The following is a 115,343-nucleotide window of genomic DNA, read 5'->3' on the forward strand; positions in this document are numbered from 1 at the left end:
CACGCTGGAAGATTTATCCCAGGTGCAGACCATGTTCATTTTCAGCTGCTCCAGGAGACCTGCGAAGTCCTCATCGACGAACTCACCTCCGCGAATCTCGGGGCGGATCAGCGCGGCTTCCCGTTGTGCAACCTCGTCGACCGTCTGCAGTTCGAACTGGGTTGGGTCAACGAAGCGCAGGTACGGGAACTGCTTTTTCCGCGCTTCCCGGTGCTGAGGCTTGTAGTTGTCGATGCACAACAGGTCATCGTAGAAAAGAATGCCCTGGAGGAAATTCTCCACAGCGCACAGGTCTCCATTGATCGTGTCGGTGTTTTGTACCGTGACAGCTCCAGTGGCACGCTGGACAGCTGTGAGGGTGGCATTGTCTATAAGTGCGTAGGTCATGAGCTCGTTGCCCTGTCGTGTTGTGGGTACGATGATAACCACTCCTGGCCAGAAACTGAGCAGGCCGAAAAGCATCGGTGGCCGTTTCTATCACAAGGTTGATTCGCGCCAACTAGCGGATGTTGAGCGGGGGGGGGGGCTCGTCGGCCCGTCATGCGGATGATTTCGCTCCGGCGGTCAAGAGAGCGTTTCGAGAAGCGCGTGAGGGTATCTGCTCCAACCCTAACTGCGACGCGTCCAGCGTCGACCATACTTAGGCCACATAGCGCTGCGTCCAGCGCCTGCGGCCCGCACTCATCGCCCGAATTTGGGGCTTTGCGCCGCTATTCGTGCTGTGGTGTAAGCGTTGGCGAACTCTGACTGGTCAATCGTGCCCTCCGTTAGGCTCTCATTGAGCTCGGTGAAGATTCGCAACCCTTCGCCAGCCGCTACAGATTCCAACTGAGCACATTTCGAACCTAGCAACCGGATGGAAACCTTCTCAAGACGCTCGTCCATTTGGTCTCCATGGTGAGACTCGACCAACAGCCTGTAAACCGCCCAGAGTCGTTTGGCACAAGCCTTCGGCAAATGACCCATGAGTGCGGCGGTGATGATCAAAAGGACTATGGTCTCAAGGGCCTGATCAGGGGCATCATTTTTCATAGCTGCTTTGACATGCCAGTGTCGCATCAGCGCAGCTAGTCCAGTCTCAGGAAGCTGAGCCTGCTCCACTAGTGCATGCAACGCCGATGCTGCATGCCCCAGCGATTTTTCAAAGGGCACTCGATAATCCCAGAGCGCCGAGATCACTGAAATGAGCCTAGGTTCAGCGTCGAGGATTTCTACGGCTTGACGTACGGTTCGTGCAGTATAGGCAGCCGGGGGGAGCAGCCGGACAATTTCGGATAGCTGTACGATTACCCCGACCCGCCATTCGCACAGCTGCGCAATTTTGCCGGCTTTTTCAATAGGGGAGAGCTGCCCAACCTCTGTCATTGCGGTCAGGACATCAAGCGTGCAGAAACCGTCGACCTCGGAACCTGCAGCACAAAATATCCGCAGCGATTCGTCATCAGAATAGAGCCGGTACCGTTCCGGCTCTTTGCCAAGTATCTCCACGATTTCACTGTTGCTGCGCCCAATGACTCTGGCGGGCGATGCCTCGCTTGCCACCTCTGGAGGGGAGGGCTGAAGGATCGAGGCGAGATGGGGTTTCAAAGCGTTCTGTAGCTCCAAGCATTTGCTTCGCTTTGGGCTTCCAAACACGGGGTTCGTGAACTCGGCAAGCTCCTCCATCGTGGCCTTGGCCACCGCAATTTGACCGAAGAAAGTAATGACGGCGTCGATCAGCCCCAAGTCGTTAAGGACTAACAGTGCTGTCCAATCCAGCAAAGGCACTCGCTTGCGCAGGTCATCGGCACCGGTCGGCTGCCAACCTGTATCGTTGACCATTGCCAAGTGATACTGGCGATCATCCCGGCTGGACACCTTGGCAATTTCCCACAGGTGCACGATATCGCAAACGTAAGACAGCACCAGTCGTGGGCGCCACGAGAAAGGAACGGTATTCAATCCCTGCTGTAGGGAGCGCTCTAGCCGCTTCTGGAAGGCCTCTCTGTCGGGCGTCATTCCAGTCAGTGCTTTCAGGCTTTCCACCAACTCCGTGCCAGAGGCGCCCTCTCGGATTTCGCCTCTCCAGAGCATCCGGGAATTCGGGAAATTCCTGAAGAATGCATCAGCGCGTGTGCGGAACTGCTCTCTATCCCTGGCAAGGTCGATGTCACTGCGTCCACCCAGAGTGCCGCTCAGGTGCATCATCAAGTAGGTGCCTTCCTGGCTCTCTACACTCTGATCCACCAGCTCGCCCGCTCGCAGGGCCAGCTCCAGTAGCCGTTCGCTCGTTGGGTCGGAAAACTGAATGAGAAAGAACAGTAACTTAACGAACTCCAATTGTTCCCCTTTGGATCTCGCAGTTTCGAGCGCTCTTTCCGCTGCCTCCACGGCGTCATCGACGTAGCCGCAACGCGTGGCAATCGTCGCATAGGTGTTCAGTGCCAGTGGATCGTCAGATCCTGTGGCTACAATTTTCAACAACCGATCGCGGGCCTTTTCCGTTTCGCCCAGGTGATCAAGTGCCAATGCCTCGAAGGCTCCCATTCGATCGCCAGGCTCAACGCGAACTCGATTGCTTTGACACAGCTCTACGATGCCTTGCCAATCTCTCAAGGTCACCAAGGCCAGCCCAAGCCGCGCAGCCACCGCAGGCGAGAGGACATAGTGCTCAGTGATCCTTTCGGAGAGTCGAACACACGCCTGCGCGCTCTGCGGGTCGGTAGGGTCAAGCTCGTGGATGAGGGTGAGTGCAATACTGACGGGCCGATCCAGTTCTTCATACCTGGCCTGCAGCGTCCTCAACGCCTCATCCTTGGCCAACCTGCTCATCTCCAACTGGAGATAAAATTGTGCGAGGGCGGCTTCGGGGGCCAGAGCAGGATCTGCTTCGAGCAGCCCCATCCACTGGTTCACGAGGCCGGTCTGAACTGATTTGTGCGCCGAAATAGACGCTGCGGTGACAGCCGCCCCAAACAGGGGGTGGCTGCGATCCACGTCACCGACGTATGCGCCAAAGCCTTGATAGCACGCCCGAAATTTACGGGTTTCATAGAGCAGAAGCGTGCCCCAGAACTGCTTGTCAGGTGAGTCGGGCAACTGATCATTTGCCGACAATGCGAGGGTGAAGTCCGCCAATTGACCCGCAATGCCCCGCAAGACCTCATGGATATGGGGCAAGTCAGGGCGCTTCTGCGCTGCATCCTTCAGGTCTGCAAGTATCGACTCTGCCTTGCCAAGGGCCGACGCTGTGGCCCCCCAGATGTCGACGAGCTGCTCTATGTTGGAGCCCCAGCCAGATGCCTTTATGGACAGGACAGCATCGTTAATCGCAACCCAAGCTTCCTCAAGCTTTTGAAGGTCTACACCCGGAAGACCTGCGGGTGGGATAGATTCACGTCGCGGCGTAGTGGCGGTGGCCACTGCGAGGGAAAATTTGGCTCGGGCCCTAAGCAACAGCAACAGTTCACGAATGTCATCGGACGCGTCACAGGCTTCAAGGCCCGCCTCGCAGTCCGTCAGGGCATTTGCCGGTTCTTCAGACAGCCAATGTGCAAACGCTCTGGCGAAAGACCGTTGAGGTTCCGCAAGCAAATTCGCCTGCTCAACGGCCAACTCGTAATGCCCTTGCACGGCATGCAGCCGGGAGCGAATGGCAATGATGGCTGGATCTGCACCCTCCAGTAAATCATGTAGCTCTGCAAGTGAGTCGCTATCGTTCTCGAATCGGATGCGGATCTCCGCTTCCACCTGGGCTGCTCGGAACTTGGGGAGCGGCGTTACCTCATACGCGTTCTGGTAGGAAGAGACTGCCGCTCTGTTATCTCCCGTTTGAACCTGCCAGTTGCCACGTAGGCGCCAATATTCTGCGCGCTCAAGGGTGGCCGACCCTTCGAGTTTTGGCTCTGCCTCATCTAGCTGGATCTTCGCTCGATCCAGCGCGGTGACCTGTAGATCTGCCTTGGCCTGAGTCAAGTTCCAGGCAAGCGTGCCGCGAGCTGGGTTGACCCAGTAGTCTTCCGTTGGGCCTGCCAAGGCGTTCATCAGTGCGGAGCCTCGTGCAGCCACGCCTTTTACCACGCCCTGAACCAGGGTTAAGCGGTCATCTGCTTGCATCCCTGGGTGTGTTTGCTCTGCGCGCTCACTCAGGATATGCCCCATGCGAGACAGTTCGTTCTGGTGGCGAATGTCCTCCGAGAGATCCGTAGCTATTTTTAGTACGTTCTTTGTGGGCGCACGAAGGGTGACGGATTTGCGTTCAGCGGACAGATCGTCGACCGAGATGCGATTCAGCTCATCCCTGAGCCAAACATAGTAAAGGGGGCAGTCGACAGGATCTTCGTTCACCGATAGGTCGCAGATCACCAGAAGTACCGGTTCTACGGCTCGGGCGTAATAGCGGACAGTGGTGGCTTTCAGAGACACCGAAATGTATTCGCCATCCGCCGTCAGGTTCGGAGAGCGGGTGCCCTTAAGCTGGATACGGAAAATATCCGTCGCTTGTTGATTCGGCGTGGTCTGCACTTGGAAGTCATAGCCATAGTCGTCAGTCCCTTCCAGGCTTTGCACTCGCCAATTCTTGGGATGTCGAGCCATCAGGCAACGTGTTGCATCGGCATTGATGTCGTGCTGATCACCCGTCCCAGGTAGAGGCCCGTCAACTGGCATGGTGCTTCCTCGGTATTATCAAAAATGGGTGCTGGAGGCTTGAACGGCGTTTTGATGCAGCACTATTTGTCCTGAGTATACCGGGCGTCAAACCGGGTTTGGGATCAGACTATGGGATCAATATCTCTGTAACTGGGGCTGCGAGTCAGGTTGGGTGCATCCCCCATGTTGTATGAAACCGCCCAAGTTTTTCCGGACAGCGGCCCATCCACAACGCTCGGTAATGGCTTCCTGATGCCAGTCCGGTTACGCTGATGCGTACCAGGGAGGAGGCGCAATGAGTCAGTACCTTTTAAGTTTTGCCAGGCAGAACCTTGAGGGGCGTACTGATGCGTACCTGGTGCTTCTCTGGTGTATGTACCAGGCCAACCAAAGCAAGGGCCGCTACTCCGACCACATCAAGTCACACATCACCACTGCGTCGGATCAGTTGCTGGGTCGTAACTACCAGCGCGTCGCTGCTCGCTTCAAGAAAGTGCTCGATAAAAGGCCTGAACTGGATCGGATACCACCCTCGGGCTTGGGGGCGTTAGATCACCTGCGCGTCAGGAATTTCCGGGGCTTTGGCGAGTTTGGTGCCGACGACAAAGGCACGTTCATTCGATTCAGTAAGCTGAAAAACATTTTCTACGCGCCCAATGGCGGCGGCAAATCATCGCTCTGTGAAGCCATCGAAATTTGCACCACTGGGGACATCAAGGAAGCCGCCAGGCGCAAGACCAAGGTCAAGCAGTACATTGCACGAGGAGAAACCAAGCCCCAGCTCGCTCTCCTGGGAACGAATAAGCTCAAAATTGCGCCCAGTATCAGTTGGTCGAGTTGCTTCATTGATCGCAATCGCCTTCAGGAGTTTTCGCTGCTGGGCTCGAAGGACACTGGTAGTGGCGAAAGTGATGTCTTGGCGACCTTGTTCGGCCTGGAAGAGCTTCAGGAAGTCATTTCCCGATTCGTGCGCCCTGACAGCTTTACGCTCAAGGCATTCATGCGTGCCGACCAGGCCGAGGCCCTGGCGAACCTTGAACGCGCACGAACAGAGCTTGGCCAAGTGCGGAGCAAGCACAGGGCAGACCTCTACGCTGCGATTTCGCAAACCTGTCAGCTCTTGGGGCTGCGGGCCGATCAGGATTTCGAAATTCGTCCAAAGGTACAGCGGCTGCGCAAGACGATAGACATGCACATCCGTGGGGCCGAGCGACTGCGAGCGGCCAAAGCACCGGTGGTCATTCCCATCAAGCATGTTGCGCGTACGTCTGCCATCGCCAAGCGGTTGCTCAGCCGCAAAACGCAGATCGAGACACTGTTTCTGCAAAGGGCCAGTGACGTTAACTATCGCGCTGTTTTTGAAGCCTTGGAAGCTTTGGAAGCCACCGAACAGCCGTCTGAGCAGACCTGTCCCGCCTGTTTGACGCCCCTTGACCAAGTCACGGTGAACCCGTTTGAAAGGGCGCGTGATCAGATCAAGGCGCTCGGGGCTCTGGAGGCCCTGAAGCAATCCAAACAGAAAAATGATACTCAAGTTGTCCTCTGGGCTTCAAGGATCGCGACCGGGGTCAGTTCCGTGAAGGCCAATGCCTATGCCGATGTACCCTGCCCAGTGGCGATGGACGTATTGGAAGCGGTGCTCACAGAGTTCCATACGGCCACTGACCGCTCGACAGTGGCGGCGTCTGTCCTCAATGCTTTCATCGCGCTCTGTGCTGACAGTACAGCCCAGATCGAGGCCTATCTGCGTGCCTGCGAGCGCAGGCAACGGGAGGTTGATCAGGCGGAGGTTCAAGCGGCTCGTCTGGATGCGCTCATCGAACACCTCAAGCAGGTCGATGAGTCGCTGAAACGACAGTTTGACCTCAAAACCCAGGCGCTAACCGGGTTCACAGACGCCAATGACAGGATGTTTGCGCTGATAGGGCAGAGAACGGCTTTGCTCAACGACTCGGTGGATAACAGCCACTTCAACCAGTTGCTCAAGGATCTTGAGGCTGAATACCGAACGCTTTACGGCGACCTGTTGGACTACAAGCTGGAGCTTGAAAAAGCGCGCATTACAGGGATCGAAGCCAAGGCTGCCGAGTACTACCGAGCGATCAATAACCACGACGATGACCATGAGCAGATTGAGACGCTGGCCTTTGAAAAGCTTACGGAGAGCTACCGGATCAAGATCACCAACGTTGACGGCTCCCTGTTGGATGCGTTTGCTGTGCTCAGCGAAGGGCATCTGAGGGCACTGGGCTTGTCGATTCTCTTGGCGATGGCTGAGAAAAACAATTTTCCGCTCATCGTTTTTGATGACGTCGTCAACGCGATCGATACGGATCACCGATCCAACATCATCGACTTGTTTTTCAATGATGACTACCTGCGCCGGATCCAGATGGTGGTGACGACCCACGATCGCCTCTTCTGGGAGCGCTTCTGCATCATCGCTGATCGCCATCCTCAATCCGACCAGCACGCAAACCATGTGCTCAGCTATACGAACAAAGGCATCGTGGTCATTGATCACGCGGGTGGTTTTCAGAAAAAGGTGCACGTGGCGCTGTCGGTTTTCGACGTTCGACAGGCGTTGCTGTATTGCCGGATCTGGTTCGAGTCCATGGTGCTGGAGTTCTGCATTGAGAACGGCGTGCAGGTCACTGCGAACTTCAACAAGTCGCAGCTCAAGAAGAGCATGTACCTGCAGGTTAGCCTGGAGCACACCTTCAAGCTGGTGGAGCCGTTCATTGACTACGACTTGTCGCACTTCAATTTCATCAAGAACGATCTGGTCAACTGGGGCGGCCAAAACCAGGAGCACCACGCCTTTGATGAAGGCAGCCTGAACTTCGTGCACTCCAAGACCAGTGGGGAGGTCTTGAAAATCTACGATGCCATCCGCTTCTTGGAATGCCAGCTTTTCACGGACAAAAAGAAGGAGTCCGGTGAGAGATACCTTGCTGAGGTCAATGAAAAGATCGAGAAGGCCCGCAGGAAGCTAGCAGGCCTCGCCAGAGCTCCTGAAGAGGTGCAAAAGGAACACCGGGCCGGGTTGAATGCGCTGGAAAAACGCGCCACTGAACTCACCCAAGAGCTTGAGTTTATTGAGCGCTGTATAGTGAGCGTGGCGGATCGTGAGCAAGCAGGGGAATTGTCAGCTCAGTTGCCGGCAACTTAGCGCCACATGTGGCAAGCCTCCGCTTGGATGAGCCCACCTAATCGACCTCAAGCCGATGTACCAGGGTAGGTGGATCACTATTCAGGGGTACTGCCTAGCTAATCGAAACAACAGCAGTGACCATCATCTATCCATAGAAGGTGCATCCGGGGCTCGGAACTGGGTTTGCAACTCAACTGAGTGCTATCGCCAGGGGGGGAACGGGTGGGGAGCGGTAACCTGATCGAATATCGCCTTGGCGACGTCGTACTTGATGAGGTGCTTGCCGTGTGGCGTTGAGCGGACAAACGCCCGAATCTCCGCAGGCCCAAAAGTAAAATGCCTAGGGAGTTTCAGGTGCCTTTTAGCTGAACCGTCAGCACTGTTGCACTGTTCACAAATTGTTATCGGTGCAAAGCTGCTGATTCGGCAGACCTCACCCGGCTGAGGCTTGATCCCGTATGGATCAGCGCCATGATCATGATGGGTATGAACCCCAACGGCCCAACCTTCCCGCTTGTCTGGTCTACTGGGAAAAAGCATTGTCCAGCGGAGTAACTCAAATTTCGTCCGGTCGCAGCACGGGCACTTCCATTGGTCACTCAAATTTGCGTACAAGTGTCTGCAGTGCGCCCCCTCAAAGGCGAGGTAGTCATTCCATCCAGGAATTCGCCTAGCATGGTTGCTCCTCAGCGTCTTTTCTCGGTTGAGGTTTCTGACCCGGGTATCGTCGCACGACAAGCATTGGCCATCGGCCAAGAACTCGGGTTTGCAGGCGCAAGTTCCAAGTGTCAAGGATAAGCCCTCGTAGTACCACATATGATCCAGATGGGACGGCGGGTGATAGCCGCCAAGCGATCATCGCTTGGCGCGGGTGCATCGGCAAGCCATGCATTGGAATAGTACGATCGTCTTGTCGCTCCCAAGCTCCTACGTAACGATATCTGGCAAATTTCACAGGGACGCAATTACCTGTTTACCTCTGCCTTAAAATCAGGATAGTTTGCATCGATGGGTGGCGTTTTGCCGCTATCGTCATGCAAAGGAATTACCAGAGATGACCCTCATGGATAGGTTATGGATGGTGTAAGTTTCAAGCAGGTTGATCAGTATGCGTTGTGCTGTGTCGAGCGTTTATCTGATGAGCTCAAGGATGCCCTTCGGGAAAATCTGACGCGGATATGCCATGGCGTTGACCAGGCGAGCCGTGACAGAGCTTTGTACAAGTACCCGGCAACCTTGCGTGCGTTTTGGGATCGATACTCCGGTAAAACACGCAAGACTCAGGTAGGGATGCTTGGAGAGCTCCTGTCCCACGTTGTGATCCTGAAGCTTTTCCCTGGCTTTGACGTTGTCTCTCCATTTTTCAACATGGAAGAGAAAAGCATACGCAAGGGCTTCGATCTGCTGCTCTATGAATCGTCAAGCAATGAGGTCTGGATCACTGAGGTGAAATCCGGTGGGATTAGGGTGGGCAAGACCCCATGTACTGCCACTCGTGATCTGCTCGCTAAGGCCCGCGATGATCTAAAGGGACGACTCGCGGAGCAGGAGATGAATCATTGGCAGAACGCGATCAACGCGGCCCGCAACTCCATCCACGCCAAGGCTGACTTCAGGGACTCCGTGCTGGAGATTCTAGAGCTTGAGGCTGACATGGCCGTGGGTCAATCGGCGACTGCAGCTGACAATAACGTCTTTCTGATATCGGCCCTGTTCAGTGACGTCTCCCAGCGCGTTGCAGAAAAAACCATCTCCAAGTTCACAACTGACCTAGCAAGCGAGTCTGTCTTCAAAACGCTGGTGGTGCTGTCGCTGCACAAGGGCACGCTGACGCGGTTGGAAGAATTTTTGAAAGCGGAATCGGGACACTGACATGAAAGAGCTGACAATCAGGAAGTTAGCCAACACGAAATTCAAAGACCTGTACTTCCGCCTCCTCAGCAAGGATGAGATGGAAGACTCGGAGGTCGTTAAGCTGCTGGCTATCGCAGTGCTGTTGCTTAACCATCAGACGCCGGAGATCAAGCGTCTGGGCTATCGGATCATCCTGTTTTACGGAAACCTCACTGGCCGATACGAAGCCCTCTACGATGTCGCGCTCCACCACGGCTTGCATCCTGTATCTGCCGTGATCGGTAACGACTTTCCAGAGGACGACCACCGCAGCGACTCTTTCATCCGACAGATTGTAGGAAGCTACGTTGACACATTCCGCGATCAGGGCATTGTACTGACCGAGCAGCAGGAGGCACTGCGCACGTTCGTCCAGTCCGAATACGAGCACTCTTCCGTGGTAGTGGCCCCGACGTCGTATGGAAAGTCCGAGCTGATCATCAAGTCAGTGAACGATAACCCTCACAGTAAGATCCTGATCCTGGTGCCTTCCAAAGCGCTCCTAGCACAGACCAAGAAGCGCCTCATTTATGCCGATATTGAAGGTTTGGGGAAGGTGATCTCTCATCCTGAGATGTATGTTGAAGGCCGAAACGATCGAGCATTTGTGCTGACCCAGGAGCGCTTGAGCCGGCTGCTGAACGATCACCCCTTGCTAAGTTTCGACATGGTGTTTGTCGATGAGGCGCACAACCTTCTTCAGAATGACCGACGAAGCGAACTGCTGGCTACCATGCTGTGCATTCTGGGAGCGCGCAACCAAAAGACCTCGTTCAAGTTCCTCACTCCCTTTCTCTGTGACGAGCTCAACGTCAGGGTATGCTTTCTGGACATGATCCCTACGGGATTCAGGATTGATGAGTACATCAAGTCAGAGCGCTTTTACCTTCGAGATTTCAGGCCAAACAAGGGGGATGGAAAACTCAAACTGTACGACCATTTCCTCAATGTCTGGCTTGATATTGACGGCAAATACCAGAATTGCTTCGAGCTGATCCGACGCGAGTCGCTCAACAAGAACATCATCTATGGAAACAAGAAGAAGAGTATTGAGGCATTCGCTGTGGGGTTGGCTGCGACACTGAAGCCTGTTGATTGTCCCTTCATCGCGCGTGCATGCGACGAGCTGGAGGATGCTTTTGATAAGCGCTATCGCTTGATCTCGTGTCTCAGGAAAGGCGTCATGTATCACCATGGCTCTATCCCGGACACCATCCGCCTGTATCTTGAAAGTCTCTTCAGCGCTTCAAAGAAAATGAAATACCTGGTGTGTAATTCAACGTTACTGGAGGGCGTGAATCTACCCATCGAGCGGTTGTTTATCTTTGATTACACAAAAGGGCAAAGCAATCTCACGTCGTCCCAGTTCAAAAACCTGATTGGGCGGGTCAATCGTTTTAGCGAAGTATTTGCGCCTGAGGCGCAGGCTTCACTGAAGAAGCTGGAGTCCAGTATTTATCTGCTCGGAGTCGAGGGGTTCACCAGCAAGCGGGCAAATCTCCAAAGCTTTTACCAAAAGGCGGTGAACGTCTCGCAGGTTGACCAGGATAGCGTCGGTAATGTCATGCTTGAGGCCACGACCATCGTGGATGGCAAGATTTCGAAACTGTACAACGATGCGGTTGAACGCCTGGCAAATTTGCATCCGGGCTTGCTGGGGGATCGTCCTTGCCAATACGTGACGACCGAGCTTGGAAAGCTGATGATCGCCAATAGCATCAGTGAACTCGATGTTTTCAAGCATGAGGAACGTATTGATCGGCGGATCAAGAATTCGGTCAAGACGCTTGGGCAAATCAGCGACGTTGCACGACTGATGCGGGCTGTCCAGAAGCTCTTCATCGCAAACTTTGAAGATAGCCGAGAGCACCGTGATTTGCTACGTCTCAACGAGCTCCCTGCGCTTAAGTTCTACACCATGCTTCTGGATTGGAGGTTGAAGCGATACAGCCTCAAGAGAATGATCCGGCTCACCCTTCGGTACTGGAACAAGCTTGCCGAAGAAGGAGTCACCGACCACGTTTTTGTGGGCAAATGGGGCGACTCGACCTTCGGTGAGAGCGTGTACGAGAACTGGGTCAGGATCTCTCAGAAAGATGATGCCGAGCGCATCAACCTGGCTATCGTGCATTTGAAGGACGAAGAGGATTTCTTCGACAACCGGATCTTAAAGTTCGTGGAAGTGCTCAACGGTGTCGGTGCTTTGGAGGCTGGGTTCTACAAGCGGATCAAATATGGTACCGACGATGATCTCAGGATCAAGCTGATTCGGGACGGCTTCAGCCGTGGCCTGGCCGACCTCATGCTCGCAGATTATGCAGAAATGGTCAGGGTGGGATCGGATGGCGAAGTCCAAGTGGACTCGCGCATCGTCAGAAAAATGATGAGAGACGAGGTCAGCGATCTGATGATTTTTGAGGCGAAAATGAGCATTCGGGTTTGATCGTGACCGCTGGAATTAACAACGTGGCTTTGGCGGTGGCGAGCTCTCTAGGCTTTGCTCCAGCAGGCAATCGACCGCTTGGCCTGACTGTGGGTGAGTGACCCAGTACTCCCTACATGGTCAGACCATGAGCATAAGACCGGTGCCGGTTGCGCGAAGCCCCGTTGACCAACTCACGCCCTGGATCTGATGGCAGTGGTAGCCTACGACTTCAATTGAATTGGCGGTGGGTAGGGCAGGTCGGTGAAAGCAGGGATTAAGAATAAGCTCGCTATCGGCAAGCGGAACGAATTTGCCATCTGGGGATACTTGATCGGTGAAGGATTTGACGTGTTCCCCTCTCTGGTCGACGACAAAGGGATCGACGGGATCGTGGGTCATGAAGGTCGCTATTTCGAAGTCCAGATTAAGAGCGGCGAAAGCTGGAACAGTCAGCGAGGCCTTAGTCGAGCTGCTGTAAGCGTAAACCTTGACCGAATCTTTTTAATCTACAACACCGTAGAGGATGAGCTTCGATATTTCACAGGCCGGCAGATTCTAGCTGAGGCTGAATGGCGAAAGTCCATCGACTACACGATCTCCCAAATCGGGCTCCCCAAGCGAATGCTGGAGAAGTATTAGGCCCATGACTGGGCCGGATTCGTTGCGTACTTGAGGTCTTCGCAGCCGGGATGATCTGCTCTCAGGTAGCTACATCTTTAAAAGCTGGTTCATGTCCACGTAGGCCTTTGCTGCCGTACTATCCTTGGTCAAAAGCTGTCCGAAGAATGACGCCACGATGACGTAATCCTCGTCATTGCAGTGCCATTGATTAATGCCGGCGCAGGGCGTCCTAGGGAAGCCTGGCAGCATACAAGGGATAGGATGATGATGCCTGGCTTCATGCTCCCTTCAGAAACTGGTCACCCCCTGCCTGGCCTCCATCAACCCCTGAGCGCAGGCAAATGGATTGGTCAGGAACTCAGAGCTCGGATTCAATTTCAGGGCTAGCTAGCTGGCCGTTGGTGATGTTGTTCCAAGACCGGTTGGCTCGCATAAAAAGCCACCACCCGCGTGGAGGTGATGGCAAAGGAAACTCAAAACCAGCTCCCCATACTGTCGCCAGAGACTTATCCTCAGGAGCAACGGTCTAGAAAAAAGGCGTTTTCACCAGACACCCTAATGCCTGGGCGAAGCGAGCGTCATCATCTTGGTTGGTAGCCTAGTATGGGGATGGTAGATCAGCATCTCTTACCCTAATCAGGAGCACTTTCAAGATGGATATCCTCGGCGACACATCGGAAAAAGCGATGGCATTGCTACACCGACTGGGTGTCTATGAAGTGTCTGCGGGGATCTGGGCGTTCACGGACGTCGAGGTCGCGAGCCACGGCCATGTGCATCACTCTCAGCAGCCGGTTGCTCTTGCTGCCTACGCCGCCATCAATCCGACTTTTGCAGCCGGTCGCTTTCCCGGATACATGCTGATCGAGCTGGTTGAAAAAGTGCGCTGCATGGACAGCACTGAGGACGCTGCCATGGCAATGGTCTGCCAGATACCTCCGCCGATAGACGGGCCATCCGAAGAGCGAGGGAGAAAGTTCGGAGATTTCGCTTGGCATATCGTTAAGAAATACGAGCTGGATGCCTGCTTCACTGAAAGTAGGCCGTGGGGGATTCAAGAAGGTAGCCACTACACCATGCGTCCCTGTGGCTTTGATCATGATCGGTCAGAGCCTGACCCCGAAGGTTTAAAGGCGATGCGCCGTGCATACAGAAAAATGACTGATTTACAGCGTGTGATGGTACTTACGCTGCTTCACCTCTACTCCCCTGGAAAGGACGACTTCTACTTGATAGGTGGCTGTCCTACCAAGATTTCTGCAGCTGAAGCGCTCGCAGTGTTGCGAGCAAATGGAACAGCGCTACGGGAGTGGGGACTGCTTGTAACTCATTACGCGGGCTGGTGATGCTGCCCACGTACCTGATTGGCGGCTTCTGGCATTCTCAGCAGGAGGCTCTGCTATGCATGGGTGGAGTTAGATTGTGTCAAAGCCGCCCGCAAGACCACCTCAACTTTCCTTGAAGCCTCAGCTCACGACTCTGAGTGCCAGTACTGACTCACCGTCGATTTTGAAAGTCCAAGCAGCTGCCGGATTTCGGCTTGGGTCTTCCCCTCAGCCTTCAGCCGCCGCACCGCATTTTTGTTTTCGGAATTCGCCGGCTTGCCCTTGGATCGAGAAACAAGCTCCCCGTCTACGATCTGCTCTTGCAGCAGCGCCAGGCCACCAGCGGCCTTGAAACGATCCAATTCACTCTGGGCTGCGGCGATGGCGTCATCAGGTGTCTGACCGCGCTCAAGCGCTATGCACATCGCCATGAACGCAAGGAGGTCAAAATCCAAGGCCTTGGCCAAGGAGGAAAGCTTTTCGATGGTGAGCTTGGATTTGCCACGCTCGATTAGGCTTAGCGAGGTTCGGAAGGTCGACTCATTGAGCTCTTCGTAGCTCAAGCCGCGCTGCTGCCGTATGGCCCTAAGCGCTGCACCTATCTCGTTTTTCAGCGTCATGATCATCCGAAAAGTCAGGATAGAGCCATATCCTGATGGTTCTGATAAATAGCGCAGGTTGTGCTTATAAGAACCTCTCGGCTATCATGGGCTCTTTTGCAGCATGTTCCGGCGATGATCTTTGGTCGCACGTGATCCATCCCTGCGTCTGAGTTCGAGCAGAGTAGGGCTGTCAATTTACGATTAAATCGAATTAAGAGGCGGCGATATGCGGGTGTACATCCTCTCCGATTTGCACTTGGAATTCTCAGCGCTCCAGCTTCCACCATTTGCCCCAGGAAGCCTCGATCTTGTAGTGCTAGCTGGAGACATTCACAAATTGGATAAAGGTGTGCGGTGGGCTAATGAGACCTTCAGCTGCGACGTCCTCTATGTGATGGGCAATCACGAGTTTTACGCCGGCCATTTTGATAGGACGCTTCAGAAAGCCCGCGCCGCTGCGCAGAGTCATGTCCATGTGCTCGAAAACGAGTGCTACATAGCAGGCAGGATTCGGTTCTTGGGAACAAGCGGCTGGACAGATTTCAGCTCGACCGGCGATGTGATCGCTGCAACGAATATGGCGCGGTCGATGATGACTGACTACCGGGCGATACGCGCCGATCAAAACTATCGACGGCTGCGCCCGGACGACGTCGCCAGCAGGAATCACCAAGCGAAGCAATGGCTAACTGAAGAGCTGGAAAAGCCGTTCGCCGGCAAAACTGTCGTAATCACACATCATGCGCCCATTATCGAAGTCTGTGGTGGCGAGCACGAGGGCCACCTGAACGCTGCTTACTGCAATACATGGCACGCTCTAGTCCACCGAGCCGATGCATGGATTTTTGGCCATACCCACCATTCGACTGATGTTGAGCTATCAGGCTGCAGGCTGATCAGCAATCAACGAGGTTATCCGGAAGAAGAGTGTGGTTTCGATCTCGGGAAGATCGTGGAATTTTGAAGATACGGAGTGCGCTGTGTCGTACAGCTCGATAAATACAACACTGATATCTCATGTTCCCCCGGAAGTTGAGGCTGCAAAGGCCATCGCCTGGGGTGTGCTGATCGACGCGTTTCTGATGCACGCTGCTCAGGTGGGCTCTCGGTTCACAGGCTCTGTTTACTGCGATCGCTCAGGGGCAGCGCTGGACGGAATGACAGTGATAACACCACACGTAGTTCGGCTATCGCAGAAGCATGGCATGACGCTTCTTCGTAGCATTTCGGGTGCCGACCATTACGTGATTGTCACTCCATTCTCGATTACATCAACGGAAGCCCTGGACGCCTGAGGGAGAGGTATCAGCTAGATCCAATTCGACGAATATGGTGTCTATTTGATATCAATATCTCTTTGGGCGATTTGCCTGTTCGGGGTAAGGAACCCAGATCAGGACGAGCCTAGGCTGAAAGAGCCCAAGCTCCTAAAATCACGTCAAATCGGAGCTCCAGGATGAATGAAATAAAAGCGAGGTTGGCTGGGCCAGCGTTGCATATGCCAGGTGTTAAGCTGGACGTTGAGGATGCGATTGAGCAGGTGAAGGAGCGTTATCCAGGCCGTAGTCACTGTGTTGTCAGTGATTGGGTTTGGCTCGATCTTGCTGCACCTGAGGAGGTGCTGCAGGGGATTCGGGCGCAAGGACAGCAGCCGGTGATGATCCTGGCATTCAACGCGCTCTACGACAGCCTCGACTCAGATATCAGCGAGAGCTGGGTGCGCACCCAGCCCATGGTTGAATTCAGTGACTCGAAGTTTTTTGTGACGGCGCACACCGTCTACGTCCTCGTCGGGGACGGACAGCGTCGGCGGATGCAGCTGTCCACAGTGCTAAAGGTGTTTTGATACAGGCTCCATGAGGCTGAACCATGAGTGATTCGAGAACTATTGCGCCATGCACGTGCTCGCCAGTCGCGTGCTGGAGCGCTGAGCATCGTTGCTTCGTGGGCCGATACGAGCAAATTCTTTCGGTCGCGGAAGGAGTGTTCGGAGATCGTGACAAAGCTCAACGCTGGATTGGAAGGTCGGTGGTTGGACTGGGCCACCGGACACCTTGCACACTGCTATATACCCCCACGGGATACTCAGATGCTGCTGATATGCTCATGCGAATTGATCACGGCATCTGCTTTTAACTCCTGCAGGCTTCTCGGTCGCCCAGTACGAACCCATTTACACCCATTTTTTGCGTCCTTCGGTTGCCACGGCACCTAGAATTTTTGGATGAATTCTCCAGCCGCTTACCTAAGTCCTGAAGGCTTGCCCGTTGGGTCTTTCACTGCGATGTCGTATGCTCGGTTTGCTGTGCTTGATCAAGGACGGGTGGCATGCCGAAGATAAAACCGTTGGACATGAAGCTCTTGGATCTTCTCTTCGAAATGGAGGGGGGATACGTTTTGGACTTCTCAAATCCTACATTCAGCCGATTCTTCTTCGAGGAGCTGGAGATCGATATAGATGATCCTCTCTTCACTGCCGATGGTACGTCCAAGGCCCGACGTCTTCGTAGTTTCCTCAGGCTCGCAGATACTCAGACGAGTGTCCGAGCTCTGAAAGCGCTGTGGGCACATCGGCAGAGCCTTCTCATCCACCAGGCAAAGGATGAGCCAGTTGCGAATGCCGAAGGGCGTTTTTTAACGCTGATTCAGAATCTGGAATCTGGCACCGCAGGTAGTGTTGCTGGCGACCCATTTGCTGCAGTTCGCAAGGTCAGCATTGATCAAGCAGCTGCGCTCAAGCAGAAACTTCTGGCTATCCATAAGCTGCAGCCCCAAGCGCGCGGATATGCGTTCGAGACGTTCCTGCAGGAACTGTTTGAGATTTCGAACCTTCAGCCTCGGGCCCCGTTTCGGAACACTGGTGAGCAAATCGACGGCAGCTTTCTCTGTCGAGGTGAAATCTACCTAGTCGAAGCAAAATGGGTGAGTGCGCCTGTGGGTGTCGGTGAGCTCCATATCCTGCAAGGTAAGGTCGTTGATAAGGCTGCCTGGACACGCGGCGTGTTCATAAGCTATTACGGATTTTCCGATGTTGGGCTAAAGGCCTTCGGTCGAGGAAAAAGCCTGGTGTGTATTTCCGGCAAAGATATTCATGATGCTCTAGAAAAGCAGATACCTTTCACAGACGTCATCGACCGTAAGGTAAGAGCTGCTGCCGAGACGGGATCAGTCTTCGTCGAAGTGAAGAACCTGTTCTAGACCTTGGGGCATGTAGGCTTAGGGATAGTAGGTGGCGCGGACAAAAGCCCTCACGACAGTGAATTCGCGCGAGCTCTGAGTGATGATGAGTTCGCGGCGATGCTGAAAGAGTTCGATTCTGTCGGCGAGTGGATGAGTGAACAGGTGGCGTTGAATCGTGCAGCTTCGACCCCTGACGTATTGAACCAGTCGAGGGTGGATGCGGCAGTCGGCGGCACAGAGTCGTGATGCCATCAATGACTATGACGGTCATGTCGAAGGTGATGGCATGAAGCATTTCTGACTCTCAGCCGGCGTCCACTTTGACCTATCTCCGGTGACCGATGAATTGGTTTTGACTGCAGATGACGAGCCGTCTAGCGCCTCTGGTCATTGCAACGTAAAGATTCCTGGCATTCATTTCCTCTGGCTCCAAAATCACCGCAACATCTGCTTCCAGGCCCTTCAGCAGCAGAGTGCTGCCGACTGCCCTACGAGATAGAGGTCGGCCTTGGAGTCGATTGCGCTCTCGGATCTGGATGGCGGCTTCATGGAGTGTGTGAGTTCTGGACGCTGCGATCCGGAGCGCGGCGATACAGCAGCGAAGAATTTCAGGTCGATAGACGCGGCAATCCTGCTGCTCGGAAAGTATCTGCAAGAGGTCTATCACCCTTGGATAGGTTGGCTCTGCCAGGAAGCTTACGGCCACGGACTCTGCGACTGTTGGCGGGGTGCGGTTGCGAGCATTGCGAATCGTCTCGACTCGTGTGAGGAAGGGAGTAACGCCGACACCGGTCATCAAGCTCCCGGCGAAGTTTGCTATGTGAGTCAGTGCCATTGGCCCCGCCAGTTGGAAATTCTGGGCAAAGGTAATGAGGTCGGGGAGATCCACAGCCTCAACTGTGGTCGCACCGGGTGTTTGGCTGGTCAGACGCTGTCGGCCAGTGACGTTTCTCGAATCGCCGATAATGAGCGCGGACTCTCCTTGGCCCAGGGGCGTCATGGCAGCGGCTCGCCGCTGCGCGTCGGCGGTTGCTGCCTGAATCTGCACGCATTGAACTTCAGGAGGCACTGCGGCGAGGTCAATGGGCTGGCCAGCTTCCAGTAGCCGTCTCGCGTGTAGCAACCACTGTCCCAGGTTTTCTGCGCCTGCCAGTCGCCATCGCCAAGGCGTACCCAGGGCTCCAATAGCGGGAAATTCCGGAAGAACCTCCGCGTTCCAGTCGACCAACCTGTTTTGGGCGATGTCGAAGATCGACTGCATTGGGTCGCCCATGACATACGTGGGCAACGTGGCGGCCAGGCAGGTGACGATGGCGTGCTGCACTCGATTGCAATCTTGATACTCGTCGACAAGGACGCGCGAATAGGTCGATTGCAGTACTTGATCAAGATGCCTGGCCCTCAACAGCGCGAGGGCAGCTGCACGGATGGCGGGGTAGTCATTGGCGCGGTTCGTCAGCAGCATGATTGCCGGGTCGTGGCCACTCCTGCCTGGGAACATGCTGATCAGCTTCATGGTGAACCCATCAAGCGTGGCAATTCGGAATGAGGTCGGTGCCACCCTGGCCCGAGCCATCCGGGCGCGAAGGGCTGTGACCCCGGCGTTGGTATGGGTGAGGATCAGAATGGGCCTGGGGCCGTTGTGCTGAGCCAACGTGTCGGCGATCAGCTGGGTCTTACCGCAGCCTGCAGGCGCAGTGATGGATCCCCTAGGAAAGTCGAACAGAGCGATCTCAGGCGGCATGTATCCAGCCCTCGATCCAGTTGATGGTCGCTTGGAGGCTTTGGTGAGAAGCGCTCAGTTCAGGGCCGATGATGGTCTTGGCAATGAACTCGTACGTTGTCACCGATTTGAACCAGCCATTGTTGCGGATGCGGGACGCCAGGCCCAATGCTGCTCGCGTAGGTGGGGCATAGGGGATACCTTGTTCCCGAAATCCTTGTATTGCGTCAAGATTCAAAGTGTTCTGAGATCGATCTCGTATGTGGCTAGCCACTAGGTCTCGTTCCCGGACTTCGATAGCTAGTGCAATCAGCCTGTCGACCGCCGCATCCGGCAGGCTTGCGAACAGCTCATCTTCCAGGGCTCTACCCTGACCCCAGGTAGCGGACTGCCCACCTGCCGCAAGGAACGCGTTTTGGATTTCTGCGTTGACGGGCTTGTCCGCATCGATAATGACGAGTACTTGGTAGCCAAGGCTGAGCAGTGCGGAGCCACGTTGGTAGGCCCTGTCGGGGCTGCCTCCGTTGACGTTGACATATGCTCCACCAAGGGCCAGGAAAGAGGGATGACCCAAGGTGCCCCAGTGCTGATCCAGGCCACGCATAAGTCCCACTTCGCTGGCTCCCTCGCATACCACCACGCGCTTGGCCAAAAAAGCCTCAGGGTCTGCTCGAAGTGTGCTTTGAACGTCATCGGTGATACCGGCCTGGCGTACCTCATGGCGATCAGCAAGTGAACGAACCACGAAGAGTTGATGACCTGAAAGTTCTCGCAGCGCTACTGGGGAATGGGTGGTCAAAAACACCTGAAGTGGCTCTGGAACGTTCTTGGCGCCAAGAGAATCCATGAATCTGATCAACCGGTGCGGCTCCAGGCCGAACTCCACCTCGTCCACCAAAGCGATTGAAGCTGCCTGGGCTGCTTGGCGCTGCAACCCAGCGATGAGTAAGCGGGATGAACCTGTGCCCAAGGATCGCAAAGGAATGCCCTGCTCGTTGTGCAAGGCGATAGCGCCATCACCAATCGAAACAGCATGTGCGTCGAGTAGAGCCTGCGCGAATGCGCCCACAGGAACTCCGAGATTCGTGGCAGTCTGAGTCACGATTTGAAGTGGTTCTCGGAGCTGTGCGCCGGCTTGAGCGCCGAAGCTCAGGCGGGCGTCTCGCGCTGCTGCCGCCAACGCTCCGCCCAGGTCGGGCCGGTCTTCAGTAAGTCGGTTGAGGATGGAGTTGCGACTCCACGACAAATTGATGTTGGCATAGCTGCCGATGCGAGCAGGAGAGATGCGAGCACGGTCTTTCCAGGCAAGGTTACGTTCAATCCCCTGCTGCTGCGCCCGCTCGGAGTAGAGCTGCCAGAGGGGTTCAAGGTCGCTCTCTACCCTCAGCGTTAAGGTCAGGACTGTCTCAATGCCAAAGCGCGGTTCGTCTTCCAGTGTTTGATTGGCGAGGTCGAAGCCTCGAAGGAAATCCCCGTAGCTGTCCAGGTTGATCAAGTCGTCGGGCAGATCGCCTAGGGTCGCCATGATCTGGATCGGGCGTGTGACATCCAGTCGATAGAAATCAGTGTCACCAAACGATGCGTTGCGCCGGGCACCCAGACAGAGGTCGATAGCATCGAGAATGCTGGACTTCCCGCTGTCGCCAGGGCCAACCAGGCAATTGAATCCTGGAGCAGGACTCCAGTCCAGGCTTTGAATTGAACGGAAATTTTCGATCTGAATCCGACGAATCCTTGCCATACACTGCTTTCCTGGATGCTGAGCAGCCCGATGCCGCTCCGCTCTGAATAATAGCCAGATTTTGAGTGGCTGCAGTGCGACAGCATGGCTCGCAGCATGCCGGTGAAGGTTAAGCCTGGGGATTAACATTTGGCTGTAAACCATTTTTTTGTACTGTTAACTACTAAGGTTTACAGTGCAAAAAAATGGTTTACAGTCGATGTTTGCTGGTGTTCATGATCCTAATCGTGCCCGTTATCTTCGGTCGCTGAAAGGCATGCAAAATGAGCTCTATGTCTGAAGATCACAGCGGCGCTCAGATCCTTGTTGAGTCATAATGCAGGGGCAATTCTCGATGCTGGCATTTCAAGATTATGCCGCCGCATGCCTCTAGCCCCCCCCCGCGAGACACCTGTGATGACCGTCGATTTGAGTGAAGAGGAAATGCGCCGGGCGCTGTTCGGCACCTCCAGCTCTGCCCCCACTGCATCTGAAAAACCTCTTTCATCTGAAGCTATCAAACCGATCGCCGCCAAACCGGCAGCTCGTAAATTCTCGTCACCCAAGCTTCGAGTAACGCTGAAGGTCAGCAAAGTCTTCGAAGGCGATGAGGAGCTCTTCAGTTACGACGCGAGTACCTTGAGCACCCTGCTAGCAGAACAAGAGGCTAGAAACGCAGCCAGGAAAAAACGGTTCAAGTACATCGAGCTGGTTTCTGTCGTCCCGGTCTGATGGGTTTGATGCCGGTGTGAAGCAGGGTATTTGCCAAGCAGCATGCCGCAATGGATGTTGCCTTCCCCGATCTCGCTATACCGTAGAGAGTTCAAGATACCAACCCGCTGTTGGTGGCTAACACGTAGTGAGCGAAGTCGGTCAGGCTCTTGAAGCCGTCACCACCTCTGCGATTTAAGAAGAAGCCTTGAATTCCCACCTCGCGAGGCGCGTAGCAATCACGCTGGATCGAGTCACCAATCATCATCACTTGGTTGCCGCTGAAGTACTCGCTGGTATCAGCACCGAGTAGCTCACAGCTCGCCCTGTACATGAATGGCTCAGGTTTCATCGCGCCGATTGCGTAGCTGAAACCGTAACCCTCAAGCGTGGGATAAAGCCGGCGTACGGGTTCTCCATACGGCTCAGCGAGATTGGAGGCAACCGCGATCTTGATGCCTTCGGCCTGCAACATTTCCACTGCTTGCAACCCATCATCAAACGGTTCAATGCTATCTAGATCAGCGTCAAGTGCACCTTGGATTTCGGCCATAAGATCGGGTCGGATGCTGATTCCGAAAAGCTCAGCCGCTTCCGCCAGGCTCAGACTGCGGGTCATGACCTGATGCAGGTCGTTCGGTTGCGGGCGACGACCCTGTCGGATGCCTTCTTTCAAAATCATGCGATAGGGGTGTCTGCCCTGTGGGATTCGAAGCAAGGTGCCGAAGGCATCGAAAAGTATGAATCTGACGGACATCTGGATTTGCCTTTAACAACTGCGGATTCGAGCCCGCTCCATCTGGTCTGGCAGGATACAGTGGATCTGAAGGGCAGACATTCGAAGCGACCAGCAGCATGTGGCTGGTCGGCCCTTAAGTGAGCTTGATGCTTTGCAGCATCCTCAAGAGCAGAAAGTCGTCCGGGGCATTCATGATGAGCTCCCCATCATCAGCGACCCTTACCTCGCATAGCCGGGGATGGCTGAGCAGGCCAGAAGGCAGGGGATGGCGAGCAAACGGATTGTGGAGCACATACAGTCCGTCCATGAGGTGCTCTGTGTAGTCTCGTTTCCGGGCAGTCCGCACCACTGGAGTCAGGCTCCCTGGATTAGGATGCAAGGTGGTGTACACGGAGGGTGCCTCAGGATTATCAGCCAGAGCTCTCAGCTTCCCCCAGGTGGCGAGGCAGCTATACACAACCGCTGATACTTCCGCGTGTGAGTCGTCACAAAACAGTCCGACCTCAATGTTGGTGTTGGCATTTTTAGGGGCTGCAGTGACGTTGTACGATGCGACGTGGGTATCCCCTGGTTTGGTCGCTGCCTCATCGTGGTACAGCCCATACAGCGCTGCAAGGATTGGGCGTCCAGATGCAAAATGTGAGTGCGGTCTGTCGAACGATGCAATGCCAAGTACGAAAGGCTTGCCTTCCACGTGTGCATGGTTGAGGTAGCTTTTCCGGTACTTCTTGACCTTGACATCGAAGCTGTTGCAGATCCGCAGAGTCGATTCGATGTTGAAGTCGGTGAAATCCTTAGGCGGCGCGGCCATAGGAAAGCCGTATGCAGGCTCCCCACCAGCCGGTGGTTTAGCAATCGTAGCCTCCAGGCAGAAGGGCACTTCCCCGTCCACCACGAAGTCGGGGGCATGGTGGCGAAGGTCGATTGGTAAACCCAATTCCTTGAGCGCGGCAAACAGGTAAAGCTCCCAGAATGACGACTCGAAGGTCGTTTGTAGCTCCCTTACAAACTTGCCATCACGGTCTTCGAAGCCTTCGGCCCATTTAGCCAATACCGCGCGCTCCGGCCCATAGGGCGCTTCGTTCATCATTTTGAAGAGCGCATGCTGGGTATCGACATCGACTTGATGGGTGAATAGATCAATGGGCATGAGGCGCGTCCTTGAGCAAGGTCGTTATTCGGGGGTGGCTATTACATCTATGTCTTGGCGGTGAGTGGAGTAAACGTTCCGGCAGCTAGCCGTGGATTGGTCGATGACCCACAGGACAAGCCGGGGAGGAGACTCAAGGCCCTACTCGACCAGTGGGGTCAGCCGCTGGTGAGAAATCGTTACTGTCTTCGCCGCCATGAGTTGATCATGCACATACACCTGCTTGACCTCAATGCGATAGGCCTTCAGGTATTCCACCCAGGCATACCTGGATGCCTTCGTCGCGATCAGCACGACCGATCGTGCGCCTGCCTGGACGGCAGCTTCTGGAGACATGGCGAAGCCCACTGACACCTTTGCCTCGTCAACGAGCTCAGGCGATAAAGTGCTGTACCGCCCTTCCGCTTGCACAAACAGCCCCTTCACACTGACGGAATGTATCCGGCAGATGAAGGGATCCCATTTGTTAGCATGGGCCGGGCGCACCCTGATTCGATCGTGCTTTCTGAAACTTGTTTCCTGGGTTTGAAGGACTACCGTTGCTCGCACTCGACTCAGACGCTGATTGATCGTTGCGATCAGCGAAGGAGAGTCACTGACAAAAATTTCACCCGTGGACGATTGATGCCATTGCTCGGCACAGTAGACATTGAACATCTGCTCGTCGCCGCTGGGCTTAGGTTCCGGTGCTGGGATCGCTGATACGGCGTGATTTGCAGCGTGCAGGGTGATGACGGGGTAGTAGGTTTTGAGATCATCCAGAAAATGTGCAGGGTGCTCAGGCATGGCTGGCCGTGCATCGAATAGCACCACCCGCGCGGAGGCAGGGATGCCCTTGAGGGCCACCAAGAAGTCACTGAGTGTCAGTAGATGGCAGTCGGTGATGATGACGGTGGCGTACTCAGCGAGGTCAGGCGGAAGTTCGTGGAAAGGCACTGCAACGTTCTCAGTACAGGCATCATAGATAGGCAGCATGGAAGTCGAATACACGACGAGCTGAGGAGCCGGCGCGTACAAGATCTGCAGGGTGCCGTACAGCTGGCTCGTGAACTCACAAACGCTTGGTAGAGCACGGGCAGTGATCACCGACAGCCTTGAGTTGATGGCTACGAAGATTTCGTCCTGGTAATTATGATGGTCATAGGACGCGATGACTTGGCTGTACCTGGAGTAGCCGTACTGGACTTCCTGAGGCGTATAGGTGGGGAAAAAACTGCTCGATAGGCGTTCAAGCTGTCTGCGCACGGCGACCTGAAGCATGGCGTGGGATTTGAGTTGGCAGTACTCCCCGTCAACAATCGTCCAGTCCCGGTCGGTGCAGAGTTCGAGGGCCTTTGCGGGGGATTTTGGCAGCTCCGTCTTGTGAACGATCGTGCGTCCCCTCAAGCCTTGATCTCTGAACCAGGTCAGCAGCTCAAGCGCCCCACGTTGGCTGGCTTCCAGACTCGTTTGCGAGGATAAGGCTGATTGAATCAACTGCGATGAGCCGAACGACAAGAGGGCCTTGAGCCTGGCAAGCGGAAGTGCGCATGCATCGGAACCAAACGTGTCATAGCAGGCTTCTGCGCGCGTTTGAGGAAGCCCCCAGGCCATCAGTCGCTTAACGTGCTGGTACCGTTGCTGAGCCTCTTGGAACGCTACCCCTAGCAGGGTGCATTGCGGTTCTGGCAGTACCCCTTGCCAGGATTTCAGGTCATTCTGGACGAGGCTGGCTAAGAGCCTCTCGCGTTGAACCGCGTCCAGGGAGGTGAGCAGTCGTTTTGCAGTGGGTTTGAGCTGTATATCGGCGAGGAAAAAGTTGTGCTCAGTGAGCGTGGCCCAGGCCGAGATGTCGAGGCCACATTCCAGGGCGGCTACCAGGTTGACTCCATGGCTACGTGCAGCAGTTCTCAGCATGTACATACGCCCGGCAAGCAGCGGTAAATCGAATGCATCAGTGCGAAAGCGCAATGAGGCGATTCTACCGTTGCCTGAGTCGACGCAGGTGATTTGACTGATGCCATCTAGCCTATGGATGACCCGCTTGATGAGGTACTTCTTCACGAGCGATCGCTCAGTACGATGCCACCTGCGTGGATCATGTTTAGCTCATGACGTGCTGATCGCAGTTTTTGCTTCAGCGTCGAATTTTCCTGTTTGATCAGGGTTAATTCGGTTTGCAATCTAGAATTTTCAATGTTGGGAGGTGCTCCTCCTGGAAGAGTGCTGATCGATTTTTTCAGGTACTCGTTCAGTATCGCCAGGAGCATATGTACTTCAGGGTTGCCTCGGCCAGGATAAAATATTTGTCGAGTGGCCCCAATCTTGGCTGCCAACCAAGTAAGATCAATACTGCCTTTCCTCATGGGAATAAAGGCTTCTGCCTCAATCAGTTTCGCTAGTTCCCGTTTCAATAGAAGGGCGAAGCGATTCTTCAAGTTCAGCTGTGCTAAGCGATCCAGGATTAGTGTTTTTTGCATGGCGCCAGTCCAAGTAGGGTTTACAAATTTTCGCATCAGAGAGCGGGGCGGGAACTCCTGTCATCGTTGCGCGTGTCATCAGCCGACCTTTTTCGAAGTATAGGTACTGCTCCTCCTTCAATACGGTTTCAACTAGTTGGCAGGTTGCTTCAAACGCCTGCAGGAAACTGTCGGTTTTAATAAGGGTTGGTTTGGGTTTTGATTTGGTTGTTAGGTCGACCAATATTTTTTCTAGAACATTGATGCGATGCCTTGCTTCACTCAGCTGAATCTGCAGCGTTTCTTCTGGAATTAAGGCTTCTCCGACCGAACGGGGAATTTTCGTGCAAAGTTTCACTGCGTAGCTCTCAAAAAGTTTCCTTTGAGGTGTGCCTGCCTTTCTATAAAGTGACGGATCCACCCCGACAATCAGGGCGACATCTCTGGCAAGTTTTGAAAAATTTTCGTAGGGTGGCACATTTTTTTTAATCAGTGATTCTAGAGTAGTCTTGGTTTTTGCTAATGTTCTGTTAAGTTGTTCCTGCTTCCAGTCATGCTTATCTTTGCTTTGAGTCGCCAGTTTGCTCGGGCGGTAGTTATTCAATTTGTTCACGCTCCAGTGACAGGCTAGGAGTTGACAAAGATGCAATCACCTCGTCAAAAGTAAGACCTGAGCTTTTGAGGATGGTGGCTATCTGGCAGGCCATAAGCTGCTTGGTGGTAGGATCGCTAAGCTCTAACTTGAGTAGGTCTGGGTTTTTGGCCAGCCGCTCAACCATGTAGGGGTAGTTGGCTGAGGTCAGGTGCGGGTAGGCTTCAGAATCAAGAATTCCCGCAATAACCCGGTGGAGAGGGTTTGACATGTCCACAGCATGTCGTTTCGCACCGACTAGGTCACGGTAGCGGGAGATGTATCCCTGATTATGATTATCGGAATCCAGCACCTCATTAAGTTGGTCGGCTAAGTGCTTATATGATGCTAGTTCGTAGCGAGCGATTGTCAGTTCGTGATGGTATGGCTCCATCTCAGCTTGTGAAATGTCTGCTTCAGCTAACTGACTGATTTTATCCACGAGGTGAAGACTGTTGATTTGAGCCTGTCGCATCTTCACGTTCATGCCTGGCAAATGATCGATGCCCCATACTGCTGCATCGCAAAGGCTACAAACTCTCGACCGTCCTGTGAACTCTACAAGTTGTTTAGGGCAGTCGCCATCACGCATGCAGATACAGTGAGTGTAAAATCCCGGCGGGGCTTTGCTTCTGGCTATTAAGTCTGTGCCTGATTCTTGGCTGTCTATGAGATAGAATTGTTGGCTTCTGAATTTTTGATCTTTGACGAGCTGCTTCTTATTTTCGTGCCACCCTTTCACAATGGCGCTGTTCGGTGAGCTCGGCTGAGGGATTTTTCCCATCAGCGCCTCATAGGCACTGTCTGTGACCAAGCTATTAGCACGACCGATGTTCTCCAACATGTCTTCGGGCGTAACCACGGTATAGTAGTCAGTAGATACAGCAATCTGATCTTTGATCCTGTGGCCCGCCTGTTGGGCGGTGTAGGTGACATCGAGGTGCCCATACAACCGCATGTGAGAGATCCACGTCACGCGAAGAGAGTGGGGGACATGCACCGCCAGTTCGTTTCCGGAAGCACTTATGGTAATGAAACTGTGATGGGAATCGGGGCTCACAATGGAGTTGTAAACTTGCTCCAGTCCACGGCAAAAATGTACCCATTCGACAGAGTATGTCCCATCCGAAAAAGGCAGATCGTTGTCTTTCCAAGGGCTTCTGAAGAGTGGGCAAATTTTGCCGTATTTATTGGGATCCCTTGGGTCGTTCTCGTAATGAACAAGGCCGGGGGCTTTGGTGTAAATCTGCGTCTGAAAATGTCGCTCATCAATAAGGCTCTTCATCACATCGCCATCAATCACAACATCCCCAGATTTCCCGGACTTATTTGTGTTGACATGCAGGTTGCAGAGGTTAAAGGCGTCTACATATTTTTCGTGATAAAGACTGTCGAACGTTCTAAGATCAAGCCACTGCCCGCTCTGAATTCTTTGGCCTGCGAATAGGCCAATAGCGAGCATCCTGAGTGTTGAAAGCCAGGGTACATAAGCAGTAACCACATTGGAGTTGTCTAGGTCGCGCGGACGGTAATCGCCATACCACCAATTGTAGATGTTGGGTATGGTTGTAATGGGTATATCATAGGTCTCCAGTGGACGCTTCGAGCTGCGTAAAGTTGCTGTGGTGTTGAGGTTGATTTTTGTGAGGTCAATCCAGTCGCTTGTTTTTATTTCTGTAATGGTTTCACGATCAAGGCGGCCATCTAGTATCGCGTTCCTGATGTTGATGCCAATGGTGTCAAGCGCGCTCATATAGGCTTTGGCGATTATTGAAATGTCCCGAGGGAACGGCTTCTTATCAGACTTAGATCGTCCGCCACTTCCAGTCGAATCCATAGAGCGGTTGACAGGGTTGGCATACCCACCATCTACGAAGCCATGAGGTGCGCCATAGGTTCTGACCAGTTCGAAGAAGAGATGCACTGAATTAACAAAAGGCTTGGTAGATTTCTCTGTGAACATCAATGTGCGAAGTTTTAATGCAGTCAGCGGCATTTCAAAGTTACCACAAATGTCATGCTCTCGATAAATCGACTGTACAGTCTCGTGGTCAATGAGGTCGTCGCACCAAAATACTATTCGCTCGAAGTCGTTGACAGTTTCTGGCAATCGAAGTGTTGAGCCTGGATGCAGTTCTTTCCATACGGGGAGGTAAAAGAAAATGTAGTCAAATAAGAATTTGATGTGGTTGATCTGGTTGTCGATATAGTTTCTGGAATTATTAGATTTGTTGAGTTTGGTAAGAAATATGTTTGCCATTGTCACCCACTGGCTATAAGTATTTTCGATCTCTATGTGCGCGCGCCCTGGGTAGAAATCATTCTTCACCCAATTGAAGTCAGGCTTTCGCGGAGGTAGAGATAGTAAAAGTAGGTAGTCCTCGGCGAATATTGAAGAGTGTAGTTCGTCATACAAGGCCATGCTTTCTTCTGCGACGCGCTGCGCCTTGTCTAATCGCGCCTTCTGTCTTTCCATGAGTGTGCGCTCTTTTCTTTTAAGCTTGGCTTTCGGAGAAGAGCGGGCATACTGTTTATTAATATTTCTGATTTTGAAGCGGCGAAGTTTTCGGTCGTGAGTGGGTATGCTTTGCGCTTCCTCAGGTGTCATGACATAATATTTGACATATTCATCATAGTTCTTAATATTTTTAGCGATATCCTCGTTGTGAGCGCGCTTGGATATCAGGTACATTTGATATCGCTCAAGGTAGAAACACTGCTCGGGTGAAATGATTTCGCTGAATGTAGCCGAAAATTTCTTAAGCCAAGGTATCAAAGAGAAATTTTTATTTCCCTTGTCCAGCTTTAGGCTAACTATCTCGGGTATGGCTGCCCAGATTTCTTCAAAATTAACATCGTCTTTAGATTGCCATGAGGTGCGGTACTGCCAGCCTCTGGAGGCTCTTTCAATGTTGTTTGAGCCCCTCGCTACCTCGAAAATAAATCCATAGGTGTACTTTTCAAGCTCTGGATTCTTTTTCCAAACGGAGCTCAACTCGAATGTGAATGGCAGAGTCACTATTTTCTCTGCCCAGAGCAGACAGAGCCAAGCTTTGAATGGTACTACCAGTCCCGTCACATCTTCGGGTCGGTCGGGAAGCTGGCCCGTCAGTTGGTGATACAGCGTTGATCCTGCAGGGCCAGCATCTCCGTCCAGTAGAGTGATTTTGAAAATAGTGTTCAGATCGCTCTGGTACATTCGACGAGTAGATCTCAAACGACTGAACTTTACGATGGCGTGACGCTTGTGATACTGCCTGTCGCTTGAGAATTCGTTTAGGTTCACCTGCCTGGACGTCAATGGCTCAGTCATTTTGCTGAGAATAATAGTTGACGCAGCGTGCAGCCTATCGGGCGCGATTAACTGAATTTCCGTCGATACATTTATCATGCTGCCAAGCGCTCACGCAGGTCTTGGGCGAGACTTTCATATGCATCCGCACGCAGACTATCGATGCTGCCGGTTTTATTCCAGATTGCCGCCATCTGCTGCGAGGCGTGGATTTCGGCCATGAGCACCTCTTGGTCGAGCTTGGCGTAAATAATGGTGGATGTGATTTTTGCGTGCCCCATCAGCACTTGAATTTCACCCAGGGTTAACCCAACTGTGCGGCGCCCAGGGATGTAAACAAAATTTCTGGCCCAATAGCCGTAGAAGTGACGAAGGCTATGGGAGGTGTAAACCTTGGTGCCTGTGCATTCAGTGAAGCCGGCCTCTTGTTGAGCTTTGGCGAGCGCTCGATTAAGCCTGCGGTTAAGCGAGTTCGGTTTGATAGCGTCAACCAATGCCTCGCCATAGCTGTCGGGATTGTCTGATACAAAAAGGAACTCGCTGTCCGAGGTGGGGCGTATTGCCTTATATTCAGCCAGTGCATCATAGAAGAGGGTTTCAAAGGGTTCGAACATGTAGATTCTGGCGGTCGTTCGTCCTTTGAATGGCAAGTCTTGAGCTGACGGGTCGCGCCAGTGGTTAGGGTCTTCTATGCGAAGGGAACGTTCCTTCACATTGATCTCATCGTTCTTCATGGCCCAGGCTTCGGACTGCCGAAGGCCACCGCCAGCTTGGAGCAGGGAAACTACCTTCTCTAGGGGCGGCAGATTCTCGATCAGCCTCAAAATTCGACGTGATGGAAACTCCTTTGGGGGCTTTCTTTTGGGAGCCTTTCCGCCCTCTAGGCCTCCCGGCGCGGTCTGATAGACCTCAGCAGGTTTTTCCTTGAACTCCATGAGCTTCGAACGCATCTGTTCGATCTCGGTTTTGCTCCGACGACGATCTGCCAGAGCATCGAGTTCGTTAGGCGCCTCGATCACGGTTCCAGGGTTGAGGAATCTGGCCATGGCCAAGGAGTCCCTCAGAAGAGCTGCGTGAAGCCGCAGAAAATCGTTGGCAGCTGCTTTATAGGCAAGGCCCGAGACGATACTGATTGGCTTCCGTCCCAGTCGTTTTGCCACCGTCCTGATAACGAAGTCGGTGCTGTTGACCCCCTGGGTCAAAAAGATGAAGTAGGAATTGATCGTTTCGTTGAGGGCTTCCGGATCGATCTGGCCCGCGCCGAGGGCTCTGGACTCGTACAGATAGTCTATGAAGCCTGCATTGCGGTAGGTGTATTGTTCATTGCCCGCACGTGATCGTTTCGTCCCCAGGTGTCGATGGATCCCTCGGGAGTAGGCGTTGAACGAGGGCACTGGTTCCCCGGTTGCCGATTCGTAGAGACGCGGCGGGTCGGCGTTCACCAGGAGCACATTTTTCAAATTGCTTTTTGGGGGAAGCTTTTGGCCGCTCCAGTCGGCTGAATCCTGTACGCCTGTTGTCAGTTGGACGCGATCAGGTAAAGTCGACTTATCCATATATTGACACCTGTTAGATTCTGTGCTATTTACTCTGGTATAAACCATTTCTGATCTTTTTGCAAATCAATCAATAGATAATTACTATTGATAAGCATTTATTGATTGTATTTCTGTAATTTTTCTGCCAGTAACGCGGCAGATGACGTTATCTGAGAGCGCTATGGGTGGTTAAGCGCTATGAACTGTCAGAAGAAGCATGAGACGTGATTGCGGATCTCCTTACCTCAACCCACTCCAGAAACAGGCAGCGATCAAGTGATCCCCTGATGCTCGACGACGTGCTGTGGTTGCTTTGTCCGCTGTGCTCAGGCGCTGGGGGGGGATTGCCGATCGTTACGGGCCTTGGCGAACGACCTACCATCGCCTCCGGGTATGGCGGAATCGGGGCGCGTTCGATCAGTTGCTCAAACGATTGCACCTCACGCTAAACGATCAAGGTCTCATAGACCTGCATACCTGGATGATCGCCTCAATCGCTGCCCGCGCAACCCGCCCCCTAATCAGGTGCAAGTAAAAAAGCGAATTGAGCCTGCCGATCACACTCTAGGCCGCAGTCGTGGTGGCCTCACAACTAAAATTCATATGCATTGCGATGCCAGTGGCGTGCTGTTGCACTTCCTTCTATCTGGCGGTCAAGCCAGTGACATCAGCTCGCCCAGCCGCTACTGGGTGATGTAAGCACCCCGACGAACAAGCGCGATCGCCCTCGCAAGCATTGCCCGTTGGCTGCGGGCTGACAAGGGCTACGATGCCTATGCTCTGCGGCGCTACTGCGACCGATATCGCATGCAGCCGGTCTTTACTTTGCGCTCGATGACGCGCAAGCCCAAACTTACGCTGCCCCGGCTTTTTGATCGCCGAAGATACCGGTAACGCAATTATCGAGGGCATGATTGGCTGGTCGAAAGAGAGTCGAAGGGTCGTGACTCGTTTCGACAAGCTTGCGAAAAGCTATGCGGCAATGATCTCGCCGGCTTGCGTCATGCGGTGTTTGAAGCACCTTTTTTCAGGCAGAGCCTAGGCACTGATGTGATTTCGCCTATCCAAGCGGGGCGGATGGACGTGGAGCTGGCTATTTGATAGCGTTGGCCGATCAGCCACCAATGGAAATTCAAATGGACTTTGACTGCTATCCTGACAAGATTTCTATAGGGAATCAGGTTCTTGCGTGCGCTAGAAAGCCAAAAGAAGGCATTCTGTATGTACCATACACCACTGACTTGAATGTCAAACTGGGGGATATTGCAACCATCACCGTTGGTGCTCAAACTCTTGAGTTGAAGGTGGTAGATTTCGCAAGTTATCCATCTCAGAAGATTGGAACAACCCACGATCACATACTAGAACTGCATACCGAAAACATTTCGTCATCAGCGCACAAAGCGAAGGAAGCAACCAGCATGATCAGTATCGGCACGCTGAATGGTCAACAGGTTCAGGTGGGAAATGGAAATACTCAGAACGTAAATATATCGATTGAGCAACTCGCTAAAGAGATCGCCAAAACAGATGACCCCAAAGCAAAAAGTCTATTGAAGGGGTTGCTGGAGAACGCTACTGTGAGCAGCGTCATAGGGGCAGGAGTTTCTGGACTAATTGGCTTGCTATGAGAGTCATAATTAATATGGTTCAGGGATTATCTATATGACCGACTCCGGCCCAACAGTTCTTGACGTGTTTGGCACCTCAAGGGAGCTTCCGGCGAACTACGTAATCAGAGAACATGTAGATTTCAAATTTGTCGACTCTTTAACCAAGGATAGGCATGTTATTGTTCACGGAAGCTCTAAGCAAGGAAAGACCTCACTGAGAAAAAAGCATCTTCTGGCTTCTGATTACAAGACCATTACATGCCAGCGCTCATGGAAAATGATTGATCTCCATGACGCAATTCTTAAAGAGGCAGGCTATGATTTAACTTTGTCAAGTGAAGTGTCAACCAACGGTATTCAGAAAGTTCATTTGAATGCCGGTGTTGGCACAAAACAGATAGAGGATGGGAAAACAACGGCAGTGACTACAAAGCCGTTGGAAATTAACATAGGTAGTGTTACAGACGTAATTCGTGCCTTGCAGGAAATCAGATTCGATAAGTTCTTCGTAATTGAAGAGTTTCATTATCTTGAGGAGTCCACTCAAGTCGACTTCGCTCAAGCATTGAAGGCCTTTCATGAGCTAAGCAAGATATGTTTTATCATTGTCGGAGTCTGGCTTGAAGCGGACAAGCTGACATCTCTGAATAATGATCTTGATGGCCGCATAACATCCGTCAATGCTGATAGTTGGCATGATGAAGATATAGACAATCTCTTCAAGACCAGTGAGGAAATGCTCAACTTGGTTTTTGCACACCCCTTCAAGGAAGAGGTAAAGAAGTATTGTAGGGGCAACGTATTTCTGGTTCAGCAAATTTGCCTAGTCGCGTGCGAGCAACAAGGTATTCATCGCCGTCAAGAGTTGACTGTATTGGTAGCTAGCGAACTGGACGTGCGCGCAGAAATAAAGGATATATTAGAAAGCCAGACGGGACGCTATACAAAATTCCTAATGGATTTCTCTGTTGGTTTTGGCACGACAGAGTTTGAACTTTATAAGTGGATTCTCTGCCCTCTAATAACCTTTAGTAATGGGGTTTTAGCAAATGGACTAACCGCCCAAGCCCTGAGGCGCTTTTTAGAAAAATGGCACCCAAATGGCAATCAGATAAAAATTGGTAGGATATTAGCGGCGCTTGCAAAAGTTATTGACCTTCAACAAGAGAAAAAGATCTCACCGATAATTATCGAATATGATCAGACGCGATCTCGACTAAAAATTGTCGATAAAGGGTTTCTGGTGTGGAGGGAGTTCCAGGAAATTGATGATCTCCTTAGTCTAGCGGATTTAGCTGATGAGTATAAGCTATCCTCTTAGGTATAGAGGGCTAGCCATTTAAAGTACATCAATCACAACGAGGGTTCAGGATTTATTACATTCAGGGTAGCGTCCCCAAGTACAGACGAACTCCCAGAGCAGTTTCCTTTCAAGATGTTTGATATAGGCGGTTGTGTAGGGAGACCCCATATCTACAGGGCAGGCAGATACCCATAAGTGATCAAGCGGGGTAGTGTCAAGCAGCATTAGTCTGAAAGTATTGCCACCCGAATGGCCCGGACGCTCACTGAATGCAGATGTATCAAAACTGGCGGAGGCGATCTGCTAGCGTCTGCCCTGTGGTTTCTCCTATATAAATTATGAAATCATTGTTTACCCTAAAGTTGTCCGGCTTCTTTTTGCTCCTAGCGATGAAGTAGACCCCAGGCAGATTCCTCCCTGGAATTTCACTACGACCAGACCAGGGGTGCCATTCACAAAAACCTACCTCGCCCTGCATTTTCATTGGCTCCTATTCTGCACTATTGTTGCTAGAGCCAGCCAGGCCTGAGCTACTCGATAAGCTTGCGGTTTTAACTACCGAAAAACAGCTACGATCCTTTTCCTTGGAAAGAAACCTTTGTGCGCTTTCAAAGGAATAGAATGCCCCGAACACTAATGAGAAATAAAATCCTAGTATCAGAAGCCCCGCTTCCGCCAAGGCAAATTTACCGTGCTTGGCTAAATAAATAATGGTTAGCCTATTTTTCTTTTTTAGGTTTTGAACTGGTAGGCTGTCGAGGTAGGGCTTCAGACCAGGAGTCGTACCGCGTTTAAATTCCACAAAGAAATTTTTAATGTTGGCGTGAGCGGCCAGCCAGAGCAACAACAGTATCACAATTGTTATAAACCCCATCGGAAAAGCATTTTTGTAGTCATGCTTTAAGATCAGAGCGTTAAATTTTCCACCTGAGACAGCGACTAAAATCATTAAAAAGAATTGGATGGAAGTGTTGCGAAGGAACTCTAAAAAATGTTTTCTGCCATCACCTAATACCCACATAATCACTCCCTGCAATATATTCTGATGAGATGACGCTAAGCCTGCGTAGATTCAGCAGGATGCGCGTTTCGAGCGCACTGTAAAGCTAAGCCGTAGGCGTCTGCCAGGTGAGGTGCAATACAGCCCTCCATGCTCATATGCTGTGTCATCACGTTGGAGTGATCAGCATCATCCAATTTACGATGAAAAATCAGCCAACTGTGCAGGTGCGGAGTCGTCTGCGTGGGATGGCTCCCCGCTGCCGCGGAAAGCTTTCTAGCACCCTGATCGTCGGTCATCACAGCTAAACCACGACTCATTGCAAATGCGATAGAGGACAACTCCCCCTTTCCAAGACGCCTAAGGTTTTCCAATCTGCTCATGGCTTGAAGATCATCAAGACATGCAAGCATGTACCGGGAACTGACCCTTTTCACGCGCGTCAATTAGTCGACGCTGTAGCTCTCGGCTAGCGTTGGTTGGTGACGTTCTGGGCTTCACTAGACACTCGTAGTTTACGAATTCGGTGACGCAGAAGTGGCATTGCGCTGCCAGCGCAGCGCGGTACAGGGTGCTAGACGAGAGAACATTCCACACCGAACAGGTGTCTGTCACATTGATCAAATGAAAGCGGGATGGGTCAATGGCCATTGCGCGATCTTCCATAAAGGCTGAGCAGCTCTTGAAGGCCTCCCAAGTCACTAAGCAAGGCTTCAGCCAATCGACCTTGAGTGATGATGCCACGGCTCTGAGCGTCTAGGCACAGCGCGACGTAGCTGTCAGATAACCCCTTTTCCAGTAACTTAGCCTTTCGCTCACGCTGTTGCGTCGTCAATTGGGCCGGCAATTCTGGGTCAATCTTCAGTTCACGAGGAACGCGGTACGACTTTATCCTCTGGAATGCTTGCTCGCTAATTAAGCCCTCGGACTTCAGACCTATGCCCAAGGCAACGCAGCTGACTCGCAACTCATGAGCCCAATACTGGGTATTTTCCTGTGTCCATTGCTCAGGGTTGGGCAGCTGTCGGAGGATTTCTGAAGGCATCAGATACCGGGAGGCAAAGGTGTTTGCTCTCACTTCGACTAGGTCAGCCTTAGTCGTACGGGAGTAGGTAATACTGGGGCCACCCTGCGCATCGAAAAGAGCGTGAGAAAATTCATGCGCAGCGCTAAACCGCTGCCGGTATACGTCTTCGCTGTAGTTGACCAGAATGCACTTCCCAGCCGTGGGGTGAGCCAGGAAAAGCCCCGAAATGTTAGAGTTACCAAGCTTTCTACGGAACACATGCACTCCGGTTTGGCGAATCTCCTGATACACATCCCGAGGCACGGCGTTTGTGGGGTGCTGATTGAAAAGGCGAAAGGCTTCAGCCGCTCGGATTCCATCATTCTTAAAATTCCCAGAAGCCTGCGGCAGCGGAAATTCGAGCTTCATAGCCTTCAACTCACTCATCAGGAAGTCCTCTGTTTCGCAGAGGTACAGGAATTCTTGGACGGCTCTACGATCCTCCTTGATGAACTCAGCTCCGTGCCTGCGGTACAGGATTTCGGTCTGCTCAAAGGGGGCGAGCGGCTCGTTCGAGATGAAGAATTTGAAGTTGCAGTGGTAGAGATCGGCCAGGATAAGCACTTCATCACCCGTAGGCGCCTGAGAGCCGGCTTCAACTGACTGCAGGCGCTCAAGGGGGATGTGGGTGACCGCACACACTTCTTCCTCGCTCATCGCAAGCTGCTTGCGATACCGAGACAGCTTTGAACCTAAAGCTGTTAGATTCATTGCTACACCCACTCTCCTGATCGGGAAGGCCTGATCCTAAATGCATCTGGCACAGTCTGGCTATAGCACCCAGCCGAAAACCATAGAGGAGTTAGGGAAGCTCCGAACAAGTCAGCACAGGTCAGATGGCCTGTGCTGACTTCATCGGAATTCCTAAAAGGGGAATACCATGAGCATCACAAAACAGCGCCTTGTCATTATCGGTGATTCGTCGAGGATGGGATTGGCCTTGGCGAGGTGGTTCAGGAAGGGGGAGGTCGTGCTTTGCGGTCGGAGCTCGTGCAAGCTGGAAACTGCGGTGTCCACCCTGGCCGAGTAGGGAAGCGCTGCGAGCTACTAGGCGTTCCACGCCGGTGTCAGCCAGGACGTGATCAATTCTTCCATCGCGATCGGCACCTACGATCATCTCGTCGTGACCGCTGCAGACCTGACCTTCGCACCGTTGGCCCAACTCAACACCAACGACATTCAACGCATGCTTAACTCGAAGTTCTGGGGCCTGTAAACGCCGCGAATTACTGCCTGAACTTCATCAACCGCAAAGGCTCGGTCACCTACTTCTCTGGCCTCGCGGCTTATCGTCCAGCCGTTGACACTACCACTGTCGCGGCGTTGCATGCGGGTCTTGAAGGCTTCTCGATGGCTCTGGCGTTGGAGGTCAAACCGCTGCGCGTCAATGTGATCTCCCTAGGTGTTGTTGATACTCCGACCTAGAACGTCTTGTCGGAGCAGGATCGTGCTGGTCTGTTCGCTCAGGTGGGGTCGGGGCTGCCGGGCTGACAGGTAGGGCGTGCTGATAATCTCGCTGATGCTGTCCTCTCGCTGGTCGAGAGCGAGTTCATCAATGCGACTGTGTTGCACGTGGATGGCGGCGGTCGTATCGCCTGACGGTATTGGTATGAAGTGTCTAGGGCTGGCCTGAAGCAATGTATGGCCGGCCCTTTTCGATTCAGCACGATCCATGTCTGGAAAATCGACTTTTCGTAGGGGAGGAGGCTGGGCTGATCGCAGGTTGAGCTTTTTCGAGGGTTCAGGCATCGGTATGCAGTGTTGTGCGGCACCCAATGGGCATGGGTGTACGAGTCATCACGTTTGTGAGTGAGGTCGTTTCAGAATTTCTAGGGAAGGAGAGGGAGTTTCGAGGGATTCAAAGTACTAGGCAGAAAGCCTGGAAGTGCTCTAGATCAAAGAATGTGGAGCGGGTAGAGGGAATCGAACCCTCACCGATTGCTTGGGAAGCAATAGTTGTACCATTCAACTATACCCGCACGTATTGCTAGTAAAGCTCGCTCACAAAAGCGGTTGTCCAGTAAGAACCCTCGTTATCAGCTTGGGAAGCTGGAGTAATGCCATTATACGACACCCGCTCAGAGCGGCTGACTTTGTACCAGAACCCGGCCTGTTTGAGAAGTTTTAATTCCAGAAATCGGTGACTTACGCGCTCATGCAACAGGGTGTGTGTGAAGGTTTGCCCTGTATGAATGCAGATACAGCCATCGGTTGCAAAAAGTTGAGCAGGGCGTTTTTACAGTGTTGGCTGGCGCTGGCGTGCTCCATGTCCAGAAAATGCCCGGTGTTTTGTACGGCAATGAACTGGCTGTTCGCAATAGCGTGTGCAAAGTGGCGCGCATCACTGGCGGCGGTGTATTCGTCCCAGGCGCCATTGATGAACAGCACAGGGATTGCAATACCATAGGCGTCACCCAGGGTGTTCAGGCCGCCAGCGCTCAGCAGTTGTTCGATGTGAAAGTGCATTTGTGCGTATTCGTGATCGGCAAGGTTGCTGATATGGCGAAAGTTGAAGCGTTTGAACAGGTGCGGCAAGTGTTTGCCCAGTGTGTCATTCACCAGGTTGCCGAGCAGCGTTCGGTTGCCCGCAGCCAGGCCCTGGCGACCGCGTTCCAGGTAGTCGTACATCGCATGGTTCACGCGGGGTGAGAACGAGCTGATGACGGCTTTTTCGATGCGTCGGGGCGTGTTGGCCAGCGCCGTAAGGGCGACCAGCCCGCCCCATGAAAACGACAGCAAAAATCGGGCATCAAAGTGCTCGATCAATTCGAGCAGCACCTGCGCTTCAAGCTCATTGGTCAGCAGCGTTTGATGGCGGTTGTGCTGTTTTGACTGGCCCGCATACGGCTGGTCGTACAGGACGACATTCAGCGCGGGGTGCAGGTTTTTTAAGGTTTTGGCAAATGACGCGGTGGTGGCCATCGACCCGTTGACCAGGATGATCGTGCTTTGAGCCGTTTCACTGCGATACAACTCAGTGTGAATTCGATACTGACCTTGAATGTCGAGCACAGCGATTTCAGGCGTCATGGCGGCATACTCCAGCGAGCCGAGTGTCGGTTAGCCTGACGATGAACCTCGAATGTGACAGTCGATGGTGGCGGTGCCAACGGTGCGATAGACGGCCCAACGTTTAAAACAAGGCGATTTCTTGCGGGCTGAGCGCTCGATACTCACCGGGTGCCAGCCCTTCATCGAGTATCAATGCTCCAATGCTTTCGCGGTGCAGGCGCAGCACTTTGTTATTGAAGTAACCAAACATGCGTTTGACCTGATGGTAGCGGCCTTCAACGATGCTCAACCGGGCGCTGTGCGCACTGAGCACATGCAGCTCAGCGGGCAGGGTAGTGAGGTCTTCGTAGGCGAAGTAAATGCCTTGTTTGAACGTGGCTGCATATGCGCTGCTGATCGTTTGTTCCGTTTCGACGTAATACACCTTGGGCAGCTTGGTTTCTGGCTGGGTCACGTGGCGTGACCAGTGGCCATCGTTGGTAATGAGCATCAACCCGCTGGTGTTGAAATCCAGTCGCCCGGCAAGGTGCAGGTCTTCCTTGTCCGGCTCGTTCAATAGATCGAGCACCGTTGGGTGTTCCGGGTCGTGGGTGGCGCTGACGCAGCCGGGTGGTTTGTGCAGCATGAAGTACCGCGCCGCTTTACCGGCTTGCAGGGTCTGCCCGTCGAGTTCGATGCGATTGAACGCACGCACTTCATAATGCGGGTCGCTGATGATCTGCCCATCCACCTGAATGCGCTTTTCGATCAGCAACAGGCGAACTTGCTGGCGGTTCAATTGCGGCAGGTTGCTCAGTAAACGGTCTAAACGCATAGCCTTCGATCACATGAAAGTCAGGAGCGCATCTTAACGGCTGACGCCTGCATTCGATGCAGCAAGTTGCTTGAGCACCCCGGCGCAGCGCGGGCAAAGGCACGTCGCATTGCGCAGTTCGGGAGCTAGCGCCTCAATGACATTGGGGTCAATCGTGACCTCAAAGCACCAGCACGGGCTGGCGGATGGCTCATCGTTACCGACCATCGCGCATTGGTTGCTGGCGCCGCAGGCAGGGCACAGGCTGGGTGTCGACATGGGAGGGCCATAACGCGTAGGGTTCAGGCCGATCTTTATACAACATTTAAGCCGTAACCATGATGTGCGGCGACCACACGTCCCTGATTGCATTGACAAGCCAGACGCGCTTTTTTAGTGTCCGCACCCTAGTTTTTCGAGTAATAGCCATGACGCTGGACGACCGTATAAAAATCGAACCCCACTGGAAGCAGGCATTGCGTGAGGAGTTCGAAAAACCCTACATGGGCGATCTGCGTGAGTTCCTGCGCCAGGAGCACGCGGCGGGCAAAGAGATCTACCCGCCTGGCCCACTGATTTTCAACGCGTTGAACTCGACCCCGCTTGATCAGGTCAAGGTGGTCATTTTGGGACAGGACCCCTATCACGGTCCCGGTCAGGCGCACGGATTGTGTTTTTCGGTGCAACCCGGCGTGCCCGCACCACCGTCGCTGGTCAACATTTATAAAGAACTCAAGCGCGACTTGAATATCGACATCGCCCCGCACGGCTGTTTGCAGTCATGGGCGCAGCAGGGGGTTTTGCTGCTTAACACGACCATGACGGTGGAGCGCGCCAATGCCGCCTCCCATGCCAAAAAAGGCTGGGAACACTTCACCGACCGGATTATTCAGGTGGTAAGTGAGCAACAGCCCAAACTGGTGTTTTTGTTGTGGGGCGCCCATGCCCAGAGCAAACAGAAACTGATCGATGCCACCAAACATCTGGTGCTGACGTCGGTGCACCCGTCGCCGCTTTCCGCCTATCGCGGATTTATCGGCAACGGGCACTTCAGCCGCACCAACAAGTTTCTTGAGCAAAACGGCCTGACGCCTATTGATTGGAAGTTGCCTGACGCTTGAGGCAGGGCAGCACGCCTTCAGGCTTTAAGTCGCACCCAGTATTGGTAGAGGGGTTCGGCGAGAAACAATACAAACAGCAAACGCATGACTTGCAGCGCCGTGACCAACGGCACGGACAGCTGCAACACTTCGGCGGTGAGGCTCATCTCCGCGATCCCGCCCGGCATCATGCCCAGTGTCATGGAGCGCAGGTCCAGCTGGGTGAGGGCACTTAAACCCACGGCGCAGGCACTGGCGATCAGCATTGTCAGCGCTGTACCGAGCAGCGTGCGCCCGATGAACGACGGTGCGCGCCGAAAGAACGCGCGATTGAAGTGACAACCCAGACCACTGCCGATCAGCCATTGGCCTGCCTGACTACTGCCTTCGGGCAAGCCGGTGTGCAAGTCGAACAGGATACTGACGCTGGCGCTGATCAGCAGTGGTCCGAACAACCACGGGTTGGGCTGACGCAAGCGTTGCCACAGCCAGGCCAGCAAGGCGCCCGCCGGAAACAGCACGGCCAGCCAAAAAACATCAACCGGGGCGGGGTGCAAGGCCGGTGTGCCGCCACCCAACATGTATTTGAACGCGGCGGGCACACACAGCACCACGGCCAGCACCCGCAGACTCTGGCCCGCAGCCACTCGGCTCAGCACCGCACCGTTGCGTGCGCCAAGGTTGACCATTTCGCCAGAACCGCCTGGCATGCTGGAGAAAAACGCGGTGGCTCGGTCTTCGCCGCTGCGCCGCATGATCCACACGCTGATGATGCTCGACACGCTGGTCAGTAACGCCCCAAAAAAAATCAGCCAGAAGTGCGCGAGCACCTGTTCCATCACCACGGGTGTGAAATGCAGACCGATACCAATGCCGACAATCCATTGCCCGCACTTTCGGCCGCCCGGGATCTCGGCCAGTTGCCACGGGCTAAGGCAGCGCACCAGGATGATTGCCAACAACGACCCGACCATCCACGGCAGGGGCCAGCCGATCAGGCTGGCGAGGTAACCGCCGGCCAGACCGACCAGCGGTGTTGCCCACCACTGCTTGAACCTGGCCTCAGGCATTGGCCAGTGCACGACGTTGAGCACTGCGTTTGCGCCAGATGCGCACAATCGGCAGCAGCAACATGAGGCTGGTCAACACCCACACCCCCAACGTGATAGGGCTGGACCACAGAATGTCCAGCGCACCGTTGGAAATCGACAGCGCACGGCGCAGGTTCTGCTCCATCAGGCCACCCAGAATGAAGCCCAGCAGCACCGGCGACAGCGGGAAGTCGAGCTTGCGCAGGATGTAACCGAAGATGCCAATGCCGATCATCAGGAACAGGTCGAAGGTGGTGGCATGCACCGCATACACACCAATGGCGGTAATGATCGCGATCACCGGCACCAGCGCCCAGTTCGGCACGGCAAGAATGCGGGTGAAGATGCGGATCATCGGAATGTTGAGGATCACCAGCATGATGTTGGCGATGAACAACGACGCAATCAGGCCCCAGACGATGTCGGGCTGTTGTTGAAACAACAGGGGGCCGGGCGTGATGTTGTACAGCGACAACGCACCGATCATCACGGCGGTGGTGCCCGAACCCGGTACACCCAGCGTCAGCATTGGCACCAGAGCGCCACAGGCCGACGCACCAATCGCGGTTTCAGGGGCCGCCAGTCCGCGCATGTCGCCTTCACCGAATTTACCCGTGGTGCCCGCCAGACGCTTTTCGGTCATGTAGGCCACGGCGCTGGCCAATGTCGCGCCCGCACCGGGCAGCACGCCCATGATGAAACCGAGCAGGCCGCAGCGAATATTCACGGCAAATACCGCTGCCGCTTCTTTGACGTTGAACATCATGCGGCCCGTGGCCTTGACCGCCTCCTGGCCGCGATGGGTTTTTTCCAGCAGCAAGAGAATCTCGCTGATGGAGAACAACCCCAACACCAGCACGACGAACTGAATGCCGTCAGTCAGGTGGATGTTATCGCCGGTAAAACGGTACACACCGCTGTTGGCGTCGATCCCCACGCACGACAAAAACAAGCCGATCAGTGCGGCGATAAAGGTTTTGAGCGGTCGATCACCTGCCATACCGCCCAGGCACACGATCGCAAACACCATCAACACGAAATACTCGGCGGGTCCGAAGGCGATCGCCCATTTGGCCAGCAGCGGCGCAAACAGCACCATGCCGCAGGTGGCGATAAAAGCGCCGATAAACGAACTCCAGGCCGACAGCGACAGCGCCACACCTGCCAACCCTTTGCGGGCCATCGGATAACCGTCCAGAGTGGTCATTACGGTAGACGCTTCGCCGGGAATGTTCAGCAGGATCGAGCTGATCCGCCCGCCGTACTCACAACCCAGGTACACCGCGGCCAGCAAAATCAGCGCGGATTCGGGTGGCAGCCCCAGCGCAAAGGCAATCGGAATCAGCAACGCGACCCCGTTGATCGGGCCCAACCCCGGCAGCAACCCCACCACGGTGCCGATCAACGTGCCGCACAGTGCCGTGATCAGGTTGTACGGGCTGAGCGCGACGCCGAAGCCCTGGCCCAGATAGCCAAAAGTATCCATATCAGTTCTCCAGAACGTCGAGCAGGCCGAGGGGCAGCGGAACATCCATCGCTTTATCGAACAACAGATAAAGCCCCACGCTCATCAAGCTGATGATCACCACGCTGGGCAGCCAGCGCCCGCCGTACAGGCGTGCCATCGGGATGCCAATCAGGATGCTGCTGAGGATGAAACCCAGCGGTTCAAAGGTGCCGGCAAAGATCAGCAACAGCACGACGCAGACGCCGATCTTGATCAGGGTGTCGCGGTCCAGTTGCGGGTCGTCTTCGCTGTGCACCACCGGGGTTGGGCGAACGATCATGTAGATCAGGCCCAGCCCCATCAGGCCCAGCATCAGCAGCGGAAAGGCGCGCGGGCCGACGGGTTCGTACGAAAAAGCCGCCTGATACGGCCAGGCCATCAGCGCCAGGCCGACGCAGGCCAATAGCAGCACTGAGGCAAAAATGCGTTGTAAGAGCATGGTTCACTCCTGCGCTGCGCTGCGGGTGTGCAGCGCAGCTCTTTGGCAGTGGCGGTTACTGGATCAGGCCGAACTCTTTGGCCAGCACTTTGTAGTCGCTCACCTGCTGTTTGACGTAGGTATCCAGCTCGGGGCCGGTCATGGCGAACGGAAAGAGTTCGCGCTGATCGCGCAAGGTGGCGAACTCTTCAGAGGCCAACAGTGTGTCGAAGGCGTTTTTCCACCACGCGTAGTCTTCGTCGCTGACTTTTGGCCCCAGATAGAAACCGCGCACCACAGGCCACACGATGTCGTAGCCCTGCTCTTTGGCGGTCGGGATGTTTTTCATCTCCGGTTCGTCCAGGCGCTCTTTGGAGAACACGGCGAGGATGCGCATATCACCGCTTTGGATGTGCGGCATGGAGTCGGAAATATCCGTACTACCCACTTGAATGTGCCCGCCCAACAACGCCGTGGCGATTTCACCACCGCCTTCGAGCGCGACGTAGCGCAAGTCACGCGGGTTGATCCCGGCGGCTTTGGCGATAAGCGCAGTTTGCATCCAGTCCTGGCTGCCGACGGTACCGCCGGAGCCGATGACCACTTTGCTCGGGTCTGCTTTGAGGGCCTTAACCAGATCGTCGAGGTTCTTGTACGGCGAGTCGCTTTTCACGGCAATCGCGCCGTAGCTGGTGCCGACGGCTGCAAGCCAGCGCACGGCGCCCTCATCAAAACGCCCAAATTTGCCTTGGGCCAAATTGAGCAACGAGCCACTGGACCACGCTACCAGCGTGCCTGCATCGCCGGGTCGTTGGGCAACCACGGCGTTGTAAGCCACCGCGCCCACGCCGCCCGGCATGTAGGTGACGCGCATGGGTTTGCTGAGCAGTTTTTCGTTCACCAGCGCGCTTTGCGCCAGCTTGCAGGTCAAGTCAAAACCGCCACCGGGGGAGGCTGGGGCAATGCACTCCGGGCGTTTGGGTTCGGCGATGGAGGGGCCAGCGAACAACAGGCAGCTGGCAGCAAGAGCAACGGCGCGCAGTGATGGATTCATGTTGTCTCCAGGGGAGTTGTTGTTTTTAGAAGAAGGGCGGTGCCCTATCGCACGAGCAGCCGGATTTGACCGACGCGCACGCTAAACGCGGGGCGACAGAGCCTGTGAATCAGGCCCATGACTGTGCCGATCGAGGTGAATTGGCAAATACGAAGTAAACGGACAGGCCAGGTGGCCCGAGACTGTAAAGCCGGCATGAAGAGGTGCTCCATTATTGTTCTTATTGGCGAAAACGCTTCGAGGCGTTTTTCGGGTCGCTACGGCATTCAGGGCGCAGGTAGTTGTAACTGCCCATTTCAAGATCCTAGTGGGCGAACCTTTCGCCAACCTTTCAACCGCCTTTCATCCCGTTTCATCCTTTTTCTGACTTCACAGCCTTGCAGGCGTCTGTACACTCCGCGCAAAGAAACGCAGGGCCTGATGCTGTTCAGCCGTACTTAAAAGAGGCGGCACGTGGGCAGGTCCCAATAAAAATAATGAGGATGATCCCATGCGCGTGCTTTTGGTCGAAGACCAGCCACAGCTGGCCGACAGTGTTGCTCAAGCGTTGAAAAGTACCGGTTTGACGGTGGATGTTTTGCACGATGGTGTGGCGGCCGATTTGGCGCTGGCCAGCGAAGAATATGCCGTGGTGATTCTGGATGTAGGGTTGCCACGCATGGATGGTTTCGAGGTGCTTGCCCGTTTGCGCGCGCGCGGTAAAACCCTTCCCGTGTTGATGCTGACCGCGCGCAGCGACGTCAAGGACCGCGTGCACGGGCTTAATTTAGGGGCGGATGATTATCTGGCCAAACCCTTTGAGCTGACTGAGCTTGAGGCACGGGTCAAGGCGTTGCTGCGCCGCAGCGTATTGGGCGGCGAGCGTCAGCAGCGGTGTGGCGCGCTGGTCTACGACCTTGAGACGCGGCGCTTCACGCTGGGCGATGAGCTTGTGACCCTGACGTCGCGCGAGCAGGCAGTGCTGGAGGCGCTGATTGCGCGTCCCGGGCGGGTCATGAGCAAGGAGCAATTGGCCGCCCAGGTGTTTGGCCTGGATGAAGAGGCCAGCCCCGACGCGATTGAAATCTATGTGCATCGGCTGCGTAAAAAACTGGATGCCCAGAAAGTCGCGATTGTGACCTTCCGTGGCCTGGGTTACTTGCTGGAAAGCCGTGATGCGTAAACTCGACAGCTTGCGCTGGCGACTGCTGTGGCACCTGACGTTGCTGTTGGTGGTGTTGATGCTGGCGAGCAGTTTGAGTGCCTACTTCAATGGCCGCGAAGCCGCTGACACCGCCTATGATCGAACGCTGCTGGCGTCTGCGCGCACCATTGCGGCGGGGCTGTCGCAGCGCGATGGCAGCCTGAGTGCGGACGTGCCTTACGTTGCACTCGATACGTTTGCCTACGACAGTGCGGGACGTATCTATTACCAGGTCAACGATATTCATCAGCGCCTTATCTCCGGCTACGAGCATTTGCCCGGCCCCCCGCCGGGTACTTTACGCACAGATGATTACCCGGCGCTGGCGCGTTTTTATGACGCTCAATATTTGGGGCAGAACGTGCGCGTGGTCAGCTTGCTCAAGGCGGTGAGCGAGCCCAACATGAACGGCATGGCCGAGATCCGGGTGGCTGAAACCGATGAGGCGCGCGTATCGATGGCGCGCAGCCTGATGGCCGACACCTTGTTGCGCCTGGGCATGCTGGGGCTGGGCGCTTTGCTGGTGGTGTGGTTTGCGGTCAGTGCGGCGTTGCGGCCACTGGAGCGTTTGCGCACCGCCGTGGAGGAGCGCGAGCCGGATGATTTGCGGCCCTTGCCACGGGTCCCGGTGCAGCGCGAGTTGTGGCCGCTGGTACAAGCCCTCAATCATTTCACTGAGCGTCTGCGCGGTCAGTTTGAGCGTCAGGCGCAATTCATCGCCGATGCATCCCATGAGTTACGGACACCGTTGGCCGTGCTCAAGGCTCAGTTGGAGTTGGGCTTGCGTGCCCATGAGCCGGATACGTGGCGCAGCACCTTGGCGCAGGCGGTGCAAGGCACGGATCGGCTCACGCATTTGGCCAATCAATTACTGTCGCTGGCGCGTATTGAGAACGGGGCGCGGGCGATTGCAGAAGGGGGTGCGCAATTACTGGACCTCAGTCAACTGGCACGCGAACTGGGCATGGCGATGGCGCCGTTGGCCCATGCGCGTGGCGTGGCGTTGGCACTTGAGGCCGAACACCCGGTGTGGATGCACGGTGAGCCGACATTGCTCAATGAGTTACTCAGCAACCTGATGGACAACGCATTGGCCCACACCCCGGTCGGCGGCAATGTGATATTGCGCGTCATTGAGCCGGCGGTGCTGGAAGTTGAAGACGATGGGCCGGGCATTCCCTATGAAGACCGCGAGCGCGTATTTGAGCGGTTTTATCGCCGCAACCCGATGGTTGCAGGCTCGGGGCTGGGGTTGGCGATTGTGGGGGAGATCTGTCGCGCACATGTGGCGCAGATCACCCTGCACGATGGCGCGCAGGGTGGGCTGAAAGTGCGGGTCAGTTTTGTGCCTGCGACGGTGGCGCGCGGTGACGTCAGATAAACATGCTGCGGGCGGTGTTCAATTCATCGTGCAGCTTGGTGCTCATGGCATCCAGGCCCAGTTTCTTGAAGGCGGGCAATGCGTTCAGTTCAACCTTGGCAATGGCGCAATGGCTATTTTGATGGGTGAACACCGTAGCGATTTGCACCAGATCAATGTAATCGAGGCTGTCTGAATTGCGCATGAAGTCCAGGTACTGGCCGGGTAGCTTGACCAGCATTTCAGGGAATTCCCACACGCTGAGCAGTTTGTCGCCGATCAAGGGGTGGATGTTTTCGATGACGTGATTGAGCGACACCGGGTCCGAGAGCAGTTCGTTGTGCTCTTCGGCGTAGGTCAGAATCGGCAGCACCCCAATTTGATGAACCAGACCGCCCAGTGCAGCCTGATCCGGTTTCAGTTGGGTGTAGCGTCTGCACAAGGCATAACAGATGCCGGCGATTTCCAGGCTTTGACGCCACACCTCGCGCATTTTCTGTTCGACCACGTCAGAGCGTGCATGGAAGATTTGCTCCATGACCAGCCCGATGGCCAGGTTGCTGCTGTAATTGACCCCCAGGCGCGTAATGGCTGTGTGCAGGTCGGTGACTTCCTGAGTGGCGCGCAACAGCGGACTGTTGACCACTTTAATCAGGCGGGCAGACAGCGCGGTGTCACGGCCAATGACTTTGCTTAAATGACTGACACTGATATCAGGGTTTTCAGCGGCCTTGCGGATGTTCAAGGCTACTTCGGGTAGCGTGGGCAGAACCAGGTCATCTTTATCAATAGCCTGAATCAAATCCTTTTGGACTTTATGCGCCAACGTGCTCATTTCTGTTCTCTGGGGGTTTCAAGGTACGGCAATTAGCGCTGGATCTCGCGATCACGGTCCAGTTGATAGGGCAGGTCCATCAGCGACAGTGCAGGCCCTTGTAAATCACCGACATGCACATCGCCTGACTGCGCCGCTTCGGCTTGCAGAACGGCCAGTAATTCAACACCGTGTTCGCTACGGGCGCCGATCACCACTTCGCCAATGGCGCTGCTATGAGTGGGGGCAAACAGCGGAGTTCCCGGTAATGGCACCTCATTGCCTGTAAGCGACAGGCGGTAGAGGTGGCGTTTGAGCTTGCCCAGATACTGCATGCGCGCAACGATCTCCTGACCCGTGTAGCAACCTTTTTTGAAGCTCACACCGCCCACTGCCTGCAGGTTGATCATTTGCGGGATAAACAGCTCGCGGGTTTGCGCCATGACTTGGCCGATACCGGCGCGGATCTGGCCCAGTAGCCAATCATTAAGCTCGGCTTGAGGCAACTGAGCCTCCAGTTGGCGAGTCAGGGTGTGCGCCTGATCGGCAGGCGCCCACAGTTCGGCACGGCCTTCAGAGGCGCGAACCGCGATCAAGTCGTTGGCGCGCGCTACGCTGTCGGTGTCGGCAGGCAGGTGCAGGCCCAGGCTCTCAAGTACGTGGTCGGCCTGTACCAGGCCAAAACGCACCCAGTTAGCGCTGTCATCGGTAAGCGTGGACTTTGAAAACACGGCGTACTTTTTCAGGTCGGCCAATTGTGGCTCTACCAGTTCGCGGGCCATCGCCAGCAAGCAGCCGTCGGGCTGAAGGACGATGCGGAAACTTGATTGCATCCGGCCTTTTTGCGTGCAGCGGGCGCCGAGGCTTGCGCGCGTGTCGCTCAAGTAATTGAGGTTGCAGGTCAACTGCCCCTGTAAAAACTTGCTCGCGTCATTGCCGCGAACAGCAAGCACGCCTTCGTGCGTCAGGGTGCAGAAAAAAGCAGAGTCGGCCATGGTTCATCGCAGGTCAAAAAGTCTGGGACACATCATAGAGGTGCGTTCTGCAAATGGATAGTTCGCGTAGGACCGGTGGAGGCCGACCAAAGCCGACTGGTCTCTGGCAGAACGGCCTGTATACTTGCGCACTATTTGAGGAGCGCTCCATGGTCGAAGATGTTGAACTCAATCGTCTCTACTGGCACAGCCGCCGCGGCATGCTTGAACTGGACGTGCTGTTGGTGCCTTTCGTCAAAGAGGTATACGCCACGCTGAACGACGTAGACCGCGAGTGCTATCGCAAGCTGCTTGAGTGCGAAGACCAGGACATGTTCGGCTGGTTTATGGAGCGCAGCGAGTCCGAAGACCCGGAGTTGCAGCGCATGGTTCGCATGATCCTGGATCGTGTCCAGCCCAAGTAATTTTTTCGAATGCCGCTGGCGTGCTTCCGGGCACTTGCTGGCGGCGTATCTTGCAGCCCAGACACTGGCGCTGATCGCAATCTGCCTTCTTTCAATCCCTGCCTGGGTTCAAGTGCTGGGGGCTTTTGTGTGTCTGAGCCACGGGTTTTGGGTGTGGCCACGGCATATCCGCCTGACCCATCCCACGGCGATTAGCGGCTTGCGGCGTAATGCTGAGGGTTGGCAGTTGTGGAGTCGTGCCAACGGTTGGCAGGCTGTTCAACTGCGTCGCGACAGTATCGCGTTACCTGCGTTGGTGATTGTGCGTTTTAGTCTGCGAGGCGAGCGTTGGGTGCGTGCAGCTTGCATACCCTGCGACGCGCTGGCGCCCGATCAGCACCGGCGCCTGCGCGTGCGGCTCAAGTTCAGTCGGCGTAGGTGGCTGGCACCAGAATAGTGTCCAGTGCCTCGGGCAGCATGTGCGGGTAGTCGAGTGTGTAATGCAGGCCGCGCGACTCCTTTCTGGCCATCGCGCTGCGGATCATCAGTTCGGCCACTTGCGCCAGGTTGCGCAACTCGATCAAGTCACGGCTGACTTTATAGTTGCTGTAGAACTCGTCAATTTCATCCAGCAATAGCCGAACCCGGTGCTGTGCCCGTTGCAGGCGCTTGTTGGTGCGCACGATACCCACGTAGTCCCACATGAAGCGCCGCAGCTCATCCCAGTTGTGGGCGATGATCACGTCTTCGTCCGAATCGGTCACCTGGCTCGCATCCCAACTGGGTAAGGCCACTGGAATGGCGATGTGCTGCAATTGAGCCAAAATGTCAGTGGCAGCTGCGCGGCCATACACGAAACACTCCAGCAAGGAGTTGCTGGCCATGCGATTGGCGCCGTGCAGGCCGGTGAAACTGGTCTCGCCGATGGCATATAGGCCGGGTACATCGGTGCGCCCATGCGCGTCGACCATGACCCCGCCGCAGGTGTAATGCGCGGCTGGCACCACGGGGATGGGCTGGCGGGTGATGTCGATGGAAAACTCAAGGCAGCGCTCATACACCGTCGGGAAATGGGTCTTGATGAACGTTTCGGATTTATGGCTGATGTCCAGGTACACGCAATCAATGCCCAGACGCTTCATTTCGTGGTCGATGGCCCGGGCCACAATATCGCGCGGGGCCAATTCGCCGCGCGGGTCAAAGCGCTGCATGAAGCGCTCGCCGTTTGGCAGCTTTAAATGTGCCCCTTCGCCACGCAGGGCTTCGGTGATCAAAAAGCTTTTGGCTTGCGGGTGATACAGGCAGGTGGGGTGGAACTGGTTGAATTCCAGGTTCGCAACGCGACAGCCCGAGCGCCACGCCATCGCAATGCCGTCACCGCAGGCGCCGTCCGGATTGCTGGTATAGAGGTAGACCTTGGCGGCGCCGCCGGTGGCCAGAATCGTAAAGCGCGAGCCGAAAGTGTCTACCTCACCTGTGGCGCGATTGAGCACATAGGCCCCCAGGCAGCGATCACCGTCCAGCCCCAGCCTGCGCTCGGTAATCAGATCAACGGCCACCCGTTGTTCAAGCAATTCAATGTTGGGGCGTTGGCGAGCCTGTTCGAGCAGGGTTTTGAAAATCGCGGCCCCCGTTGCGTCGGCCGCGTGGATGATGCGCCGGTGGCTGTGCCCGCCTTCGCGGGTGAGGTGGAACTCAAAGCCCGGGTGCTGCGGGTCGACGGCTTCATCGCGGGTGAAGGGTACGCCTTGATCGATCAGCCACTGAATGGCCTCGCGACTGTGCTCGACAGTGAAACGCACGGCATCTTCATGGCACAGGCCACCGCCGGCGTTGAGGGTGTCTTCAACGTGGGACTGCACCGTGTCGGTGTCATCGAGCACGGCGGCAACACCGCCTTGTGCCCAGAACGTCGAGCCGTTGGCCAGATCGCCCTTGCTCAGAACTGCAATGCGCATGTGGCCGGGCAAGGTAAGTGCCAGGCTCAAACCGGCAGCACCGCTGCCAATCACCAGCACATCATGTTGAAAATGTTGGCTCATTCTTCTGACATCCGCAAAAAAGCGCCCACTAGTATATAGAGGGGGGGATCGGCACAATAGCCGGGCCTTTATGGCATTGTGAAACTACAGCGGGCACGAAGTGTGCCTCACTCGCAGGCGGTCTGTATGCCGGTATGCAGAATAATTTGCCGGTACAGGCCGGGTTCAAGCGTGTGCAGAGGCTCGCGCGTGGGGCTGTGGCGCAATGAATGGCAACTCGCTCGGATTAATTGAACTTTTCGTATAGGCCAATGTTCCATAGAGGGTTGCCCATCATGAAGGGGGACAGCGTTGGCTTTAACGCCGGCGGGCTTGAGATATGGCCTGCAGCAGGTAAATTCGACGACAAGATTATTGACGCAGCCGGCAAGGCCGAGCTGCGTTTTCGTGCGCGCCAAATCCGAGTGCGCAGGAAACTTACCAGGGGGGAGAGAACTTTTGCGTAAAGCCCGAGTCTATGTTTGCAAGCCTGATCAATTAGCACAGCAATCTCCCTCTCGGTCTTATGAGGAGTATTCATGCTAACCCAGGAAGAGGATCAGCAGCTGGTCGAGCGCGTACAGCGTGGCGACAAGCGTGCATTCGATCTGCTAGTGCTGAAATACCAGCACAAAATTCTCGGGTTGATCGTGCGGTTTGTGCACGACACCCATGAAGCCCAAGACGTTGCACAAGAAGCCTTCATCAAGGCTTACCGGGCACTCGGTAATTTTCGCGGAGACAGCGCCTTTTATACATGGCTGTACCGCATCGCCATTAACACGGCTAAAAATTACCTGGTGTCACGGGGGCGACGTCCGCCAGACAGTGATGTGAGTTCTGAAGATGCTGAGTTTTACGATGGTGACCACGGTCTGAAAGATCTGGAATCGCCGGAGCGTGCTTTGCTCCGCGATGAGATCGAAGGTACCGTTCATCGCACGATTCAGCTGTTACCAGAAGATCTACGAACGGCGTTAACTTTACGTGAGTTTGATGGTCTGAGTTACGAGGACATTGCGAGCGTCATGCAATGCCCGGTGGGTACCGTGCGCTCCCGGATTTTCCGCGCCCGGGAAGCCATTGATAAAGCCCTGCAACCTTTGTTGCAGGAAACCTGAGACAGCGGCGACAGCCAAGAGAGGAACCGCCATGAGTCGTGAAGCCCTGCAGGAATCGCTGTCCGCGGTGATGGATAACGAAGCGGACGAACTGGAACTACGTCGGGTATTGAATGCCTTTGACGATTCGCACACCCGTGACACCTGGTCTCGTTACCAAGTGGCACGTGCTGCGATGCACAAGGATTTGATGATTCCACGCCTGGACATCGCATCTGCTGTATCGGCTGCATTGGCCGAGGAACAAACCCCGGTCAAAGTGGCCTCCAGCCCCTGGAAAAGCATTGGGCGTCTGGCAGTTGCAGCGTCGGTGACAGTCGCTGTGTTGGCCGGTGTAAGGCTCTACAACCAGGATGACATCGTCGGTGCACAGCTTGCTCAGCAAGGTACTCAGCCGAGCATGACCGCGCCGATGGTTAAAGGCCCTGCCGTACTGGCCAACTACAAAGAGAGTGCTGACCAGGCTCCGGGCCCTATGGCCAACGGTGTTCTGCAAGGTCAGTCAGGTTGGCAGGATCAACGTTTGCCGGGTTACCTGCGTCAGCATGCCCAGCAAGCTGCGATGAAAAGCACTGAGGGTGTTCTTCCTTACGCTCGAGCCGCCAGTCTGGAAAACCGTTAAGGCCATCATGCGCGTCCTACCTCTGTTACCGCTTTTGCTCAGTGGCTGGTTTGCAGTGCCAGCCCATGCCGATGAAGCTCAGGATTGGCTCAAACGCCTCGGGCAAGCGGAGCAGCAGCAAAGCTATCAAGGCACCTTCGTTTATGAACGCAACGGTAGTTTTTCTACCCACAGCATCTGGCACCTCGTGCAGGATGGGAACGTTCGTGAACGACTGCTGCAACTCGATGGCCCTGCTCAAGAGGTTGTCCGCGCCGATGGGCGCACCCTCTGTGTCACTGGCCAGCTGGTTTCGGGGCTACGCGGTACATCGGCAGCGTCGGTCAGAACGCTGGAGACCGAAAAACTCAGCAACTGGTACGCAGTGACCAAAACCGGAGATTCACGCGTAGCGGGTCGCCGGGCGGTGATTATTTCCCTGACGCCGCGTGATCAGCACCGTTACGGCGTTGAGTTGTATCTGGATCGCGACACCGGTTTGCCGCTTAAATCATTGCTGCTCAATGATAAGGCGCAACTGCTGGAGCGTTTTCAGTTCACTGAGCTGGACACTCAAACGCCTGACAGTGCACTGCTCAAACCCAGTGGACAGTGTCAGTCGGTTTCGCTCCAGCCGCCTGTCGAACAAACCGGCGCAGTGACTCACGCCTGGCATTCAGACTGGCTGCCTCCGGGGTTTGAACTGGTCAACAGCACGGTCAATCGAGACCCTAAGACCAAGTCCGAAGTCACCAGCCTGTTGTATGACGACGGTCTAGCCCGCTTTTCAGTCTTTCTGGAGCCGCTCAATGGCGCCTCTGCACCTGACACGCGAGTTCAACTGGGCCCTACAGCTGCCGTTTCAAGGCACCTGACAACCAATGACGGCGATATGCTGGCTACCGTGGTGGGCGAGATTCCAATCGGCACTGCAGAACGCATTGCGCTTTCCATGCGTACCGGTAAAGCCGAGCCGCAGGTCAAGCCTTAGTGGTGTGCCGACATGTCTGGTGAAGATTTTCATTTGCCAAACGTTTTATATTTTTCTATAGGTCAGAGCCCTAAAGGCTCTGGCCTTGTTTGTTTGTGGGTGTCCAAAAATACGGTCTATGCTTTGGGCTTGGTTTTTGGATGCCAGCCGCTTAACTCTGCTTGCTATTAACGGGAGCTGTATGTCGATGCCTCGATTGAAACCTTACTTACCCATTCTTGCGGCCGTGATGATGCTCGGGCAGGCAGTTCCGGCCTTGGCGGATGCGCCGTTGGTGCAGTTGCCCGACTTCACGCAGTTGGTTGAACAAGCCTCCCCGGCGGTGGTGAACATCAGCACCACGCAAAAATTACCTGAGCGCCGTGTGTCAAGCATGGGGCAAATGCCCGACCTGGAAGGGCTGCCGCCCGGTTTGCGGGACTTTTTCGAGCGCAGCATGCCGCAAGCACCACGCAGCGGCGGCGGGCGTCAGCGCGAAGCTCAATCGCTGGGTTCGGGTTTTATCATTTCGCCTGATGGCTATGTCCTGACCAACAACCACGTCGTGGCGGATGCAGATGAAATCATCGTGCGTCTCTCAGACCGCAGCGAAATGAAAGCCAAGCTGGTTGGCACCGATCCACGCTCTGACGTGGCGCTGCTGAAAATCGAAGGCAAAAACCTGCCAGTTCTGAAACTGGGCAAGTCGCAAGACCTCAAAGCGGGGCAGTGGGTGGTTGCAATCGGTTCACCGTTCGGTTTTGACCATACCGTGACCCAAGGCATCATCAGCGCCATCGGCCGCAGCCTGCCGAACGAAAGCTACGTGCCTTTTATCCAGACTGACGTGCCGATCAACCCGGGTAACTCCGGCGGCCCGCTGTTCAACCTGGCCGGTGAGGTTGTGGGTATCAACTCGCAAATCTACACCCGCTCCGGTGGTTTCATGGGCGTGTCGTTTGCCATCCCTATCGACGTAGCGATGGACGTGTCCAACCAGCTTAAAAACGGTGGCAAAGTCAGCCGTGGCTGGTTGGGTGTGGTGATTCAAGAGGTCAACAAAGACCTGGCTGAATCCTTCGGTCTGGACAAGCCAGCCGGTGCGTTGGTGGCTCAAGTGCTCGATGACGGCCCGGCAGCCAAAGGCGGCCTGCAAGTGGGTGACGTGATCCTGAGCATGAATGGCCAGCCAATTGTGATGTCTGCCGACCTGCCGCATCTGGTGGGTGCTCTCAAGGCGGGCAGCAAGGCAAGCCTTGAAGTGGTGCGTGACGGCAAGCGTAAAACCTTGGACCTGACCGTGGGCGCGATTCCTGACGAAGGCAAAGAGATGGACTCGCCGAGCGGTGCCGAGCGCAGCAGCAACCGTCTGGGTGTTTCTGTGGTGGACCTGAGCGAGGAACAGAAGAAAGCCAACGACATCAAGGGTGGCGTGATCATCAAGGATGTTCAGGACGGCCCTGCGGCCCTGATCGGCCTGCAACCAGGTGATGTCATTACACACTTGAACAACCAGGCGATTACCGATGCCAAACAGTTCACTGACATTGCCAAGGCGCTGCCAAAAAACCGTTCGGTGTCGATGCGCGTGCTGCGTCAAGGTCGTGCCAGCTTTATTACCTTCAAACTGGCGGAGTAACGCTGGTATAGGCAATACGTTGAGGTAATGAGAAAGCCCGTATCGAGTGATACGGGCTTTTTTGTACGGCTTATTTTTTCTTCTGTTTGGGGACTCTGACCAATTGGCTGTTGGAGTACATGTCATGCCAGGTGCGCTTTTGTTTATCGAAGAGCGACCAGACAAAGCCCAGACCGAAACACAGCCATGAACCAATCGATACGATAAAACGCAGCAACGCTTGCCACAGGCTGATTGCCGTACCGTCCGCGTTCTGTACGCGCACCCCCCATACCTGCATGCCCAGAGTTTGACCTGAGTGGGTCCAGAACTTGGCAAAGAAGCCGAACAGCACAAAAAACAGCAGGGTGGACAACAGCGGGTCGCCGTCCAGTGCGCCGGACTCCGAGAGTGCGCGCATTTTGGCTTCACCGATAAAGCCCATCAAAATCAGTTTGTAAATAAAGGTGGTGACGATCATCAGTGCTGTGCACAACAAGAAATCGTAGAACATGGCTGCCAGGCGGCGCCCCAGGCCAGCGGCTGGAAACGCGCCTTGAGGGCTTAGTGGTTGTTTCGACATGGCAGGGTCTCGTGAAGGAAAAAAGCCATCTTACGGAATTGCGCCCATAAAAAAGCCTCTGATGTCACCATCAGAGGCTTTTCACTGCAATAAAGCTTAGGCTTCGGCTTGTACTTCGTCAGCCTGCATGCCTTTTTGGCCTTGTACGGCGACGAAAGTCACTTTTTGGCCTTCTTTCAGGCTTTTGAAACCGTTGCCCTGGATGGCACGGAAGTGCACGAATAGATCCGCACCGCTTTCAGGGGTAATAAAGCCAAACCCTTTCTCATCGTTAAACCACTTGACGGTACCGCTTTGACGTTGGGACATTTCTTAATTCCTTGACGCTAACAATTAATGACAGTCTCTTTGCTATGAAAGAGAACTGGTGCTGGGTTGCAGGAAAGTAAGAGACGCCGAACGGGTGTAGCAAACTTAGAGCTACTGCCCAGGTCACGATTCCAGCGACCCATGCAAACACAGTGCGCAAACTCTACGACAACCAAGGTTGTAAAAACAAGCCCTGCCAATACGCCGTCTGTCCCTGTGTTTTAAAGGATGTAACGTCGATTTAAGCCGCGTTTTTTGGAGAGGCATGTTCAATTGTGTTCGTGTTCTTTTCGATACTTTCACGCTCGAAAAGTGCGGACTGTTTTGTGGCAGTTGCATGACACTTAAGTGTCGTGAACATGCAACTGTGTTTCAAACCAGGCGTCTTTACCCTCTGTAATAACGTTGCGCAACAAACGGCAGTTTCGACACTTTCATGGGTACACGTTTACCGCGAACGATTGCCCATACGTCGGTATCGAGGGGTGTATAGGCCGTGTCTAGATAACCCATTGCCAAAGGCGCACCCAGGGTTGGACCGAAACCGCCACTACAGATACTGCCGATCACGTTGCCGTCCGCGTTTACAACCTCGGCCCCCTCACGTACCGGCGTGCGCTCCTGGGGCAGCAGGCCGACCCGTTTACGAGCAACGCCGCTTTGCTGTTGGGCAAACACCGTTTCAGCGCCGGGGAACCCGCCCGCCCGCGGCCCGTCTGCCCGACGAGCTTTAGAAATGGCCCATAACAGGCTGGCTTCAATCGGCGTGGTTTTCTCGTTCATGTCATGCCCATACAGGCACAGACCCGCTTCCAGGCGCAGCGAGTCGCGCGCGCCCAAGCCAATCGCTTCCACCTCAGGTTGAGCCAGCAGGTGACGTGCCAGAGCCTCTGCGTGCTCTGCCGGCACCGAGATCTCAAAGCCATCTTCACCGGTGTACCCCGAACGACTCACATAGCACTCCACGCCCAGCAGCGTCACCGGGGCAAACTGCATAAAGGTCATTTTCGCCACTTCCGGCGCCAGGCGTTCAAGTACCTTGACCGCCTCAGGGCCTTGCAAGGCGAGCAGGGCGCGGTCTTCAAACAGCGGCTGAATCTGACAATGGGTACTCAGGTGTTTACGCAAATGCGCCAGGTCCTGCTCTTTGCAGGCCGCGTTTACCACCAGAAACAGTTCATCGTTACCCAGGTTGGCGACCATCAGGTCATCCAGAATGCCGCCTTGTTCGTTGGTGAACATGGCATAACGCTGCATGCCCACTGGCAGGTCGATGATGTCGACCGGCACCAAGGTTTCCAGGGCTTTGGCCGCCTGCGCGCCACTCAGGCGAATTTGCCCCATGTGTGACACATCAAACAGCCCGGCGTGTTCACGGGTGTGCTGATGCTCTTTCATGACACCCAGCGGGTACTGCACGGGCATGTCGTAACCGGCAAACGGCACCATGCGCGCACCCAGTTCCAGGTGCAACGCGTGCAGCGGGGTTTTAAGCAGTTGTTCGGTGGACATTCGTGACTCCTTAAAAATCAGCACTCGATAATGTTGACGGCCAGACCGCCGCGAGCGGTTTCTTTGTATTTGCTTTTCATGTCGGCGCCGGTCTGGCGCATGGTGCGGATCACTTTGTCCAGAGAGACAAAATGCTGCCCATCACCGCGCAACGCCATGCGCACCGCGTTGATCGCTTTGACCGAGCCCATTGCATTGCGCTCGATGCACGGCACCTGCACCAGCCCGCCAATCGGGTCGCAGGTCAGCCCCAAGTTATGTTCCATGCCGATCTCGGCGGCGTTTTCGACTTGTTGCACGCTACCGCCCAGCACCTCGCACAACGCGCCCGCCGCCATTGAGCACGCCACGCCGACCTCGCCCTGGCAACCCACTTCGGCGCCAGAGATGGAGGCGTTTTCTTTGTACAAAATTCCGATGGCCGCAGCCGTCAGCAGAAACCGCACCACGCCGTCTTCATTGGCTCCGCCGATAAAGCGCATGTAGTAATGCAATACGGCCGGAATAATCCCCGCGGCCCCATTGGTGGGCGCTGTTACCACGCGGCCACCGTTGGCGTTTTCTTCATTGACCGCCAACGCGTACAGGTTGACCCAGTCCAGCACTGACAGGGCGTCGCGCAATGAAGCTTCGGGGTTGGCGCAGAGCTGGCGATGCAGGGCCGCGGCACGGCGTTTGACCTTCAGGCCGCCCGGCAGGATGCCTTCATGGCGGCAACCGGCGCTGACGCAATCCTGCATCACTTGCCAGATGTTGAGCAGACCGCTACGGGTCTCGGCTTCCGGGCGCCATGCACTTTCGTTGGCCATCATCACCTGGCTGATCGACAGGTGGTGGGTGACGCAATGGCGCAGCAAGTCCTTGGCGGTCTTGAACGGGTACTTCAGTTCAGTGCTGTCCTCCACGATGCGGTCAGCGCCAGCGGCGCCTTCATCCACCACAAACCCCCCACCGACCGAGTAATACTCGCGGCTGCGGATTTGTATGCCAGCGGCATCGAGGGCACGAAAAATCATGCCATTAGGGTGGTAGGGCAGGGGTTTGCGGATCATTGCCAGGTGCAGCTTTTCATTGAACGCGATGGGGTGTTGGCCCAGCAGGTTTAATTGCCCGCTGCTACGGATCGCGGCCAGACGCTGATCCACGGTTTCGGTGTTGACGGTGTCCGGGTGCTCGCCTTCCAGGCCCAGGAGCACGGCTTTGTCGCTGCCGTGGCCTTTGCCGGTGGCGCCGAGCGAGCCATACAGTTCCACTTTGACGCAGGCGGTTGTGTGCAATAGCTCATCACGCTGTAGACCTTCAACAAACCGTGCGGCGGCCCGCATGGGGCCGACGGTATGAGAGCTTGAAGGACCGATGCCAATTTTGAACAGGTCGAACACGCTTAACGACATGGGGTTCTCCGGTTTCTTATGGGTTATTGGCATTAAATACAGATGCCCTGTAGGCACGTTCGCACCTACAGGGGGGTTAGTGGTCTATGCCTCCTGATAGTTCTCAATCGAGGGGCACGCGCACACCAGATTGCGATCGCCAAACACATTGTCGACCCGACCCACTGGTGGCCAGTACTTGCTTTCTATCAACGACTCAACCGGGTACACCGCTTGTTCGCGGCTGTACGGATGGGTCCATTCACCGACCATTTCTGCGGCCGTGTGCGGGGCGTTTTTCAGCGGATTGTCGTCTTTGTCCAGCGCGCCATTTTCCACGGCGCGGATCTCTTCGCGGATGCGGATCATGGCGTCGCAGAAGCGGTCCAGCTCTTGTTTGGACTCGCTTTCGGTCGGCTCGATCATCAGCGTGCCTGCCACCGGGAACGACATGGTCGGGGCATGGAAGCCGAAGTCGATCAGGCGCTTGGCCACGTCGTCCACGCTGATGCCGCTGCTGTCCTTGAGAGGGCGCAGGTCGAGGATGCATTCATGTGCCACCAGGCCGTTGCTGCCCGAATACAACACAGGGAAGTGCTCTTCAAGGCGGCGGGCGATGTAGTTGGCGTTGAGGATGGCCATTTGTGAAGCACGTTTGAGGCCTTCGCCGCCCATCATGCGGATATACATCCAGGTGATGGGCAGAATGCTCGCGCTGCCGAACGGCGCTGCGCACACCGCGCCCTGCTTGCGTGGCAGGCTGGCGTGGCCCGGCAGGAACGGCGTGAGGTGCGACTTGACGCCAATCGGACCCACGCCCGGGCCACCACCGCCATGGGGAATGCAAAAGGTTTTGTGCAAGTTGAGGTGGGAAACGTCGCCGCCGAACTTGCCGGGTGCGCACAAGCCCACCATCGCGTTCATGTTGGCGCCGTCGATGTACACCTGGCCGCCGTGGTCGTGAATGATGCCGCAGATTTCACGAATGCCTTCTTCGAACACGCCGTGGGTCGAAGGGTAGGTGATCATCAATGCCGCCAGGTGCTCGCTGTGCTCGATGGCTTTGGCGCGCAGGTCTTCAATGTCGACGTTGCCGCGTGCGTCGCAGGCCGTGACCACCACGCGCATGCCCGCCATATTGGCGGTGGCCGGGTTGGTGCCGTGTGCAGAAGAGGGAATCAGGCAAATGTCGCGACGTTCTTCGCCACGGCTTTGGTGGTAGGCGCGAATCGCCAGCAACCCGGCGTACTCGCCCTGGGAGCCCGCATTGGGTTGCAGCGAAATGGCGTCGTAACCGGTGGCGGCGCAGAGCATGGCCTCCAGCTCGTGGGTCAGTTGCTGGTAGCCCTGACTTTGTTCGACCGGTGCGAAGGGGTGCAGGCTGCCGAACTCGGCCCATGTGATGGGGATCATTTCGCTGGCAGCGTTGAGCTTCATGGTGCAGGAACCCAGCGGAATCATTGTGCGATCCAGTGCCAGGTCTTTGTCAGCCAAACGACGCAGGTAACGCATCAGTTCGGTTTCAGAGTGGTAACGGTTGAACACCGGGTGGCTGAGGATCGGCGACTGGCGCAGCAGCGCGGCCGGCAAGGTGCCACTCACGGTGTGAGCCAGGGCATCGAAGTCCGGCAGCGCTTGACCGTCGGCGGCCAGCAAGGCCCATAGCGCGGTCACATCGGACGGGCCACAGGTTTCGTCCAGCGACACGCCCACACGCTCGTCATCCACCACGCGCAGGTTGATGTGTTTGGCGTGTGCGTTGGCGTGCAGGGTTTGGGTTTTGCCGGCGGTGTGCAGGGTCAGGGTGTCGAAAAATTCGCTCTGTTCGACGTTCAGTCCCAGTGCAGTCAGGCCCTTGGCCAGAATCGCGGTCAGTTGATGAATGCGCTGAGCAATCTGCGTCAGGCCGTGAGGGCCGTGGTACACGGCGTACATGCTGGCAATGTTGGCCAGCAGCACCTGCGCGGTGCAGATATTGCTCGTGGCCTTTTCGCGTCGAATGTGTTGCTCGCGGGTTTGCATGGCCAGACGCAACGCCGGTTTGCCATGGCGGTCGACCGAGACGCCGACCAGACGCCCCGGCATGTCGCGTTTGAACGCGTCGCGGGTGGCGAAGTAAGCGGCGTGCGGGCCACCGAAACCCAGTGGCACGCCAAAACGCTGGGCGCTGCCGATGGCCACGTCGGCGCCGAACTCGCCCGGCGGATTCAGCAGGGTCAGCGCCAGCAAGTCAGCTGCGACGGCCACCAGCGCATTGGCGGCGTGGAAGCGTTCAACCAGTTCGCGGTAATCGAACACGTCGCCATTGCTGGCCGGGTATTGCAAGAGGGCGCCGAAGAACGGCGACAGGTCCGTGAGGCCACGTTCATCACCCACCACCACGTCGATGCCCAGCGGCTCAGCGCGGGTGCGCAACACATCGAGGGTTTGCGGGTGGCAGTGACGGGAAGCAAAGAACGCGTTGCTGGACTTGTTTTTGCTCAGGCGCTTGCAGAAGGTCATGGCTTCCGCGGCGGCGGTGGCTTCATCGAGCAGCGAGGCGTTGGCAATCGGCAGGCCGCTAAGGTCGCTGATCAGGGTCTGGAAGTTGAGCAGGGCTTCGAGGCGGCCTTGGGAAATCTCGGGTTGATACGGCGTGTACGCGGTGTACCAGGCCGGGTTTTCCAACAGGTTGCGCAAGATAGGCGAAGGCGTATGGCAGTTGTAATAGCCTTGGCCAATGTAGGTTTTGCACAGCTGGTTTTTGGCGGCGATGGCTTTGATCGAGGCCAGCGCATCCGCCTCGCTTTGTCCGGCTGGCAGGTTGAGCACGCTGGTGCCCTTGATGCTTTCAGGGATCACGCTGGCGCTCAGAGCATCGAGAGACTCAAAGCCCAGAGTGGCGAGCATGGCCTGTTCATCGGTCTGGCGCGGGCCGATGTGGCGCGCGATAAATTCATTGGCGGTGCTGAGTTTAGGGGTCATGGCGAGTTCCTCAGGCGTCAGCGTTGGCTTTGATCAGGCGGTCGTAGGCGTCCTGATCCAGCAACTGGCTCACTGCGTTGGCATCGGTGGGTTTGAAGCGGAAGAACCAGCCTTCACCCAGCGGGTCTTCGTTGACCAGTTCCGGGCTGCTATCGAGCGCCGGATTGACTTCCAGTACCTCGCCGTCCAGTGGCATGTACACACCGCTGGCAGCTTTCACCGACTCAACGGTGGCGGCTTCTGCGCCTTTGTCGTAGGCCTGTAGTTCTGGCAATTGAACAAACACCACGTCGCCCAGAGCGTTTTGCGCAAATGCGGTAATGCCCACGGTCACGCTGCCGTCGGCTTCGGCGCGCAGCCACTCGTGGTCTTCAGTAAAACGCAATTCGCTCATGGAAACTCCTCAGGGCCAGACTCGTCTGGTAGTCGCAGTAGATTGCTCGCGCAAGGTCGAGCGCTTTGAGAAGTGCATTGCAAGATGGCTGCCAATTTGTAAAAGGCCATATTTATCAATGAATTGGTGGTTTCGACAGGCGGCAGCATGACGCTACCTGTAGCGAAATCGCTACAGGTGTGATGGGTTTAAAAAATCGAAGCGGATCAAAGCCTTGCAGCAGTGCGTCAGGCAACGTGTGTACTGTAATCGTTCCATCGTATCGAATTCGATACGGTTGTTTGGTCGTGTCAGGTGATCAGACCAAAAGTGTGCAGGCTTGGGCGGCACCTACGAAGCAGGATTTTTGCCGGGGATTGCGTATTTACGCAGCCGCTGTGCAATCGCGGTGTGGCTGGTTTGCAGGCGGTTGGCCAACTGGCGGGTGGAAGGGTAGTCGACGTAGAGCTTTTCCAGCAGGGCTTTTTCGAACGAGGCGACAGCGTGTTCCAGGGTAAGCACTTCGCCATCGTTTTGCCGTGCCACTGAGGTTCCGGCGATGTCCAGATCGCCAATGTCGACCACGTTGCTTTCGCAAATGGCCGCGGCGCGAAAAATCACGTTTTGCAGTTGCCGCACATTGCCCGGCCAGCGGTTGCCCAGCAGGGCGGGGTAGGTGCCCGGCGCCAGGCGGCACACCGGGCGCTGGATTTGAGTGCAGGCCTGCTGCATAAAGGTGCGCGCCAGCAGCAGAATGTCTTGCCCGCGTTCACGCAGCGGCGGGACGTCGATGTTGAGTACATTCAGGCGATAGAACAGGTCTTCGCGAAAGGTGCCGTCGTTGACCATTTTTTCGAGGTTGCGATGCGTGGCGCTGAGGATGCGCACATTGACCTTCACTTCGCGTTCGCCGCCCACGCGGCGAAAGCTGCCGTCATTCAAAAAGCGCAGCAGCTTGGCTTGCAGGTAGGGCGACATTTCAGCGATTTCATCGAGGAACACCGTGCCGTGATTGGCCAGCTCCATCAACCCCGGCTTACCCCCGCGTTGCGCGCCGGTAAAAGCGCCGGGGGCGTAGCCGAACAGCTCGCTCTCGGCCAGGTTCTCAGGCAGGGCGGCGCAGTTGAGGGCCAGAAAAGGCGCGCCGAAGCGGTCGCTGATGGCATGGCAGGCGCGGGCCACCAGTTCTTTACCGGTGCCGGTTTCACCCTGAATCAATAACGGTGCATCCAGGGTCGCCACGCGTTGAGCGCGGGCTTTGAGGGTGCGGATCGCGGGTGAGTCTCCGAGCAAGGCGTCGAAGCCTTCAGCGTGGTCGTGATGCAGGGCTGCCAGGCGTTCGCCGATACGGCTCGGTTGGTACAGGGTGAGCAGCGCCCCCGCATCAGTGATGGGGGTGGCGTCGAGCATCAGCGGATGGCCGTTGAGGGTGACTTCACGCAGTGGCAGGCGAAAGCCGTTTTCCAGCAGCGCAGGCAGCAAGCCGGGGTCGCTGAACAACGCGCTGATGCTTTCACCACCAGGTTCGCGGCCGTACAGCGACACCAGCGCCGGGTTGGCCAGTAGTACGTGGCCTTCGCTGTCGAGTGCCAATACTGGGTCGGTCATGGCCGCCAGCAGCGCGTCGAGTTGCAGGTGCCGGCGCTGGCCGGGAAGGATGTCCACCATCTTCACCGATTGCACGCCCCGCACGCGGAACAAGGCTTCGCGCAACTCGTCGAGCACTTGCGGGCTTAACGTCGGCGCGTCGATGTAGACGTTGGGCGGCACCATCTCCACGGCATCCAGATTGAGGTTCCGTGCGCCGAGCAACGCCAGTACTTCCTGGGTGATGCCGACACGGTCGATAAAACTGACATGGATACGCATGGGAACGAGCAACACTTCTGGCCAGCGGGGCGGCCAGTATGCCTTGGCAGGGAGGGATGGTGAAACTTAGGTCGTTTACCGACAACCTGTAGGAGCGAGCTTGCCTCGCGATCTTCTAAAGGATCAAAAGATCGCGAGGCAAGCTCGCTCCTACGGGGTGCTGGTTATCCGAGGTGTTCAGGTTTGATCGGGTCGCCAGGCTTGTGGTTGAGCTGGGCTAAAACGTCGGCAAACATTTTGTCGTAGTAACCGTGCATCGAGCGAATGTCTGCGGTTTTGGGAATGCCGTTTTTCACTGCAATCCGGAACGCGTCATGGGCGAAGTTATAGGCCATGTCCTTGGGCAGGGTGAATGAGTCCTTGAAGTCCTTGCCGTTGATCTGGCCGTGCATATCAAACTGCATCGACTTGCCTTCCTTGGGATCTTGAACGACCTGGTAATCAATCTTGATGTCATACCCGAAATCGCCGGGTTGCAGCGCTTCGCGTTGGATATGCAGGTGACCGGGTTCGAACGAGGCCATAGGCGTACTCCTTGATGCAAAAAAAAAGGGCAGACCCCAAGGCCTGCCCCAGGGTTCAGAAGTAAGTGATACCCGATTTCTCGGTGCTGACTCGAGTACCGGCCTTACCTTGAACGATCGCTTCGATATCCGCCAGTGCGCCGATCACAGCGGTCTTGCCGGTCTTGCGGGCAAACTCACACGCGGCTTCGACTTTCGGGCCCATTGAACCCGAGGCGAAACCGAGTTTTTCCAGCTCGTCCGGGTGCGCCTGGGCAATGCCCTTCTGGGTAGGTTTGCCCCAGTCAATGAAGGCTGCATTCACGTCCGTGGCAATGACCAGCAGGTCGCTGTTCAGTTGCTGCGCGAGCAGGGAGGAGGCCAGGTCTTTGTCGATCACCGCCTCAATGCCTTTGAGTTTGCCGTCTTCGTCGTACATGGTCGGAATACCGCCGCCGCCTGCACAGATCACGATGGTGCCCTTTTCCAGCAGCCATTTAATCGGGCGGATTTCGAAGATGCGTTTGGGTTTTGGACTGGCCACCACACGGCGGAATTTGTCGCCATCCGGTGCAATGCTCCAGCCTTTTTCAGCGGCCAGGCTCTTGGCTTCAGATTCGCTGTAGACCGGGCCAATAGGCTTGGTCGGGTTCTGGAAAGCCGGGTCTTTGGGGTCAACTTCAACCTGGGTCAGCAAGGTGGCGAACGGTGCGTCCGGTGGCAACAGGTTGCCCAGCTCTTGCTCGATCATGTAACCGATCATGCCTTCGGTTTCAGCGCCCAGCACGTCCAGCGGGTAAGGGCTGACGTCGGTGTAGGCTGCGGCTTGCAGGGACAGAAGGCCGACTTGGGGGCCGTTACCGTGGGCCACGACCAGTTCGTTGCCAGGAGCGACGCGAGCGATTTGGGCGGTGGCGGTGCGGATGTTTTCGCGTTGATTTTCAGCGGTCATGGGTTGGCCGCGACGCAGAAGGGCGTTACCGCCCAGTGCAACGACGATACGCATAGGTCATTCCTTAAAAGAGGGGAAGGGCACAAACAACCGGGTTCTGTGGGAGCCAGCAGGCTCGCTCCCACAGGTGCACGGCCTTAGATATCAGCCAGCGCAGCTACCAGGATGGCCTTGATGGTGTGCATGCGGTTTTCCGCTTGTTCGAAGGCGATGTTGAAAGGCGATTCGAACACTTCCTCAGTCACTTCAATGCCGTTTTTAAGGTTTGGATGATGCTCGGCCACGTCTTTGCCGACTTTGGTTTCACTGTTGTGGAACGCAGGCAGGCAGTGCATGAACTTCACACGGATGTTTTCGGCGGCTTTGATCAAGTCCATGTTGACCTGATAAGGCAGCAGCAGCTTGATGCGATCGTTCCAGGCTTCCACCGGCTCGCCCATCGATACCCACACGTCGGTGTGGATGAAGTCCACGCCTTTGACTGCAGCTTTCGGGTCTTCGGTCAGGGTGATTTTGGCACCGCTTTCCTTGGCGAATGCCTGACATTGTTTAACGAACGACTCTTCAGGCCACAGGGCTTTTGGTGCGGCGATGCGCACGTCCATGCCCAGTTTGGCGCCGATCAGCAGCAGCGAGTTACCCATGTTGTTACGGGCGTCGCCCAGGTAGGCGTAGCTGATGTCGTGCAGCGGCTTGTCGCTGTGTTCGCGCATGGTCAGCACGTCGGCGATCATTTGCGTCGGGTGGAACTCGGCGGTCAGGCCGTTGAACACCGGCACGCCTGCAAACTTGGCCAGTTCTTCGACGATTTCCTGGGCAAAGCCACGGTATTCGATGGCATCAAACATACGACCCAGAACGCGGGCAGTGTCTTTCATGCTTTCTTTGTGGCCGATTTGCGAAGACACCGGGTCGATGTAGGTGACGTGTGCGCCCTGATCGTGAGCTGCCACTTCAAACGCGCAACGGGTGCGGGTCGAGGTTTTTTCGAAGATCAGCGCAATGTTTTTGCCTTTCAGGTGCGGCTCTTCAGTACCGGTGTACTTGGCGCGCTTCAGATCGCGAGACAGATCCAGCAGGTAGTGAAGCTCGCGTTGGGTGTGGTGCACCAAGCTGAGCAGGCTGCGGTTTTTCATGTTAAACGCCATGGGGATCTCCTGGGTTTCTGGTAACCGGCTTGCGCCGCCCTTTGTAAGGGCCAGCGCAAGCATTCAAATGGATGAATTAATAGTCAATTGGGTCGCGGATGATTGGGCAGGTCATGCAGTGACCGCCGCCACGGCCGCGTCCCAGCTCAGAGGCGCTGATGGTGATGACTTCTACACCGGCCTTGCGCAGCAGGGTGTTGGTGTAGGTGTTGCGGTCGTAGCCGATCACCACGCCAGGCTCCAGTGCCACCACGTTGTTGCCGTCGTCCCACTGCTCGCGCTCTGCCGCGAAGGAGTTACCGCCGGTTTCAACCACACGCAGGGTTTTGACGCCCAGTGCTTTGGCCACCACGTCGAGGAAGCTGCTTTCTTCGCGTCGCACGTCAATGCCGCCCTGCTTGCTTTCATCGGGGTACAGCGAGAAGGCAACGATCTGTTTCACGACTTCCGGGAAGATGGTGACCAGGTCGCGGTCGCAGAAGCTGAACACGGTGTCCAGGTGCATCGCGGCGCGGGATTTAGGCATGCCGGCAACGATGACGCGCTCGACCGCTTTGTTCTTGAACAGGTTCTGTGCCAGTTGGCCGATGGCCTGACGCGAGGTGCGCTCGCCCATGCCGATCAGAACAACGCCTTTGCCGATTGGCATCACGTCACCGCCTTCGAGGCTGGCGTTGCCATGATCCGCCGTCGGATCGCCGTACCAGATCTGGAAGTCGGCGTTGGTGAACTCAGGGTGGAACTTGTAAATCGCAGTGGTCAGCAGGGTTTCCTGACGGCGCGCTGGCCAGTACATCGGGTTCAGCGTTACGCCACCGTAAATCCAGCAGGTGGTGTCACGGGTGAACTGAGTGTTGGGCAGTGGTGGCAGGATAAAGCTGGTGTGGCCGAGGAAGTCGCGGAACATTTCGATGGTTTTGCCACCGAAGCTGTCAGGCAGATCGTCAGCGGACACGCCACCAATCAGGTACTCGGCGGCTTTGCGCGGTTCCAGGCTTTTGATCCAGGCTTTGACTTCGTTGACCAGACCCACGCCCACCTGATTGGGGGTCACTTTGTGGTCCAGAATCCAGTCCAGCGCTTCTGGAATGGCAACGATGTCAGTCAGCAGGTTGTGCATTTCCAGCACGTCAATGCCGCGCTCGCGCATCTTGGTCACGAAGTCGAAGTGGTCGCGCTTGGCCTGGTTGACCCACAACACGTCATCAAACAGCAGCTCGTCGCAGTTGTTGGGCGTCAGGCGCTGGTGAGCCAGGCCAGGGGAGCAAACCATCACTTTACGCAGCTTGCCGGCTTCGGAATGTACGCCGTATTTCACTTTTTCCGTGGTCATTACAGTCATCCTCCAAAGTACATAAACAGGGAGTTACAGGGTCAGGAAGCCGTCATAGAGTCCATAAGCCGCCACGAGGGCGCCGATCACTACGGCAGCAAAAATAACTTTTTCGATGTTGGTGAAGATTTGTTGGCCGCTTTCCAGCTTCGCCTTGGCGAACAGAATGGCGCCGGGTGCGTACAGCAGAGCCGAGAGCAGCAGGTATTTCAGGCCGCCGGCATAGATCAGCCAGATGGCGTAGATCAACGCGATGCCGCCGATGATCAGGTCTTTTTTGCGTTCAGCCAGCGCGTTTTCATAGGTTTCGCCGCGCACCGCCAGCAAGAAGCCATAGGCCGCAGACCAGAGGTATGGCACCAGGATCATCGACGTCGCAAGGTAGATCAGCGACAGATAAGTACTGGCCGAGAACAGGGTGATGATGAGGAACACCTGCACCATGGCATTGGTCAGCCACAGGGCGTTGACCGGTACATGGTTGGCGTTTTCCTTTTTCAGGAACGCCGGCATGGTGTGGTCTTTAGCGGCCGAGAACATGATTTCGGCGCACAGCAGCACCCATGACAGCAGGGCACCCAGCAAGGAGATGATCAAACCGACGCTGATCAATACCGCACCCCAGTGACCGACCACATGCTCAAGCACGGCCGCCATCGACGGGTTTTGCAGTTTGGCCAGTTCAGGCTGAGTCATGATGCCCAGCGACAGCACGTTCACCAGTACCAGCAACAGCAGCACGGTGATGAAACCGATCACAGTGGCTTTACCCACATCTGAACGTTTCTCGGCACGGGAAGAGAAGATGCTCGCGCCTTCGATACCGATGAACACCCACACGGTGACCAGCATCATGTTGCGCACCTGATCCATCACGCTGCCCAGGTCCGGGTTTTTCAAGCCCCAGATGTCGCTGGTGAAGATGTCCAGTTTGAACGCGAACACGGCAATCAGAATGAACAGCACCAGCGGCACGATCTTGGCAACCGTGGTCACCAGGTTAATGAACGCCGCTTCTTTGATGCCCCGCAGTACCAGGAAGTGGACGGCCCACAGCAACACTGAAGCGCCGATGATCGCGGCCGGGGTGTTGCCTTCGCCGAAGACCGGGAAGAAGTACCCCAAGGTGCTGAACAGCAGGACGAAGTAGCCGACGTTGCCCAGCCAGGCACTGATCCAATAACCCCAGGCTGATGAGAAACCCATGTAATCGCCGAAACCGGCCTTGGCGTAGGCGTACACGCCACCGTCCAGGTTGGGTTTGCGGTTAGCCAGGGTCTGGAATACAAAAGCGAGGCTCAGCATGCCGACGGCGGTGATTGCCCAACCGATAAGTACGGCTCCAACATCGGCACTGGCGGCCATGTTTTGTGGCAACGAAAAGATTCCGCCGCCAATCATAGAACCGACTACCAGAGCAACCAACGCACCCAATCGTAGTTTTCCGGGAGTATCAGACATTTGTGGTGACTCCAATCTAGGAGAAGTGAGGCCTTAAGATAATTGCGTGGGTATTTCAGCCGTTTGACTTAGATCAGGGCATTACTACATTCCATTGTTAATAGAGCGGGAAGGTCGCAATCACGTATTTTTTTGACGCTTCCTCAAAGGCTCGCTCCAGAGGTCTTAAAGGTGGTTAATACGTGGATAGCCACGAGGTCGTGGGGATTGAAGCTAGTCACTATTTGAAGATTTGCAAATGTGGCTTTCATGTTTCATGAACCCCGCCATGAAATTAAACCTTGGTTCACATAGGGGGAGTGTTCTGGGTTTCAATAGATGCACTAGCGATTAAAAAAAAGGGGCTTATTGCGGGGGCTAATAGACGTATAAATGCGACATGTATTTAGTCAGTGAACAGCTGTAGCCTATTAACTGTGAACAATGAAATGTACGAAACCGTATAACGAGGTGGCGATGTCGCAAAACACCCAGAAGCTTCGGCTTAATGCATTAATTGCGTTAGTGGTCGGGTCCATGATTGGCGGGGGGATCTTTTCGCTGCCGCAAAATATTGCCGAACGGGCAGCGGGTGGCGCTGTTTTGATTGGGTGGGGGATTACAGCCGTAGGCATGCTGGCGCTGGCGTTTGTGTTTCAGACCCTGGCCAACCGCAAGCCTGAACTCGACTCAGGTGTCTACGCCTACGCCAAGGCCGGTTTTGGCGATTACATGGGTTTCTCATCAGCCTGGGGTTACTGGATCAGTGCCTGGATGGGCAATGTCGGCTACTTCGTCCTGCTGTTCAGCACTTTGGGCTATTTCGTGCCGGTATTTGGGCAGGGCAATACGCCGATTGCCATTGGTTGCGCCTCGCTGTTGCTGTGGGGCGTGCACTTTCTGGTCATGCGGGGCATCAAGGAAGCGGCCTTTATCAACCAACTGACCACGGTGGCGAAAATCGTCCCCATCGTGATGTTTATTGTGTTGGCGGGTGTCGCGTTTAAAGCCGATATTTTCACCACGGACTTCTGGGGCCACGAAACCCCCAGCCTTGGCAGCGTGATGGACCAGGTGCGCAACATGATGCTGGTGACGGTGTTTGTATTTATCGGCATCGAAGGTGCGAGTGTGTACTCCGGTCGCGCAGAAAAACGCTCGGACGTGGGCAAAGCCACCGTCATTGGTTTTATTGGCGTGCTGGCGCTGTTGGTGATGGTCAATGTGCTGTCGCTGGGGATCATGACCCAGCCAGAACTGGCCAAGCTGCAAAACCCGTCAATGGCGGGCGTGCTCAAGCACGTAGTTGGAGAGTGGGGGGCGATTTTAATCAGTATCGGGCTGGCCATCTCATTGCTGGGCGCGTTGCTGTCGTGGGCCTTGCTGTGTGCTGAGATTTTGTACGCCACGGCCAAAGACAACACCATGCCCGCGTTCCTGAAAAAGGAAAACGCCAACCACGTGCCGGTCAATGCGCTGTGGCTGACCAACGGGATGATTCAGATATTTCTGCTCATCACCCTGGTGTCTGCGGGCACCTACACCAGCCTGATCTACCTCGCGTCCTCGATGATTCTGGTGCCTTACTTGTGGTCGGCTGCCTATGCGGTGTTGCTGTGTGTAAAAGGCGAGACTTACTCGAACGCAAGCCGACGCAGGATCAAGGACCTGGTGGTGGGGCTGCTGGCCCTTGTTTACGCCATCTGGTTGCTCTACGCAGCGGGACCTAAATATTTACTGCTGTCGGCGTTGCTCTACGCACCGGGTGTCCTGTTCTTTGCCAAAGCCAAGCATGAGCAGGGTGAGCCGCTGTTCAAGGCCATTGAACAGGTGATCTTCGGGGCAGTGGTGATTGCAGCGCTGGCGGCGGCGTATGCGCTTTATAGCGGCGCGTTAACCTTGTAAAAGCTTTGGCCTGCTTTAGATCTGGCCGTTGACGTGGTTTTTGATCTGCCTGCGACTTCGGGATAGCCGTGCTGGGTCAAGGATGGCCCGTGACGGCGTGCCCACGGAGCGGGACCAGAGCGCGGGAACTTGAGGCGGCGTAAGCCTTACGGCGCCTACAGCGCCGAAGGCAGCCGTTCCGGCCGCGACCAAATCCACAGGTTGCCCACACTCATGCCCGCAATGGCCAAAAACACCGGCCATTGATGCTCAAGCACATACAACATCAACCCCGCACATATCAGCATGCTGATGGTGGCACTGACTTTGGCTTTGCGCTGAATGATCTTGCCATTGCGCCAGTTGATCAGGATCGGGCCAAACAACCGGTGGTTTTCTAGCCATGCACTCAGGCGCGGGGAGCTTTTGGTCGCGGCCCAGGCGGCGAGCAAAATGAATTCTGTGGTCGGTAGCCCCGGTATCACGATGGCAATCAATCCAATGCCCAGGCTGACGTAGGCCAGCAGGCCAAAGAGGATTTGGGCTATTTTCGACGAGGATTGGGTTTGGCGGGTCATAAGCTCAAGACGCATAAAAAAATGCCCGGCCAGCACATGCTGACCGGGCAGGTCTAGCTTAAGCCAGTTCTGGCTCAGCCGCGTAGGCGTGTTCCAGTAATACGGTGAAACGCTCAAAGGCGGCAACTGCACCTTTGTCCAGGTCGGCTTCTTCTTCGGCGCTCAATTGCAGGCCGTCGAGGGTTTTGACAAAGCTTTTCCAGCCTTCAGCACGACCACCGGCCGGTTCGCCCAGATGGCGCGCACCAAAGGTTTCGCTCAGCTCCAGGGCCACCGCACGTTTGATCAGGAAGGCGGCACCCAACTTGGAACCTTCCGAAACAAAGATCCAGCCCAGTGCTTGGGCTTTGCTCGGCGCGTTGACCGCACCCGCGACAGGTGCGGGCACTTCGGTGTTGAGGTCGGCCAAGTCAGCTTTGGCGTGCTCGGCGCGGCAACGCTGGGGCAGGTCAGGCACGATTTCTTGCAGGGCCGGGTCGGTGTACAGCGCCTGGAGTTCGGCCTGGAAGAGGTATTGAGCCACCACAAAACGGGCGAAGTTTTCCCGGGTTTCAAACGGCTTGTGAGCTTTGACCAGCGCGTCGAGCTTTTGATGCGGCTCGTTGGTGATCTGGTTCAGGCGTTGTGAACGCAGGGCAGGACGCTGTGCGGTGTCTTGAGGGGTCATGAAGATGTCCTTGAGAATGAGATGCGCTTTGTAACTAGACGAACAAGAAGACGCGTCACAGTAAAAAATCCTCACCGCACAGGTAAAAATGCTGCGCAGTGAGGGGCCGAATCAGATGTCCCAGACCAGGTTGATCGCGAAGTTGCGACCCGGTTGAGTCAAGCGATCCAGGTTGGCCGGGTTGACTGCCGAGGCTTCGCCCACGCCGTCGTAGCTGCGCACGTCATCCCACAACCAGTATTTCTTGTCGGTGAGGTTGTACACGCCCGCGCTCACGGTCACGTCTTGGGTGACTTTGTAATAGGCGCTCACATCCACAATGCCAAAGCCCGGGGTCTTGAATTGTTTGCCCTCGATGTCGGGCGCTTTGAACGCCGTGTCGTCGACCCGGTTCTTTTTCTTCACCACGGTCCAGCTCACCAAACCTCCGTAGTTATCCTGGTCGTAACCCAGACCGAATACGCCCGTCAGCGGGTTGACGCTGTTGAGCGGTTGACCGTTGTCATCGTTGCGACCATAGGCGTAAGCAATCGAACCTTTGGTGTAGAGGCCGCGTGGCGCGCCGAACGCGTCGAGTTGCAGTTGGCCTTTGAGTTCAACCCCCTTGATGGTGGCGTGCTTGATGTTGCGGCTCTGGAAACTGTCGAGGTCGTAGCCGGGCTTGACGTTGTCTTCGTCAATAAAGTCGCGGTATTTGTTGTAGAACACGGCAACGTCAAACGAACCCTCATCGAAGTGACCGCGCAGGCCGGTTTCGTAGCTTTTGCTTTTTTCCGGTTCCAGATCGGGGTTGGGTTCTACCACGTAGCCTTCTTGCAGGTTCTCGAACCGGCCATACAGCGCCTTGGCGGTCGGGGTACGGAAGCCTTCGGAGTATTGGCCGAACCAGGTGTAGTGATCGTTGAACGCGTAGGTCACGCCCAGTTTTGGCGACAGACGGTGCCAGGTTTTTTCATCATCGCTGACGGGATCGGTGCCGCCGGGGTTCACTGCACTGAGGAACTCCTGGGTGATTTTTGGCTTGAGGCGGGTGTAGTCGTAGCGCACGCCCGGCATGAACGTCCACTGGTTCCAGCTGATTTCATCCTGCGCAAACAGGCTGTAGGTGTTGATGGTCGGGTCCGGGAAGTCGCTGATTTTAGCGAACACATCGCCTTTGGCCGTGCTGAGTGCGCCCACCGCTTTACAGCCACTGCCGACCGCCAGGCACACCGCGCTGCCACTGCGCGAACCCGTCACTTTGTCGTGTTTGACCGTGGTGCCGTAGGTCAGCAAGTGGTCGGTGGGGCCAATGGCAAAGGCTTTGTCAAATTGCGCATCGAACACCCATTGCTGCTCTTTGTAGAGGGTGTCGCGGGTGCGATACACGTCACGCACAAACGGCAAGTAGCGCTCTTCGGTGCTCTGGTCGGTCTTGGCGACTTGATAATTGAGGCTCCACTTGCCGTGGTCAGCCAGCAAGCTGTCGAGCACAAAGGTGTTTTCTATGCCAAAACGCTCGCGGGTGACGGTGTCGTTGCCGTTACGCGATTTGTACATGCCCAGCGGTGCGCCGAGGTTGAACGGGCCGCCTACCACGCTCTTTTGATTGATGTCGCGGTCGTCTTTGTAGTTCTCGTAGGTGAACGCCAGGCGGTCATCGTCGTTGTAGTTCCAGCCAGCCTTGGCCAGTACGTTGGTGGTGCGCACGTCTTCGGGGTTGGCGGCGGTACGGCTCAGGCCGGTGCCGCCGTGATTGCCATAGGATTCAGTTTCGTGACCATCGCGGCGGCTCACATGCAGCAAACCATCGAACTGGTCGGCACGGCCCGCGACGGTCGCAGACTTGAGCCAGCTGCGGTCGGCCGAGCTGTAACCGGTTTTAAGGCGTGCGCCAGCGTCTTGTCCCGGCTTGATGATGTCGTCTGGGTTGAGCGTGAAGTAGCTCACTGCGCCACCAATGGCGTTGCTGCCGTACAGTACAGACGCCGGACCGCGCAGGATCTCCACGCGTTTGACGATTTCGGGGTCGACGTAGTTGCGCTGGGTCTTGGCGAACGGGCCGTTGAAGAACGAGTTGGGGATCTCAACGCCATCGACCTGAGTCAGGATGCGATCGCCGTCGATGCCGCGAATGTTGTAACCGCTGATGCCACCCCGCAGGCCGCCACCGCCCACCGAGACGCCTGGCTCATAGCGCACCAGTTCTTTGATGGTATTGACGTTCTGGCGGTCCAGTTGCTGGCGGTCATGCACGGTCACGGTGCTGGGCACTGTGATCACGTCTTGTTCCTGACGCGTGGCGCTGATGGTCACTTGCTGCAGGGCAAGGGTGCCGCTGCTGCCAGCGCGCTTTTCGAGGACGATATTGTTTGTGCCCAGTTTGCGATAGCCCAGGTTGGTGCCGATCAGCAGGCGCTCCAAGGCTTTTTCCGGGGACAGCGAACCGCGCACGCCCGGCGACGAGACGTTCTGCCCCAGTTCGGCGGGCAGGCCCACTTGCCAGCCGGTCACGGCGGTAAAGTCGTTAAGCGCGGCCACCAGGGGCTGTTGCGAAATTGCAAAGGTGTAATTGCCCACGGAGCGACTGGCTGGCTGCGCATCGGTCGCGGCCATGGCCGGTACCGCATGTGCGCCGGCCATCAGCACGGCGACGGTCAACAACGATAACGTGCACGGGTGCTTGGGACGTGTGCGGACGTTGGAAGAGGACCGGCTGTTGAAACGAGTGGGCATTGATAGCGCTCCGTGGTGAACGAATCTTATAGTTGCGAAGCTGACTCAAAATGCGAATCAGTTGCATTGACTACAACGAGACGTATGACCTTAGGCTATCGAGTAAAAAAAACGTAATTAATTGAGAATCACCAGCGCCGGGAACTCCGAAAGGCTGGACGAGGTGATGTGGGCCAGCGAACGCACGATGTCCAGCGGCTGGTCCAGGCGGTAGTTGCCAGTGACTGCAACACTGGCCAGTTGCTCATTGTTGTTGACGATCCAGCCGGGGTAATAGCGCCGCACTTCATCGAGCACCTTGCCCATCGGGCAGTTTTCAAACACCAGGCGCCCTTGAACCCAGGCCAGGTCGGTTTGCGGATTGAGCTTGACCGGTTGTCCGAACCCGTTGGGACCAATGCTCACACTGTTGCCCGCGGACAAGCGCATCTGGGTGCCGACGCTGTTCATGCGTAAATCGACATCGCCCCGTTGCACGCGCACTTGTGCCTGACCATTGAGGTAGCTCACGGCGAACGCGGTGTCCCGCACGCTGACTCGCACCGGGCCAGCCTCCAGTACGAGGGGGAATTCCAGATTGGCCGGCACTTCAAAATAGGCTTCGCCCTGATACAGGCGCGCACTGCTTTGGGCGTTGACCATGCGGCTGGAGAACGCGGAGTTGGTGTTGAGCAGCACCTTGGAGCCGTCTTCGAGTTGCAGGCGCTGGCGCTCACCCACCACGGTCAGGTGATCGGCTTGCAAACGCAGCGGCACATTGTTGTAGCCGCCTACACAGAGCACCAGCACGGCCGCTGTGGCCAAGTGTTTCCAGTGGCGGGCGATGCGCCGTATCACGCTGGGTGCGCGAGGGGTATTCAGGGTTTGTGCCGCTTCAATCAACGGTTGGCCGTTCCACACGGCATTGGCTTTGGCGAACGCTTGCGCATGGGCGGGATCTGCCTTGAGCCACGCCTGGAACGCCGCTTTTTCGCAATCGTCGGCACACTCCAGCACGATCAGCCAATCCAGCGCCTGATCCATGGCACTGTCTTGCAGAACGTCCTGTGCCACTTTTGGCACCGCAGGTGGTTGAGTGTCCTTCACGGGTGTTCCTTGGCAATCTGGGGTGCGGTCGTGTTCAACGTCGTGGAATCCTGGGCGCGATGCGGCCAAATCCGATCTTGCTTACGGATAGATCCCGTAAAGGTTAAGGCCGATTCAGTCGCTCGGCTACCCCGACACAGATTGCCATGATCAATTTGAGTTCCTTTTGAACCGTACTCAGTGACACGTCAAGTTCTTCGGCGATCTCTTGATAGCTGCAGCCATGCAGGCGGCTGAGGATGAAAATGCGCTGCTGACGCGCGCTTAACTGGCTCAGGCTCACACTCAAACGCTCCAGTAATTGCGCGGCTTGATGGGCTTCTTCCGGGGTGCTGAGAGGGGAGGCGACCCCTTCGATCACCTCGATGGGCACGTCTTCGAGCACCGTACGCGACTGGATACGTCGGGCGCGCAAATGGTCCAGCGCCAGGTTGCGGGCGGTCTGAAACACAAATGGCTCAAGGTGTTCAACCGTGCGTTCGCTCAAGGCTCGGGTCACGCGCAGGTACGTCTCCTGCAACAGATCCTCGGCGGTGCTTGGGTTATTGACCATGCGCTGCAAGGTGCGCAACAGGATGACCCGCTGCGTGAGGAAGACGTGATTGAAGTGGGACTGACTCACAGTGCTACCAGACCGATTTTGAGCGAATGATAATGCTTATCATCTGTGTGTTTGGTCAAGTGCTGTTTTTGTCAGCGCGCATTTGAGTGGCACGCCCCACCTCGTAACCCCTGCCGAAGGCGTCGTCTGATCACGCCGCGCGCCTCGAGTGAACGCCGGTTTGAGGACGGCTGCGGCAGTGACTGCGCAGTGGAGGACGTGTTTACACGCGGCCCTTCAAGTAAGCGCTGTAATCGGGAATGCGGTGTTGGTGGGGCTGGCTCATCAACGGGCTGCTGAGCAGGTAATCGGCACTGCACTCATTGCACGCCACGGGGATGTTCCACACGGCTGCCACGCGTAACAGTGCCTTGATGTCCGGGTCGTGAGGTTGCGGCTCGAACGGGTCCCAAAAAAACACCAGCATGTCGACCTGTTGCTCGGCAATGCGCGCGCCCACCTGCTGATCGCCGCCCAAGGGGCCGCTGATCATGCTTTCGACGGGCAGCCCCAATCGTTGACCCAGCAACAAACCGGTGGTGCCTGTGGCGCACAGGTCATGTTGGCTGAGGGTCGCTTTGTGGCGTTCGGCCCACTCGAGCAAAAAACCTTTGCAGTGATCGTGGGCCACCAGGGCGATGCGTTTGCGCGCCGCCAGGGTGGCCGTCGTGAAGCTGATGCCGATCATCGCGTTACTCCGCGTTGCACAGCGCCAGGCAGTTATCGAGCATACGGTTGGAGAAGCCCCATTCGTTGTCGTACCAGGCCAGCACTTTGAGCATCTTGCCGCTGACTTTGGTGTGGTTGGCATCGAAAATCGACGACAGCGGGTTGTGGTTAAAGTCGCTCGAGACCAGCGGCAGGCTGTTGTAGCCCAAGACTCTGGAATGCTGGCTGGCTTCTTTGAACAGCGCGTTGACGTGCGCCGCAGTGGTTTCGCACTTGAGCTCAACCGTCAGGTCGACCAGCGACACGTTGATCACCGGTACGCGTACTGCCATGCCGGTCAATTTACCGGCCAGTTCCGGCAGTACCAGGCCCACGGCCTCAGCGGCACCGGTTTTGCTCGGGATCATGTTCTGCGTGGCCGAACGCGCGCGGTACGGGTCGGTGTGGTAAACGTCGGTCAGGTTCTGGTCGTTGGTGTAGGCGTGGATGGTGGTCATCAAGCCGTTTTCAATGCCCAGCTCGCGGTGCAGAATTTGCGCGATCGGTGCCAGGCAGTTGGTGGTGCACGATGCACTGGAAATAATTTGATGCGATTGACGCAGAATGTCGTGGTTTACGCCGTACACCACAGTGGCGTCGGCATTTTTGCCCGGTGCGGAGATGATCACCTTGCGTGCGCCAGCGCTAATATGCGCCGCAGCCTTGCTGCGTTCGGTGAACAAACCGGTACATTCGAACACCACGTCGATCTTCAACGCGGCCCACGGCAGTTCGGCCGGGTTGCGAATGGCTGTGACAGCAATGTGGTCGCCGTTAACGGTCAGGCTTTCCTGATCGTGTTCAACGCTGGCATCGAAGGTGCCGTGAACGGTGTCGTATTTGAGCAGGTGAGCATTGATAGCGCTGTCACCCAGATCGTTGATGGCGACGATCTGCAAGTCCTGACGGTAGCCTTGGGTATACAGTGCGCGCAGGACGTTACGGCCGATTCGGCCAAAACCATTGATTGCGATTCGTAGAGTCATGGAAAGCGCCTGCCATCGATTTGTTGTTGGAATTACAAGATTATTCGCATAGAAATAGAAAACAAGCCATTTTGGTGGCAATATTTTGTTTTATCTACAACGAGTGACCTGAATCAACGGGTCCAAATGATCGAAGTTGCGTGTCTGGCCCTTCGATCAGCATAGGACACGCACAGGTCGCCACATCCGTTAGCCTGGAGTTCAACACATGCATCCCCGCGTTCTTGAAGTCACCGAGCGTCTTATTGCCCGCAGTCGAGCTACCCGTGAGGCATACCTGACGCTCATTCGCGGCGCCGCCAGTGACGGCCCGCAACGCGGCAAGCTGCAATGTGCCAACTTCGCCCACGGCGTGGCCGGATGTGGCACCGACGATAAAAACAACCTGCGCTTGATGAATGCCGCCAACGTGGCAATTGTTTCGTCTTATAACGACATGCTCTCGGCGCATCAGCCCTACGAGCACTTTCCCGAGCAAATCAAGCAAGCCCTGCGTGAAATGGGCTCGGTCGGGCAATTCGCCGGTGGCACGCCAGCCATGTGCGATGGCGTGACGCAAGGCGAAGCGGGCATGGAACTCAGCTTGCTGAGCCGTGAGGTAATTGCTTTGTCGACCGCTGTGGCGCTGTCGCACAACATGTTCGATGCCGCGCTGATGCTGGGCATTTGCGACAAAATCGTACCGGGGCTGCTGATGGGCGCGCTGCGCTTTGGTCATCTGCCGACGATTTTTGTACCGGGCGGACCCATGCCATCGGGTATTTCCAACAAAGAAAAAGCCGATGTGCGCCAGCGTTACGCCGAAGGCAAAGCCAGCCGCGAAGAACTGCTCGAATCCGAGATGAAGTCCTATCACAGCCCCGGCACCTGTACCTTCTACGGCACTGCCAACACCAACCAGCTGCTGATGGAAGTGATGGGCTTGCACTTGCCAGGTGCCTCTTTCGTTAATCCTTACACGCCATTGCGCGATGCCCTGACCCGCGAGGCGGCTCATCAGGTGACGCGTCTGACCAAACAAAGTGGCAACTTCATCCCGTTGGGTGAAATTGTGGATGAGCGCTCGCTGGTCAATTCCATCGTCGCCTTGCACGCCACCGGTGGCTCCACCAACCACACGCTGCACATGCCCGCGATTGCGCAAGCGGCAGGTATTCAATTGACCTGGCAAGACATGGCCGACTTGTCCGAGGTGGTGCCGACCTTGTCCCACGTTTATCCAAACGGCAAAGCCGACATCAACCACTTTCAGGCGGCAGGCGGTATGTCGTTCCTGATTCGTGAGCTGCTCGAAGCTGGCTTGCTGCATGAAGACGTCAACACCGTGGCCGGTCGCGGTCTGAGCCGTTATACCCGCGAGCCGTTCCTGGTGGACGGTGAGTTGGTGTGGCGTGAAGGCCCGATTGAAAGCCTCGATGAAAGTATCCTGCGCCCGGTGGCCCGTGCATTCTCGCCCGAAGGCGGGTTGCGGGTGATGGAGGGCAACTTGGGACGCGGGGTGATGAAAGTCTCGGCGGTTGCACCTGAACACCAAATCGTCGAAGCCCCGGCCCGGGTCTTTCAGGATCAGCAGCAACTGGCCGATGCGTTCAAGGCCGGGGAGCTGGAGCACGATTTTGTAGCGGTGATGCGCTTTCAGGGGCCGCGCTCCAACGGTATGCCTGAACTGCACAAGATGACGCCGTTTCTGGGTGTGCTGCAGGACCGTGGTTTCAAAGTGGCGTTGATTACTGACGGGCGCATGTCGGGTGCTTCCGGCAAAATCCCGGCGGCGATTCACGTCAGCCCCGAGGCGGCCATCGGCGGCGCGCTGGCGCGGGTGCAGGATGGCGACATGATTCGTGTCGACGGCGTCAAAGGCACGTTGCAACTGTTGGTGGATGAGGCAGAATTCGCCGCACGCACCCCGGCCGTCGGCACCTTGAGCAACGCGGTGGGCACCGGGCGTGAGTTGTTTGCGTTTATGCGCCAGGCCTTCAGTTCGGCTGAACAGGGCGCCAGCACCTTCACCTCGTCTCTGGAAAACCTCAAATGAAGTTAGCTTTGGTCGGTGACATTGGCGGCACCAATGCGCGGTTTGCATTGTGGGAAAACGACCAGTTGCGTGCAGTCAGTGTGTTGGCCACTGCCGACTATGCGTGCCCCGAAGACGCGATCACGGTCTATCTGCACGGGTTGGGCCTGCCATTAGGGGCTGTGGGTGCGGTGTGCCTGTCGGTCGCGGGGCCGGTGAGTGGCGATGAGTTTCGCTTTACCAACAATCACTGGCGCCTGAGCCGCGTGGCGTTTTGCCGCACGCTTGAGGTTGATAGCCTGCTGTTGATCAACGATTTCAGTGCGATGGCGCTTGGCATGACGCGCTTGCAGCCTGAGGATGTGCGTCAGGTGTGTGCCGGTGTCGCTGAGCCGACTCGCCCTGCGGTGGTGATCGGCCCTGGCACCGGTCTTGGCGTCGGCACCTTGCTCAATCTGGGCGAAGGGCATTGGATGGCCTTGCCGGGGGAGGGCGGCCACGTCGACTTGCCGATGAGTAACCCGCGCGAAGTCCAGTTATGGCAGCACATCTACAACGAAATCGGGCATGTCAGCGCGGAGTCGGTGTTGAGTGGCAGCGGCCTGCCGCGTGTTTATCGCGCTATTTGCGCGGTGGATGGTCATACACCGGTACTCGACAGCGATCGCGCCATCACGGCCGCAGCGCTGGCGGGTGATCCCGTTGCGCGTCAAGTGCTGGAGCAATTCAGTTGCTGGTTGGGACGCGTGGCGGGCAATAACGTCTTGACCCTGGGCGGGCGCGGCGGCGTGTACATCGTGGGTGGCGTGATCCCGCGTTTTGCCGATCTGTTTCTGGCCAGCGGTTTTGCCCGAAGCTTTACCGATAAAGGTTGCATGAGCGATTACCTTAATGGCATTCCGGTGTGGCTGGTGACGGCGCCGTATCCGGGCTTGATGGGCGCAGGCGTGGCATTGCAACAAGCATTTGGCCAGGAGGCGTAATCCGTCTACGGTTGTTTGTTTGATCGATAAAAACAATAAGGAACGCCACTGTGAGTGCTCTGGGCAAATCCATTTTGCTGGTCGACGACGATCAGGAAATCCGCGAACTGCTTGATCTCTATCTCACCCGGGCGGGGTTTCAGGTGCGCACCGTGGGTGAGGGCGCGGGGTTTCGGCAGGCACTGGAACAGGCCCCCAGCGACTTATTGATCCTGGATGTGATGCTGCCCGACGAGGACGGTTTCAGTTTGTGCCGTTGGGTCAGGCAACATCCGCGCTGTGCCCAGACTCCGATCATCATGCTCACTGCCAGCTCCGACGAAACCGACCGGATTTTGGGGCTTGAATTGGGGGCAGACGACTACCTCGGCAAGCCCTTCAGCCCGCGTGAATTGCAAGCGCGGATCAAGGCGTTATTGCGGCGTGCGCAATTTGCCAGTGTCAGCCCGGAGGGCGGCAACCCGATTATGATGTTTGACGCGTGGCGCCTGAACACCGTGTCCCACCGGCTGTTCCATGCCGATGGCGAAGAAGTGATTCTGTCGGGCGCCGACTTTGCGCTGCTCAAGCTGTTTCTCGATCATCCGCAACAAATTCTGGATCGCGACACCATCGGCAATGCCACGCGCGGACGTGACCTGATGCCGCTGGACCGCATCGTCGACATGGCCGTCAGCCGTTTGCGCCAACGCCTGCGTGATACCGAAAAACCCTCACGGCTGATTCGTACCGTGCGCGGCAGCGGTTATCAATTGGCGGCCGAGGTCAGCCACGGGCATGACCATTAAGCGGTTGCGCAAGGTGCGTGTGCCCCGTTCATTGCTGGGGCGCATGTTGCTGCTCACGTTGCTGGCCATCTTGCTGGCGCAAACGTTATCCAGCGTGATCTGGCTCTCGCAATTGCGCGCCACGCAACTTGAGGGGCTGGTGACCAGTGCCCGCAGCCTGGCGCACTCGATGAATGCCACGGTCAGTTACTTGCGTTCCCTGCCGTTGGCCTATCGACCGTTGGTGCTCGATCAAATGCGCAGCATGGGCGGTACGCGGTTTGTCGTAAGCCTCAATGAGCGCCCCCTGGACATGCAGGTATTGCCCACCACGCAGCGCAAGGAAGCTGTGATCCGTGCAGTGGATCAGGTCCTGCGTAAATCGCTGGGGCCGGATGTCGACATGTCGGTCAAGTTCGTCAGCCCCCAAGACCTGCGTATTTTCAACGCAGGGCTCAAACTCGATGAACTGCCACGCTCCTGGGCGCACTTTGCCTTGACCCTGGAACCTGTCAACCCGCCGGTGCTGGTGACGCAAATCCAGATGGCGCCCGGCGAATGGCTGTACATCGCTTCACTGCTGCCACAGCCCTATACCAGCCTGGAAGAAGAAGGGCTGCCGGCCATGCAACTGTGGTTCATTGTGCTGAGCAGTGTTTTTTTGCTGCTTTCCATCGGTTTGCTGGTGCACTGGCAAAGCCGCCCGCTCAAGCGCTTGGCGCGGGCTGCGCGGGATTTGTCGTTGGGTGAGGAAGAGGTTGAACCCATCGAAATCGGCGGTGGCAGTGAGGTGGTGGAAGTCGCACGGGCGTTCAATACCATGCGTGCGCGTATCAGTCGCTACCTGACTGAGCGCAGCCAACTGTTCAGTGCTATTTCCCATGATCTGCGCACGCCCATCACCCGTTTGCGTCTGCGGGTTGAGTTGCTTGAAGACGAGCAGTTGCAACATAAGTTCGGTCGCGATCTGGATGAGTTGGAGCTGTTGGTCAAAGGCGCGCTGCAATGTGTAAAAGACACCGATATTCACGAAAACATCGAGCCGGTGAACCTGAATCTGTTGCTCGACTGTTTGATTGAGCCTTACGTGCTCCCACACGGTAATGGCCGCGTGACACTCACCGGGCGGGCACGCTGGCCCTATGCAGGCAAGTCCCTGGCGCTGCGTCGGTGCATGGGCAACTTGATAGACAACGCGCTCAAATACGGCCACAACGCGCATTTACTGATTGAAGATGACGCGCACGCGTTTGTGCTGCACGTAGACGATGAAGGCCCTGGCGTGCCCGAGCAGCGGCTGGAGCAAGTGTTTGAGCCGCATTTTCGGCTCTCTGGGCAGCAGCAGGGTTATGGTCTGGGCTTGGGGATCGCGCGCAATATTGCGCATAGCCACGGCGGCGAGGTCAGTTTGCAAAACCTGCGCGGTGGCGGTTTGCGGGTGACCTTGTGTTTACCGCGCGTGGCGGGATGAGTGACCGGTGTGCGCCTCATCAGTGGGTATTTTCTTTACTGTTGGCCGCCAAGTGCCGGCTGATCGACAAGCTGGCCTGTTCGGCGCTAATGGGCAGTAGCGGCTCCAGAAACGGGTTGGGCGATGGCTCGACGACGGGTTCGGGCGCCTTTTTAATCATTGCGGCTTTGATGCGATTTTCACGCACGCGCGCACTGGTTTGGCTGAAATGCTGTTGTAGCTTTTCCATGGCCACTTCATACGGTTCGTTGCACAACGTTAATTGGCGCTCGCGTTCTTGTAGCGCCATGAGTTTGGCCTGTTCGTCGCCATAGCGATCAATGCGAAAACTCTTGCTCAAGTTGTAGCCATGAATACGCGTGGTCGCTCGCCAGTACTCGATGTTGTTTGATTGAATCCGATAAACCCCCGGATGACCGCTGGTGTTATGGGGCATCAGGCGCTGGCGGTGTTCATAGCTAAAGGACAGGGGCATTTTCAGCACCCACTGATTACGTACGCGTTCGGCCGCCAGTAATGCGGCTTCTTCGCCGCCATATTCGCTGATCTCAAAGACTTGGATATGCACTTTGCCAGAGCGCTGAATATCCACTTTCCACGCGTAAATCTCACCGTTCTGATGTTTGAGGGGGTAAATGAAGTGTTGATTGGGAAGGAAAGGATTGCATTTGGACATGGCGTGTATCTCCTGATGGGCGTCGGCATCCGTTCATAAGTTGTAACGATGTTCAACAGATTCGCCGAAGTAATTTGCGTGTACAACGTGGGAAAACGACTTAGGGATGCGTCCTACAAGCAATGCGGAAATTGCTTTACAGGTTTGATAGCAAGAATTCTGGGATGTATCCGATTTCACCACTTGCAGGAGAATAAATAGTGCTGGCGAAAACCATGGAAGTTTTGTCACGCAATGGTGACAAATGAGCGTCTTTTCGTTACATGAGCCTTGCGGCAGGTGAGTAGACTCTTTGTAAGCGCAAGCAACAGACTTGCACAGTCATAACAACAAGAAAGGTCCTTCGATGAATGCATTCAACCGCCTCGCCCTTGTTATTTCTCTCGCTTCGCTACTTCCCCTCAATGCCTATGCAGCCGATACCCAAGGCAGCGTTGAAGTGGTGCATTGGTGGACGTCGGGTGGCGAAGCAAAAGCCGTCGATGTACTGAAAAAACTGATCGAAAAAGACGGTTACACCTGGCAAGACAGTGCAGTGGCAGGCGGCGGCGGTGCTGCGGCCATGACCGTGCTTAAAACCCGCGCGGTGTCCGGTAACCCGCCTTCGGCTGCGCAGATCAAAGGGCCGGACATCCAGGACTGGGCCGCACTGGGCCTGCTGACCAACGTGGATGAGGTCGCCAAGAGCAACAATTGGGACAAACTGCTGCCCAAAACGGTGTCTGACACCATGAAGTTCGATGGCCATTATGTCGCCGTACCGGTGAACATCCATCGCGTGAACTGGTTGTGGATCAACCCGCAAGCGTTCAAAAAAGCCGGTATCGACAAAGCCCCGACCACCCTCGATGAACTCTATGCCGCAGGTGACAAGCTCAAGGCCGCAGGTTTCATTCCGTTGGCCCACGGCGGGCAGCCGTGGCAAGACAGCACGGTCTTTGAGGACATGGTGCTGAGCATCATGGGCCCGCAAGGCTACAAAAAAGTGTTTGTCGAAAACGATGAGGCCACCTTGACCGGCCCGCAAATGACTGACGTGTTCACTCAGTTGAAAAAGCTTCAGGGCTACATGGACCCCGATGGCAGTGGTCAGGACTGGAACCTGGAAGCCGCCAAAGTCATCAACGGCAAAGCGGGCATGCAGATCATGGGTGACTGGGCGAAAAGTGAATGGACTGCGGCGGGTAAAAAAGCCGGCACTGATTATGAGTGCGTGCCATTTCCGGGTACTCAAGGCAGCTTCACCTACAACATCGACTCGCTGGCGATGTTCAAACTGGCCAAAAAGAACGACACCCCCGGCAACAATGCCGCGCGTGACGATTTAGCCAAAGTCGCGCTGGAACCTGAGTTCCAGTACGTGTTCAACCAGAACAAAGGCTCGATTCCGGTTCGCAATGACCTGGACATGAGCAAGTTCGACAGCTGCGCTCAAGCGTCCGCCAAAGACTTTGCTGCGGCAGGTGAGAAAGGTCAGTTGCCAAGCATGGCGCACAACATGGCCACTTCTCTGGCCGTTCAGGGCGCGATTTTTGACGTGGTGACCAACTTCATGAGCGACAAAAATGCCGACCCGGCCAAAGCCGGCAAGCAACTGGCCTCGGCGATCAAGTCTGCCCGGTGATTGTCTGATACCCGCCGCGCTCGCGCGGCTCCTTTAATTTCGGATCGTCCGGCATTTGCGCAAGCGAATGCCGACACACCCTTGCGGGAGAATTTCGATGAGCGCTGTGGCTGTGTTCCACAAAGCCTCGCCGTTTGACGCGTTGCAGCGCTGGTTGCCCAAGTTGGTATTGGCACCCAGCATGCTGATCGTGTTGGTTGGCTTTTATGGCTACATCTTTTGGACCTTCCTGCTTTCGTTTACCAACTCCAGCTTCATGCCCAGCTACACATGGGTGGGTTTGCAGCAATACGCACGCCTGATGGAAAACGATCGCTGGTGGGTGGCGAGTAAAAACCTGGCCGTGTTTGGCGGCATGTTTATCGCGATCAGCCTGGTGATTGGCGTGTTCCTGGCGGTGCTGCTCGATCAGCGTATTCGCAAGGAAGGCTTCATTCGCACTATTTACCTGTACCCGATGGCGCTGTCGATGATCGTCACCGGTACGGCCTGGAAGTGGTTGCTCAATCCCGGGCTGGGGCTGGACAAAATGCTGCGTGACTGGGGCTGGGAAGGGTTTCGGTTTGACTGGCTGCTGGACCAGGATCGCGTGGTCTACTGCCTGGTCATCGCGGCAGTGTGGCAGGCCTCGGGGTTTGTCATGGCCATGTTTCTGGCCGGGTTGCGCGGGGTGGACCAGTCGATTATTCGTGCCGCTCAGGTGGACGGCGCGAGCTTGCCGACCATTTATTTGCGCATTGTCTTGCCGAGCCTGCGCCCGGTGTTTTTCAGCGCGTTCATGATTCTGGCGCACATCGCCATCAAGAGCTTTGACCTGGTGTCGGCGATGACCGCAGGCGGGCCGGGCTACTCGTCTGACTTGCCTGCCATGTTCATGTATTCGTTTACCTTCAGCCGTGGGCAAATGGGCGTTGGCTCGGCCAGTGCCATCATGATGCTGGGGGCGATTCTGGCGATTCTTGTGCCTTATCTGTATTCCGAGCTGAGGAATAAACGCCATGATTAACGCACAGCGTTTGACCTTCAGTCGTTTGGCCATCTACGCCACATTGATCCTGGCGGCGGCGGTGTATCTGGTGCCGTTGGTGGTGATGTTGCTCACCAGCTTCAAAAGCCCGGAAGACATTCGCACCGGAAACCTGCTGAGTTGGCCGCAAGTGATTGATGGCATTGGCTGGATCAAGGCGTGGGACACGGTGGGCGGGTACTTCTGGAACTCGGTCAAAATTACGATCCCTGCCGTGCTGATCTCCACCTTCATCGGTGCCATGAATGGCTACGTACTGTCGATGTGGCGCTTTCGCGGCTCGCAGCTGTTTTTCGGTCTGCTGTTGTTCGGCTGCTTTCTGCCCTTCCAGACGGTCTTGCTGCCTGCCTCGTTCACCATCGGCAAACTGGGGCTGGCCAACACCACCACCGGCCTGGTGCTGGTGCACGTGGTGTACGGGCTGGCATTCACCACGCTGTTTTTCCGCAACTACTACGTCAGCATCCCGGATGCGCTGGTCAAGGCTGCGCGGCTCGACGGCGCAGGGTTCTTCACGATCTTCGGGCGCATTCTGCTGCCCATGTCGGTGCCCATCATCATGGTGTGCCTGATCTGGCAGTTCACTCAAATCTGGAATGACTTTCTGTTCGGCGTGGTGTTTGCCAGTGGCGACGCGCAGCCCATCACCGTGGCGCTCAATAACCTGGTCAACACCAGCACCGGCGCCAAGGAATACAACGTCGACATGGCCGCGGCCATGATTGCCGGGCTGCCGACACTGCTGGTCTACATTTTTGCGGGCAAGTATTTCCTGCGCGGGCTGACGTCCGGCGCGGTCAAGGGGTAAGGCATGGCAACGCTCGAATTACGCAACGTCAACAAAACCTACGGCAAAGGTTTGCCCGACACGCTGAAAAACATTGAACTGAAAATCAACGACGGCGAGTTTTTGATTCTGGTCGGGCCTTCGGGCTGCGGTAAATCCACCTTAATGAACTGCATCGCCGGGCTTGAAAGCATCAGCGGTGGTTCGATTCTGGTGGACGACGCCGACATCAGCGGCATGAGCCCCAAGGATCGGGACATCGCCATGGTGTTTCAGTCCTACGCGCTGTACCCGACCATGAACGTGCGGGACAACATCGCGTTTGGCCTCAAGATCCGCAAGATGAGCACCGCCGCCATTGATGAAGAGGTGGCGCGGGTGGCCAAGCTGCTGCAAATCGAACACCTGCTCACGCGCAAACCGGGGCAGTTGTCGGGTGGCCAGCAGCAGCGGGTGGCGATGGGCAGGGCGCTGGCGAGGCGGCCGAAGATTTATCTGTTTGATGAACCGCTGTCCAACCTCGACGCCAAATTGCGGGTCGAGATGCGCACCGAAATGAAGTTGATGCACCAGCGCCTGAAAACCACCACGGTTTATGTCACCCACGATCAGATCGAAGCCATGACCCTGGGCGACAAGGTGGCGGTGATGAAAGACGGGATCATTCAGCAGTTCGGGACGCCGAAGCAGATCTATAACGATCCGGCCAATTTGTTTGTCGCCAGTTTTATCGGGTCGCCACCGATGAATTTCATCCCGCTGCGTTTGCAGCGCCAGGAAGGACGCCTGCTGGCGCTGCTCGACAGTGGCCAGGCGCGCTGTGAGCTGCCGTTAGGCGTACGCGACGAGGGTCTTGAAGATCGTGACGTGATCATCGGCATTCGCGCCGAACAAATCGTGCTGGCGGGCCATGAGCCGAACGGGTTGCCGACCCTTCGTGCCGAAGTTCAGGTGGTGGAGCCCACCGGCCCGGACACGCTGGTGTTTGTGAACCTCAATGGCAGCAAAGTGTGCTGCCGTCTGGCTCCGGATGACGCGCCTCAGGTGGGCGAAAGTCTCAATTTGCAGTTCGATCCTGCGAAAGTGCTACTGTTTGATGCAAACACAGGCGAGCGTCTGGGGGCGATGAGTTCGCCCCAGGCCCAGAGCCGGGCGGATAACGTGGCGCATTTCAAGGGTCGTTGATTCTGTACAGGGAGCCTGTTTGAGGTGCTCCTTGAGCGGTGCCGCGTTAAACAAAGCCAATAAAAAAACAACGAGGATCCAAGGGATGAACAACAGAATGACCCGCACCCGTCTGGCTTGCCAGCTGTCGGCTATTGTTGCGTTAGGACTGGGGGCAAGCAGCGTCTATGCCGACGACGCTTTCAGCGCTGATTCGAAATGGATGACCGGCGACTGGGGCGGTGAACGGACCAGACTGATCGAGCAGGGCATCGACATCAAGGCCGATTACGTCGGTGAAATGGGGGCCAACCTGCACGGGGGTTACAACAACGACAAGACGGCGCGCTACAGCGACCAGTTCGGTCTGGGCGTGGCGCTCGACCTGCAAAAGCTGTGGGGCTGGGATAACACCCAGGCCAAAATCCAGCTCACCAACCGTAATGGCCAGAACATCTCCAACGACCGCGTGGGCGATCCGCGTGCTGGCACCCTGAGTTCCTCCCAGGAAGTCTACGGCCGTGGGCACATGGTGCGTTTGACCCAATTGTGGATCCAGCATCAGTTCCTCGACGGCAAGCTGGACGTCAAGGCCGGTTACTTCGGCGAAGGCGAAGACTTCAACACGTTCCCCTGCGAGTTCCAGAACCTGGCGTTCTGTGGTTCTCAGGTGGGCAACTGGGCCACCAACATCTGGTACAACTGGCCGGTCAGCCAGGCGGCACTGCGGGTGAAGTACAACATCAGCCCCGAGTTTTATGCACAGATCGGCGCGTACAACCAGAACCCGTCGCAGCTTGAGCACGGCAACGGCTTCAAGCTCAGTGGTAGCGGCACCAAGGGCACGGTGCTGCCGGTAGAGCTGGTGTGGTCGCCGAAGGTCAACGATCTGCCGGGCGAATACCGTGTCGGTTACTACAAAAGCACGGCGCCTGCCGATGACGTGAGTGTCGACATCACCAGCACCGGCAAAGACTACCGTGTACGTGACAGCAAGCACGGTTACTGGTTCGTGGTGCAGCAGCAACTCACCACGCACAACGGTGATGCATCGCGCGGCTTGCATATCGCCGCCAACGCCACCTTCCACGACAAGGCCACCAATATCGTCGACAACTACCAGTCGCTGATGTTGGTGTACAAAGGTCCGTTCGACGCCCGCCCCAAAGATGACATCGGCATCGGTGCCGCCCGTATCCACGTCAACGATGACGTGAAAAAAAGCGCCGAGCTGATCAACGCCTCGATCGGTGTCACCGACTACAGCGACGCGTCGTACTCGCCGTTGCGCTCCACCGAGTACAACTACGAACTCAACTATGGCTTCCACGTGACCAACTGGCTGACAGTGCGTCCAAACTTGCAGTACATCGCGCACCCAGGTGGTGTGGACAAGGTTGATAACGCATTGGTGGCCGGGCTGAAAATTCAGTCGACGTTCTAAGTGCGCTAAGCTCCTTGCTTTTCTAGCGGGTAGCCCGGGCTATCCGCTTTTTTTCGGGTCGGCACTACCCGACGCATGATTTTCAGGATTGCGGCACATGCACGAGCATCCGCTTCATCGATTTTTTAAATTCAAACGAGAACAGCCGATCTTCCAATGGGAGCGCTTTCAGCAGCGTGACGTGTTGGTGATTAACCATCCGCATTGCCAGGCGGTGTTCAGCCGTCAAGGTGCGCAACTGTTGCACTTCAAGCCAACCGGGCAAAAACCGTGGCTGTGGTGCGCCGAGAAGTGGCCGCAGGTAGGCGCCATTCGGGGCGGGGTGCCGATTTGCTGGCCCTGGTATGGCCGTCATCCGAGCGAGAATGCGTGGCCGTCTCATGGCTGGGCCCGGTTGATCGACTGGAAGCTGCTGGACAGCCAAACAGATGAAGAGGGCGTGAGCCTGCACTGGCGTTTAACGCTGTGCGATTGGCAGGTGGATTTGCATGCGCGCTTGGGCGAGAGCATGGAGTTGCGCCTCAGTACCGAGCATCAGGACGACGAGCCCTGCCAAATGAGTCAGGCGCTGCGTGCTTACTGGCGTATTGGTGATGTTGCCGAGGTAGCGCTGTCTGGGCTGGATGGCGTGATCGGTTATGACCAACTGAACCGCGAGGCTTGCGAGCAAAAAGGCGAGTTGCGGGTGGACGGCGGTTGTCAGCGGGTGTTCCAGCATGACGGTGAAATGCAGCTCAACGATCACGCCTGGCACCGGGCCTTGAGTATTGATACGGGAGACAACGCCAACACCGTGGTCTGGCATCCCGGCAGACGGCCGTTGCTGGGCGTCAGTTGGAGTGAGGTGATGGGCTTTGTGTGTGTCGAGTCCACCAGCGGCAGCACCCGCCAGCAAAGCCTGGCCCCCGGCGAGCAAGCGCATTTGAGCCTGCACGCGCGGGCGGGGCTGTGCAGCGCCTGATCATCGGTTATGCGACGGTTACGCTGCCGGACGCCGCTTGCGGCAGCGGCGCCACAGTTGACTCTATTGCAGTTCATCCCCCACGGGGTAACGGCTGGCGTTGAGGCTTTCCTTGATTTTGCGCAAGTGCGGCTGGAAGTCCACGCCACGGCGCAACGTCATGCCGGTGGCCAGCACATCCAGCACGGTGAGCTGGATAATGCGCGAGGTCATGGGCATGTAAATGTCCGTGTCTTCGGGCAGCGGGATATTCAGGCTCAATGTACTGGCCTTGGCCAGTGGCGAATTTTCGGCGGTCAGTCCCAATACCGAGGCGCCGTTGGCCCGTGCAATACGAGCCACTTCAACCAGTTCGCGGGTACGACCGGTGTAGGAAATAATCACAAACAACTCGCCCGTGTGGGCCACCGAGGCAATCATGCGCTGCATGAGTACGTCGGCATGCGCCGTGACGGCCAGGTTGAAGCGAAAGAACTTGTGCTGTGCATCCAGTGCTACGGGCGCTGAGGCACCCAGCCCGAAAAAGTGAATCTGCCGCGCTTGAATCAGCAAGTCCACGGCGCGGCTGATCAGGTTGGGGTCCAGCGCCTGGCAGGCACTGTCGAGCGAGGCGATGGCACTGCCGAAAATCTTTTGTGTGTAGGCCTCAGGGTTGTCGTCGGCTTCAACCGCGCGGCTGACATAGGCGGCGCCACTGGCCAGACTTTGCGCCAGTTGCAGTTTGAGCTCCGGGTAACCGCTGACACCAAACGAGCGGCAAAACCGGTTGACCGTCGGTTCACTGACCGACGCGGCCTGCGCCAGCGCCGCGATGCTGAAACGCGTCGCCTGCTGCGGGTTTTGCAGAATCACTTCGGCCACTTTACGCTCGGCTTTGTTCAGCTCTTCGAGGCGGCCTTTGATTTGTTCAAGTAAATTTCGCACGCGGTCCATTTATGTTCCTTGGGGCGTCGATGCAAGAGCCTGGCTGTAATGCGGCTCTGGAAGGTGGCCTATCCTACTGATGGCCCGATACGACCACTAGTAGCAATCTGTATTTAGAGAAAATGTTGTGTTTATTACTACATTTCTCCTTGAGTGATGCCTTGAAAAAAGGTATTTGTAGCTTAACTTGATAAAAGAACCAACATCATGTCTTCGATTACGGTTGAACCGTGCACCTTTGCCTTGTTTGGCGCCTTGGGCGATCTGGCACTGCGCAAATTGTTCCCTGCTTTATATCAACTGGATCGCGCCGGTCTGCTGCATGACGACACGCGCATTCTGGCACTGGCTCGCGAGCCGGGCGATGCGCTCACGCACCTGGCCCATATCGACAGCCAACTGCGTCAGTACGTCGGCGACAAGGAAATCGAAGACGCAGCACTCAGCCGCTTTGTGGCCCGCCTGAGCTACCTGCATGTGGACTTTCTCAAGGCACAAGACTACGTCGCGTTGGCCGAACAGGCCGGGACGGCACAACGCCTGATCGCCTATTTCGCCACGCCTGCGGCGGTGTACGGGGCCATTTGCGAAAACCTGTCGAAGGTCGGCCTGACGGACAACGCCCGTGTGGTGCTCGAAAAGCCCATCGGTTCGGACCTCGAGTCCTCGCGCAAGGTGAACGACGCCGTGGCGCAGTTCTTCCCTGAGACGCGCATTTACCGCATCGACCACTACCTGGGCAAAGACACCGTACAAAACCTGATTGCGCTGCGTTTTGCCAACAGCCTGTTTGAAACTCAGTGGAACCAGCGCTACATCTCCCACGTAGAAATCACCGTGGCCGAGAAAGTCGGCATTGAAGGGCGCTGGGGTTATTTCGACAAGGCTGGCCAACTGCGCGACATGATTCAAAACCACCTGTTGCAGCTCTTGTGCCTGATTGCGATGGACCCGCCTGCGGACCTCTCGGCCGACAGCATCCGCGACGAGAAGGTCAAGGTGCTCAAGGCGCTGGCGCCCATTACGGCCGAAGGCTTGACCACACAAGTGGTGCGCGGCCAGTACATTGCAGGCTACAGCGAAGGGCAGTCGGTGCCGGGTTATCTGGAGGAAGAAAACTCCAACACCCAGAGCGACACCGAAACCTTCGTCGCCCTGCGTGCCGACATTCGCAACTGGCGTTGGGCGGGCGTGCCGTTTTACCTGCGCACCGGCAAACGCATGCCGCAGAAGCTGTCGCAGATCGTCATTCACTTCAAAGAGCCTTCGCACTACATCTTTGCCCCCGAGCAGCGTCTGCAAATCGGCAACAAGCTGATCATTCGTCTGCAACCGGACGAAGGCATTTCCTTGCGGGTGATGACCAAAGACCAAGGTTTGGACAAGGGCATGCAGCTACGCAGCGGCCCGTTGCAGTTGAATTTTTCTGACACTTATCGCAGCTCGCGGGTGCCGGATGCCTACGAGCGTCTGTTGCTCGAAGTGATGCGCGGTAATCAGAACCTGTTTGTACGCAAAGATGAAATTGAAGCGGCATGGACCTGGTGCGACCAGTTGATCGCGGGCTGGAAGAAGTCGGGCGATGCGCCCAAGCCCTACGCGGCGGGGTCCTGGGGGCCGATGAGTTCCATTGCATTGATTACGCGAGACGGGAGGTCCTGGTATGGCGATATCTGATTTGAAACTGCCTGCGGGTGTAACGGCGCACACGTTCAACACACCAGCGGTGCTGGCTGAGGCGTTGGCTAAAACGGTCGCCGGGCAACTGAATGACGCGATCACTGCACAGGGTGTTGCCACCTTGGTGGTGTCGGGCGGTCGCAGTCCGGTGGCGTTTTTTCAGCGCCTGATCGAGCAGCCTGTCGATTGGTCCAAGGTGGTGGTCAGCCTGGCAGATGAGCGCTGGGTGCCAGTGGAGCATGCCGACAGCAATGCCGGACTGCTCAAGCAGCATTTGCTTAAAGGCCCGGCAGCCAAAGCGCGTTTTGTGGGGTTGTACAACGTTGCCCCCACACTGGACGCGGCAGCCGAACAAGCTGACCGCCAGTTGGCCGAATTACCGCCAATCGACGTGCTGATTCTGGGCATGGGCGATGACGGGCATACCGCCTCGCTGTTTCCTGCCAGCCCGAACCTCAAGCAAGCCCTGGACCTTGATAACCCGCGTCGTTGCTGGCCGATGCTGGCGCCGACGGTACCGCATCAGCGTCTGAGCATGAGCCGCCACCTGTTGAGCACTGCAAAGCACACGGTGCTGTCGGTACAGGGGCAGGCCAAATTGAACACTCTTACCGATGCGTTGGCGGGCGATGATGTTGCTGCTTTGCCGATTCGTGCCTTTTTGCAACCTACGTTAGAGATTTACTGGTGCCCATGAGCCAAGGATCAGCTGCCATGAAAATAACCACCCCGAACGTGTCGATGGCCGAGAAAGTCGCCCTGATCGACGCGCTGTGTGCCAAGGCTCGTATTTTGCCGGTGATCACCATCGCCCGTAAGCAGGACATCCTGCCGCTGGCGGATGCGTTGGCTGCCGGTGGCCTCAATGCCCTTGAAGTCACCTTGCGCTCGGAGTTTGGTCTGGAAGCGATTCGCGTGCTGCGTGATCAGCGCCCGGAGCTTACGACGGGTGCAGGCACTATTCTGGATCGCCACATGCTGGCGGCGGCAGAAGAAGCCGGCTCGCAGTTTATCGTCACGCCGGGTATTACCCGCGACTTGCTAGAGGCCAGCGTTGCCAGCGACATTCCGCTGTTGCCGGGCATCAGCAACGCGTCGGGGATCATGGAAGGTTATGGCTTGGGCTATCGCCGTTTTAAATTGTTTCCGGCTGAAGTCAGCGGCGGAGTGGCGGCCATCAAGGCGCTGGGCGGTCCGTTTGGCGAGGTGAAATTCTGCCCGACAGGCGGCGTCAGTCCGGCCAACATCCGCAGCTACATGGCGTTGAAAAACGTAATGTGTGTGGGCGGTAGCTGGATGCTAGACAGCGAATGGATCAAAAACGGTGACTGGGCGCGCATTCAGGAATGCACGGCGGAGGCATTGGCGCTGCTCGATTGAGTGTTTTGTAACAGGTTTGTTGTGTGATCTACGGTTTTCGGTGCGCTTGGTCGGCGCACCTTTTTTTTGCCTGCATTTTACGTGCGGTACCAAAGCCCTCACCCAACCCTGGCCCGGTAGGTGAGGGGGATTCTAGCCTTGCGCCAGCTCGCGCAACGCCCGGATCAACTGGTTGATGTCATCCAGCGTGGTGGCAAAACCCACGGTAATACGGATGCAACTGCCACAGGCAGACCCTTCACGCGCCACCGTGAACAGGTTGTAGTCCTTGAGCAGGCGCTCGACCATCGGCTGTTGGTCGTCCACATGGGTAAAGCGCAGCGAAGTGATGGCGCAGCTCAGTCGCGGGTCGTCTGGCGTCAGCACTTCAATGCCAGGCAGTTTGCGTGCTTCACCCACCCACAGGTCGCGCACATACTTGAGCCGTGCCCCCTTGGCTTTCGCCCCGCCCAGATCGGTGTGCTCTTGCAACACTTTGGGCAAGGTCAGCCAGGCTGCAATGTTGGCGGTGCCGTAGGGCGAGCGGTTACGGATGTCGGGTTCGGGATAACGCTGGTTGCCCATGTCCGGCGCAATGTCGGCCAAGCGCTGCGGGTCGATGTACATAAAACCCAGCGTCAGCGGTGCGCCGATCCATTTGTGCAGGTTGTAACCTGCAAACGCTACACCCATCGCAGGCAGGTCAAAGTCGATTTGCCCCAGTGCATGGGCGCCATCGAGTATCACGTCAACCCCGTGCGCATTGGCCAGTTCGACAATGGCTTGCACTGGCAACACCAGTCCGGTGCGATGGGTGACATGGGTCAATGCCATCAGTTTGATGCGCGGGTGCTGGGCGAACGCCTGGCGATAGCTCTCCAGCAGGCTTTCATAGGTGGCGGGATGACGGTGGGTGATTTCAATCACTTCAAGCCCGCGCTGTTGTGCCACCCAGCGCATGGCGTACTCAACGCTGTGGTACTCCAGATCACAGATCAACAACTGATCGCCGGGCTGCAAGCCTTGGTAGTTGCGGATAAGCGATTGCAGGGCATCTGACGCGCAGTTGGTCAGTGCAATGCTGGCGTGATTGACCTTGAGCATGTCCGCAAGTTGATTACGAATGTCCAGGCTTTGCGTGTGATCGAAGCACTGGCGCACATGCACTGAGTTGCTGCGGTTAATAAACTCGATATTGCGTTGGTAATCCTGTGCGACCCCACGGGTCATGCGCCCGAAATAACCGTTTTCCAGGTTGATGGGGCCGGGTGCCAGGTCGTAGCGCTGTGTAATGGCGTGCCAGAAGTGTTCGTCGCGGGCGTTGTCTTCAATCCTTGGCATGGGAGGCGCTCTATCAATGGCGAGGTTTGGGTTTTCCGTGTTTAGCGCGCAACGGGACCAGCAGGTCTGACAGACCGTTGTGATCAATTTCTTGCATCAAGGCCAGCAGGCCGCCCAACTCGCCGTGTGGAAAGCCTTCACGCGCAAACCAGTTCAGGTACTGGCCGGGGAGGTCAGCAATGATCCGGCCTTTGTATTTGCCAAACGGCATTTCGCGGGTTACCAGCAGTTCGAGTTTTTCGGGGTTCATGCGCCAGCCTTCGAGTACGTGAAACGTGTGAATGGAAAATACAGGCATTCTGCATGCAGGCCAATTGACAGTTCATGCAAAAAAACCGGATACAGTTTTATGTATTATTTTTAACTTATTGTTTTATAAGGTATTTATTTTAAATTCCAAGCTGGCACGGGGCATGCAATCTCTATTGCACGATCCTCAACCTTGTAAGGAATTGAACAATGACTGACCAAAATAAAGAAGCCATTAGCGTCCTGAACGATCTGATCGAAACCAGCAAGGATGGCCAGGAAGGTTTCAAATCTTGCGCTGAAGACATCAAGCACCCGGAACTCAAAGCACTGTTTGTGAAACGTTCGGCTGATTGCGCCACTGCTGCCGCTGAACTGCAAGCCCAGGTGCGTGCGTTGGGTGGGGATCCTGAAACCAGCACCAGCGTGGCCGGTGACTTGCACCGCCGTTGGGTGGATGTGAAATCTATCTTCACGGGCAAAGACGAAGAGGCGGTGCTCAATGAAGCTGAGCGCGGTGAAGACCATGCGCTGAAAGCTTACAAAGAGGCGCTGGCAAAAATTGAAAAACACAACCTGATGGGGATCCGTGACCTGGTAGAGCGCCAATACCACGGCGTACAACGCAATCACGATCAGGTTAAAGCGCTGCGCAATCAGGCCCGTGCTCGTTCTTGAGTGCTAACTGAAAGCATGAAAAACGCCGGCTAGCCGGCGTTTTTTTATGCCTCGAATCAGCCAATGCTGATGGCCGGCAGGGTTGGCAGCGTGACCGTTTGTTGTTTGCGCGGTGCCAGGATCTCGGCTTCGCCATCCACCACCAACTCATCGCGCTGGTTAAACACGCGGGTCGCAATGCGTACGCGAAACTTGGGCAGCTTTTCGAGAATTTCCAGGCGCACGGTCAAGGTGTCGCCAATCTTTACCGGCTTTTGAAAGCTCATTTGCTGGCCGATATAGATGGTGCCCGGTCCCGGTAATTCACAGGCCACGGCAGCGCTGATCAAAGCACCACTGAACATGCCGTGCGCAATGCGCTCTTTGAACATGGTAGCGGCGGCAAATTCAGGGTCCAGGTGTACCGGGTTGTGGTCGCCGGACATGGCCGCAAACAACTGAATGTCGCGCTCTTCGACGGTTTTGCTGTAGCTGGCCGTCTGGCCGACTTCGAGGGCTTCGTACGGGGTGTTGGTAACCTGGGTCATGTAGCGCATGTCCTGTGACGAGTGTTTAATTTCAAATGTTTGATTTTAAAGGCTTTAATAGTTTTTGTGACGACTCATTCGCTGCGCGTGGGCCGCGGGTGCATCAGGGCCTGGTTCAACCAGGCGATCACATCGCTGGTGACAGCGTCGCGATTGGTCTCATTAAAGAGTTCGTGCCGTGCCTGCGGGTAAACCTTCAATTGCACATGGCGGTTGCCCGCCTTGCGCAGCGCATGGGTCAGATCAGTGAGACGCTTGCCCTCACTGACCGGATCACATTCGCCGCCCATGACCAGTATTGGCAGGTTCGGATCGATCTGTGACAGGTTGGAGGCCTTGCTGATTTGCTGCAAGCCGCCCAGCAGATCAATCCAGAACTGATTGGTGCAGCGAAACCCGCAAAGTGGGTCAGCCGCGTAGGCATCGACTTCGCCCGGATCGCGGCTCAGCCAGTCATAGGGCGTGCGGGTGGGTTTGAACGCTTTGTTAAAAGAGCCGAACGACAGCCACTCGATCAGGGCGCTGCGGCCTTTGGGGCCTTGGCGCCAACGTTCAACCCGGGCAATCAGGCGCGCGGCTCGATACAACAGGACAGGTTGATAGTTTGAAGCGCTGAGTATCGCGCCGTGCACGCTGGCGCTGTGGTGCAGTAAATACGATTGGGCGATGTAACTGCCCATGCTGTGCCCCAGCAAAAAAACTGCAATGCCAGGGTGCGTCTGATTGATGTGCTGTTGCAGGCTGGCGACATCACTGACCACGGCGCACCAGCCATCCTCATCGGCAAAGTAGCCCAAGGTGCCGCGTTCCGCCGTTTTGCCATGCCCGAGCTGATCGTGGGCATACAGCGCAAAGCCGGCCGCGCACAGGGCGTTACCCAGTCGTTCATAGCGGGCGCTGTGCTCAGCCATGCCATGTGCCAGTAACACGACGGCTTTTGGCGTGCCAGCAGGCAGCCACCGTCTGACATACAGACTGCTGCGATCATTTGCATCCAGCCAAAAACTGTCAGAAGCCATGATGATTCCTTCGTCCTGAGTCCCGGGATCTGTACGAAATGTATCTACGCTCGGTTATGCGGGCTAGAACACAGGCTCGCTTGACCGTTGCTCGAAAACATTGCGTGCAGACCCTAGCAGTGTATAGCGCATTCACAGGCTCACCAGCGCGCGCACCCGCTCGCAACAAAACGATTCAAGATGTAAATGGCGAAGATCGCTGTGTTTGCCTACAACTTGAGAACTGTTAACGTCCGCAGGTTCCGCTTTTGATTGCATGAAAGAGGCGGCCAGGCATGCTCAGGTAAGAGGATAAAAATAATGCAACCTGATTTCTGGAATGACAAACGTCCGGCCGGTGTACCGCTGGACATTGATATGACGGCCTTCAAGTCAGTCGTCGATGTGTTTGAACGCTCCTGCAAGAAGTTTGCAGACCGGCCGGCCTTCAGCAATCTTGGCGTGACCCTGACGTACGCTGAACTTGAGCGTCATAGCGCGGCTTTTGCCGGCTACTTGCAACAGCACACCGACCTTAAACCAGGCGATCGCATCGCGGTGCAAATGCCCAATGTGTTGCAGTACCCGATAGCGGTGTTTGGTGCGCTGCGCGCGGGGCTGGTGGTGGTCAACACCAACCCGTTGTACACCTCGCGCGAAATGCGCCATCAGTTCAAAAGCGCGGGCATTCGTGCGCTGGTGTATCTGAATATGTTCGGCAAGCGCGTGCAGGAAGTGCTGGAAGACACCGACATCGACTTTCTGATTGAAGCCAAAATGGGCGACATGATGCCGGCCGTCAAAGGGTGGGTTACCAACCTGGTGGTCGATAAAGTCAAAAAGCTGGTGCCGCCTTACAGTGTCCCCCGGGCCATTTCATTCAAGAGCGTCCTGCATCTGGGCGCGGGGCAATCCATCCAGCCGGTGACATCGACACTCGATGATATTGCCGTGCTGCAATACACCGGGGGCACCACAGGGCTGCCCAAAGGCGCGATGCTGACCCACGCCAATCTGGTCGCCAACATGCAGCAAGTGCGCGCCTGCCTGTCGCAGCATGACGCACAGGGCCAGCCGATCCTGCGCGATGGTCGCGAGATCATGATTGCGCCGTTGCCGCTCTACCATATCTATGCGTTCACAGCCAATTGCATGGGCATGATGGTGACGGGCAACCACAACGTACTGATCACCAACCCGCGTGACATCAAAGGCTTTATCAAAGAGCTGAAGAACTGGCGTTTTACCGCGTTTCTGGGGCTTAACACGTTGTTCGTAGCGCTGATGGATCACCCGGACTTCAAGACACTGGATTTCTCCGGGCTTAAAGTCACCAATTCGGGCGGCACGGCATTGGTCAAAGCCACGGCCGAACGCTGGGAAAAACTCACCGGCTGTCGCATCGTCGAGGGTTACGGCCTGACCGAAACTTCGCCGGTGGCCAGTGCCAACCCGTGTGGCTCTTTGGCGCGCCTGGGCACGGTTGGCATGCCTGTGCCGGGCACGGCGATGAAGGTCATCAGCGATGAGGGTGTCGATTTGGGCCTGGGTGAGCGGGGCGAGTTGTGCGTTAAAGGCCCCCAGGTGATGAAAGGTTACTGGCAAAACCCGCAGGCCACGGCTGAAGTGCTGGACGCCGAAGGCTGGTTCAAGACCGGTGACGTGGCGGTGATTGATCCTGATGGCTTTGTGCGCATTGTCGACCGTAAAAAAGACCTGATCATCGTGTCGGGCTTCAACGTGTACCCCAATGAGATCGAAGACATCGTCATGGCCCACCCCAAGGTGGCGAACTGCGCGGTGATTGGCGTGCCGGATGACCGCACCGGTGAGGCGGTCAAACTATTCGTTGTGGCGCGCGCCGGTGGCGTAACGGTCGAAGAACTCAAGGCCTACTGCAAAGACAACTTCACCGGCTACAAAGTACCCAAGCAAATTGTGCTGCGCGATTCACTGCCCATGACCCCTGTGGGCAAGATCCTGCGCCGCGAGTTGCGTGATAACGCCTGATTCGTTCAACCAGGCGACAAGCGCCCGCTTGCCTTGAGCTCGCGGGCGTTTTTATGGGTGTTTATAAAACTGGAATATCCGCGCGAATCGCCCTGCAAAGCCCGTAATAGAGGGCTTAGATACGATGTTGAGTTTTTATTCTAATGATGACTTAGGATTGTCCTACAGTCAGGTTGGTTACTTTGTAGGCCGTTTTTGGCTCTAGGCGACCTTTGGCAAAGCTGCTACTCTCGGCGCGCTTTGTGACTTCTCGGTAAGTAAAAAGCCAGAGTTATCAATTATAAAAATCAAACAAATAATAACCGCATCAAATGCGGTGAAGAATTCGCGTCGCTGAGGAGTGGGCTTCCATGTTTGAAGGCTTTTGGAAGGATAAGTACCCAGCTGGGATTGCTGCTGAAATCAATCCAGACGAATACCCAAATATCCAGACGGTATTGCAACAATCTTGCCAGCGCTTCGCCGACAAACCGGCGTTCAGCAACCTGGGCAAAACCATCACCTACGGTGAGCTTTACGCACTCTCGGGTGACTTTGCGGCCTACCTGCAACAGCACACCGACCTGCAACCCGGCGATCGCATCGCTGTCATGTTGCCCAATTTGCTGCAATACCCCGTCGCTGTGTTCGGAGCCATCCGCGCCGGTTTGATCGTGGTCAACACCAACCCGCTGTACACCGCGCGGGAAATGGAACACCAATTCAAAGACTCTGGCGCCAAGGCGCTGGTGTGTCTGGCGAACATGGCGCACCTGGCTGAAAAAGTCGTGCCGAAAACGTCGGTCAAACATGTATTCGTCACCGAAGTGGCTGACATGCTCTCGCCGTTCAAGCGTGTGCTGATCAATAGCGTCATCAAGTACGTGAAAAAGATGGTGCCGGCCTACCACATGCCTAATGCCATCAAGTTCAATGATGTACTGAGCAAAGGCCATGGTCAGCCGGTCAAGGAAGCCAATCCGCTGAGCAGTGATGTGGCCGTGTTGCAGTACACCGGCGGCACCACAGGCGTGGCCAAGGGTGCGATGCTGACCCACCGCAACCTGATCGCCAACATGCTGCAATGCAAGGCGTTGATGGGTTCCAACCTCAATGAAGGCTGTGAAATCCTGATTACGCCATTGCCGCTGTACCACATCTACGCGTTTACCTTTCACTGCATGGCCATGATGCTGATCGGTAACCATAACGTGCTGATCAGCAACCCGCGTGACCTGTCTGCGATGGTCAAAGAACTGTCGAAATGGAAGTTCAGCGGCTTTGTCGGCCTTAACACGTTGTTTGTGGCGTTGTGCAATAACGAGGCGTTTCGCAAGCTCGACTTCTCGGCACTCAAGGTGACGTTGTCAGGCGGTATGGCTTTGCAACTGTCGGTGGCTGAGCGCTGGAAAGCGGTGACCGGTTGCCCGATTTGTGAAGGCTATGGCATGACCGAAACCAGCCCGGTGGCCTCGGTGAACCCGATCCAGAACATCCAGGCGGGCACTATCGGGATTCCGGTGCCGTCGACTTTGTGCAAAGTCATCAACGACGCCGGTGAAGAGTTACCCTTGGGCGAAATTGGCGAGCTGTGCATTAAAGGCCCGCAAGTGATGAAGGGTTATTGGGAGCGTCCTGACGCCACCGACGAAATCATGGACAGCGATGGCTGGTTGAAGTCAGGCGACATCGCCGTCATTCAGCCCGATGGCTACATGCGCATCGTTGACCGCAAAAAAGACATGATTCTGGTCTCGGGCTTCAATGTGTACCCCAACGAGCTGGAAGACGTGATGGCCTCGTTGCCGGGCGTATTGCAATCGGCGGCGATCGGCATTCCGGATGAGAAAACCGGTGAACTGATCAAGGTGTTCATTGTGGTCAAGCCGGGCATGACGTTGACCAAGGATCAGGTCATGGCCCACATGCGCGCCAACCTGACGGCGTACAAAGCGCCAAAAATCGTTGAGTTCCGTGATGCCTTGCCGACCACCAACGTGGGCAAGATCTTGCGCCGCGAGTTACGTGATGAAGAGCTGAAAAAGCTTGGCCTGAAGAAGTAACGGCCCGTCTACAACAAAGCCCCGCAGTGCGGGGCTTTGTTGTTTTTGCAGCGGTGATCGTCAACGCGGATCCGCGTTTAATCAGGGCCGTGGCGACTCCTGATGGTACGACGGCCTTTTGAGGCTGTGCTTACTTCTGCAAAAACTGCGCGAAGTTTACGCCTGTACCCGCAGGACGTACGTCTTGCAGGTACGAGTCCTTGTCAGCACTGAGCTCCAGGCTCATGGTCGGCGTGCGCTTGTGGGTCGCGCGTACCACCATGCCTTCGCGCTTTTCACGCAAGAACGCGGTGGTCACTTTCAAGTGCAGCAGTTCATCTGTGCTCGGCGTGTGCAGCAGCAAATGCACCCATTCATATTGACCAACCGCCAGGCGGGCCAGCGGAATGTCGAACCACCAAATATTTTTGTTGGTATTCAGCGCTGCGAAATGACCGTTGTTGACGCCGATCACGGCACCGCCCAGTTCCTGGTTTCTGCGGGCAATGGCCTGCTTTTTATCGAGTTTCATAACCTTCCTACAATTCTGGATCTTCAGCGCCATAGCCTGAATACGTCGCGCATTCTCGGGGGTTAGCGGGCAAACATAAAGCCCAACCTGCGCTGAGCGATGAAATGAGTGACAGAAAATAAATGAAACTCTGTTCAAGCAGCTCTGGTCAATCTTTGTGTCGAGGTTATGACATCCGAAATTTCACTAGGAGAAATCCCATGAGCAGCACTGGCGATAAGATCAAAGGCATGGCGAACGAAGCAGTAGGCAATGTCAAACAAACGGTAGGCAAAGCCACTGACAACGACAAGCTGCGCACAGAAGGCAAGGCTCAGGAGCTCAAAGGCGAAGGCCAGCAGGCTGTCGGCAAAGCCAAAGATGCGGTAAAAAATACCGTCGACAAAGCCTGAGAGTGCACCTGTCCATAAGGCGCCAAGCGGGCCTGAGGAAGTGATAGACGGCCATCCTGTGATGGCCGTTTTCATATGTTTGAATTGCACATGTTTCCAAAGTCGCCAACTCGACTACTTTTGAGGTAAAACCCCTGAGTTGAAGTCGTTGAATGGCTTGTTAAATACCCTCATTAGAGCGGCGAAAGGAGACGCTATGTTATTTCCGGTCTTGAATGGCCTGCCGTTGGGCAAAGTACTGATCCGCACGGTCAAGGAATTCATTGACGACGAAATGTCGACCTACGCGTCTGCGTTGGCGTATCAAATGTTGTTTTCGTTGTTTCCGTTCATTTTGTTCTTGATTGCACTGATCGGCTTTTTGCATCTGCCAGACTTCTTCACCTGGCTGCGCTTGCAATCTGAGTTGGTGCTGCCGCCTCAGGCGCTGGAGCAGGTCAACCCTGTCATCGACCAGTTGCAGCAGTCCAAGGGCGGGTTGCTTTCGGTTGGTATCGTGATTGCCTTGTGGACGGCCTCCGCTGGCGTGCGCCTGATGATGAGCGCCATGAATGCGGCCTACGACGTGGTCGAGGGGCGGCCCATCTGGAAGCGTTTTCCGCTGTCGATTTTCTACACCATCGGCATCGCCGGCATGTTGCTGGCGGCAGCGGCGTTGATGGTGCTTGGCCCGCAAGTCATGAGCTGGCTGGCCGGGCAGGTGGGGCTGGAAGAGTTTGTCGTGACGTTGTGGACGATTTTGCGTTGGCCGGTGATTGTGCTGCTGTTGATGGTGGCCGTGGCCGTGATGTATTACGTGATGCCCGACGTCGAGCAGAAGTTTCGTTTCATTACGCCGGGTTCGGTACTGGCGGTGGTGGTATGGATTGTGGCGTCATTGGGCTTCGCCTTTTACGTCAAGACCTTTGCCGACTACAACGCCATGTATGGCAGCATCGGGGCCATCATCGTGCTGTTGCTGTACTTCTACATCTCGGCGGCCGTGTTGTTGTTAGGCGCTGAAATGAATGCAGTGATTGAGCACATGTCGGCCGAAGGCAAGGACCCCGGGGAAAAGAGCTTCGATGAAGCAGATGACCCTGATCCCAAGCAGCATGTCAGCGGCCTTGGCCGCGATCACTCCCTCAAACCCACTTCTGATGAAGCCTGACTATGATTCGTGAAATTCTGAAAATGGGCGATGAGCGCCTGCTGCACGTTGCCAAGCCGGTGCCGGATGACATGTTCGACAGCCCGCAACTCTGGCAACTGATCGATGACATGTTGCAGACCATGGAGCATGCGGGCGGCGTGGGTTTGGCGGCGCCACAGATCGGGGTTGATCTGCAATTGGTGATTTTTGGCTTTGAGCACAGCGAACGCTACCCCGATGCCGAAGCAGTACCGCAAACCATCTTGATCAATCCATTGATCACGCCGTTGAGCCCAATACTTGAAGAGGACTGGGAAGGCTGCTTGTCCGTACCGGGTTTGCGTGGCGCAGTGCAGCGTTATCAGCGCATTCGCTACGAAGGGTTCAGCCCTAAAGGCGAGCCGATTGTGCGTGAAGCCGAGGGTTTTCATGCGCGGGTGGTGCAGCATGAGTGCGATCACCTGATTGGCCGTCTGTACCCGTCACGCATCAAGGACTTCAATAAGTTTGGCTTCATCGACGTGCTGTTCCCGGAACTGGAAGCCGGCACTCAGGAGTAAACCTCGTAATCGGTAGTCGCTGGCGCAGGCTGCGAGCCTTTCAGCCCTCGCAGCCTCGCGTGACTCAACAGCGACTACAGGCCAATGCCCAGCGCGATCATTGCCTTGTTGCGCTGGTAGCGAACCAACCGCTCGTGCAATGCCTGCGGCAACTCGGCCTCCAGCGTAAATCCCAGCCCTTCATAAAAACCTTGCAGCTCAGGGTCGCAGAATAACCACACAGGCCCGTCGCAGGCTGTGACCGCCCGGTTCACCAGCGCAGCTGCCACCCCTTGTTTACGCGACAGCGGTGCGACGAATAAACCCGTCAACCAAAAGCCATGCGCCTGGGTGCGCAGGCACAAGCCGGCAATGATCTCATCTCCACGGGCGACCCATAATTGAGCGTCTTTGACGGCTTTCATCGACGATTGGTGGCTGCGGTAAAACTTGTTCAGCAAGGGCCACTGAGGGGCTTCAAGCGGGGCATAGGTAATTGCGGTCATGGTCAAGCGTCATGGGTTGAAGGCGGCGCAGTATAACCAAAGCACCCACGCACGTGACGCATCGTCCAAGTGCGAACTTTCTTCAGAGTGGGCGTTCCGTCGCATTCTGATGGCAATTGGCTTGCAGCCTAATGTTGACTGGCTATGCTCCGTATTTACGGGGCTTGAACATTCATTGCTTCAATCCCGGGGTTGCGTACGGCTCTCGCGTCACGGGCTAAAAGCGCAGGCGGTTTGTTGTGTCTTGAAGCGTATGAATTATCAATAGACAGCATCTCCAGGGATTGAGCCATGTTTGATTTACATCGCAAAGCCGACCTGCTTGAAAATCAACGCCTGAGTTGTTCTCTGAGCGATATGAAGGCCAAGGTATTGGCCATCAGTCGATCGATGGCCATTATTGAATTTGCCCCCGATGGCACCATCCTCGAAGCCAACGACAACTTTTGCCGGGTGATGGGTTATCCCGCGGACGAGATCCGTGGCAAACATCACCGGCTGTTTTGCGAAGAGCCTTACACCCGAACCGCAGAATACGCCCAGTTCTGGCGTGACCTTGCGCGCGGGGAACCCATGAGCGGTACTTACCTGCGTCTCGATAAATCGGGTCGTGAGGTGTGGCTTGAAGCCAGTTACATGCCAATCGTTGGCGCGGACCGGCAGGTCACCAGCGTGATCAAAGTGGCGTCAGATATCACCGAGCGCATCCACAAAGAGCATGAAAACGAAAGCATCGTGAATGCCTTGAGCCGCTCTATGGCCTTGATCGAGTTTTCGCCGGACGGGCACGTGATTAACGCTAACCAGAACTTCCTCAACACGATGCATTATTCGTTGGGCGAGATTGTTGGCCAGCACCACAGTATGTTTTGCAAACCCAGCGAGCGTGAGTCAGCCGCCTATAAAGCGTTCTGGGCGTCACTCAATCGTGGCGAAGTGCACTCCCGGCGTTTTGAGCGGGTGGACAAATACGGGCATACGGTTTTTCTGGAGGCGTCTTACAACCCGATCTTCGATGCCAAGGGCCGCCTCTACAAAGTGGTGAAGTTTGCCAGTGACATCACCGCCCAAGTGACCAATCTGCAAACAGCGGCGGAGTCAGCCCACACCACGTCTGTGCAAAACGATGCCTGTGCGCAGAAAGGTTCGCAGGTGGTTCAACAAACCGTGCAGATCATCGAGGCCATTTCCAGGGACTTGAACGAGGCTGCGCAGAGCATTGATGCGGTGAGTAAGCAGTCGGACATCATTGGCAAAATCGTGCAAACCATTCGCGGGATTGCCGATCAGACCAACTTGCTGGCCTTGAATGCGGCTATTGAAGCCGCCAGGGCAGGGGAGCATGGGCGCGGTTTTGCCGTGGTCGCCGATGAGGTCAGAAGCCTGGCTGCCCGCACCAGTGCCGCCACGATAGAAATCGTCGAGGTGGTGCGCAAAAACCACGACCTTTCACTCAGTGCCGTGAACAGCATGCAGTCGAGCTTGAGCCGAACCGGGCTTGGGGTTGAACTGGCGAATGAAGCGGGCGAGGCTATTTTGGAGATCCAGCAAGGTTCCCGGCATGTGGTCGATGCCATCAGCCAGTTCAACTCCACGTTGCAGTTGCACTGAGTCTCGCCGTGTAGTCGCTGGCGCAGGCTGCGATGGCCTTGCAGGATTAGCCGTTTGTAACGTGCGCCAGCGACTACCGGTGGGGTTTACACCTGGCTTTGCTGTTTCTGCTGGGCAATTTCAGCCTGCTTGATCGCTTCTTTCTGTTGCATCAAATCGCTGATTTTGTCGTTGATCGCCTGCTGTTTCTCTGGCGGCATGGCTTTTACGTCGTCTTCGGTCAAGCCCATTTCTTTCAGCAATTGCTCACGAATCCGCTGCGCAACCGGCTTGCTCATGTAGTCCTTGAACGCTTCAGTTGCAGAACCCTGGGCCGTGGCCTGAGTGTTTTGGGTACCGGTGCTCTGCACTGCAGCGGCTTCAGGCACGCTGGATTGCAGCAGTACGCGGGTTTTGGCGAACGCCGCATTCACGTTATCCGCTTGAGCGTTGCCTGCGGCCGAGGCGGGCGTGGCTTGAAGGTTGGTCAGGGGCTGAGCGTTTTGCAATTGCCCGCTGTACAGCGCGCTGGCGGCGCCGGTAACCGGATCAAGATCCGGGCGCTGGGCTTTGAAGATAGATGAAGTGTTTTGCGTAGTAATCAGCATGAGTTGGCCCTGTTCAAATCATTGATAGGCAACTCATGAGCAAATACTGTGCCCAGCGTGCAGCACCCCGTTTTATTGGGTTTTCCGGTTTGAAGGCCGCGTCAGGCGGACAACCCTTGCCGCCCGCCTGCCGCTTTGTGGCCAAAGGCAGCTTTAACTGCTTTCGCGCACCATCAGTTCAAAACCCATGTCTTGCACGGGATTGGCGACTTGATTGCCGGCCATGAGTGTCAGCATTTGCTCAGCGGCGCGACGTCCAATTGCTTCTCGCGGCGTACGAATGCTGCTCAGGCGCGGCACCATGAACTCGGAGGAGGGCAGGTCGTTGAACCCCAATATGGCAATTTGCTCGGGGATCTTGATGCCGAAGCGCGCCGCTTCCAGCAAGGCGCCGTGAGCCAGGTCGTCGTTGCCAAAGAAAATCGCGTCCACCTGCGGGTGAGCGGCGATTAATTGCAAAAACAACTCACCGCCCAGGCCCACAGACGAGGGACGCGGCGTCAGCACTTCCAGGTCGGGGTTGTACAAGCCCTTTTCTTGCAGTGCGCGGCGATAACCTTCGCCGCGTAACAAGGTGCGCTGGTCGAGTTGTGCGCCTATATAGGCCAAGTGCTTGCGCCCGCTGCCAATCAAATGATGGGCAGCGGTTTCGCCCGCCTGTAGCTGGGAGAAACCCACACAGTTCAAGCCGGCACCGGCGTCCAGCTCCATCATGTACACGCAGGGCACATTGCTGGACTCGATCATAAGGCGCGAACTTTCGGAGCGATCAAATCCGGTCAGCAACAAGCCGCGTGGCTGGTAGGCCATGTAGTTGCGCAGCAGGTCTTCTTCCTCATCGCGCGAGTAGTGAAAGTTACCGATCAACACTTCAAAGCCCTTGGGCCGCAAAACGGCGTGGATGGCTTCCAGGGTGTCAATAAACAGCAAGTTGGACAGTGAGGGCACCAGCACCACCACCGAATGGCTCTGCGCAGACGCCAGTGCACGAGCAGCAGGGTTGACCACGTAGTTCAAATCAGTAGCGGCCTGGCGCACTTTTTCGGCCAGTTCGGTGGCCACGCTACTGATACCGCGCAAGGCGCGAGAGGCCGTAATAGGGCTGACGCCCGCCAATCGGGCCACTTCGTTAAGGGTTGGACGCCCCGTGGTACGGGTATTTTTATCGTTTTTGAAGGAGGTCATCGCGGCTTGCCAAACAAAAAACAAGCCACTAAGGTAGCGCTGTCCACGGAGACCCGCAATTGCCTGATTGTCGGGACTGCGATTACCCCAGCTTTGTATGTCGAGAGCGTCACCGCGTCTCCCCACAAAAATGAGAAATAGACGTCGGTAGCTCCGGCTTTGTGCTTTGCTTTCACCGAGTGAACGCATCGACAAAGACAGCGCTGTCTACGGACTGAGGTGTTTCATGAGTCAACCTATCACTGCCCTGGTCATCATGGGTGTTGCCGGCTGCGGCAAATCCAGCGTGAGCCAGGCGTTGTGCCAGCTCAATGGCGCGACCCCGATTGAGGGCGACGCGTTTCACCCCGCGGCTAATATCGCCAAGATGAGCGCCGGTATTCCCCTGACCGATGACGACCGTGCTGGCTGGTTAGACAGCCTGGCTAACGAATTGCGGCTTGCCGTTGAGCGGGGTCAACGACCGGTATTGACCTGCTCAGCCCTCAAGTTGCGCTATCGCGAGCGCTTGCGCAGTGCGGTCGACGGTCTAGGCTTCGTGTTTCTTGAGTTAACGCCTGAGGTGGCCGCTGACCGTGTGGCGCATCGTCCAGGGCACTTTATGCCTAAAACGCTGATCGACAGCCAGTTCGCGGCCCTTGAATCACCCGAAGCGGAAGCGTTGGTGCTGACGCTCGATGCGGCAACCCATGACATCCAGCAGTTGGCCAACCAGGCCCGCGATTGGTGGCACGCTCATTCTTTGCTGGCAACCTCATGATTTTTCTTGAAACAGATAGCGCTATCCGCACCAGCCTCGGCTGCACATTCGCATGTCATAACAAAAACAAGCCAGGAGACGCCCCATGCTAGGCATGTCGCAAAATACCTTTCTGCTGATTGACGCAGTGGTGACCATCATCGGGCTGATCGTGCTGATCACCCGTTTCAAGTTGCATCCGTTTATCGCACTGATCATTGCCTCGGCTTTCCTGGGGCTGACCTCGGGCATGCCGACTGACAAGATCATCAAATCGTTTCAGGACGGTTTTGGCGGGGTGTTGGGCTTTGTCGGCATCATCCTGGCGCTGGGCACCATGCTTGGCAAAATGATGGCCGACTCCGGCGGTGCGGATCAAATTGCCCGCACGTTGATTCGGGCATTCGGTAAAGAACGCGTGCAGTGGGCGATGATGTTCGCGGCGTTCCTGGTGGGCATCCCGCTGTTTTTCGAGATCGGTTTTGTGTTGCTGATCCCGCTGGTGTTCATCGTGGCGCGTCGTACAGGTGTGTCGCTGATTAAAATCGGCATTCCGTTACTGGCCGGTTTGTCCGCCGTTCACGGTCTGGTGCCGCCGCACCCTGGCCCGCTGCTGGCGATTGGCGTGTTTGGTGCCGATATTGGCAAAACCATTCTGTATGGTCTGATCGTGGCGCTGCCGACAGCGATTATTGCAGGGCCGATTTACGGCACCTTTATCTCCAAATACATCCCCGGCAACCCGTCGCAGGAGCTGGTAGACCAACTGGCCAGTGAGCCGGAATCCAGCAGTTTGCCGAGTTTTGGCATCACCTTGGCCACTGTGCTGTTGCCGGTGTTCCTGATGCTGCTCAAGACCTTTGCCGATGTGGCGCTGCCGGATGGCAACTTCTTCCGCGGCTGGATGGACATGATCGGTCACCCGATCACCGCCCTGTTGTTGGCGCTGTTGTTGTCGCTGTACACCTTTGGTACGCGTCAGGGCATCGACTCCAAACGCATCCTTAAACTGCTCGACGCCAGCCTGGCGCCTACGGCGGCGATCATTCTGATCATCGGTGCCGGTGGTGGCTTCAAGCAAATGCTGGTGGCCAGTGGTGTGGGTGACGTGATCGGGCATATGGCGGTCAACGCGCAGATTTCGCCGATTCTGTTGGCGTGGCTGGTGGCGGCAGTGATTCGTATCGCCACCGGTTCTGCGACCGTTGCAACGATTACCGGGGCGGGGATTGTGTTGCCGGTGGTGGACTTGATTCCGGGCGTGAATCGCGAGTTGCTGGTGCTGGCGACCGGTGCGGGTTCGTTGATCCTGTCCCACGTCAACGACGCCGGTTTCTGGCTGGTCAAGCAGTACTTCAACATGACCGTGGCCGAAACGTTCAAAACCTGGACTGCGATGGAAACCATCCTGTCGGTCGTCGGTTTGATCTTTATCTTGCTGCTGTCGTTGGTGGTCTAAACCACACCCATCGGTGGGCGTGAGCTAACTCGCCCCCACCGATGGATGAGGTGTTTTAACTGGCGTTCAAGCCATCTGCGCGGAACATGGCGCGAATGCCGCGCAGGGCCTGTCGGATGCGGTCCTGATTTTCGATCAGGGCAAAGCGCACATGGTCGTCGCCGTATTCACCAAAGCCAACGCCCGGTGACACACAGACTTTGGCGTCGGCCAGCAGTTTTTTGGCAAATTCCAGCGACCCCAAGTGGGCGTACGCTTCAGGGATTTTCGCCCACACATACATCGAAGCCTTCGGGTTCTCGACCATCCAGCCCAGTTCATGCAAGCCTTTGACCAAGACGTTACGGCGTTGACGGTACTGCTCTGCAATGTCTTTTACGCACTGCTGATCGCCTTCAAGAGCGGCAATGGCCGCCACTTGCAGGGGCGTGAAGGTGCCGTAGTCGTGGTAGCTCTTGATCCGTGCCAGCGCGTTGACCAATTCGGGATTGCCCACCATAAAGCCAATGCGCCAGCCAGCCATGTTGTAGCTTTTGGACAGGGTGAAAAACTCCACGGCGATGTCTTTGGCCCCCGGCACTTGCATGATCGAAGGCGCTTTCCAGCCGTCGTAGACGATGTCGGCGTATGCCAAATCGTGTACCACCAGCACGTCGTACTGTTTGGCCAGCGCCACCACGCGCTCGAAGAAATCCAGCTCAACGCATTGCGCCGTCGGATTGGACGGAAAGCCCAAAATCATCATTTTTGGCTTGGGAATTGACCCGCGGATGGCTTTTTCCAGTTCTGCAAAAAAGTCCACGCCGGGAATCAACGGCACTGAGCGTACTTGAGCACCGGCAATCACGGCACCGTAGATATGAATCGGGTAGCTGGGGTTGGGCACCAGCACCGTGTCGCCCTGATCCAGGGTGGCGAGCATCAAGTGCGCCAAGCCTTCTTTGGAGCCGATGGTAACGATGGCTTCTTCTTCGGGGTCGATTTCGACGTTGTAGCGATCAGCGTACCAACGAGAAATTGCCCGCCGCAGGCGCGGGATACCGCGTGAAGTGGAGTAGCCGTGGGTGTCTTCACGCTGTGCGACGGTGCACAGTTTTTCGACAATATGCGGGGGTGTCGGGCCGTCAGGGTTGCCCATGCTGAAGTCGATGATGTCTTCGCCACGACGCCGCGCGGCCATTTTCAGCTCGGCGGTGATGTTGAAAACATAAGGGGGGAGTCGATCTATGCGCGCAAAGCGGCGCGGCGAACCTTGGTCTGCCATGTATGCCTCTGGAACGTAAGCGCCCGGAACCGTCCGAGCGACGTTGACCACTGCGGTGGTCTGGGCGAAACAATACGGGCGATGAGGGCGGTGTGTCCAGTTACAGTTAGTCGCTATTTTTGGGCAAAACAGGCTGGTTTTGTATTTGTTCCTATACTGCATCGCGACGTTGCCTACTGACTTGACGAGCACGCGCCATGAACGAAGCACAGACTTTCACCCTGACAGCACCCCGTTTTGCCAAGGGTCAATTTCAATTGATCGCAGGTTTAGGCGGCCGTTTTAACCAGGACACCTCAGGCAACATCCCTGAA

At 56.1% G+C, this 115,343-nt stretch carries 100 protein-coding genes, 1 tRNA gene and 3 pseudogenes (2 of these 104 running past the window's edge); 49 read left to right on the top strand and 55 right to left on the bottom strand.

Features of this window, described 5'->3' with window-relative positions:
* Both AP059_RS17620 and AP059_RS17625 read right to left on the bottom strand, forming a co-directional pair.
* A protein-coding gene (locus tag AP059_RS17620) for a hypothetical protein (protein ID WP_059764769.1) crosses the window boundary here: on the bottom strand, positions 1–387 show its start. The gene continues 1,017 nt to the left of window position 1, outside the view; 387 of the gene's 1,404 nt are visible here — the first part of the coding sequence; its start codon is at positions 385–387; the stop codon falls past the left edge of the window.
* A gap of 294 nt (positions 388–681) precedes the next feature.
* Positions 682–4,647: a DUF4365 domain-containing protein gene (locus AP059_RS17625; protein WP_059764594.1), complete on the bottom strand. Its 3,966-nt coding sequence runs from the start codon at positions 4,645–4,647 to the stop codon at positions 682–684.
* Between the two features lie 277 nt (positions 4,648–4,924).
* Between AP059_RS17625 and AP059_RS17630 the strand changes: the two genes are divergently transcribed.
* From AP059_RS17630 to AP059_RS17650, 5 genes are all read left to right on the top strand, one after another.
* Positions 4,925–7,801, top strand: a complete 2,877-nt coding sequence (locus AP059_RS17630) for an AAA family ATPase (RefSeq protein WP_059764596.1) — start codon at positions 4,925–4,927, stop codon at positions 7,799–7,801.
* A 1,056-nt stretch (positions 7,802–8,857) separates the two neighbouring features.
* On the top strand, positions 8,858–9,655 hold the full coding sequence (locus tag AP059_RS17635) for a hypothetical protein (RefSeq protein ID WP_059764598.1): 798 nt from the start codon (positions 8,858–8,860) through the stop codon (positions 9,653–9,655).
* Position 9,656: 1 nt separating this feature from the next.
* Positions 9,657–12,119 (top strand): DEAD/DEAH box helicase, encoded by a 2,463-nt coding sequence (locus AP059_RS17640; protein ID WP_059764601.1) that lies wholly within the window; start codon positions 9,657–9,659, stop codon positions 12,117–12,119.
* 243 nt (positions 12,120–12,362) lie between these two features.
* Positions 12,363–12,740 carry a DUF4365 domain-containing protein gene (locus AP059_RS17645; RefSeq protein ID WP_059764603.1) on the top strand — a complete coding sequence of 126 codons (378 nt, stop codon included), beginning with the start codon at positions 12,363–12,365 and terminating at the stop codon, positions 12,738–12,740.
* Between the two features lie 635 nt (positions 12,741–13,375).
* Positions 13,376–14,068, top strand: a complete 693-nt coding sequence (locus AP059_RS17650) for a hypothetical protein (protein ID WP_059764606.1) — start codon at positions 13,376–13,378, stop codon at positions 14,066–14,068.
* Between the two features lie 125 nt (positions 14,069–14,193).
* Here the strand turns inward: AP059_RS17650 and AP059_RS17655 are convergent, their stop codons facing one another.
* Positions 14,194–14,667, bottom strand: a complete 474-nt coding sequence (locus AP059_RS17655; RefSeq protein ID WP_059764771.1) for a helix-turn-helix domain-containing protein — start codon at positions 14,665–14,667, stop codon at positions 14,194–14,196.
* Positions 14,668–14,875: 208 nt separating this feature from the next.
* Between AP059_RS17655 and AP059_RS17660 the strand changes: the two genes are divergently transcribed.
* The 4 genes from AP059_RS17660 to AP059_RS17675 all read left to right on the top strand — a co-directional run bounded on the left by AP059_RS17660 (position 14,876) and on the right by AP059_RS17675 (position 17,847).
* Positions 14,876–15,613 carry a metallophosphoesterase gene (locus tag AP059_RS17660; RefSeq protein WP_059764608.1) on the top strand — a complete coding sequence of 246 codons (738 nt, stop codon included), beginning with the start codon at positions 14,876–14,878 and terminating at the stop codon, positions 15,611–15,613.
* 492 nt (positions 15,614–16,105) lie between these two features.
* Positions 16,106–16,495, top strand: coding sequence for a DUF6957 family protein (locus AP059_RS17670; protein WP_059764609.1), 390 nt, complete (start codon positions 16,106–16,108; stop codon positions 16,493–16,495).
* A gap of 23 nt (positions 16,496–16,518) precedes the next feature.
* Positions 16,519–16,785: an antitoxin Xre/MbcA/ParS toxin-binding domain-containing protein gene (locus tag AP059_RS22100; protein WP_082706826.1), complete on the top strand. Its 267-nt coding sequence runs from the start codon at positions 16,519–16,521 to the stop codon at positions 16,783–16,785.
* 192 nt (positions 16,786–16,977) lie between these two features.
* Positions 16,978–17,847, top strand: coding sequence for a restriction endonuclease (locus AP059_RS17675; RefSeq protein WP_059764610.1), 870 nt, complete (start codon positions 16,978–16,980; stop codon positions 17,845–17,847).
* 307 nt (positions 17,848–18,154) lie between these two features.
* Here AP059_RS17675 and AP059_RS17680 read toward each other — a convergent pair whose 3' ends face one another.
* Together AP059_RS17680 and AP059_RS17685 are read right to left on the bottom strand one after the other, a co-directional pair.
* Positions 18,155–19,573: a UvrD-helicase domain-containing protein gene (locus AP059_RS17680; RefSeq protein WP_059764611.1), complete on the bottom strand. Its 1,419-nt coding sequence runs from the start codon at positions 19,571–19,573 to the stop codon at positions 18,155–18,157.
* Complete coding sequence (locus AP059_RS17685; protein ID WP_059764612.1) at positions 19,563–21,293, bottom strand: ATP-dependent nuclease; 1,731 nt, start codon at positions 21,291–21,293, stop codon at positions 19,563–19,565. Before AP059_RS17685 ends, AP059_RS17680 begins: the two co-directional genes overlap by 11 nt.
* 396 nt (positions 21,294–21,689) lie before the next feature.
* Here AP059_RS17685 and AP059_RS17690 point away from each other — a divergent pair, with 396 nt between their 5' ends.
* Positions 21,690–22,004: a hypothetical protein gene (locus AP059_RS17690; protein ID WP_059764775.1), complete on the top strand. Its 315-nt coding sequence runs from the start codon at positions 21,690–21,692 to the stop codon at positions 22,002–22,004.
* A gap of 91 nt (positions 22,005–22,095) precedes the next feature.
* Here AP059_RS17690 and AP059_RS17695 read toward each other — a convergent pair whose 3' ends face one another.
* The 7 genes from AP059_RS17695 to AP059_RS17720 all read right to left on the bottom strand — a co-directional run bounded on the left by AP059_RS17695 (position 22,096) and on the right by AP059_RS17720 (position 31,789).
* Positions 22,096–22,740, bottom strand: a complete 645-nt coding sequence (locus AP059_RS17695) for an HAD family hydrolase (RefSeq protein ID WP_059764614.1) — start codon at positions 22,738–22,740, stop codon at positions 22,096–22,098.
* Positions 22,741–22,855: 115 nt separating this feature from the next.
* Positions 22,856–23,872, bottom strand: coding sequence for a hypothetical protein (locus AP059_RS17700; RefSeq protein ID WP_059764615.1), 1,017 nt, complete (start codon positions 23,870–23,872; stop codon positions 22,856–22,858).
* A gap of 141 nt (positions 23,873–24,013) precedes the next feature.
* The gene (locus AP059_RS17705; RefSeq protein ID WP_059764617.1) at positions 24,014–25,915 is read right to left on the bottom strand and encodes a hypothetical protein; all 1,902 of its coding nucleotides are present in this window, start codon (positions 25,913–25,915) and stop codon (positions 24,014–24,016) included.
* Positions 25,912–26,331 (bottom strand): hypothetical protein, encoded by a 420-nt coding sequence (locus AP059_RS17710; protein WP_059764778.1) that lies wholly within the window; start codon positions 26,329–26,331, stop codon positions 25,912–25,914. Before AP059_RS17710 ends, AP059_RS17705 begins: the two co-directional genes overlap by 4 nt.
* Entirely contained in the window at positions 26,237–26,914 is a 678-nt protein-coding gene (locus tag AP059_RS22105; RefSeq protein ID WP_235860992.1) for a hypothetical protein, read from the bottom strand. Before AP059_RS22105 ends, AP059_RS17710 begins: the two co-directional genes overlap by 95 nt.
* On the bottom strand, positions 26,907–30,140 hold the full coding sequence (locus AP059_RS17715; protein WP_256209941.1) for a site-specific integrase: 3,234 nt from the start codon (positions 30,138–30,140) through the stop codon (positions 26,907–26,909). The genes AP059_RS22105 and AP059_RS17715 overlap by 8 nt, the downstream gene beginning before the upstream one ends.
* Before the next feature lie 188 nt (positions 30,141–30,328).
* Complete coding sequence (locus AP059_RS17720) at positions 30,329–31,789, bottom strand: tyrosine-type recombinase/integrase (RefSeq protein ID WP_059764622.1); 1,461 nt, start codon at positions 31,787–31,789, stop codon at positions 30,329–30,331.
* Between the two features lie 206 nt (positions 31,790–31,995).
* Between AP059_RS17720 and AP059_RS22110 the strand changes: the two are divergent.
* The 3 genes and pseudogenes from AP059_RS22110 to AP059_RS17730 all read left to right on the top strand — a co-directional run bounded on the left by AP059_RS22110 (position 31,996) and on the right by AP059_RS17730 (position 34,705).
* Positions 31,996–32,813: pseudogene (locus AP059_RS22110) on the top strand (IS5 family transposase).
* Between the two features lie 94 nt (positions 32,814–32,907).
* Complete coding sequence (locus tag AP059_RS22295) at positions 32,908–33,402, top strand: hypothetical protein (protein WP_059764624.1); 495 nt, start codon at positions 32,908–32,910, stop codon at positions 33,400–33,402.
* A 34-nt stretch (positions 33,403–33,436) separates the two neighbouring features.
* Positions 33,437–34,705, top strand: coding sequence for a hypothetical protein (locus AP059_RS17730; protein ID WP_059764626.1), 1,269 nt, complete (start codon positions 33,437–33,439; stop codon positions 34,703–34,705).
* Positions 34,706–35,177: 472 nt separating this feature from the next.
* Here AP059_RS17730 and AP059_RS17740 read toward each other — a convergent pair whose 3' ends face one another.
* Together AP059_RS17740 and AP059_RS17750 are read right to left on the bottom strand one after the other, a co-directional pair.
* Positions 35,178–35,708, bottom strand: a complete 531-nt coding sequence (locus tag AP059_RS17740) for a hypothetical protein (RefSeq protein WP_059764629.1) — start codon at positions 35,706–35,708, stop codon at positions 35,178–35,180.
* A gap of 619 nt (positions 35,709–36,327) precedes the next feature.
* A complete protein-coding gene (locus AP059_RS17750) occupies positions 36,328–37,410 on the bottom strand; it encodes an ImmA/IrrE family metallo-endopeptidase (protein WP_249043020.1) in 1,083 nt (360 codons plus the stop codon).
* A gap of 421 nt (positions 37,411–37,831) precedes the next feature.
* Between AP059_RS17750 and AP059_RS22520 the strand changes: the two genes are divergently transcribed.
* Both AP059_RS22520 and AP059_RS23100 read left to right on the top strand, forming a co-directional pair.
* Positions 37,832–37,969 (top strand): hypothetical protein, encoded by a 138-nt coding sequence (locus AP059_RS22520; protein WP_016980378.1) that lies wholly within the window; start codon positions 37,832–37,834, stop codon positions 37,967–37,969.
* Positions 37,970–37,995: 26 nt separating this feature from the next.
* On the top strand, positions 37,996–38,178 hold the full coding sequence (locus tag AP059_RS23100; RefSeq protein ID WP_371260637.1) for a hypothetical protein: 183 nt from the start codon (positions 37,996–37,998) through the stop codon (positions 38,176–38,178).
* A gap of 480 nt (positions 38,179–38,658) precedes the next feature.
* On the opposite strand, the gene AP059_RS17760 is transcribed toward AP059_RS23100, so the two are convergent.
* From AP059_RS17760 to AP059_RS17775, 4 genes are all read right to left on the bottom strand, one after another.
* Positions 38,659–38,732, bottom strand: a tRNA-Gly gene (locus tag AP059_RS17760).
* A 166-nt stretch (positions 38,733–38,898) separates the two neighbouring features.
* Positions 38,899–39,783, bottom strand: a complete 885-nt coding sequence (locus AP059_RS17765) for an alpha/beta fold hydrolase (protein WP_059764636.1) — start codon at positions 39,781–39,783, stop codon at positions 38,899–38,901.
* Between the two features lie 103 nt (positions 39,784–39,886).
* Complete coding sequence (locus AP059_RS17770) at positions 39,887–40,579, bottom strand: pseudouridine synthase (protein ID WP_059764638.1); 693 nt, start codon at positions 40,577–40,579, stop codon at positions 39,887–39,889.
* Between the two features lie 33 nt (positions 40,580–40,612).
* Positions 40,613–40,837, bottom strand: a complete 225-nt coding sequence (locus AP059_RS17775; protein ID WP_048399960.1) for a cysteine-rich CWC family protein — start codon at positions 40,835–40,837, stop codon at positions 40,613–40,615.
* Between the two features lie 149 nt (positions 40,838–40,986).
* Here AP059_RS17775 and ung point away from each other — a divergent pair, with 149 nt between their 5' ends.
* On the top strand, positions 40,987–41,679 hold the full coding sequence (ung, locus tag AP059_RS17780) for a uracil-DNA glycosylase (RefSeq protein ID WP_059764641.1): 693 nt from the start codon (positions 40,987–40,989) through the stop codon (positions 41,677–41,679).
* A gap of 17 nt (positions 41,680–41,696) precedes the next feature.
* On the opposite strand, the gene AP059_RS17785 is transcribed toward ung, so the two are convergent.
* The 4 genes from AP059_RS17785 to AP059_RS17800 are packed head-to-tail and all read right to left on the bottom strand — an operon-like array spanning position 41,697 to position 45,728.
* Entirely contained in the window at positions 41,697–42,728 is a 1,032-nt protein-coding gene (locus tag AP059_RS17785; RefSeq protein ID WP_059764644.1) for an AbrB family transcriptional regulator, read from the bottom strand.
* Positions 42,721–44,235, bottom strand: a complete 1,515-nt coding sequence (locus AP059_RS17790) for a tripartite tricarboxylate transporter permease (protein WP_059764646.1) — start codon at positions 44,233–44,235, stop codon at positions 42,721–42,723. The genes AP059_RS17785 and AP059_RS17790 overlap by 8 nt, the downstream gene beginning before the upstream one ends.
* Position 44,236: 1 nt before the next feature.
* The gene (locus tag AP059_RS17795; protein WP_059764648.1) at positions 44,237–44,695 is read right to left on the bottom strand and encodes a tripartite tricarboxylate transporter TctB family protein; all 459 of its coding nucleotides are present in this window, start codon (positions 44,693–44,695) and stop codon (positions 44,237–44,239) included.
* Between the two features lie 55 nt (positions 44,696–44,750).
* Entirely contained in the window at positions 44,751–45,728 is a 978-nt protein-coding gene (locus AP059_RS17800; protein ID WP_048363399.1) for a Bug family tripartite tricarboxylate transporter substrate binding protein, read from the bottom strand.
* A 490-nt stretch (positions 45,729–46,218) separates the two neighbouring features.
* Here AP059_RS17800 and AP059_RS17805 point away from each other — a divergent pair, with 490 nt between their 5' ends.
* Both AP059_RS17805 and AP059_RS17810 read left to right on the top strand, forming a co-directional pair.
* Positions 46,219–46,890 carry a response regulator gene (locus tag AP059_RS17805; RefSeq protein WP_059764650.1) on the top strand — a complete coding sequence of 224 codons (672 nt, stop codon included), beginning with the start codon at positions 46,219–46,221 and terminating at the stop codon, positions 46,888–46,890.
* Positions 46,883–48,292 (top strand): sensor histidine kinase, encoded by a 1,410-nt coding sequence (locus AP059_RS17810; protein ID WP_059764653.1) that lies wholly within the window; start codon positions 46,883–46,885, stop codon positions 48,290–48,292. Before AP059_RS17805 ends, AP059_RS17810 begins: the two co-directional genes overlap by 8 nt.
* Here the strand turns inward: AP059_RS17810 and AP059_RS17815 are convergent.
* Positions 48,285–49,106: an HDOD domain-containing protein gene (locus AP059_RS17815; RefSeq protein WP_059764655.1), complete on the bottom strand. Its 822-nt coding sequence runs from the start codon at positions 49,104–49,106 to the stop codon at positions 48,285–48,287. The two genes, AP059_RS17810 and AP059_RS17815, sit on opposite strands and share 8 nt — an antisense overlap.
* 32 nt (positions 49,107–49,138) lie before the next feature.
* Positions 49,139–50,080: a CAF17-like 4Fe-4S cluster assembly/insertion protein YgfZ gene (gene ygfZ, locus AP059_RS17820; RefSeq protein ID WP_059764657.1), complete on the bottom strand. Its 942-nt coding sequence runs from the start codon at positions 50,078–50,080 to the stop codon at positions 49,139–49,141.
* 149 nt (positions 50,081–50,229) lie between these two features.
* Here ygfZ and AP059_RS17825 point away from each other — a divergent pair, with 149 nt between their 5' ends.
* A complete protein-coding gene (locus AP059_RS17825; protein ID WP_048363403.1) occupies positions 50,230–50,484 on the top strand; it encodes an FAD assembly factor SdhE in 255 nt (84 codons plus the stop codon).
* The gene (locus AP059_RS17830; RefSeq protein WP_059764659.1) at positions 50,468–50,920 is read left to right on the top strand and encodes a protein YgfX; all 453 of its coding nucleotides are present in this window, start codon (positions 50,468–50,470) and stop codon (positions 50,918–50,920) included. Before AP059_RS17825 ends, AP059_RS17830 begins: the two co-directional genes overlap by 17 nt.
* On the opposite strand, the gene nadB is transcribed toward AP059_RS17830, so the two are convergent.
* Positions 50,889–52,505, bottom strand: coding sequence for an L-aspartate oxidase (nadB, locus tag AP059_RS17835; RefSeq protein ID WP_059764661.1), 1,617 nt, complete (start codon positions 52,503–52,505; stop codon positions 50,889–50,891). The genes AP059_RS17830 and nadB overlap by 32 nt on opposite strands.
* A gap of 518 nt (positions 52,506–53,023) precedes the next feature.
* On the opposite strand from nadB, the gene rpoE reads away from it, so the two are divergent.
* From rpoE to AP059_RS17860, 4 genes are all read left to right on the top strand, one after another.
* Complete coding sequence (gene rpoE / locus AP059_RS17845) at positions 53,024–53,605, top strand: RNA polymerase sigma factor RpoE (protein ID WP_047277106.1); 582 nt, start codon at positions 53,024–53,026, stop codon at positions 53,603–53,605.
* A gap of 31 nt (positions 53,606–53,636) precedes the next feature.
* Positions 53,637–54,227 (top strand): sigma-E factor negative regulatory protein, encoded by a 591-nt coding sequence (locus tag AP059_RS17850; RefSeq protein WP_048363406.1) that lies wholly within the window; start codon positions 53,637–53,639, stop codon positions 54,225–54,227.
* 7 nt (positions 54,228–54,234) lie between these two features.
* Positions 54,235–55,197 (top strand): MucB/RseB C-terminal domain-containing protein, encoded by a 963-nt coding sequence (locus AP059_RS17855; protein ID WP_059764666.1) that lies wholly within the window; start codon positions 54,235–54,237, stop codon positions 55,195–55,197.
* A gap of 181 nt (positions 55,198–55,378) precedes the next feature.
* Positions 55,379–56,815, top strand: coding sequence for a DegQ family serine endoprotease (locus AP059_RS17860; protein WP_059764668.1), 1,437 nt, complete (start codon positions 55,379–55,381; stop codon positions 56,813–56,815).
* A gap of 70 nt (positions 56,816–56,885) precedes the next feature.
* Here the strand turns inward: AP059_RS17860 and AP059_RS17865 are convergent, their stop codons facing one another.
* From AP059_RS17865 to arcD (AP059_RS17920), 12 genes are all read right to left on the bottom strand, one after another.
* Positions 56,886–57,377 (bottom strand): RDD family protein, encoded by a 492-nt coding sequence (locus AP059_RS17865; RefSeq protein ID WP_048363409.1) that lies wholly within the window; start codon positions 57,375–57,377, stop codon positions 56,886–56,888.
* Between the two features lie 96 nt (positions 57,378–57,473).
* The gene (locus tag AP059_RS17870) at positions 57,474–57,686 is read right to left on the bottom strand and encodes a cold-shock protein (protein ID WP_048363410.1); all 213 of its coding nucleotides are present in this window, start codon (positions 57,684–57,686) and stop codon (positions 57,474–57,476) included.
* A gap of 387 nt (positions 57,687–58,073) precedes the next feature.
* Positions 58,074–59,198 (bottom strand): glycine cleavage system aminomethyltransferase GcvT, encoded by a 1,125-nt coding sequence (gene gcvT / locus AP059_RS17875; protein WP_059764670.1) that lies wholly within the window; start codon positions 59,196–59,198, stop codon positions 58,074–58,076.
* A 17-nt stretch (positions 59,199–59,215) separates the two neighbouring features.
* Positions 59,216–60,592 (bottom strand): L-serine ammonia-lyase, encoded by a 1,377-nt coding sequence (locus tag AP059_RS17880; RefSeq protein WP_059764672.1) that lies wholly within the window; start codon positions 60,590–60,592, stop codon positions 59,216–59,218.
* Between the two features lie 84 nt (positions 60,593–60,676).
* A complete protein-coding gene (gcvP, locus tag AP059_RS17885) occupies positions 60,677–63,535 on the bottom strand; it encodes an aminomethyl-transferring glycine dehydrogenase (protein ID WP_059764674.1) in 2,859 nt (952 codons plus the stop codon).
* Between the two features lie 10 nt (positions 63,536–63,545).
* On the bottom strand, positions 63,546–63,929 hold the full coding sequence (gene gcvH, locus AP059_RS17890; protein WP_048399932.1) for a glycine cleavage system protein GcvH: 384 nt from the start codon (positions 63,927–63,929) through the stop codon (positions 63,546–63,548).
* A 330-nt stretch (positions 63,930–64,259) separates the two neighbouring features.
* Positions 64,260–65,777 carry a sigma-54-dependent transcriptional regulator gene (locus AP059_RS17895; RefSeq protein WP_059764675.1) on the bottom strand — a complete coding sequence of 506 codons (1,518 nt, stop codon included), beginning with the start codon at positions 65,775–65,777 and terminating at the stop codon, positions 64,260–64,262.
* A gap of 164 nt (positions 65,778–65,941) precedes the next feature.
* Positions 65,942–66,301: a DUF5064 family protein gene (locus AP059_RS17900; protein WP_059764677.1), complete on the bottom strand. Its 360-nt coding sequence runs from the start codon at positions 66,299–66,301 to the stop codon at positions 65,942–65,944.
* 55 nt (positions 66,302–66,356) lie between these two features.
* A complete protein-coding gene (arcC, locus tag AP059_RS17905; protein WP_059764679.1) occupies positions 66,357–67,286 on the bottom strand; it encodes a carbamate kinase in 930 nt (309 codons plus the stop codon).
* Between the two features lie 83 nt (positions 67,287–67,369).
* Positions 67,370–68,380 carry an ornithine carbamoyltransferase gene (locus AP059_RS17910; protein ID WP_059764681.1) on the bottom strand — a complete coding sequence of 337 codons (1,011 nt, stop codon included), beginning with the start codon at positions 68,378–68,380 and terminating at the stop codon, positions 67,370–67,372.
* Positions 68,381–68,456: 76 nt separating this feature from the next.
* Entirely contained in the window at positions 68,457–69,713 is a 1,257-nt protein-coding gene (gene arcA / locus AP059_RS17915; RefSeq protein ID WP_059764683.1) for an arginine deiminase, read from the bottom strand.
* 33 nt (positions 69,714–69,746) lie between these two features.
* The gene (gene arcD, locus AP059_RS17920) at positions 69,747–71,174 is read right to left on the bottom strand and encodes an arginine-ornithine antiporter (RefSeq protein ID WP_059764685.1); all 1,428 of its coding nucleotides are present in this window, start codon (positions 71,172–71,174) and stop codon (positions 69,747–69,749) included.
* A 456-nt stretch (positions 71,175–71,630) separates the two neighbouring features.
* On the opposite strand from arcD (AP059_RS17920), the gene arcD (AP059_RS17925) reads away from it, so the two are divergent.
* Positions 71,631–73,058, top strand: a complete 1,428-nt coding sequence (gene arcD, locus AP059_RS17925) for an arginine-ornithine antiporter (RefSeq protein ID WP_059764687.1) — start codon at positions 71,631–71,633, stop codon at positions 73,056–73,058.
* 155 nt (positions 73,059–73,213) lie between these two features.
* Here arcD (AP059_RS17925) and AP059_RS17930 read toward each other — a convergent pair whose 3' ends face one another.
* From AP059_RS17930 to gap, 7 genes are all read right to left on the bottom strand, one after another.
* A complete protein-coding gene (locus tag AP059_RS17930) occupies positions 73,214–73,615 on the bottom strand; it encodes a YbaN family protein (RefSeq protein ID WP_048363422.1) in 402 nt (133 codons plus the stop codon).
* 58 nt (positions 73,616–73,673) lie between these two features.
* Positions 73,674–74,282 (bottom strand): biliverdin-producing heme oxygenase, encoded by a 609-nt coding sequence (locus tag AP059_RS17935; RefSeq protein ID WP_059764689.1) that lies wholly within the window; start codon positions 74,280–74,282, stop codon positions 73,674–73,676.
* Between the two features lie 111 nt (positions 74,283–74,393).
* Complete coding sequence (locus tag AP059_RS17940) at positions 74,394–76,997, bottom strand: TonB-dependent receptor (RefSeq protein ID WP_059764690.1); 2,604 nt, start codon at positions 76,995–76,997, stop codon at positions 74,394–74,396.
* 117 nt (positions 76,998–77,114) lie between these two features.
* Complete coding sequence (locus AP059_RS17945; RefSeq protein WP_120752349.1) at positions 77,115–78,020, bottom strand: FecR family protein; 906 nt, start codon at positions 78,018–78,020, stop codon at positions 77,115–77,117.
* 166 nt (positions 78,021–78,186) lie between these two features.
* On the bottom strand, positions 78,187–78,705 hold the full coding sequence (locus AP059_RS17950; protein WP_059764693.1) for an RNA polymerase sigma factor: 519 nt from the start codon (positions 78,703–78,705) through the stop codon (positions 78,187–78,189).
* 202 nt (positions 78,706–78,907) lie between these two features.
* On the bottom strand, positions 78,908–79,372 hold the full coding sequence (locus tag AP059_RS17955; RefSeq protein ID WP_059764695.1) for a methylglyoxal synthase: 465 nt from the start codon (positions 79,370–79,372) through the stop codon (positions 78,908–78,910).
* Between the two features lie 4 nt (positions 79,373–79,376).
* Entirely contained in the window at positions 79,377–80,378 is a 1,002-nt protein-coding gene (gap, locus tag AP059_RS17960) for a type I glyceraldehyde-3-phosphate dehydrogenase (RefSeq protein ID WP_059764697.1), read from the bottom strand.
* 208 nt (positions 80,379–80,586) lie between these two features.
* On the opposite strand from gap, the gene edd reads away from it, so the two are divergent.
* Genes edd through AP059_RS17980 form a run of 4 tightly spaced genes read left to right on the top strand, consistent with a single transcriptional unit; the run spans position 80,587 to position 85,613 of the window.
* Complete coding sequence (edd, locus tag AP059_RS17965) at positions 80,587–82,413, top strand: phosphogluconate dehydratase (RefSeq protein ID WP_059764699.1); 1,827 nt, start codon at positions 80,587–80,589, stop codon at positions 82,411–82,413.
* Positions 82,410–83,375 carry a glucokinase gene (locus tag AP059_RS17970; protein WP_059764701.1) on the top strand — a complete coding sequence of 322 codons (966 nt, stop codon included), beginning with the start codon at positions 82,410–82,412 and terminating at the stop codon, positions 83,373–83,375. The genes edd and AP059_RS17970 overlap by 4 nt, the downstream gene beginning before the upstream one ends.
* A 50-nt stretch (positions 83,376–83,425) precedes the next feature.
* On the top strand, positions 83,426–84,163 hold the full coding sequence (locus tag AP059_RS17975) for a response regulator (protein ID WP_059764703.1): 738 nt from the start codon (positions 83,426–83,428) through the stop codon (positions 84,161–84,163).
* Positions 84,153–85,613, top strand: coding sequence for an ATP-binding protein (locus AP059_RS17980; RefSeq protein WP_059764705.1), 1,461 nt, complete (start codon positions 84,153–84,155; stop codon positions 85,611–85,613). The genes AP059_RS17975 and AP059_RS17980 overlap by 11 nt, the downstream gene beginning before the upstream one ends.
* 19 nt (positions 85,614–85,632) lie before the next feature.
* Here AP059_RS17980 and AP059_RS17985 read toward each other — a convergent pair whose 3' ends face one another.
* Complete coding sequence (locus AP059_RS17985) at positions 85,633–86,289, bottom strand: AP2 domain-containing protein (protein ID WP_059764708.1); 657 nt, start codon at positions 86,287–86,289, stop codon at positions 85,633–85,635.
* 346 nt (positions 86,290–86,635) lie between these two features.
* Between AP059_RS17985 and AP059_RS17990 the strand changes: the two genes are divergently transcribed.
* The 6 genes from AP059_RS17990 to AP059_RS18015 all read left to right on the top strand — a co-directional run bounded on the left by AP059_RS17990 (position 86,636) and on the right by AP059_RS18015 (position 93,296).
* On the top strand, positions 86,636–87,913 hold the full coding sequence (locus tag AP059_RS17990) for an ABC transporter substrate-binding protein (protein ID WP_059764716.1): 1,278 nt from the start codon (positions 86,636–86,638) through the stop codon (positions 87,911–87,913).
* A gap of 97 nt (positions 87,914–88,010) precedes the next feature.
* A complete protein-coding gene (locus AP059_RS17995; RefSeq protein ID WP_048363435.1) occupies positions 88,011–88,919 on the top strand; it encodes a carbohydrate ABC transporter permease in 909 nt (302 codons plus the stop codon).
* Positions 88,912–89,748 (top strand): carbohydrate ABC transporter permease, encoded by an 837-nt coding sequence (locus AP059_RS18000; RefSeq protein WP_048363436.1) that lies wholly within the window; start codon positions 88,912–88,914, stop codon positions 89,746–89,748. Before AP059_RS17995 ends, AP059_RS18000 begins: the two co-directional genes overlap by 8 nt.
* 3 nt (positions 89,749–89,751) lie before the next feature.
* Positions 89,752–90,912, top strand: coding sequence for an ABC transporter ATP-binding protein (locus AP059_RS18005; RefSeq protein WP_059764718.1), 1,161 nt, complete (start codon positions 89,752–89,754; stop codon positions 90,910–90,912).
* Between the two features lie 85 nt (positions 90,913–90,997).
* Positions 90,998–92,335 (top strand): carbohydrate porin, encoded by a 1,338-nt coding sequence (locus tag AP059_RS18010; RefSeq protein WP_059764719.1) that lies wholly within the window; start codon positions 90,998–91,000, stop codon positions 92,333–92,335.
* 97 nt (positions 92,336–92,432) lie between these two features.
* On the top strand, positions 92,433–93,296 hold the full coding sequence (locus AP059_RS18015; RefSeq protein ID WP_048363439.1) for a D-hexose-6-phosphate mutarotase: 864 nt from the start codon (positions 92,433–92,435) through the stop codon (positions 93,294–93,296).
* Positions 93,297–93,359: 63 nt separating this feature from the next.
* Here the strand turns inward: AP059_RS18015 and AP059_RS18020 are convergent, their stop codons facing one another.
* On the bottom strand, positions 93,360–94,220 hold the full coding sequence (locus AP059_RS18020; RefSeq protein ID WP_173426974.1) for a MurR/RpiR family transcriptional regulator: 861 nt from the start codon (positions 94,218–94,220) through the stop codon (positions 93,360–93,362).
* A gap of 207 nt (positions 94,221–94,427) precedes the next feature.
* Between AP059_RS18020 and zwf the strand changes: the two genes are divergently transcribed.
* Genes zwf through AP059_RS18035 form a run of 3 tightly spaced genes read left to right on the top strand, consistent with a single transcriptional unit; the run spans position 94,428 to position 97,280 of the window.
* A complete protein-coding gene (gene zwf / locus AP059_RS18025; protein WP_059764721.1) occupies positions 94,428–95,897 on the top strand; it encodes a glucose-6-phosphate dehydrogenase in 1,470 nt (489 codons plus the stop codon).
* Positions 95,884–96,597, top strand: coding sequence for a 6-phosphogluconolactonase (gene pgl, locus AP059_RS18030; protein WP_059764723.1), 714 nt, complete (start codon positions 95,884–95,886; stop codon positions 96,595–96,597). The genes zwf and pgl overlap by 14 nt, the downstream gene beginning before the upstream one ends.
* A 17-nt stretch (positions 96,598–96,614) precedes the next feature.
* Entirely contained in the window at positions 96,615–97,280 is a 666-nt protein-coding gene (locus AP059_RS18035; RefSeq protein ID WP_059764725.1) for a bifunctional 4-hydroxy-2-oxoglutarate aldolase/2-dehydro-3-deoxy-phosphogluconate aldolase, read from the top strand.
* Positions 97,281–97,412: 132 nt separating this feature from the next.
* On the opposite strand, the gene AP059_RS18040 is transcribed toward AP059_RS18035, so the two are convergent.
* Both AP059_RS18040 and AP059_RS18045 read right to left on the bottom strand, forming a co-directional pair.
* The gene (locus AP059_RS18040) at positions 97,413–98,600 is read right to left on the bottom strand and encodes an aminotransferase class V-fold PLP-dependent enzyme (protein ID WP_059764727.1); all 1,188 of its coding nucleotides are present in this window, start codon (positions 98,598–98,600) and stop codon (positions 97,413–97,415) included.
* 13 nt (positions 98,601–98,613) lie between these two features.
* Positions 98,614–98,850: a DUF3820 family protein gene (locus AP059_RS18045; RefSeq protein WP_059764780.1), complete on the bottom strand. Its 237-nt coding sequence runs from the start codon at positions 98,848–98,850 to the stop codon at positions 98,614–98,616.
* 209 nt (positions 98,851–99,059) lie between these two features.
* On the opposite strand from AP059_RS18045, the gene AP059_RS18050 reads away from it, so the two are divergent.
* Positions 99,060–99,527, top strand: coding sequence for a ferritin-like domain-containing protein (locus tag AP059_RS18050; protein WP_059764729.1), 468 nt, complete (start codon positions 99,060–99,062; stop codon positions 99,525–99,527).
* 56 nt (positions 99,528–99,583) lie between these two features.
* Here AP059_RS18050 and AP059_RS18055 read toward each other — a convergent pair whose 3' ends face one another.
* Positions 99,584–100,054 (bottom strand): MaoC family dehydratase, encoded by a 471-nt coding sequence (locus tag AP059_RS18055; RefSeq protein WP_047277033.1) that lies wholly within the window; start codon positions 100,052–100,054, stop codon positions 99,584–99,586.
* A 74-nt stretch (positions 100,055–100,128) separates the two neighbouring features.
* Positions 100,129–101,073, bottom strand: coding sequence for an alpha/beta hydrolase (locus AP059_RS18060; protein ID WP_059764730.1), 945 nt, complete (start codon positions 101,071–101,073; stop codon positions 100,129–100,131).
* 300 nt (positions 101,074–101,373) lie between these two features.
* On the opposite strand from AP059_RS18060, the gene fadD2 reads away from it, so the two are divergent.
* Both fadD2 and fadD1 read left to right on the top strand, forming a co-directional pair.
* Complete coding sequence (fadD2, locus tag AP059_RS18065; RefSeq protein WP_059764733.1) at positions 101,374–103,062, top strand: long-chain-fatty-acid--CoA ligase FadD2; 1,689 nt, start codon at positions 101,374–101,376, stop codon at positions 103,060–103,062.
* 350 nt (positions 103,063–103,412) lie between these two features.
* Positions 103,413–105,104: a long-chain-fatty-acid--CoA ligase FadD1 gene (fadD1, locus tag AP059_RS18070; RefSeq protein ID WP_059764735.1), complete on the top strand. Its 1,692-nt coding sequence runs from the start codon at positions 103,413–103,415 to the stop codon at positions 105,102–105,104.
* A gap of 130 nt (positions 105,105–105,234) precedes the next feature.
* On the opposite strand, the gene AP059_RS18075 is transcribed toward fadD1, so the two are convergent.
* Positions 105,235–105,615 (bottom strand): hypothetical protein, encoded by a 381-nt coding sequence (locus AP059_RS18075; protein ID WP_048363449.1) that lies wholly within the window; start codon positions 105,613–105,615, stop codon positions 105,235–105,237.
* Between the two features lie 200 nt (positions 105,616–105,815).
* Here AP059_RS18075 and AP059_RS18080 point away from each other — a divergent pair, with 200 nt between their 5' ends.
* From AP059_RS18080 to def, 3 genes are all read left to right on the top strand, one after another.
* Positions 105,816–106,007 (top strand): CsbD family protein, encoded by a 192-nt coding sequence (locus tag AP059_RS18080; RefSeq protein WP_059764736.1) that lies wholly within the window; start codon positions 105,816–105,818, stop codon positions 106,005–106,007.
* A gap of 196 nt (positions 106,008–106,203) precedes the next feature.
* Positions 106,204–107,157 (top strand): YihY/virulence factor BrkB family protein, encoded by a 954-nt coding sequence (locus AP059_RS18085; protein ID WP_059764738.1) that lies wholly within the window; start codon positions 106,204–106,206, stop codon positions 107,155–107,157.
* Positions 107,158–107,159: 2 nt separating this feature from the next.
* Positions 107,160–107,699, top strand: coding sequence for a peptide deformylase (gene def / locus AP059_RS18090; protein WP_059764740.1), 540 nt, complete (start codon positions 107,160–107,162; stop codon positions 107,697–107,699).
* 74 nt (positions 107,700–107,773) lie between these two features.
* On the opposite strand, the gene AP059_RS18095 is transcribed toward def, so the two are convergent.
* On the bottom strand, positions 107,774–108,184 hold the full coding sequence (locus tag AP059_RS18095; protein WP_048363453.1) for a GNAT family N-acetyltransferase: 411 nt from the start codon (positions 108,182–108,184) through the stop codon (positions 107,774–107,776).
* A 390-nt stretch (positions 108,185–108,574) separates the two neighbouring features.
* Between AP059_RS18095 and AP059_RS23105 the strand changes: the two are divergent.
* Positions 108,575–109,246 (top strand): annotated as a pseudogene (locus AP059_RS23105) (PAS domain-containing protein); the annotation flags it as partial.
* Between the two features lie 123 nt (positions 109,247–109,369).
* Positions 109,370–109,795: pseudogene (locus tag AP059_RS23110) on the top strand (methyl-accepting chemotaxis protein); the annotation flags it as partial.
* An 86-nt stretch (positions 109,796–109,881) separates the two neighbouring features.
* Here AP059_RS23110 and AP059_RS18105 read toward each other — a convergent pair.
* Together AP059_RS18105 and AP059_RS18110 are read right to left on the bottom strand one after the other, a co-directional pair.
* Positions 109,882–110,382: a hypothetical protein gene (locus AP059_RS18105; RefSeq protein WP_048363455.1), complete on the bottom strand. Its 501-nt coding sequence runs from the start codon at positions 110,380–110,382 to the stop codon at positions 109,882–109,884.
* A gap of 153 nt (positions 110,383–110,535) precedes the next feature.
* Positions 110,536–111,567, bottom strand: coding sequence for a LacI family DNA-binding transcriptional regulator (locus AP059_RS18110; protein WP_059764744.1), 1,032 nt, complete (start codon positions 111,565–111,567; stop codon positions 110,536–110,538).
* A 226-nt stretch (positions 111,568–111,793) separates the two neighbouring features.
* On the opposite strand from AP059_RS18110, the gene AP059_RS18115 reads away from it, so the two are divergent.
* Together AP059_RS18115 and AP059_RS18120 are read left to right on the top strand one after the other, a co-directional pair.
* Positions 111,794–112,327: a gluconokinase gene (locus AP059_RS18115; protein WP_048363457.1), complete on the top strand. Its 534-nt coding sequence runs from the start codon at positions 111,794–111,796 to the stop codon at positions 112,325–112,327.
* Between the two features lie 85 nt (positions 112,328–112,412).
* Positions 112,413–113,765, top strand: coding sequence for a GntP family permease (locus AP059_RS18120; protein ID WP_059764745.1), 1,353 nt, complete (start codon positions 112,413–112,415; stop codon positions 113,763–113,765).
* A 55-nt stretch (positions 113,766–113,820) separates the two neighbouring features.
* Here AP059_RS18120 and alaC read toward each other — a convergent pair whose 3' ends face one another.
* The gene (gene alaC, locus AP059_RS18125; protein WP_048363459.1) at positions 113,821–115,029 is read right to left on the bottom strand and encodes an alanine transaminase; all 1,209 of its coding nucleotides are present in this window, start codon (positions 115,027–115,029) and stop codon (positions 113,821–113,823) included.
* Positions 115,030–115,226: 197 nt separating this feature from the next.
* Between alaC and AP059_RS18130 the strand changes: the two genes are divergently transcribed.
* On the top strand, positions 115,227–115,343 hold the 5' portion of the coding sequence (locus tag AP059_RS18130) for a GyrI-like domain-containing protein (RefSeq protein ID WP_059764747.1). Its footprint extends 375 nt past the window's final position; only the first 117 of its 492 coding nucleotides appear in the window; the start codon lies at positions 115,227–115,229; its stop codon lies off the right edge, out of view.

This window comes from Pseudomonas sp. TAA207, from assembly GCF_001529285.1.
Classification (GTDB): domain Bacteria; phylum Pseudomonadota; class Gammaproteobacteria; order Pseudomonadales; family Pseudomonadaceae; genus Aquipseudomonas; species Aquipseudomonas weihenstephanensis.

Coding starts and splice junctions, on each gene's coding strand:
- AP059_RS17625 (WP_059764594.1), bottom strand. CDS start 4,647: ATGCCAGTTGACGGGCCTCTACCTGGGACGGGTGATCAGCACGACATC.
- AP059_RS17630 (WP_059764596.1), top strand. CDS start 4,925: ATGAGTCAGTACCTTTTAAGTTTTGCCAGGCAGAACCTTGAGGGGCGT.
- AP059_RS17635 (WP_059764598.1), top strand. CDS start 8,858: ATGGATGGTGTAAGTTTCAAGCAGGTTGATCAGTATGCGTTGTGCTGT.
- AP059_RS17640 (WP_059764601.1), top strand. CDS start 9,657: ATGAAAGAGCTGACAATCAGGAAGTTAGCCAACACGAAATTCAAAGAC.
- AP059_RS17650 (WP_059764606.1), top strand. CDS start 13,376: ATGGATATCCTCGGCGACACATCGGAAAAAGCGATGGCATTGCTACAC.
- AP059_RS17655 (WP_059764771.1), bottom strand. CDS start 14,667: ATGACGCTGAAAAACGAGATAGGTGCAGCGCTTAGGGCCATACGGCAG.
- AP059_RS17660 (WP_059764608.1), top strand. CDS start 14,876: ATGCGGGTGTACATCCTCTCCGATTTGCACTTGGAATTCTCAGCGCTC.
- AP059_RS17670 (WP_059764609.1), top strand. CDS start 16,106: ATGAATGAAATAAAAGCGAGGTTGGCTGGGCCAGCGTTGCATATGCCA.
- AP059_RS22100 (WP_082706826.1), top strand. CDS start 16,519: ATGAGTGATTCGAGAACTATTGCGCCATGCACGTGCTCGCCAGTCGCG.
- AP059_RS17675 (WP_059764610.1), top strand. CDS start 16,978: ATGCCGAAGATAAAACCGTTGGACATGAAGCTCTTGGATCTTCTCTTC.
- AP059_RS17680 (WP_059764611.1), bottom strand. CDS start 19,573: ATGCCGCCTGAGATCGCTCTGTTCGACTTTCCTAGGGGATCCATCACT.
- AP059_RS17685 (WP_059764612.1), bottom strand. CDS start 21,293: ATGGCAAGGATTCGTCGGATTCAGATCGAAAATTTCCGTTCAATTCAA.
- AP059_RS17690 (WP_059764775.1), top strand. CDS start 21,690: ATGACCGTCGATTTGAGTGAAGAGGAAATGCGCCGGGCGCTGTTCGGC.
- AP059_RS17695 (WP_059764614.1), bottom strand. CDS start 22,740: ATGTCCGTCAGATTCATACTTTTCGATGCCTTCGGCACCTTGCTTCGA.
- AP059_RS17700 (WP_059764615.1), bottom strand. CDS start 23,872: ATGCCCATTGATCTATTCACCCATCAAGTCGATGTCGATACCCAGCAT.
- AP059_RS17710 (WP_059764778.1), bottom strand. CDS start 26,331: ATGCAAAAAACACTAATCCTGGATCGCTTAGCACAGCTGAACTTGAAG.
- AP059_RS17715 (WP_256209941.1), bottom strand. CDS start 30,140: ATGTACCAGAGCGATCTGAACACTATTTTCAAAATCACTCTACTGGAC.
- AP059_RS17720 (WP_059764622.1), bottom strand. CDS start 31,789: ATGGATAAGTCGACTTTACCTGATCGCGTCCAACTGACAACAGGCGTA.
- AP059_RS22295 (WP_059764624.1), top strand. CDS start 32,908: ATGGACTTTGACTGCTATCCTGACAAGATTTCTATAGGGAATCAGGTT.
- AP059_RS17730 (WP_059764626.1), top strand. CDS start 33,437: ATGACCGACTCCGGCCCAACAGTTCTTGACGTGTTTGGCACCTCAAGG.
- AP059_RS17740 (WP_059764629.1), bottom strand. CDS start 35,708: ATGTGGGTATTAGGTGATGGCAGAAAACATTTTTTAGAGTTCCTTCGC.
- AP059_RS17750 (WP_249043020.1), bottom strand. CDS start 37,410: ATGAGCGAGGAAGAAGTGTGTGCGGTCACCCACATCCCCCTTGAGCGC.
- AP059_RS17765 (WP_059764636.1), bottom strand. CDS start 39,783: ATGACGCCTGAAATCGCTGTGCTCGACATTCAAGGTCAGTATCGAATT.
- AP059_RS17770 (WP_059764638.1), bottom strand. CDS start 40,579: ATGCGTTTAGACCGTTTACTGAGCAACCTGCCGCAATTGAACCGCCAG.
- AP059_RS17775 (WP_048399960.1), bottom strand. CDS start 40,837: ATGTCGACACCCAGCCTGTGCCCTGCCTGCGGCGCCAGCAACCAATGC.
- ung (WP_059764641.1), top strand. CDS start 40,987: ATGACGCTGGACGACCGTATAAAAATCGAACCCCACTGGAAGCAGGCA.
- AP059_RS17785 (WP_059764644.1), bottom strand. CDS start 42,728: ATGCCTGAGGCCAGGTTCAAGCAGTGGTGGGCAACACCGCTGGTCGGT.
- AP059_RS17790 (WP_059764646.1), bottom strand. CDS start 44,235: ATGGATACTTTTGGCTATCTGGGCCAGGGCTTCGGCGTCGCGCTCAGC.
- AP059_RS17795 (WP_059764648.1), bottom strand. CDS start 44,695: ATGCTCTTACAACGCATTTTTGCCTCAGTGCTGCTATTGGCCTGCGTC.
- AP059_RS17800 (WP_048363399.1), bottom strand. CDS start 45,728: ATGAATCCATCACTGCGCGCCGTTGCTCTTGCTGCCAGCTGCCTGTTG.
- AP059_RS17805 (WP_059764650.1), top strand. CDS start 46,219: ATGCGCGTGCTTTTGGTCGAAGACCAGCCACAGCTGGCCGACAGTGTT.
- AP059_RS17810 (WP_059764653.1), top strand. CDS start 46,883: ATGCGTAAACTCGACAGCTTGCGCTGGCGACTGCTGTGGCACCTGACG.
- AP059_RS17815 (WP_059764655.1), bottom strand. CDS start 49,106: ATGAGCACGTTGGCGCATAAAGTCCAAAAGGATTTGATTCAGGCTATT.
- ygfZ (WP_059764657.1), bottom strand. CDS start 50,080: ATGGCCGACTCTGCTTTTTTCTGCACCCTGACGCACGAAGGCGTGCTT.
- AP059_RS17825 (WP_048363403.1), top strand. CDS start 50,230: ATGGTCGAAGATGTTGAACTCAATCGTCTCTACTGGCACAGCCGCCGC.
- nadB (WP_059764661.1), bottom strand. CDS start 52,505: ATGAGCCAACATTTTCAACATGATGTGCTGGTGATTGGCAGCGGTGCT.
- rpoE (WP_047277106.1), top strand. CDS start 53,024: ATGCTAACCCAGGAAGAGGATCAGCAGCTGGTCGAGCGCGTACAGCGT.
- AP059_RS17850 (WP_048363406.1), top strand. CDS start 53,637: ATGAGTCGTGAAGCCCTGCAGGAATCGCTGTCCGCGGTGATGGATAAC.
- AP059_RS17855 (WP_059764666.1), top strand. CDS start 54,235: ATGCGCGTCCTACCTCTGTTACCGCTTTTGCTCAGTGGCTGGTTTGCA.
- AP059_RS17860 (WP_059764668.1), top strand. CDS start 55,379: ATGTCGATGCCTCGATTGAAACCTTACTTACCCATTCTTGCGGCCGTG.
- AP059_RS17865 (WP_048363409.1), bottom strand. CDS start 57,377: ATGTCGAAACAACCACTAAGCCCTCAAGGCGCGTTTCCAGCCGCTGGC.
- AP059_RS17870 (WP_048363410.1), bottom strand. CDS start 57,686: ATGTCCCAACGTCAAAGCGGTACCGTCAAGTGGTTTAACGATGAGAAA.
- gcvT (WP_059764670.1), bottom strand. CDS start 59,198: ATGTCCACCGAACAACTGCTTAAAACCCCGCTGCACGCGTTGCACCTG.
- AP059_RS17880 (WP_059764672.1), bottom strand. CDS start 60,592: ATGTCGTTAAGCGTGTTCGACCTGTTCAAAATTGGCATCGGTCCTTCA.
- gcvP (WP_059764674.1), bottom strand. CDS start 63,535: ATGACCCCTAAACTCAGCACCGCCAATGAATTTATCGCGCGCCACATC.
- gcvH (WP_048399932.1), bottom strand. CDS start 63,929: ATGAGCGAATTGCGTTTTACTGAAGACCACGAGTGGCTGCGCGCCGAA.
- AP059_RS17895 (WP_059764675.1), bottom strand. CDS start 65,777: ATGCGTATCCATGTCAGTTTTATCGACCGTGTCGGCATCACCCAGGAA.
- AP059_RS17900 (WP_059764677.1), bottom strand. CDS start 66,301: ATGGCCTCGTTCGAACCCGGTCACCTGCATATCCAACGCGAAGCGCTG.
- arcC (WP_059764679.1), bottom strand. CDS start 67,286: ATGCGTATCGTCGTTGCACTGGGCGGTAACGCCCTTCTGCGTCGCGGC.
- AP059_RS17910 (WP_059764681.1), bottom strand. CDS start 68,380: ATGGCGTTTAACATGAAAAACCGCAGCCTGCTCAGCTTGGTGCACCAC.
- arcA (WP_059764683.1), bottom strand. CDS start 69,713: ATGACCACGGAAAAAGTGAAATACGGCGTACATTCCGAAGCCGGCAAG.
- arcD (WP_059764685.1), bottom strand. CDS start 71,174: ATGTCTGATACTCCCGGAAAACTACGATTGGGTGCGTTGGTTGCTCTG.
- arcD (WP_059764687.1), top strand. CDS start 71,631: ATGTCGCAAAACACCCAGAAGCTTCGGCTTAATGCATTAATTGCGTTA.
- AP059_RS17930 (WP_048363422.1), bottom strand. CDS start 73,615: ATGACCCGCCAAACCCAATCCTCGTCGAAAATAGCCCAAATCCTCTTT.
- AP059_RS17935 (WP_059764689.1), bottom strand. CDS start 74,282: ATGACCCCTCAAGACACCGCACAGCGTCCTGCCCTGCGTTCACAACGC.
- AP059_RS17940 (WP_059764690.1), bottom strand. CDS start 76,997: ATGCCCACTCGTTTCAACAGCCGGTCCTCTTCCAACGTCCGCACACGT.
- AP059_RS17945 (WP_120752349.1), bottom strand. CDS start 78,020: ATGGATCAGGCGCTGGATTGGCTGATCGTGCTGGAGTGTGCCGACGAT.
- AP059_RS17955 (WP_059764695.1), bottom strand. CDS start 79,372: ATGATCGGCATCAGCTTCACGACGGCCACCCTGGCGGCGCGCAAACGC.
- gap (WP_059764697.1), bottom strand. CDS start 80,378: ATGACTCTACGAATCGCAATCAATGGTTTTGGCCGAATCGGCCGTAAC.
- edd (WP_059764699.1), top strand. CDS start 80,587: ATGCATCCCCGCGTTCTTGAAGTCACCGAGCGTCTTATTGCCCGCAGT.
- AP059_RS17970 (WP_059764701.1), top strand. CDS start 82,410: ATGAAGTTAGCTTTGGTCGGTGACATTGGCGGCACCAATGCGCGGTTT.
- AP059_RS17980 (WP_059764705.1), top strand. CDS start 84,153: ATGACCATTAAGCGGTTGCGCAAGGTGCGTGTGCCCCGTTCATTGCTG.
- AP059_RS17985 (WP_059764708.1), bottom strand. CDS start 86,289: ATGTCCAAATGCAATCCTTTCCTTCCCAATCAACACTTCATTTACCCC.
- AP059_RS17990 (WP_059764716.1), top strand. CDS start 86,636: ATGAATGCATTCAACCGCCTCGCCCTTGTTATTTCTCTCGCTTCGCTA.
- AP059_RS17995 (WP_048363435.1), top strand. CDS start 88,011: ATGAGCGCTGTGGCTGTGTTCCACAAAGCCTCGCCGTTTGACGCGTTG.
- AP059_RS18000 (WP_048363436.1), top strand. CDS start 88,912: ATGATTAACGCACAGCGTTTGACCTTCAGTCGTTTGGCCATCTACGCC.
- AP059_RS18005 (WP_059764718.1), top strand. CDS start 89,752: ATGGCAACGCTCGAATTACGCAACGTCAACAAAACCTACGGCAAAGGT.
- AP059_RS18010 (WP_059764719.1), top strand. CDS start 90,998: ATGAACAACAGAATGACCCGCACCCGTCTGGCTTGCCAGCTGTCGGCT.
- AP059_RS18015 (WP_048363439.1), top strand. CDS start 92,433: ATGCACGAGCATCCGCTTCATCGATTTTTTAAATTCAAACGAGAACAG.
- zwf (WP_059764721.1), top strand. CDS start 94,428: ATGTCTTCGATTACGGTTGAACCGTGCACCTTTGCCTTGTTTGGCGCC.
- pgl (WP_059764723.1), top strand. CDS start 95,884: ATGGCGATATCTGATTTGAAACTGCCTGCGGGTGTAACGGCGCACACG.
- AP059_RS18035 (WP_059764725.1), top strand. CDS start 96,615: ATGAAAATAACCACCCCGAACGTGTCGATGGCCGAGAAAGTCGCCCTG.
- AP059_RS18040 (WP_059764727.1), bottom strand. CDS start 98,600: ATGCCAAGGATTGAAGACAACGCCCGCGACGAACACTTCTGGCACGCC.
- AP059_RS18045 (WP_059764780.1), bottom strand. CDS start 98,850: ATGAACCCCGAAAAACTCGAACTGCTGGTAACCCGCGAAATGCCGTTT.
- AP059_RS18050 (WP_059764729.1), top strand. CDS start 99,060: ATGACTGACCAAAATAAAGAAGCCATTAGCGTCCTGAACGATCTGATC.
- AP059_RS18055 (WP_047277033.1), bottom strand. CDS start 100,054: ATGACCCAGGTTACCAACACCCCGTACGAAGCCCTCGAAGTCGGCCAG.
- AP059_RS18060 (WP_059764730.1), bottom strand. CDS start 101,073: ATGGCTTCTGACAGTTTTTGGCTGGATGCAAATGATCGCAGCAGTCTG.
- fadD2 (WP_059764733.1), top strand. CDS start 101,374: ATGCAACCTGATTTCTGGAATGACAAACGTCCGGCCGGTGTACCGCTG.
- fadD1 (WP_059764735.1), top strand. CDS start 103,413: ATGTTTGAAGGCTTTTGGAAGGATAAGTACCCAGCTGGGATTGCTGCT.
- AP059_RS18075 (WP_048363449.1), bottom strand. CDS start 105,615: ATGAAACTCGATAAAAAGCAGGCCATTGCCCGCAGAAACCAGGAACTG.
- AP059_RS18080 (WP_059764736.1), top strand. CDS start 105,816: ATGAGCAGCACTGGCGATAAGATCAAAGGCATGGCGAACGAAGCAGTA.
- AP059_RS18085 (WP_059764738.1), top strand. CDS start 106,204: ATGTTATTTCCGGTCTTGAATGGCCTGCCGTTGGGCAAAGTACTGATC.
- def (WP_059764740.1), top strand. CDS start 107,160: ATGATTCGTGAAATTCTGAAAATGGGCGATGAGCGCCTGCTGCACGTT.
- AP059_RS18095 (WP_048363453.1), bottom strand. CDS start 108,184: ATGACCGCAATTACCTATGCCCCGCTTGAAGCCCCTCAGTGGCCCTTG.
- AP059_RS18105 (WP_048363455.1), bottom strand. CDS start 110,382: ATGCTGATTACTACGCAAAACACTTCATCTATCTTCAAAGCCCAGCGC.
- AP059_RS18110 (WP_059764744.1), bottom strand. CDS start 111,567: ATGACCTCCTTCAAAAACGATAAAAATACCCGTACCACGGGGCGTCCA.
- AP059_RS18115 (WP_048363457.1), top strand. CDS start 111,794: ATGAGTCAACCTATCACTGCCCTGGTCATCATGGGTGTTGCCGGCTGC.
- AP059_RS18120 (WP_059764745.1), top strand. CDS start 112,413: ATGCTAGGCATGTCGCAAAATACCTTTCTGCTGATTGACGCAGTGGTG.
- alaC (WP_048363459.1), bottom strand. CDS start 115,029: ATGGCAGACCAAGGTTCGCCGCGCCGCTTTGCGCGCATAGATCGACTC.